Source organism: Streptomyces sp. NPDC001750, from assembly GCF_042892615.1.
Lineage (GTDB): Bacteria > Actinomycetota > Actinomycetes > Streptomycetales > Streptomycetaceae > Streptomyces.
Map to the genome: position 1 here is coordinate 229,495 of NZ_JBIAUE010000006.1, position 113,510 is coordinate 343,004.

At 72.1% G+C, this 113,510-nt stretch carries 102 protein-coding genes, 7 tRNA genes and 2 pseudogenes (2 of these 111 only partly in view); 86 read left to right on the forward strand and 25 right to left on the reverse strand.

The genetic code is table 11. The features are described 5' to 3' along the window. The 8 genes from ACFYY6_RS12975 to ACFYY6_RS13010 all read left to right on the forward strand — a co-directional run. Positions 1 to 195, forward strand: partial view of a homoserine O-acetyltransferase gene (locus ACFYY6_RS12975; protein WP_351629195.1) — the 3' end only. Its footprint begins 960 nt before the window's first position; the window shows 195 of its 1,155 coding nt (coding positions 961-1,155); the start codon falls outside the window, past its left edge; it ends in the stop codon at positions 193 to 195. Positions 196 to 799: 604 nt separating this feature from the next. Next, on the forward strand, positions 800 to 1,468 hold the full coding sequence (locus ACFYY6_RS12980; RefSeq protein WP_351629127.1) for a HEAT repeat domain-containing protein: 669 nt from the start codon (positions 800 to 802) through the stop codon (positions 1,466 to 1,468). Positions 1,469 to 1,473: 5 nt separating this feature from the next. Continuing rightward, positions 1,474 to 2,487 carry a MerR family transcriptional regulator gene (locus ACFYY6_RS12985; protein WP_351629198.1) on the forward strand — a complete coding sequence of 338 codons (1,014 nt, stop codon included), beginning with the start codon at positions 1,474 to 1,476 and terminating at the stop codon, positions 2,485 to 2,487. A 468-nt stretch (positions 2,488 to 2,955) separates the two neighbouring features. Beyond that, positions 2,956 to 3,984, forward strand: coding sequence for an N-acetyl-gamma-glutamyl-phosphate reductase (gene argC, locus ACFYY6_RS12990; protein ID WP_389193042.1), 1,029 nt, complete (start codon positions 2,956 to 2,958; stop codon positions 3,982 to 3,984). Next, entirely contained in the window at positions 3,981 to 5,135 is a 1,155-nt protein-coding gene (gene argJ, locus ACFYY6_RS12995; RefSeq protein WP_351522131.1) for a bifunctional glutamate N-acetyltransferase/amino-acid acetyltransferase ArgJ, read from the forward strand. Before argC ends, argJ begins: the two co-directional genes overlap by 4 nt. Then, positions 5,132 to 6,046, forward strand: coding sequence for an acetylglutamate kinase (argB, locus tag ACFYY6_RS13000; RefSeq protein WP_389193045.1), 915 nt, complete (start codon positions 5,132 to 5,134; stop codon positions 6,044 to 6,046). Before argJ ends, argB begins: the two co-directional genes overlap by 4 nt. Then, positions 6,043 to 7,239 carry an acetylornithine transaminase gene (locus ACFYY6_RS13005; RefSeq protein ID WP_351629132.1) on the forward strand — a complete coding sequence of 399 codons (1,197 nt, stop codon included), beginning with the start codon at positions 6,043 to 6,045 and terminating at the stop codon, positions 7,237 to 7,239. The genes argB and ACFYY6_RS13005 overlap by 4 nt, the downstream gene beginning before the upstream one ends. A 10-nt stretch (positions 7,240 to 7,249) precedes the next feature. Further along, on the forward strand, positions 7,250 to 7,786 hold the full coding sequence (locus ACFYY6_RS13010) for an arginine repressor (RefSeq protein WP_073787752.1): 537 nt from the start codon (positions 7,250 to 7,252) through the stop codon (positions 7,784 to 7,786). 141 nt (positions 7,787 to 7,927) lie between these two features. On the opposite strand, the gene ACFYY6_RS13015 is transcribed toward ACFYY6_RS13010, so the two are convergent. Beyond that, positions 7,928 to 8,629, reverse strand: a complete 702-nt coding sequence (locus ACFYY6_RS13015) for a L,D-transpeptidase (protein ID WP_389193048.1) — start codon at positions 8,627 to 8,629, stop codon at positions 7,928 to 7,930. A gap of 93 nt (positions 8,630 to 8,722) precedes the next feature. Beyond that, on the reverse strand, positions 8,723 to 9,322 hold the full coding sequence (locus ACFYY6_RS13020) for a pyridoxamine 5'-phosphate oxidase family protein (RefSeq protein ID WP_351522123.1): 600 nt from the start codon (positions 9,320 to 9,322) through the stop codon (positions 8,723 to 8,725). A gap of 250 nt (positions 9,323 to 9,572) precedes the next feature. Here ACFYY6_RS13020 and ACFYY6_RS13025 point away from each other — a divergent pair, with 250 nt between their 5' ends. The 3 genes from ACFYY6_RS13025 (at position 9,573) to ACFYY6_RS13035 (ending at position 13,375) form a co-directional block, all read left to right on the forward strand. Then, positions 9,573 to 10,766 carry an argininosuccinate synthase gene (locus ACFYY6_RS13025; RefSeq protein WP_389193051.1) on the forward strand — a complete coding sequence of 398 codons (1,194 nt, stop codon included), beginning with the start codon at positions 9,573 to 9,575 and terminating at the stop codon, positions 10,764 to 10,766. A gap of 88 nt (positions 10,767 to 10,854) precedes the next feature. Continuing rightward, positions 10,855 to 12,291, forward strand: a complete 1,437-nt coding sequence (gene argH / locus ACFYY6_RS13030; protein ID WP_389193054.1) for an argininosuccinate lyase — start codon at positions 10,855 to 10,857, stop codon at positions 12,289 to 12,291. 112 nt (positions 12,292 to 12,403) lie between these two features. Continuing rightward, positions 12,404 to 13,375 carry an aldo/keto reductase gene (locus ACFYY6_RS13035; protein ID WP_389193057.1) on the forward strand — a complete coding sequence of 324 codons (972 nt, stop codon included), beginning with the start codon at positions 12,404 to 12,406 and terminating at the stop codon, positions 13,373 to 13,375. A 316-nt stretch (positions 13,376 to 13,691) separates the two neighbouring features. Here the strand turns inward: ACFYY6_RS13035 and ACFYY6_RS13040 are convergent, their stop codons facing one another. Further along, the gene (locus tag ACFYY6_RS13040) at positions 13,692 to 14,213 is read right to left on the reverse strand and encodes a hypothetical protein (RefSeq protein ID WP_351522115.1); all 522 of its coding nucleotides are present in this window, start codon (positions 14,211 to 14,213) and stop codon (positions 13,692 to 13,694) included. 126 nt (positions 14,214 to 14,339) lie between these two features. On the opposite strand from ACFYY6_RS13040, the gene ACFYY6_RS13045 reads away from it, so the two are divergent. Both ACFYY6_RS13045 and ACFYY6_RS13050 read left to right on the forward strand, forming a co-directional pair. Beyond that, the gene (locus ACFYY6_RS13045; RefSeq protein WP_351522113.1) at positions 14,340 to 14,891 is read left to right on the forward strand and encodes a helix-turn-helix domain-containing protein; all 552 of its coding nucleotides are present in this window, start codon (positions 14,340 to 14,342) and stop codon (positions 14,889 to 14,891) included. Then, positions 14,888 to 16,432, forward strand: a complete 1,545-nt coding sequence (locus tag ACFYY6_RS13050) for an MFS transporter (protein ID WP_389193060.1) — start codon at positions 14,888 to 14,890, stop codon at positions 16,430 to 16,432. The genes ACFYY6_RS13045 and ACFYY6_RS13050 overlap by 4 nt, the downstream gene beginning before the upstream one ends. 163 nt (positions 16,433 to 16,595) lie before the next feature. On the opposite strand, the gene ACFYY6_RS13055 is transcribed toward ACFYY6_RS13050, so the two are convergent. Next, complete coding sequence (locus tag ACFYY6_RS13055; protein WP_351522109.1) at positions 16,596 to 17,267, reverse strand: lysophospholipid acyltransferase family protein; 672 nt, start codon at positions 17,265 to 17,267, stop codon at positions 16,596 to 16,598. A gap of 234 nt (positions 17,268 to 17,501) precedes the next feature. Between ACFYY6_RS13055 and ACFYY6_RS13060 the strand changes: the two genes are divergently transcribed. The 3 genes and pseudogenes from ACFYY6_RS13060 to ACFYY6_RS13070 all read left to right on the forward strand — a co-directional run bounded on the left by ACFYY6_RS13060 (position 17,502) and on the right by ACFYY6_RS13070 (position 19,909). Next, on the forward strand, positions 17,502 to 18,692 hold the full coding sequence (locus tag ACFYY6_RS13060; protein WP_389193063.1) for a glycerophosphodiester phosphodiesterase: 1,191 nt from the start codon (positions 17,502 to 17,504) through the stop codon (positions 18,690 to 18,692). Between the two features lie 110 nt (positions 18,693 to 18,802). Then, positions 18,803 to 19,366: pseudogene (locus ACFYY6_RS13065) on the forward strand (sigma-70 family RNA polymerase sigma factor); the annotation flags it as partial. 39 nt (positions 19,367 to 19,405) lie between these two features. Further along, complete coding sequence (locus ACFYY6_RS13070) at positions 19,406 to 19,909, forward strand: GNAT family N-acetyltransferase (protein WP_351522153.1); 504 nt, start codon at positions 19,406 to 19,408, stop codon at positions 19,907 to 19,909. A gap of 87 nt (positions 19,910 to 19,996) precedes the next feature. Here the strand turns inward: ACFYY6_RS13070 and ACFYY6_RS13075 are convergent, their stop codons facing one another. Both ACFYY6_RS13075 and ACFYY6_RS13080 read right to left on the reverse strand, forming a co-directional pair. Beyond that, complete coding sequence (locus ACFYY6_RS13075) at positions 19,997 to 20,434, reverse strand: hypothetical protein (RefSeq protein WP_351522105.1); 438 nt, start codon at positions 20,432 to 20,434, stop codon at positions 19,997 to 19,999. Positions 20,435 to 20,459: 25 nt separating this feature from the next. Further along, positions 20,460 to 20,819 carry a hypothetical protein gene (locus ACFYY6_RS13080; protein ID WP_073787731.1) on the reverse strand — a complete coding sequence of 120 codons (360 nt, stop codon included), beginning with the start codon at positions 20,817 to 20,819 and terminating at the stop codon, positions 20,460 to 20,462. A 641-nt stretch (positions 20,820 to 21,460) separates the two neighbouring features. Between ACFYY6_RS13080 and ACFYY6_RS13085 the strand changes: the two genes are divergently transcribed. The 8 genes from ACFYY6_RS13085 (at position 21,461) to ACFYY6_RS13120 (ending at position 32,769) form a co-directional block, all read left to right on the forward strand. Next, positions 21,461 to 22,534: an ATP-binding cassette domain-containing protein gene (locus ACFYY6_RS13085; protein ID WP_351629156.1), complete on the forward strand. Its 1,074-nt coding sequence runs from the start codon at positions 21,461 to 21,463 to the stop codon at positions 22,532 to 22,534. Next, positions 22,531 to 23,202, forward strand: a complete 672-nt coding sequence (locus tag ACFYY6_RS13090; RefSeq protein ID WP_351522101.1) for a methionine ABC transporter permease — start codon at positions 22,531 to 22,533, stop codon at positions 23,200 to 23,202. Before ACFYY6_RS13085 ends, ACFYY6_RS13090 begins: the two co-directional genes overlap by 4 nt. Positions 23,203 to 23,294: 92 nt before the next feature. Further along, positions 23,295 to 24,152, forward strand: a complete 858-nt coding sequence (locus ACFYY6_RS13095; protein ID WP_351522099.1) for a MetQ/NlpA family ABC transporter substrate-binding protein — start codon at positions 23,295 to 23,297, stop codon at positions 24,150 to 24,152. 115 nt (positions 24,153 to 24,267) lie between these two features. After that, positions 24,268 to 24,945 (forward strand): GNAT family N-acetyltransferase, encoded by a 678-nt coding sequence (locus ACFYY6_RS13100; RefSeq protein WP_351525145.1) that lies wholly within the window; start codon positions 24,268 to 24,270, stop codon positions 24,943 to 24,945. 115 nt (positions 24,946 to 25,060) lie between these two features. Continuing rightward, complete coding sequence (cbiE, locus tag ACFYY6_RS13105) at positions 25,061 to 26,290, forward strand: precorrin-6y C5,15-methyltransferase (decarboxylating) subunit CbiE (protein WP_351525144.1); 1,230 nt, start codon at positions 25,061 to 25,063, stop codon at positions 26,288 to 26,290. 333 nt (positions 26,291 to 26,623) lie between these two features. Beyond that, positions 26,624 to 30,391 carry a nicotinate-nucleotide--dimethylbenzimidazole phosphoribosyltransferase gene (gene cobT / locus ACFYY6_RS13110; RefSeq protein ID WP_389193066.1) on the forward strand — a complete coding sequence of 1,256 codons (3,768 nt, stop codon included), beginning with the start codon at positions 26,624 to 26,626 and terminating at the stop codon, positions 30,389 to 30,391. A gap of 197 nt (positions 30,392 to 30,588) precedes the next feature. Next, on the forward strand, positions 30,589 to 31,851 hold the full coding sequence (cobA, locus tag ACFYY6_RS13115) for a uroporphyrinogen-III C-methyltransferase (protein ID WP_389193069.1): 1,263 nt from the start codon (positions 30,589 to 30,591) through the stop codon (positions 31,849 to 31,851). A 99-nt stretch (positions 31,852 to 31,950) separates the two neighbouring features. After that, entirely contained in the window at positions 31,951 to 32,769 is an 819-nt protein-coding gene (locus tag ACFYY6_RS13120) for an RNA methyltransferase (RefSeq protein ID WP_351525141.1), read from the forward strand. 28 nt (positions 32,770 to 32,797) lie between these two features. On the opposite strand, the gene ACFYY6_RS13125 is transcribed toward ACFYY6_RS13120, so the two are convergent. Continuing rightward, positions 32,798 to 34,168, reverse strand: a complete 1,371-nt coding sequence (locus ACFYY6_RS13125) for a serine/threonine-protein kinase (protein ID WP_351525140.1) — start codon at positions 34,166 to 34,168, stop codon at positions 32,798 to 32,800. 570 nt (positions 34,169 to 34,738) lie between these two features. On the opposite strand from ACFYY6_RS13125, the gene ACFYY6_RS13130 reads away from it, so the two are divergent. From ACFYY6_RS13130 to ACFYY6_RS13140, 3 genes are all read left to right on the forward strand, one after another. Next, positions 34,739 to 34,948: a hypothetical protein gene (locus ACFYY6_RS13130; protein ID WP_351525139.1), complete on the forward strand. Its 210-nt coding sequence runs from the start codon at positions 34,739 to 34,741 to the stop codon at positions 34,946 to 34,948. 249 nt (positions 34,949 to 35,197) lie between these two features. Next, positions 35,198 to 36,169: a phosphotransferase gene (locus ACFYY6_RS13135; protein WP_388650074.1), complete on the forward strand. Its 972-nt coding sequence runs from the start codon at positions 35,198 to 35,200 to the stop codon at positions 36,167 to 36,169. 70 nt (positions 36,170 to 36,239) lie between these two features. Further along, positions 36,240 to 36,512 (forward strand): zf-TFIIB domain-containing protein, encoded by a 273-nt coding sequence (locus tag ACFYY6_RS13140; protein ID WP_351525137.1) that lies wholly within the window; start codon positions 36,240 to 36,242, stop codon positions 36,510 to 36,512. A gap of 167 nt (positions 36,513 to 36,679) precedes the next feature. On the opposite strand, the gene ACFYY6_RS13145 is transcribed toward ACFYY6_RS13140, so the two are convergent. The 5 genes from ACFYY6_RS13145 to ACFYY6_RS13165 form a co-directional block, all read right to left on the reverse strand. Continuing rightward, positions 36,680 to 36,754, reverse strand: a tRNA-Val gene (locus ACFYY6_RS13145). 23 nt (positions 36,755 to 36,777) lie between these two features. Beyond that, positions 36,778 to 36,849, reverse strand: a tRNA-Val gene (locus tag ACFYY6_RS13150). A gap of 19 nt (positions 36,850 to 36,868) precedes the next feature. Next, a tRNA-Val gene (locus ACFYY6_RS13155) sits at positions 36,869 to 36,940 on the reverse strand. A 1-nt stretch (position 36,941) separates the two neighbouring features. Further along, positions 36,942 to 37,015, reverse strand: a tRNA-Cys gene (locus tag ACFYY6_RS13160). A gap of 38 nt (positions 37,016 to 37,053) precedes the next feature. Further along, a tRNA-Gly gene (locus ACFYY6_RS13165) sits at positions 37,054 to 37,126 on the reverse strand. A gap of 163 nt (positions 37,127 to 37,289) precedes the next feature. Here ACFYY6_RS13165 and ACFYY6_RS13170 point away from each other — a divergent pair. The 3 genes from ACFYY6_RS13170 to ACFYY6_RS13180 all read left to right on the forward strand — a co-directional run bounded on the left by ACFYY6_RS13170 (position 37,290) and on the right by ACFYY6_RS13180 (position 40,098). Further along, positions 37,290 to 38,339 (forward strand): chorismate-binding protein, encoded by a 1,050-nt coding sequence (locus tag ACFYY6_RS13170; RefSeq protein ID WP_388650260.1) that lies wholly within the window; start codon positions 37,290 to 37,292, stop codon positions 38,337 to 38,339. Further along, a complete protein-coding gene (locus ACFYY6_RS13175; RefSeq protein ID WP_351629175.1) occupies positions 38,339 to 39,160 on the forward strand; it encodes an aminodeoxychorismate lyase in 822 nt (273 codons plus the stop codon). The genes ACFYY6_RS13170 and ACFYY6_RS13175 overlap by 1 nt, the downstream gene beginning before the upstream one ends. 101 nt (positions 39,161 to 39,261) lie before the next feature. Further along, complete coding sequence (locus ACFYY6_RS13180; RefSeq protein ID WP_389193072.1) at positions 39,262 to 40,098, forward strand: GNAT family N-acetyltransferase; 837 nt, start codon at positions 39,262 to 39,264, stop codon at positions 40,096 to 40,098. A gap of 277 nt (positions 40,099 to 40,375) precedes the next feature. Here ACFYY6_RS13180 and ACFYY6_RS13185 read toward each other — a convergent pair whose 3' ends face one another. Beyond that, entirely contained in the window at positions 40,376 to 40,900 is a 525-nt protein-coding gene (locus ACFYY6_RS13185) for a DsbA family protein (protein WP_351517300.1), read from the reverse strand. 281 nt (positions 40,901 to 41,181) lie between these two features. On the opposite strand from ACFYY6_RS13185, the gene ACFYY6_RS13190 reads away from it, so the two are divergent. The 3 genes from ACFYY6_RS13190 (at position 41,182) to ACFYY6_RS13200 (ending at position 43,210) form a co-directional block, all read left to right on the forward strand. Further along, positions 41,182 to 41,637 carry a hypothetical protein gene (locus tag ACFYY6_RS13190; protein ID WP_351517315.1) on the forward strand — a complete coding sequence of 152 codons (456 nt, stop codon included), beginning with the start codon at positions 41,182 to 41,184 and terminating at the stop codon, positions 41,635 to 41,637. A gap of 149 nt (positions 41,638 to 41,786) precedes the next feature. After that, entirely contained in the window at positions 41,787 to 42,809 is a 1,023-nt protein-coding gene (locus tag ACFYY6_RS13195) for a LacI family DNA-binding transcriptional regulator (RefSeq protein ID WP_351629205.1), read from the forward strand. Positions 42,810 to 43,054: 245 nt separating this feature from the next. Further along, positions 43,055 to 43,210 carry a hypothetical protein gene (locus ACFYY6_RS13200; RefSeq protein WP_199883293.1) on the forward strand — a complete coding sequence of 52 codons (156 nt, stop codon included), beginning with the start codon at positions 43,055 to 43,057 and terminating at the stop codon, positions 43,208 to 43,210. A gap of 4 nt (positions 43,211 to 43,214) precedes the next feature. Here the strand turns inward: ACFYY6_RS13200 and ACFYY6_RS13205 are convergent, their stop codons facing one another. After that, the gene (locus ACFYY6_RS13205; RefSeq protein ID WP_351517298.1) at positions 43,215 to 43,787 is read right to left on the reverse strand and encodes a CGNR zinc finger domain-containing protein; all 573 of its coding nucleotides are present in this window, start codon (positions 43,785 to 43,787) and stop codon (positions 43,215 to 43,217) included. A gap of 360 nt (positions 43,788 to 44,147) precedes the next feature. Then, the gene (locus ACFYY6_RS13210; RefSeq protein ID WP_003959770.1) at positions 44,148 to 44,561 is read right to left on the reverse strand and encodes an SsgA family sporulation/cell division regulator; all 414 of its coding nucleotides are present in this window, start codon (positions 44,559 to 44,561) and stop codon (positions 44,148 to 44,150) included. Positions 44,562 to 44,751: 190 nt separating this feature from the next. On the opposite strand from ACFYY6_RS13210, the gene ACFYY6_RS13215 reads away from it, so the two are divergent. After that, entirely contained in the window at positions 44,752 to 45,243 is a 492-nt protein-coding gene (locus ACFYY6_RS13215; RefSeq protein WP_351517297.1) for a TIGR02611 family protein, read from the forward strand. A 54-nt stretch (positions 45,244 to 45,297) separates the two neighbouring features. Continuing rightward, positions 45,298 to 45,369 (forward strand) — tRNA-Val (locus ACFYY6_RS13220). Between the two features lie 474 nt (positions 45,370 to 45,843). On the opposite strand, the gene ACFYY6_RS13225 is transcribed toward ACFYY6_RS13220, so the two are convergent. Continuing rightward, positions 45,844 to 48,396 (reverse strand): SCO7613 C-terminal domain-containing membrane protein, encoded by a 2,553-nt coding sequence (locus ACFYY6_RS13225; protein WP_389193075.1) that lies wholly within the window; start codon positions 48,394 to 48,396, stop codon positions 45,844 to 45,846. A 92-nt stretch (positions 48,397 to 48,488) separates the two neighbouring features. Between ACFYY6_RS13225 and ACFYY6_RS13230 the strand changes: the two genes are divergently transcribed. Together ACFYY6_RS13230 and ACFYY6_RS13235 are read left to right on the forward strand one after the other, a co-directional pair. Then, positions 48,489 to 48,935: an SRPBCC family protein gene (locus ACFYY6_RS13230; protein WP_351517294.1), complete on the forward strand. Its 447-nt coding sequence runs from the start codon at positions 48,489 to 48,491 to the stop codon at positions 48,933 to 48,935. A gap of 39 nt (positions 48,936 to 48,974) precedes the next feature. Continuing rightward, positions 48,975 to 49,046, forward strand: a tRNA-Val gene (locus ACFYY6_RS13235). 85 nt (positions 49,047 to 49,131) lie between these two features. Here the strand turns inward: ACFYY6_RS13235 and ACFYY6_RS13240 are convergent. Then, positions 49,132 to 49,857, reverse strand: coding sequence for an exonuclease domain-containing protein (locus ACFYY6_RS13240; protein ID WP_351517292.1), 726 nt, complete (start codon positions 49,855 to 49,857; stop codon positions 49,132 to 49,134). A 1,044-nt stretch (positions 49,858 to 50,901) separates the two neighbouring features. Here ACFYY6_RS13240 and ACFYY6_RS13245 point away from each other — a divergent pair. Beyond that, positions 50,902 to 51,299 (forward strand): annotated as a pseudogene (locus tag ACFYY6_RS13245) (DUF4365 domain-containing protein); the annotation flags it as partial. A 585-nt stretch (positions 51,300 to 51,884) separates the two neighbouring features. Here the strand turns inward: ACFYY6_RS13245 and ACFYY6_RS13250 are convergent. After that, entirely contained in the window at positions 51,885 to 52,181 is a 297-nt protein-coding gene (locus ACFYY6_RS13250; RefSeq protein ID WP_389193078.1) for a hypothetical protein, read from the reverse strand. Between the two features lie 294 nt (positions 52,182 to 52,475). On the opposite strand from ACFYY6_RS13250, the gene thrS reads away from it, so the two are divergent. Continuing rightward, entirely contained in the window at positions 52,476 to 54,461 is a 1,986-nt protein-coding gene (gene thrS / locus ACFYY6_RS13255) for a threonine--tRNA ligase (RefSeq protein WP_351517291.1), read from the forward strand. Positions 54,462 to 54,734: 273 nt separating this feature from the next. Beyond that, positions 54,735 to 55,295, forward strand: coding sequence for an HIT domain-containing protein (locus tag ACFYY6_RS13260; protein ID WP_351517289.1), 561 nt, complete (start codon positions 54,735 to 54,737; stop codon positions 55,293 to 55,295). 311 nt (positions 55,296 to 55,606) lie between these two features. Here the strand turns inward: ACFYY6_RS13260 and ACFYY6_RS13265 are convergent, their stop codons facing one another. Next, positions 55,607 to 57,277 (reverse strand): hypothetical protein, encoded by a 1,671-nt coding sequence (locus ACFYY6_RS13265; protein WP_351517288.1) that lies wholly within the window; start codon positions 57,275 to 57,277, stop codon positions 55,607 to 55,609. A gap of 158 nt (positions 57,278 to 57,435) precedes the next feature. Continuing rightward, positions 57,436 to 59,658: an elongation factor G-like protein EF-G2 gene (locus tag ACFYY6_RS13270; RefSeq protein ID WP_351517286.1), complete on the reverse strand. Its 2,223-nt coding sequence runs from the start codon at positions 59,656 to 59,658 to the stop codon at positions 57,436 to 57,438. A gap of 430 nt (positions 59,659 to 60,088) precedes the next feature. Here ACFYY6_RS13270 and pgsA point away from each other — a divergent pair, with 430 nt between their 5' ends. From pgsA to ACFYY6_RS13345, 15 genes are all read left to right on the forward strand, one after another. Next, on the forward strand, positions 60,089 to 60,769 hold the full coding sequence (pgsA, locus tag ACFYY6_RS13275; RefSeq protein ID WP_351517284.1) for a phosphatidylinositol phosphate synthase: 681 nt from the start codon (positions 60,089 to 60,091) through the stop codon (positions 60,767 to 60,769). After that, the gene (locus ACFYY6_RS13280) at positions 60,766 to 61,746 is read left to right on the forward strand and encodes a phosphatidylinositol mannoside acyltransferase (protein WP_389193082.1); all 981 of its coding nucleotides are present in this window, start codon (positions 60,766 to 60,768) and stop codon (positions 61,744 to 61,746) included. The genes pgsA and ACFYY6_RS13280 overlap by 4 nt, the downstream gene beginning before the upstream one ends. Next, the gene (locus ACFYY6_RS13285) at positions 61,743 to 62,903 is read left to right on the forward strand and encodes a glycosyltransferase family 4 protein (RefSeq protein WP_360114560.1); all 1,161 of its coding nucleotides are present in this window, start codon (positions 61,743 to 61,745) and stop codon (positions 62,901 to 62,903) included. The genes ACFYY6_RS13280 and ACFYY6_RS13285 overlap by 4 nt, the downstream gene beginning before the upstream one ends. Before the next feature lie 91 nt (positions 62,904 to 62,994). Next, complete coding sequence (locus ACFYY6_RS13290) at positions 62,995 to 63,540, forward strand: hypothetical protein (RefSeq protein ID WP_351517280.1); 546 nt, start codon at positions 62,995 to 62,997, stop codon at positions 63,538 to 63,540. A 168-nt stretch (positions 63,541 to 63,708) separates the two neighbouring features. Next, on the forward strand, positions 63,709 to 64,629 hold the full coding sequence (gene pdxS, locus ACFYY6_RS13295) for a pyridoxal 5'-phosphate synthase lyase subunit PdxS (RefSeq protein ID WP_351517278.1): 921 nt from the start codon (positions 63,709 to 63,711) through the stop codon (positions 64,627 to 64,629). Positions 64,630 to 64,635: 6 nt separating this feature from the next. Further along, the gene (gene pdxT, locus ACFYY6_RS13300) at positions 64,636 to 65,229 is read left to right on the forward strand and encodes a pyridoxal 5'-phosphate synthase glutaminase subunit PdxT (protein WP_351517276.1); all 594 of its coding nucleotides are present in this window, start codon (positions 64,636 to 64,638) and stop codon (positions 65,227 to 65,229) included. Between the two features lie 62 nt (positions 65,230 to 65,291). Then, complete coding sequence (locus tag ACFYY6_RS13305; RefSeq protein ID WP_351517274.1) at positions 65,292 to 66,044, forward strand: YebC/PmpR family DNA-binding transcriptional regulator; 753 nt, start codon at positions 65,292 to 65,294, stop codon at positions 66,042 to 66,044. A 159-nt stretch (positions 66,045 to 66,203) separates the two neighbouring features. Then, positions 66,204 to 66,794 carry a crossover junction endodeoxyribonuclease RuvC gene (ruvC, locus tag ACFYY6_RS13310; protein ID WP_351517273.1) on the forward strand — a complete coding sequence of 197 codons (591 nt, stop codon included), beginning with the start codon at positions 66,204 to 66,206 and terminating at the stop codon, positions 66,792 to 66,794. After that, entirely contained in the window at positions 66,791 to 67,417 is a 627-nt protein-coding gene (gene ruvA / locus ACFYY6_RS13315; protein ID WP_351517271.1) for a Holliday junction branch migration protein RuvA, read from the forward strand. Before ruvC ends, ruvA begins: the two co-directional genes overlap by 4 nt. Before the next feature lie 80 nt (positions 67,418 to 67,497). Next, positions 67,498 to 68,583 carry a Holliday junction branch migration DNA helicase RuvB gene (ruvB, locus tag ACFYY6_RS13320; protein ID WP_351517270.1) on the forward strand — a complete coding sequence of 362 codons (1,086 nt, stop codon included), beginning with the start codon at positions 67,498 to 67,500 and terminating at the stop codon, positions 68,581 to 68,583. A 164-nt stretch (positions 68,584 to 68,747) separates the two neighbouring features. Next, a complete protein-coding gene (yajC, locus tag ACFYY6_RS13325) occupies positions 68,748 to 69,224 on the forward strand; it encodes a preprotein translocase subunit YajC (RefSeq protein WP_351517269.1) in 477 nt (158 codons plus the stop codon). Between the two features lie 146 nt (positions 69,225 to 69,370). Continuing rightward, on the forward strand, positions 69,371 to 71,107 hold the full coding sequence (secD, locus tag ACFYY6_RS13330; RefSeq protein WP_351517268.1) for a protein translocase subunit SecD: 1,737 nt from the start codon (positions 69,371 to 69,373) through the stop codon (positions 71,105 to 71,107). A gap of 1 nt (position 71,108) precedes the next feature. Next, positions 71,109 to 72,209 (forward strand): protein translocase subunit SecF, encoded by a 1,101-nt coding sequence (gene secF / locus ACFYY6_RS13335; protein WP_351517267.1) that lies wholly within the window; start codon positions 71,109 to 71,111, stop codon positions 72,207 to 72,209. Further along, positions 72,209 to 72,763: an adenine phosphoribosyltransferase gene (locus ACFYY6_RS13340; RefSeq protein ID WP_351517266.1), complete on the forward strand. Its 555-nt coding sequence runs from the start codon at positions 72,209 to 72,211 to the stop codon at positions 72,761 to 72,763. The genes secF and ACFYY6_RS13340 overlap by 1 nt, the downstream gene beginning before the upstream one ends. Positions 72,764 to 73,043: 280 nt before the next feature. Continuing rightward, positions 73,044 to 75,617 (forward strand): bifunctional (p)ppGpp synthetase/guanosine-3',5'-bis(diphosphate) 3'-pyrophosphohydrolase, encoded by a 2,574-nt coding sequence (locus ACFYY6_RS13345; RefSeq protein ID WP_351517264.1) that lies wholly within the window; start codon positions 73,044 to 73,046, stop codon positions 75,615 to 75,617. A gap of 106 nt (positions 75,618 to 75,723) precedes the next feature. Here the strand turns inward: ACFYY6_RS13345 and ACFYY6_RS13350 are convergent, their stop codons facing one another. Next, positions 75,724 to 76,953, reverse strand: coding sequence for a DUF349 domain-containing protein (locus ACFYY6_RS13350; protein ID WP_351517263.1), 1,230 nt, complete (start codon positions 76,951 to 76,953; stop codon positions 75,724 to 75,726). A gap of 202 nt (positions 76,954 to 77,155) precedes the next feature. Beyond that, positions 77,156 to 77,941: a peptidylprolyl isomerase gene (locus ACFYY6_RS13355; RefSeq protein ID WP_351517261.1), complete on the reverse strand. Its 786-nt coding sequence runs from the start codon at positions 77,939 to 77,941 to the stop codon at positions 77,156 to 77,158. 149 nt (positions 77,942 to 78,090) lie between these two features. On the opposite strand from ACFYY6_RS13355, the gene ACFYY6_RS13360 reads away from it, so the two are divergent. From ACFYY6_RS13360 to ACFYY6_RS13375, 4 genes are all read left to right on the forward strand, one after another. Further along, positions 78,091 to 78,777 carry an MBL fold metallo-hydrolase gene (locus ACFYY6_RS13360; RefSeq protein ID WP_351631460.1) on the forward strand — a complete coding sequence of 229 codons (687 nt, stop codon included), beginning with the start codon at positions 78,091 to 78,093 and terminating at the stop codon, positions 78,775 to 78,777. A gap of 14 nt (positions 78,778 to 78,791) precedes the next feature. Further along, a complete protein-coding gene (hisS, locus tag ACFYY6_RS13365) occupies positions 78,792 to 80,054 on the forward strand; it encodes a histidine--tRNA ligase (protein WP_389193087.1) in 1,263 nt (420 codons plus the stop codon). Positions 80,055 to 80,575: 521 nt separating this feature from the next. Then, the gene (locus tag ACFYY6_RS13370) at positions 80,576 to 81,211 is read left to right on the forward strand and encodes a vitamin K epoxide reductase family protein (protein ID WP_351517257.1); all 636 of its coding nucleotides are present in this window, start codon (positions 80,576 to 80,578) and stop codon (positions 81,209 to 81,211) included. Between the two features lie 78 nt (positions 81,212 to 81,289). Next, complete coding sequence (locus ACFYY6_RS13375) at positions 81,290 to 82,672, forward strand: replication-associated recombination protein A (RefSeq protein WP_360114601.1); 1,383 nt, start codon at positions 81,290 to 81,292, stop codon at positions 82,670 to 82,672. Positions 82,673 to 82,757: 85 nt separating this feature from the next. Here the strand turns inward: ACFYY6_RS13375 and ACFYY6_RS13380 are convergent, their stop codons facing one another. Next, positions 82,758 to 83,459: a DUF2470 domain-containing protein gene (locus ACFYY6_RS13380; protein ID WP_389193091.1), complete on the reverse strand. Its 702-nt coding sequence runs from the start codon at positions 83,457 to 83,459 to the stop codon at positions 82,758 to 82,760. Between the two features lie 188 nt (positions 83,460 to 83,647). Between ACFYY6_RS13380 and rpsD the strand changes: the two genes are divergently transcribed. Beyond that, the gene (gene rpsD / locus ACFYY6_RS13385; RefSeq protein WP_351517253.1) at positions 83,648 to 84,262 is read left to right on the forward strand and encodes a 30S ribosomal protein S4; all 615 of its coding nucleotides are present in this window, start codon (positions 83,648 to 83,650) and stop codon (positions 84,260 to 84,262) included. Between the two features lie 15 nt (positions 84,263 to 84,277). On the opposite strand, the gene ACFYY6_RS13390 is transcribed toward rpsD, so the two are convergent. Continuing rightward, the gene (locus ACFYY6_RS13390) at positions 84,278 to 86,470 is read right to left on the reverse strand and encodes an ATP-binding protein (protein ID WP_388650048.1); all 2,193 of its coding nucleotides are present in this window, start codon (positions 86,468 to 86,470) and stop codon (positions 84,278 to 84,280) included. A gap of 217 nt (positions 86,471 to 86,687) precedes the next feature. Here ACFYY6_RS13390 and ACFYY6_RS13395 point away from each other — a divergent pair, with 217 nt between their 5' ends. From ACFYY6_RS13395 to nusB, 14 genes are all read left to right on the forward strand, one after another. Continuing rightward, positions 86,688 to 87,137: a DUF948 domain-containing protein gene (locus tag ACFYY6_RS13395; protein WP_351517313.1), complete on the forward strand. Its 450-nt coding sequence runs from the start codon at positions 86,688 to 86,690 to the stop codon at positions 87,135 to 87,137. Positions 87,138 to 87,144: 7 nt separating this feature from the next. Beyond that, positions 87,145 to 87,525, forward strand: a complete 381-nt coding sequence (locus ACFYY6_RS13400) for a hypothetical protein (protein WP_351631447.1) — start codon at positions 87,145 to 87,147, stop codon at positions 87,523 to 87,525. Next, positions 87,525 to 90,194: an alanine--tRNA ligase gene (gene alaS, locus ACFYY6_RS13405; protein WP_389193094.1), complete on the forward strand. Its 2,670-nt coding sequence runs from the start codon at positions 87,525 to 87,527 to the stop codon at positions 90,192 to 90,194. Before ACFYY6_RS13400 ends, alaS begins: the two co-directional genes overlap by 1 nt. A 26-nt stretch (positions 90,195 to 90,220) precedes the next feature. Further along, a complete protein-coding gene (gene ruvX / locus ACFYY6_RS13410) occupies positions 90,221 to 90,685 on the forward strand; it encodes a Holliday junction resolvase RuvX (protein WP_360114716.1) in 465 nt (154 codons plus the stop codon). A 95-nt stretch (positions 90,686 to 90,780) separates the two neighbouring features. Next, the gene (mltG, locus tag ACFYY6_RS13415) at positions 90,781 to 92,574 is read left to right on the forward strand and encodes an endolytic transglycosylase MltG (protein WP_389193097.1); all 1,794 of its coding nucleotides are present in this window, start codon (positions 90,781 to 90,783) and stop codon (positions 92,572 to 92,574) included. After that, positions 92,561 to 93,397: a shikimate dehydrogenase gene (locus ACFYY6_RS13420; protein WP_351631441.1), complete on the forward strand. Its 837-nt coding sequence runs from the start codon at positions 92,561 to 92,563 to the stop codon at positions 93,395 to 93,397. Before mltG ends, ACFYY6_RS13420 begins: the two co-directional genes overlap by 14 nt. 147 nt (positions 93,398 to 93,544) lie before the next feature. Beyond that, complete coding sequence (gene aroC, locus ACFYY6_RS13425) at positions 93,545 to 94,729, forward strand: chorismate synthase (protein ID WP_389193100.1); 1,185 nt, start codon at positions 93,545 to 93,547, stop codon at positions 94,727 to 94,729. After that, on the forward strand, positions 94,726 to 95,244 hold the full coding sequence (locus tag ACFYY6_RS13430) for a shikimate kinase (protein WP_351517242.1): 519 nt from the start codon (positions 94,726 to 94,728) through the stop codon (positions 95,242 to 95,244). The genes aroC and ACFYY6_RS13430 overlap by 4 nt, the downstream gene beginning before the upstream one ends. After that, positions 95,241 to 96,332: a 3-dehydroquinate synthase gene (gene aroB, locus ACFYY6_RS13435; protein ID WP_351517241.1), complete on the forward strand. Its 1,092-nt coding sequence runs from the start codon at positions 95,241 to 95,243 to the stop codon at positions 96,330 to 96,332. The genes ACFYY6_RS13430 and aroB overlap by 4 nt, the downstream gene beginning before the upstream one ends. Continuing rightward, positions 96,329 to 96,769, forward strand: coding sequence for a type II 3-dehydroquinate dehydratase (gene aroQ, locus ACFYY6_RS13440; protein ID WP_351517240.1), 441 nt, complete (start codon positions 96,329 to 96,331; stop codon positions 96,767 to 96,769). Before aroB ends, aroQ begins: the two co-directional genes overlap by 4 nt. 127 nt (positions 96,770 to 96,896) lie before the next feature. Continuing rightward, on the forward strand, positions 96,897 to 97,730 hold the full coding sequence (locus tag ACFYY6_RS13445) for a Pro-rich N-terminal domain-containing protein (RefSeq protein WP_386607416.1): 834 nt from the start codon (positions 96,897 to 96,899) through the stop codon (positions 97,728 to 97,730). A 140-nt stretch (positions 97,731 to 97,870) separates the two neighbouring features. Beyond that, positions 97,871 to 98,977 carry an aminopeptidase P family protein gene (locus ACFYY6_RS13450; RefSeq protein ID WP_351517237.1) on the forward strand — a complete coding sequence of 369 codons (1,107 nt, stop codon included), beginning with the start codon at positions 97,871 to 97,873 and terminating at the stop codon, positions 98,975 to 98,977. Positions 98,978 to 99,027: 50 nt separating this feature from the next. Further along, positions 99,028 to 99,594 (forward strand): elongation factor P, encoded by a 567-nt coding sequence (gene efp / locus ACFYY6_RS13455; RefSeq protein ID WP_073787608.1) that lies wholly within the window; start codon positions 99,028 to 99,030, stop codon positions 99,592 to 99,594. Between the two features lie 2 nt (positions 99,595 to 99,596). Then, complete coding sequence (gene nusB / locus ACFYY6_RS13460) at positions 99,597 to 100,028, forward strand: transcription antitermination factor NusB (protein WP_389193104.1); 432 nt, start codon at positions 99,597 to 99,599, stop codon at positions 100,026 to 100,028. 217 nt (positions 100,029 to 100,245) lie between these two features. On the opposite strand, the gene bldD is transcribed toward nusB, so the two are convergent. Continuing rightward, positions 100,246 to 100,746: a transcriptional regulator BldD gene (gene bldD / locus ACFYY6_RS13465; RefSeq protein ID WP_030355502.1), complete on the reverse strand. Its 501-nt coding sequence runs from the start codon at positions 100,744 to 100,746 to the stop codon at positions 100,246 to 100,248. A 220-nt stretch (positions 100,747 to 100,966) separates the two neighbouring features. Between bldD and pyrR the strand changes: the two genes are divergently transcribed. From pyrR to coaBC, 12 genes are all read left to right on the forward strand, one after another. Continuing rightward, entirely contained in the window at positions 100,967 to 101,551 is a 585-nt protein-coding gene (gene pyrR / locus ACFYY6_RS13470) for a bifunctional pyr operon transcriptional regulator/uracil phosphoribosyltransferase PyrR (RefSeq protein WP_389193107.1), read from the forward strand. A gap of 92 nt (positions 101,552 to 101,643) precedes the next feature. Next, positions 101,644 to 102,636, forward strand: coding sequence for an aspartate carbamoyltransferase catalytic subunit (locus ACFYY6_RS13475; protein WP_351524731.1), 993 nt, complete (start codon positions 101,644 to 101,646; stop codon positions 102,634 to 102,636). Between the two features lie 2 nt (positions 102,637 to 102,638). After that, complete coding sequence (locus ACFYY6_RS13480) at positions 102,639 to 103,925, forward strand: dihydroorotase (RefSeq protein WP_351524732.1); 1,287 nt, start codon at positions 102,639 to 102,641, stop codon at positions 103,923 to 103,925. Next, entirely contained in the window at positions 103,922 to 104,503 is a 582-nt protein-coding gene (locus tag ACFYY6_RS13485; protein WP_351524733.1) for a hypothetical protein, read from the forward strand. The genes ACFYY6_RS13480 and ACFYY6_RS13485 overlap by 4 nt, the downstream gene beginning before the upstream one ends. Continuing rightward, the gene (carA, locus tag ACFYY6_RS13490) at positions 104,500 to 105,642 is read left to right on the forward strand and encodes a glutamine-hydrolyzing carbamoyl-phosphate synthase small subunit (RefSeq protein WP_351524734.1); all 1,143 of its coding nucleotides are present in this window, start codon (positions 104,500 to 104,502) and stop codon (positions 105,640 to 105,642) included. Before ACFYY6_RS13485 ends, carA begins: the two co-directional genes overlap by 4 nt. Next, positions 105,635 to 108,943, forward strand: coding sequence for a carbamoyl-phosphate synthase large subunit (carB, locus tag ACFYY6_RS13495; RefSeq protein WP_351524735.1), 3,309 nt, complete (start codon positions 105,635 to 105,637; stop codon positions 108,941 to 108,943). The genes carA and carB overlap by 8 nt, the downstream gene beginning before the upstream one ends. Positions 108,944 to 108,994: 51 nt before the next feature. Further along, positions 108,995 to 110,104 carry a quinone-dependent dihydroorotate dehydrogenase gene (locus tag ACFYY6_RS13500; protein WP_351524736.1) on the forward strand — a complete coding sequence of 370 codons (1,110 nt, stop codon included), beginning with the start codon at positions 108,995 to 108,997 and terminating at the stop codon, positions 110,102 to 110,104. After that, entirely contained in the window at positions 110,101 to 110,943 is an 843-nt protein-coding gene (gene pyrF / locus ACFYY6_RS13505) for an orotidine-5'-phosphate decarboxylase (protein WP_351524737.1), read from the forward strand. Before ACFYY6_RS13500 ends, pyrF begins: the two co-directional genes overlap by 4 nt. 244 nt (positions 110,944 to 111,187) lie before the next feature. Further along, entirely contained in the window at positions 111,188 to 111,511 is a 324-nt protein-coding gene (locus tag ACFYY6_RS13510) for an integration host factor (protein ID WP_014157387.1), read from the forward strand. A gap of 38 nt (positions 111,512 to 111,549) precedes the next feature. Beyond that, complete coding sequence (gene gmk, locus ACFYY6_RS13515; protein ID WP_351524738.1) at positions 111,550 to 112,176, forward strand: guanylate kinase; 627 nt, start codon at positions 111,550 to 111,552, stop codon at positions 112,174 to 112,176. Positions 112,177 to 112,300: 124 nt separating this feature from the next. Then, entirely contained in the window at positions 112,301 to 112,573 is a 273-nt protein-coding gene (gene rpoZ / locus ACFYY6_RS13520) for a DNA-directed RNA polymerase subunit omega (protein WP_030610454.1), read from the forward strand. Between the two features lie 133 nt (positions 112,574 to 112,706). Further along, a protein-coding gene (gene coaBC, locus ACFYY6_RS13525) for a bifunctional phosphopantothenoylcysteine decarboxylase/phosphopantothenate--cysteine ligase CoaBC (RefSeq protein WP_386607419.1) crosses the window boundary here: on the forward strand, positions 112,707 to 113,510 show its 5' portion. It continues 399 nt past the right edge of the window; the window shows 804 of its 1,203 coding nt (coding positions 1-804); the start codon lies at positions 112,707 to 112,709; its stop codon lies beyond the right edge, outside the window.

Consider the following 113,510-nt stretch of genomic DNA (forward strand, 5'->3'; position numbering starts at 1 on the left):
GTCGACTCCGACCGCCTCTACCCGCTGTCGCAGCAGGAGGAGCTGGCCGCCGGGATCCCCTCGGCCGACCGGGCCCGGGTGGTCGCCTCGCCGTACGGCCACGACGGATTCCTCATCGAGACGCCGCAGATAGCCGCGCTGGTACGGGAACTCCTGGACGACGTACGGGACACGGCCGCCGTTCAGGCCGGGTGAGCGCCGCCGTCGGGGGACCACCGTTCTGGTGGCTCCCGGCGGCAGCCCGGCCCGTCGGCGATCCGGGCCGTCGGCCAACCCGGCCGGTCGGCAACCCGGTCGGTCAGTGGACCGGGCCGTCGGCCTGCGCCCCGGCAATCCCGGTTCGTCGGCGACCCCGGTTCGTGAGCGACTGCTCCCCGCCGCCGTTCCGGACGTCCCGGCCGTGCTGCTGCGGCCGGACGGCCATGAGGTGTGGGCCGGCGAGGACCAGCGGGACTTTCTCGACCGTCTGCCTGGTGGTTCGGCGCCGCCGACGGCTGAGCGCGCGGCCTCCACGGCCCGCCCGGCGGGCGCCCGACCGCGGCCGGATGCCGCATCCGGCCTCGTATCCGGGACTCGGCGCTCGGGCGGGCCCCTCGGCGCCGCGGCCGGTCCGTCAGGGCATCGGGGCCGGCCTGTCCGCTGGTCCCGACGAGCCGCGAAGCCGCCCGGCGGCCGACGGCGCCCACCGGAGCCGGCCGCCGCGGTCGGCACGAGCGCCCCCGCCCCCGCTCACACCGGCCCCCGCTTTGACCTTGACACGGTGACAGGGTCTTCACTGCTTGCCGAGGAGGTGGTCTCGATGACGATCACGAGACGGGACACGGACGCGATACGAGCGCTTCGGGAGTTGGAGGACGGCCGTTCGTCCGTGCGACTGAGGGCTGCTCTGGCGGTCGGCACCACGCCCGACCCGCGCTTCGTCGACAAGCTTGTCGAGCGATGCGCGATCGAGCCGGAGTTCTTCGTCCGCGACATGCTGACCTGGGCGCTCACCCGCCACCCGGTGTCCGTGACGCTTCCCGAGCTGCTCCGCGAAGTCCGCTCGGAGCGCGCGCAGGCGCGGAGCCAGGCGCTGCACACGCTGTCCAAGATCGGGGACCGGCGGGCGTGGCCGGCGATCACCCGCACGCTCCTGGCCGACGCCGAGGACGAGGTGGCGCGGAGCGCCTGGCGGGCCGCGGTCGTGCTCGTGCCGGAGGGCGAGGAGTCCGCGTTGGCCGCGGTGCTGGCGACGCAGCTCGGGCGCGGCGGGCGGGAGACGCAGCTGAGTCTCAGCCGGGCACTGGTCGCGCTGGGCGAAGCGATCGTGCCGGCTCTGCGTGCCGCGACGACGGCCCCCGACCCGCGCATCCGCGCGCACGCGCTCGCCACACGCCGGCTGCTGCGCGATCCGGACGCCGGGTTCGAGTTCGCGATCGAGGAGGCGAAGCGCATCGTGGTACTCGGCGGATCCGACCGGGAGGGATGACGGACGTGTTGATCGGCGAGGTGGCGCGGCGGTCCGGGGTGAGCGCCCGCATGCTCCGGCATTACGAGTCGCTCGGTCTGGTGCGTCCTTCGGGCCGCAGCGGCTCCGGCTATCGGGAGTACTCGGGGGAGGACATCCGGCGGATCTTCCACATCGAGAGCCTGCGGTCGCTGGGGCTGTCGCTGCGTGAGATCGGACGCGCGCTCGACGACCCCGGCTTTACGCCCTCGGCGCTCGTCGACGACCTCGTCCGTCAAACGCGCGAGCGTGTCGCGGCGGAGACCGAGCTGCTCACGCGGCTGGTCCGGATCGGCGCCGCGGACCCCGCCGACTGGACGGACGTCCTCAAGGTCGTCGCGCTCCTCCGGGCACTGGGGTCCAAGAGCGCCGACGCGCGTCAGCGCGCGGCCCTCTCCTCGGTCGACGAGGTTCCGGTGCCGGTGGAGGCCCTCGTCGAGGCGGTGCTGAGCGAGACGGAGCCGAACGTCGCCGGGGCCCTTCGATGGGCGCTGGCGCGATCGGGCGGCCGCGGCCCCGCACTGCTGGCGGAGGGCCTCGGCTCACCGGTGGCCGTGGTGCGGGAACGGGCCGTTCAGGCCCTCGCCGAGATGCCCGGTGGTGAGGCCGCCGCGCTGCTGCGGGATGCCCTCACGGACCCCGACGTCGTGGTCCGCGGGTACGCGGCCCTGGCGCTCGGCGCACGTGGCGCGGCCGAGACGGTCCCGACGCTCATCGACATGATCGTGGCGGGAAGGAACGACACCGATGCGGCCGATGCGCTGAGCGTGCTGGCGAGCGACACCGCGACGGCTGACCGGATCGCGAGCGGGCTCGTCGACCGCCTGGCCCACGACGCCACCGAGGCGCCCGCACGCGGACGGCTGACGCAGGCGCTCGGGGGCATCCCCGGGACGCGGGCGTCACGCGCCCTCGTGGAGCTCTCGCACGATGTGGAGCCCGCCGTCGCGCTGACCGCGGCGTACCTTCTTCGGCGTGGCCGGGCAGCCGGAGACCAGTAACGGTCTTAGGCTGCCCGGCCGCAGCCGGCCGGAGGGTCCTGAGGGGTGGTCGGCGGACGACACCACGCCCGGCGCCCAGGGGAAACACATTGCCGCAGGTGAGAGCTTCGGCTGTCGATCGAGCATCGGGAGCCGCCACGGGGCGTGCTCGCCCGCCGTCAACGACTCCCGGTGACGTCCCTGCGACTTCTCGGAGCGGGTGACATCGCGGTGGCGGGCTGAGCCGAGCCCCTGACGGAGCCCGTTCGCGCTGACTCGGCCATTCTCGGGGTGGTGCCGACCAGGATCGGGTCTCACCCGTCCCGAAAAGTCGCGCCCGCGGCTCAGCCGCAACGCTCGGAGGGGCCGACTCGCGCGCCGAAGGGCCAGCTCCGCTGCTCGGTCCTGTTCGGGCACGCGACGCGCGGTGGTCATTGCATAAAAGTGCAAGGGTGCGTATAGTCATGCCATCGACGAGGAGGGTTTTCGATGGTGGTACGTGCAGCGGTGGCAGGGGCGAGCGGATACGCCGGCGGAGAGCTGCTCCGCCTCCTGCTGGCCCACCCCGAGGTCGAGATCGGGGCCCTCACCGCCCATTCCAACGCGGGGCAGCGGCTCGGCGCGCTGCAGCCGCATCTGCGGCCGCTCGCCGACCGGGTGCTGGAGCCGACCGCGCCCGAGGCGCTCGCCGGGCACGACGTCGTCTTCCTCGCCCTGCCGCACGGCCAGTCGGCTGCGGTCGCCGAACAGCTCGGTGGCGAGGTGCTCGTCGTCGACATGGGTGCCGATTTCCGCCTCGCGGACGCCGTGGCCTGGGAGAAGTTCTACGGCTCGCCGCACGCCGGTACGTGGCCGTACGGTCTGCCCGAACTGCCGGGCGGGCGCGCGGAGTTGGCCGGGTCCAAGCGGGTCGCGGTGCCCGGCTGCTATCCGACGGCCGTCTCGCTGGCGCTCTTCCCGGCGTACGCGGCCCAGCTGGCCGAGCCCGAGGCCGTGGTCGTCGCCGCGTCCGGCACCTCCGGGGCGGGCAAGGCGGCCAAGCCGCACCTGCTCGGTTCCGAGGTGATGGGCAACATGTCCCCGTACGGCGTCGGCGGGGTCCACCGGCACACCCCCGAAATGGTCCAGAACCTCAGCGCGGCGGCCGGTGAGCCGGTCACCGTCTCGTTCACACCGACGCTGGCGCCGATGCCCCGAGGCATCCTCGCCACATGCAGCGCCAAGGCGAGGCCGGGAGTGGGCGCCGAGGCCGTGCGCGATGCGTACGAGAAGGCGTTCGCCGACGAGCCGTTCGTCGAGCTGCTCCCCGAGGGGCAGTGGCCCGCCACCGCGTCCGTGTACGGCTCGAACGCCGTGCAGATCCAGGTCGCGTACGACGAGGCGGCGCACCGGATCGTCGTCGTCTCGGCCATCGACAACCTCGCCAAGGGCACTGCGGGCGGCGCCCTCCAGAGCATGAACATCGCCCTCGGACTTCCCGAGGACACAGGTCTCTCCACGATCGGAGTCGCACCGTGAGCGTCACGGCAGCACAGGGATTCTCGGCGGCGGGCATCGCCGCCGGGATCAAGGAAAGCGGAAACCCCGACCTGGCCCTCGTGGTCAACCACGGGCCGCGTCGCGCCGCCGCGGGCGTCTTCACCTCCAACCGCGTCAAGGCCGCCCCCGTCCTCTGGTCGCAGCAGGTGCTCAAGGGCGGCGAGGTCGGCGCCGTCGTCCTCAACTCCGGTGGCGCCAACGCCTGCACGGGCCCCAAGGGTTTCCAGGACACGCACGCCACCGCCGAGAAGGCCGCCGAGGTCCTGCCCGGCCACAGCGCGGGCGAGATCGCGGTCGCCTCGACCGGGCTGATCGGCACCCTGCTCCCGATGGACAAGCTGCTGCCCGGCATCGAGAAGGCCGCCGCAGCCCTCAGCGAGCACGGCGGCGAGAAGGCCGCCATCGCGATCAAGACCACCGACACCGTCCACAAGACCGCCGTCGCGGGCGGCGAGGGCTGGACCGTCGGCGGCATGGCCAAGGGCGCGGGCATGCTCGCCCCCGGCCTCGCCACCATGCTGGTCGTCCTCACCACCGACGCCGACGTGGACGCCGCTGGGCTCGACTCCGCGCTGCGCGCCGCCACCCGCACCACCTTCGACCGGGTCGACTCCGACGGCTGCATGTCCACCAACGACACCGTGCTGCTGCTGGCCTCCGGCGCCAGCGGGATCACTCCGGACCAGGACGAGTTCGCCCAGGCCGTGCGCGCCGTCTGCGCCGACCTCGCCCGGCAGCTCATCGGCGACGCCGAGGGCGCCTCCAAGGACATCCGGATCGAGGTGATCAACGCCGCGACCGAGGACGACGCCGTCGAGGTGGGCCGCTCCATCGCCCGCAACAACCTCCTCAAGTGCGCCATCCACGGCGAGGACCCCAACTGGGGCCGGGTCCTCTCCGCGATCGGCACCACGAAGGCCGCCTTCGAGCCCGACCAGCTGAACGTCGCCATCAACGGTGTCTGGGTCTGCCGGAACGGCAGCTTCGGCGAGGACCGCGACCTGGTCGACATGCGCTACCGCGAGGTCGCCGTCACCGCCGACCTGGCCGCCGGCACCGAGTCCGCCGTCATCTGGGCCAACGACCTCACCGCGGACTACGTCCACGAGAACAGCGCGTACAGCTCATGACCACGGCGCGGAAGCACACCGCACTCCCGAAGGCGCAGATCCTCATCGAGGCACTGCCCTGGCTGACCCGCCACCACGGCAGGACCGTCGTCATCAAGTTCGGCGGCAACGCCATGGTCGACGACGAGCTGAAGGCGGCCTTCGCCCAGGACGTCGTGTTCCTGCGCCAGGCCGGCCTCAAGCCCGTCGTGGTGCACGGCGGCGGCCCCCAGATCAGCGCCCAGCTCGACAAGCAGGGCCTGGTCAGCGAGTTCAAGGCCGGTCTGCGCGTCACCACGCCCGAGGCGATGGACGTCGTACGGATGGTGCTGGCCGGACAGGTCCAGCGCGAGCTCGTCGGCCTGCTCAACCGGCACGGCCCGCTCGCCGTCGGCCTGACCGGCGAGGACGCCCACACCATCACCGCCACACGGCACCGCCCGGTCATCGACGGGGAATCCGTCGACATCGGCCGGGTCGGCGAGATCACCGCCATCGACACCGGCGCGATCCAGGCGCTGCTGGACGACGGCCGCATCCCCGTCGTCTCCTCCATCGCCCGTTCCGCCGACGACCACCACGTCTACAACGTCAACGCCGACACCGCGGCCGCCGCGCTCGCCGCCGCGCTGGGGGCCGAGACGCTGATGGTCCTCACCGACGTCGAGGGCCTGTACGAGGACTGGCCGAACAGTGACGACGTGATCAGCCGCCTCACCGCCACCGAGCTGGAGAAGCTGCTGCCCGAGCTGTCCAGCGGCATGGTGCCCAAGATGCAGGGCTGCCTGCACGCCGTACGGGGCGGCGTCGAGACCGCCCGGGTCATCGACGGCCGGGTCCAGCACTCGATCCTGCTGGAGATCTTCACCGACGAGGGAATCGGCACGATGGTCGTGCCCGACGAGACACCCGACACCCAGGGGGAGTCATGAGCAACCAGGAGTACGCGCAGCGCTGGCAGCACGCGCTCATGGACAACTACGGCACCCCCCGGCTCTCCCTCGTCCGGGGCGAGGGGGCCAGGGTGTGGGACGCCGACGGCACCGAGTACCTCGACTTCGTCGGCGGCATCGCGGTCAACGCGCTGGGCCACGCCCATCCCGCCGTCGTCGAGGCCGTCTCCGCCCAGGTCGCCTCCCTCGGCCACGTCTCCAACCTCTACATCGCGCCGCAGCCCGTCGCCCTCGCCGAACGGCTGCTCCAGCTCTTCGGCCGCGACGGACGGGTCTGCTTCGCGAACTCCGGCGCCGAGGCCAACGAGGCCGCCTTCAAGATCGGCCGGCTGACCGGCCGGACCCACATGGTCGCCACCGAAGGCGGATTCCACGGCCGGACCACGGGGGCGCTCGCGCTCACCGGCCAGCCGGGGAAGCGCGAGCCGTTCCAGCCGCTGCCCGGCGACGTCACCCACGTCCCGTACGGGGACGCCGAGGCCCTGCGCGCCGCCGTCACCACCGACACCGCGCTGGTCGTCATCGAACCGATCCAGGGCGAGAACGGTGTGGTCGTGCCGCCCCAGGGCTATCTGGAGGCCGCCCGGGAGATCACCCGGGCCACGGGCACCCTGCTCGTCCTCGACGAGGTGCAGACCGGCATCGGCCGCTGCGGCCACTGGTTCGAGCACCAGGCCCACCAGGGCGTGGAGCCCGATGTCGTCACCCTCGCCAAGGGACTCGGCGGAGGACTGCCGCTCGGCGCCGCCGTCGCGTTCGGCCCGGCGGCGCAGCTGTTGAAGCCGGGCCACCACGGCACGACGTTCGGCGGCAACCCGATCGCCTGTGCCGCCGGCCTGGCCGTCCTGGACACCCTGGCGACCGACGGAGCCCTGGACCGGGTGAAGCGGCTCGGCGAGAGGATCCGGGACGGAGTGGAAGGTCTCGGGCACCCTCTGGTCTCCCACGTCCGCGGCTCCGGCCTGCTGCTGGGTATCGTGCTCACCGAGCCCCGCGCGCCTCAGGTGCAACAGGCGGCTCAGGGAGCCGGAATCCTGGTGAACGCCCCCGCACCCGACGTCCTGCGGCTGATGCCGCCGCTGATCATCGGTGACGCCGAGGTGGACGCGTTCCTCCGGGTACTTCCCGGCGCCCTCGACGCGGTACACGGGGACGGACGATCCGGAGAATGAGGCGACGACGATGACCGAGGCGCAGGAGACCGAGCAGAGCGGGCCCTCCGTGCCGCAGACCCGCACGGCGCGCCACCGCCGGATCGTGGACATCCTGAACCGGCAGCCGGTGCGCTCGCAGAGCCAGCTGGCCAGGCTGCTCGCCGACGACGGGCTGAGCGTCACCCAGGCAACGCTCTCCCGCGACCTCGACGAACTGGGTGCGGTGAAGATCCGCAACACCGGGGGCGAGCTGATCTACGCGGTGCCGAGCGAGGGCGGTTTCCGCACCCCGCAGGCGCCGCTGGGCGGATCCGCGAAGGAGGAGCGGATGCGTCGGCTCTCCGCCGAACTGCTCATCTCGGCGGAGGCGTCGGCCAACCTCGTCGTGCTGCGCACGCCCCCCGGCGCCGCGCAGTTCCTCGCCTCGGCCATCGACCAGGCCGAACTGCACGACATCCTCGGCACCATCGCGGGCGACGACACACTGCTGCTGATCAGCCGGGACCCGGCGGGCGGCCAGGCCCTCGCCGACCATCTGCTGCGCCTGGCCCAGAACGAGCGCTGACCGACGTGGCGTCCGGTGCCGCCGGGCCGGTCCCGGGCGTCACCGGGACCGGCTCCGCGCACGCTTCGTACGTGCCGCCGGCCGTCCGCGGACCGGCCGCCCGTCGTCCCGGACGCGTCGGCCACCGGTTCGTGGACACTCTCAGTAGCGGATGATCGAGGTCGGGCCCGAACGGGTCCCGATCGCGATGTGCGGACGACGGGCCGGTTCCACCCAGCCGAGGATCCGGTCCATCGCGGCCGCCGGTACGGAGACGCACCCGGCGGTCGCGCCGCGTCCGTCGATGTGGAGGAAGATCCCGGCGCCGCGCCCGCGCACCGGGCGCGCGTAGTTGAAGCCGATGACGAGGGCGCGGGCGTACTGCGTCGGATGGTCGGCCAGCCGCTCCGCCTCGCCCGCCCGGCAGTCCGCGGGCCGGGGCTCCACCCAGCGGTTGTAGGCGCGCGCCGCGTTGTCCTGGCACCACCACGACCGGCCGGTGATCCGGCGGTACGGATGGGCGGTGCCGTGCGGCGCCGCCCCGGTCCCGAAGGCGTACGGCAGGCCGTACAGACCGGTGGGAGTGGTGGAGGTGCCCTGCCTGCGGGTCGCCCCCTCGGCCAGGCCCTTCGCGCCGAACCGGGCCGGGGCCGACCCGGCCCTCGCCCAGACGCCCCGGCGCAGGTCCCACCAGGTGACGGTGCCCGTGGTGGAGCCCCTGGCCGGGGCCTCGGCCGTGATCAACTGAAGTCCGCCGCCGGTGTCCGCCATCCGGGCGGGCAGGGGCGGCGCGGCGACGGGCCGGGCCGCGGCCGTGCCCGCCAGCGCGAGCAGGACCGTACCGATCAGCAGGGATCTGCGCATGCCCGGACGGTAGACCCCGCGGCGCCCCGCCGCACCCGGGACCCGCCCGGACGGCTCAGAGCCCGTTGGGCGGCCACGCCCACCGCCAGGCGTTCAGTCCCGTTCCGTGCACGGCATCGCCGGCAGCGGGAGCGGGAGGCCCGGCAGCCCGTCGATGCTCGTCGCGACGTGCTCCTTCTTCTCGAAGTACACGCTCAGCGACGCGTCGTCCTCGCGGGCGAAGCGCTGGGCGTGCAGGGGCCGGTCCGCGTCGTACGACATGAAGGGGACGGCGAACCCGCAGGTGTCCCGGATCAGTTCCGCCCGCACCACGATGACGGCGCGCAGCCCGTGCGGGCCGGGATCCACGTGGCGGAAGTGCCCGAGCAGCGACGGGAACCGCGGGTCGTCGCGGAAGACCGGCTCCCCGCGGCCGTGCACCCGCACGATGTTCGGCGGCCCCTGGAACGCGCACCACATCAGGGTGATGCGGCCGTTCTCCCGGAGGTGGGCGATGGTCTCGGCGTTGCTGCCCGCGAAGTCCAGGTAGGCCACGGTCCGTTCGTCGACGACCGCGAAGGAGCCGCTGACGCCCTTGGGGGAGAGGTTGACCGTGCCCTCGCCGTCCAGCGGCGCTGTCGCGGTGAAGAAGATGCGCTGTTCCTCGATGAAGGTCCTGAGCCGGCCGTCGATCCGTTCGTACGTCTTTCCCATGGCGGCCATTGTCGCCGCGGAGCCCCGGCCGGTGCAGGCCGTTCTGGTGGCCGGGCCGCTCACGGCGAGGGCGCGACCTGGTGCGCACGGAGGAGCGCGGGGCGGTGGTGAGCCGGTCGTCGAGGGGGTCCGCGCCGGCGGCGGGAAGGGGGTGAGGGCCGGCGGCGCGCCGCCCACCAGCGCCTTTGACAAACCATACGGAGGGCTGCATAGTTATACCCATCAGTGATTGCACCGTAAGGAGAAACCCGTGACCGAGCGCGTCGTACTCGCCTACTCGGGCGGCCTGGACACCTCCGTCGCCATCGGCTGGATCGCCGAGGAGACGGGCGCCGAGGTCATCGCCGTTGCCGTGGACGTCGGCCAGGGCGGCGAGGACCTGGACGTCATCCGCAAGCGCGCGCTCGCCTGCGGTGCCGTCGAGGCCGAGGTCGCGGACGCGAAGGACGAGTTCGCCGAGGGCTACTGCCTCCCGGCGATCAAGGCCAACGCCCTCTACATGGACCGCTACCCGCTGGTCTCGGCCCTGTCCCGGCCGGCCATCGTCAAGCACCTCGTCGCCGCCGCGAAGAAGCACGACGCCGGCATCGTCGCCCACGGCTGCACCGGCAAGGGCAACGACCAGGTCCGCTTCGAGGCCGGCATCGCCGCGCTCGGCCCCGACCTGAAGTGCATCGCCCCGGTCCGCGACTACGCGATGACCCGCGACAAGGCGATCGCCTTCTGCGAGGAGAAGAACCTCCCGATCGCGACCACCAAGAAGTCCCCGTACTCCATCGACCAGAACGTCTTCGGGCGCGCCGTCGAGACGGGCTTCCTGGAGGACATCTGGAACGCGCCGATCGAGGACATCTACGAGTACACCCAGAACCCGGCCGTCCCGCGCGAGGCCGACGAGGTCGTCATCTCCTTCAAGGAGGGCGTCCCGGTCGCCATCGACGGCAAGCCCGTCACCGTCCTCCAGGCCATCCAGCAGCTCAACGAGCGGGCCGGTGCCCAGGGAATCGGCCGGATCGACATGGTCGAGGACCGTCTCGTCGGCATCAAGTCCCGCGAGGTCTACGAAGCCCCGGGCGCGATCGCGCTGATCACCGCCCACCAGGAGCTGGAGAACGTCACCGTCGAGCGCGAGCTGGCCCGCTACAAGCGGCAGGTCGAGCAGCGCTGGGGCGAGCTGGTCTACGACGGCCTGTGGTTCTCGCCGCTCAAGCGCGCCCTGGACGGCTTCATCGAGGAGGCCAACCAGCACGTCACCGGCGACATCCGGATGACCATGCACGCCGGCCGCGCCGTCGTCACCGGCCGGAAGTCGGAGCAGTCGCTCTACGACTTCAACCTCGCCACCTACGACACCGGCGACACCTTCGACCAGTCCAAGGCGCAGGGCTTCATCGAGATCTTCGGCCTCTCGTCGAAGATCGCCGCCAAGCGTGACCTGTCCTGACCCCCAGCTGTTACGTCACCGCCTCCCCGGACCCTCCGTGCGGGGAGGCGGTCGCACATCCACCCCTTGTCCTTCCGAGGAGCACGCAGTGAGCAACGGCACCAGCAACGGCGACGTACGCCTCTGGGGCGCCCGCTTCGCCGACGGTCCCGCCGAGGCCCTGGCCAAGCTGTCCGCCTCCGTCCACTTCGACTGGCGGCTCGCGCCGTACGACATCGCGGGCTCCCGCGCCCACGCGCGCGTGCTGAACAAGGCGGGCCTGCTCACCGATGACGAGCTGGACCGCATGATCGCCGGTCTCGACCGGCTCGAATCCGATGTGGCGGACGGTTCGTTCACCGGCACCGTCGCCGACGAGGACGTCCACACGGCGCTGGAGCGCGGCCTGCTGGAACGCCTCGGCCCGGAACTCGGCGGCAAGCTGCGCGCCGGCCGTTCCCGGAACGACCAGATCGCCACGCTCTTCCGGATGTACCTGCGCGACCACGCCCGGATCATCGGCGGGCTGATCGCCGAGCTCCAGGGCGCGCTGGTCGGCCTCGCCGAGGCCCACCCGGACGTCGCGATGCCCGGCCGCACACACCTCCAGCACGCCCAGCCCGTCCTCTTCGCACACCATGTGCTGGCCCACGCGCAGGCCCTGTCGCGGGACGCCGAGCGGCTGCGGCAATGGGACGAGCGGACGGCGGTCTCCCCGTACGGATCCGGCGCACTGGCCGGTTCGTCCCTGGGCCTGGACCCGGAGGCGGTCGCCGCCGAGCTGGGCTTCGAGCACGGGTCCGTCGGCAACTCGATCGACGGCACGGCCTCCCGCGACTTCGTCGCCGAGTTCGCCTTCATCACCGCGATGATCGGCGTGAACCTCTCCCGGATCGCGGAGGAGGTCATCATCTGGAACACGAAGGAGTTCTCCTTCGTCACCCTGCACGACGCCTTCTCCACCGGCTCCTCGATCATGCCGCAGAAGAAGAACCCCGACATCGCCGAGCTGGCGCGCGGCAAGTCGGGCCGCCTCATCGGCAACCTGACGGGCCTGATGGCCACCCTGAAGGCGCTCCCGCTGGCGTACAACCGGGACCTCCAGGAGGACAAGGAGCCGGTCTTCGACTCCTGCGACCAGCTGGAGGTCCTGCTCCCGGCGTTCACCGGGATGATGGCCACCCTGACCGTCAACCGCGAGCGCATGGAGGAGCTGGCCCCGGCCGGGTTCTCGCTCGCCACCGACGTCGCCGAGTGGCTGGTCAAGCAGGGCGTGCCGTTCCGCGTCGCGCACGAGGTCGCGGGCGCCTGCGTGAAGGAGTGCGAGCAGCAGGGCATCGAGCTCGACCAGCTGACCGACGAGCAGTTCGCGAAGATCTCCGAGCATCTGACGCCCGAGGTCCGCACGGTCCTGAACGTGCCCGGCGCGCTCGCGTCCCGCAGCGGACGGGGCGGCACCGCCCCGTCGGCGGTGGCCGTCCAGCTCACCGAGGTGAAGGCCGACCTCGCGGTCCAGCAGGAGTGGGCCGCAGCGAAGAAGAACTGACGACGGTGCGGGAAGCCGGAGGGCGGGAGGGCGCGCACGCGCTCCCGCCCTCCGGTTCCGCCGGGCCGGGTTACGTTGACGGGGAGCGCACCCGAACGACGAGGAGCCCACGATGCCCTTCGCACGGCTGGCCACAGCGACGACGCCGACCGCCCACATCGGGCTCGGCCTCGCGGCGGTCGGCAGACCCGGCTACATCAACCTGCACCGCGACCGCGACCTGCCCGGCGACCGCGGCGTCGAGGCGCTGCGCGAACGCACCCACGAACTGTTGGACGCCGCCTACGCGCAGGGCGTCCGCTACGTCGACGCGGCCCGCTCCTACGGCCGTTCGGAGGAGTTCCTCGCCGACTGGCTGAAGGCGCACCCGGAGGCGGACGACGTCGTCGTCGGCAGCAAATGGGGCTACACCTACACCGCCGACTGGAAGGTCGAGGCCGAGGCGCACGAGGTGAAGGACCACGGCCTCGCCACGTTCCTGCGCCAGCGTGCCGAGACCGGCGCCCTGCTCGGCGACCGTCTCGACCTCTACCAGATCCACTCGGTCACCGTCGACAGCCCGGCCCTGACCGACCGGGAGCTGCACGCGCGGCTCGCCGGGCTCGCCGCCGAAGGGGTCACCGTCGGCCTCTCCACCAGCGGCCCCCGGCAGGCCGACGCCATCCGGGCCGCGCTCGCCGTCACGGTCGACGGCGAGCCGCTCTTCCGTACCGTCCAGGCCACCTTCAACGCGCTGGAGACGTCGGCCGGAGCGGCGCTCGCCGAGGCGCACGACGCCGGACTCACCGTCATCGTCAAGGAGGGCATGGCGAACGGGCGGCTCGCCGGGACGGAGGCCCCGGCGCCGATCCGGGAGATCGCGGCCGACGCCGGGGTGGGGGCGGACGCGGTCGCACTCGCGTTCGTCCTGTGCCAGCCGTGGGCCGGAGTGGTGCTCTCGGGCGCGGCGACCGTCGACCAGCTCGCCGGGAACCTGCACGCGGCCGTCGTCGACCTGGACGAGGAGCGGCGCTTCCGGCTCGGCGCGCTCGCGGAGGATCCGGAGGCGTACTGGCGGTGCCGGGCCGCGCTGCCGTGGGCCTGAGCGAGGGCGCGTGAGCGCCGGCGGACCGGGCGAGCGGTGCGCCCCGGCCGGTCCGGTGCGCCGGGCGGAGCGGGGCCGATGAGGCAACGGGACGGGGCCGATGGAACCGAGCGGGCCTCTGTCGCATCGACGGCCCCCGGCGCGTCATCACGGTGACGGATGACGGCGGAGGAAGGATCCTCGCCCTGTCCGTCACGGAGGACCCGGCGCGCCTGCCCGGCCTCGATCTGACCGTCCCTCGACGGCTGACGGGCGCCGACCCCGTGCGACGGCGGCGGCCACCGCACGGGGGCGGGGCGCCCCGCGCGCGGGCGGCTCAGCGCGCGCCGCCCCGGCGCCCGTCCGCCCACCCCGCGAGCGTCTCGAAGTCGCCCGGCAGCAGCCCGGTGCGCGGATCGATCCACAGCAGCAGCGCCGCCGCCCCCTGCCTGTGGACCCACTCCCGGTCCCGGTCGGCGATCTCGTCGTCGATCCAGGCGAACGGCCGGCCGGCCGCGTACGCCACGATGTACGGCGTCTTCCAGTACGTGTCCTCGGGAGCGGCGACGGGCAGCGACGGCCAGTCGACGTACGGCAGCGGGGGCAGCCCCAGACGCGGCCCGATCCACACGTTGGCCTCGTCCATCCAGGTCGTCGCCCAGACCAGCTCGTAGCGCCCGGCGAGGCCGAGCAGCGCCCGGCCGTGCTCCGGGTTGAGCAGGACGGGCAGCGGCGGTCCGAACTCCCAGCCCGTCGGGCGCATCCAGTGCCGCGTGTAGCCGTCCGGGACACGACGGTTCATGAGTGCCGCGTACGGATTGAGCGGACCGTCGATGTCGACCAGCAGCAGCGGCTTCATACCGACATGGTCCTCTTTCGTCCGCCGCGGTGGCGACGGTCCCGTGCGGCGTGGGGCGACAGGGCGCTCGGTACGGAGGACGATTCTGATGAGACATTCATGTCTCATATGGTTTATTGTCGTCTCATGAGTCTCGACCGTGAACAGGTGCTCCGCAGCGCCGCCGTCCTGCTGACCCGAAAATCGACCGCCACCATGGACGAGGTCGCCCGGGCCGCGGGCATCGGGCGCGCCACCCTGCACCGGCACTTCGCGGGACGGGATGCCCTGGTCAGGGCGTTGGAGGACCTGGGCATCCGGGAATTCGAGGCCGCGCTCGACGCCGCCGCGCTCGACGAGGGCACGTCCGAGGAGGCGCTGCGGCGGCTGGTCGCGGCCGTCGAGCCGAGTGCCGGGCTGCTGTCCTTCCTCGTCACGGAGAACCAGCTCTTCGAGGGCGACGAGCTGAACGAGGGCTGGAACCGGCTGGACGCCCGGGTCGCCGCCTTCTTCCGGCGCGGCCAGGAACGCGGCGAGTTCCGGATCGACCTCACCCCCGCCTGGCTGACCGAGACCCTCTACGGACTCGTCTCCACCGGGGCCTGGGCCGTTCAGGCGGGCCGGATCGCCGGGCAGGACTTCCAGTACATGATCGTCGAGTTGCTGCTCGGCGGCGCGCGTCGGAGCGTAGGACGATGAGCACACTCGACCAGCACGTGCAAGCCCCTCGGGAACTGCGGCGGCCGGGGCGGTGGATCGCCCTGGCCGTCCTCGTCCTCGCGGTGCTGCTCGTGGCCGTCGACGCCACCGTCCTCGGTCTCGCCACCCCGTTCCTCACCGAGGACCTCAAGCCGTCCGGCACCCAGCTGCTCTGGATCGGCGACGTCTACTCCTTCGTCATCGCCGGTCTCCTGGTCTCCATGGGGAGCCTCGGCGACCGCATCGGCCGCAAGAAGCTGCTGCTGTGCGGGGCGATCGCGTTCGGCGCGGTCTCCGTGCTCAACGCGTACGCGAGCAGCCCCGAGATGATGATCGCGGCCAGGGCGCTGCTCGGGGTCGCGGGCGCCACTCTGATGCCGTCCACGCTCGCCCTGATCCGCAACCTCTTCCATGATCCGCGCGAGCGCAGTCTCGCCATCGGCATCTGGGGAGCCATGGCCTCGGCGGGCGCGGCCGTCGGTCCCGTCGTCGGCGGGTTCCTCCTGGAGCACTTCTGGTGGGGCTCGGTCTTCCTGATCAACCTGCCCGTCATGGCCGTCCTGGTCGTCGTCGGCGCCAGGATGATCCCCGAATCGAAGAACCCGGCCCCGGGACCCTGGGACCTGGGCAGTGTGGCGCTGTCGTTCCTCGGCATGATCGGTGTCGTGTACGCCGTCAAGGAGATGGCCGCGCACGGGCTGGGCTGGGGTGCGTCCGTCGCCGGTCTCGGCGGTCTGGCCGCGCTCGGCTGGTTCGTACGCAGGCAGCTCACGCTTCCCGCGCCGCTGCTGGACATGCGCCTCTTCCACCACCGCGGCTTCTCCGGCGCGGTCCTCGCGGACCTGCTGACCATCCTCGGCCTGTCCGGTCTGGTCTTCTTCCTGTCCCAGTTCCTGCAACTGGTGCAGGACCGCCGACCGCTGGAGGCGGGACTCGCCGAACTGCCCGCGACCGTGGGAGCCGTCGTCGCGGGTCTGGTCGCCGGGCGGGCGGCCCGCCACTACTCGGTGCGCGCGGTGGTGTCCGGCGGTCTCGGCGCGATCGGGCTGGCGCTCGCCGCGGTCACCGTGATCCACAAGGAGACCGGCTATCCGCTGATCGGTGCCGTGCTGCTGGTCGTCGGCGTCGGCGCGGGGTTCGCGTTCACCGTCACCGCGGACGTGATCCTCTCCAGCGTCCCGAAGGAGCAGGCGGGCGCCGCGGGCGCGGTCTCCGAGACGGCGTACGAACTCGGCGCGGCCCTCGGCATCGCCCTGCTCGGCTCCGTCGTCACCGGCGTCTACCAGGACTTCGTCACCCCGGACGGCATCCCGGCCGCCGCCGCGGCAGCCGCCCACGACTCACTGGGCGGGGCCGTCGAAGCGGCCCACGGCCTACCGGCGCCACAGGCCGACGCACTGGTCGCCGCGGGGCAGGAGGCGTTCGTCGAGGGGCTGCGGCTCGCGGCGGGCGCGGGCGCGGCGGTCCTGCTGGCGACCGCCGCCGCGGCCTGGTTCCTGCTGCGCGGCCAGAAGCTGGCGGAGGGCATCGTGCCCGAGTAGCCACCCACCGCCCCGGCCGCCCCGAGCGGCGGCCCGCCGTCCGCCCGCGCAGCAGGAGCGTCGGGCGTACCGGCGGCCCGCGCACGAAATCCGGGCGGTGCGCACACGAAAGGGGTCCGTACCCACACCGGGTACGGACCCCTTCACCCTGCCGTGCGTCAGCTCACGCGGCCTTGGCCTTCGTTGCGTACATGTCGACGTACTCCTGACCGGACAGCCGCATCACCTCGGTCATCACGGAGTCGGTCACCGCCCGCAGCACATAGCGGTCCCGGTCCATGCCCTCGTACCGGGAGAACTCCATCGGTTCGCCGAAACGAACCGTCACCTTCCCGGGACGCGGCAGACCGGCGCCGGTGGGCTGCAGTTTGTCCGTGCCGATCACCGCGAACGGCACCACGGGCGCGCCCGTCATCAGCGTCAGCCGCGCGATGCCGGTACGGCCCCGGTAGAGCCGGCCGTCGGGGGACCGGGTGCCCTCGGGGTAGATGGCGAAGGCCTTGCCCTCCTCCAGCACCCGACGGCCCGTCATCAACGCCGCGACACCGCCCCGGCCGCCGTCCCGGTCCACCGGGATCATGCCGCAGCCCGTGAAGAACCAGGCCATCGCGCGACCCTTGAGCCCCTTGCCCTTCACGTACTCGTCCTTGCCGATGTAGAACACCGGCCGGTCGCAGCAGATCGGCATGATCATGGAGTCGATGAACGTCAGGTGGTTGCCCGCGAGGATCACCGGACCGTCCCCGGGGATGTTCTCCGCGCCCTCCACCTGAGGGCGGAACATCAGGCGCAACAACGGTCCGAGCACTGCCTTGATGAGCGCGAGTCGGGACAACGGTTCCTCCGGTGTAGCGGCCGGGCCGGCCGGGGCGCGGGATCGTGACGGTCCATGCAGGTGAGGACGATACTCGCGGGTACCCGCCGACCGCACGTCGGGTTCATCCAACGGATACCGGACGTTGACACGTGTTTGCGCCAAGTTCGTCCGGCTGCCGCTCCCTCGACGGTACGACTGCCTACGCTCGGCGCGCGCCCGACAGGTGCGAGACATCACACGCGAGGAGCATTCATGACAGAGCGCGCGCAGGCGGGTCCCGGTCGCAGGACGATGCTGGGGGCAGGGGCCGCCGTCCTGGGCACGGCCGCCCTCGGACTCGCCGGCGGAACGGCCGAGGCCGCCGGCACGACCGGCCGCGACGCCGCCGAACGGGCGGGCCGGCCGGGCACCGGACACGGCTTCCGCCTCGACCTGCCGGTGCCCACCGTCATCGGGCACCGCGGCGCCAGCGGCTACCGGCCCGAGCACACCCTGGGCTCCTACCAGCTCGCGCTCGACATGGGGGCGCATGTCATCGAGCAGGACCTGGTGCCGACCAAGGACGGCCATCTCGTCTGCCGGCACGAGAACGACATCACCGCCACCACCGATGTCGCCGCGCACCCCGAGTTCGCGAGCCGCCGGACCACCAAGAAGGTCGACGGGGTCTCGCTCACCGGCTGGTTCACCGAGGACTTCACCCTCGCCGAACTGAAGACGCTGCGGGCCGAGGAGCGTATCCCCGGCACCCGGCAGAAGAACACGCTCTACGACGGCCGCTGGGAGGTCCCCACCTTCGAGGAGGTCCTGCGCTGGGCCGACCGCGAGGGCCATCGGCGCGGAAAGCCGGTCTGGTTGTACGTCGAGACCAAGCACCCCACCTACTTCCGTGGTCTGGGCCTCGGCCTGGAGGAGCCTCTCGCCAAGCTGCTGCGCCGCTACGGCCGCCACCGCCGCAACGCGCCGCTCATCCTCCAGTCCTTCGAGCCCAGCAGTATCCAGCGACTCTCCCGGCTCGTCGCCACGCCGGGCGTCGTCCTGCTCTCCGGGCCGTCCGAGCGGCCCTGGGACTTCGTCGCGTCGGGCGACCCGCGCACCGTCGCCGACCTGGTGAAGCCCGAGGGGCTGAAGTGGATCGCCTCCTACGCCCAGGGCATAGGGCCCACCCTGGACCTGGTCATCCCCAAGGACGCCTCCGGGCGGCTCACCGAGCCGACCACCCTGGTGCGGGACGCGCACGCCCGCGGCCTGGTCCTCCACCCGTACACCCTGCGCAACGAGAACTCCTTCCTGCCGGCCGACTTCCGGCGCGGCACGGACCCCGCCGCGTACGGTGACGCGTTCGGCGCCTTCCGGAGGTACTTCGAGACGGGGATCGACGGCGTCTTCTCCGACAACCCGGACACCGCCCTTCTCGCCGCGGCGGACTTCGCCGCGAGGTGACACCGGCCCGTACGCGGGACGTCGTCACCACCCGGCCGGGGAATGCCCCGGTCGGGTGGTGACCGCCGGACCGGGCGACCGGTTGCCGGGGCGGGGGAGTTGGTTGGGGCATGACCCTTCCCGATCCCGCCCCCGCGGCGAACACCGCCACTGCCGCGGCCGTCGTCCACGCCCTCCGTCCACTGGTGCACGCCGAGGCCGCGGCGGAGGCCGTCACCTGCGCGACCGGGGCCGCGATCGAACCCGCCGACCTCGAACAGGCCGTCTGGCTGCGGCTGCTGGAACGGCTCGCGCGGGGCCGGCCACCGGCCGACGCCGGCCGCTGGGTGCGCGCGACCGTGCGGGCGGAGGCCCGCCGGGCCCGACGCGCCGCCCGGCGCGAACACCCCTACCGCGACGCGGCGTTCGCGGATCCGTCCGAAGGACCCGAACGGGCCGTCCTCGACGCCGAGGAACGCCGGGCCCTGCGTGCCGCGATCGGGCGGCTGCCCGGCCGGTGCGCCCGGCTGCTGGCGGCGCTGCTCGCCCCCGAGGACCCGACCTACCGGGAAATCGCAGGGAAGTTGGGTATGTCACAGGGGAGTTTGGGCCCTATCCGTTCCCGATGCCTTGGATGTCTGCGCAGAATGCTCGCGGCGGAGGTTGTCGCTCCCGGCCCCCGGGGAAGGGAGCGTGAGACAACCGGTGGATCAGGTGGGCGGAGGCATGCGCACATGGGCATGAGCGTGATCATCTCGGCGGCGACGGCACAGGACGCCGAAGAGATCCTGAAACTTCAGTACCTCTGTTTCCAGGGCGAGGCCGAGCTGTACGGCAACTACCGCATCGATCCGCTCGTCCAGCCGCTCGACTCGGTACGCGCCGAGATCGCCACGCAGCTGGTGTTCGTGGCGCGCCTGGGGGACGAGGTCGTCGGTTCGGTCCGCGGCTTCGCCGACGAGGACGGCACCGGCCGGATCGGCCGGCTCTGCGTCCACCCCCGGCTCCGGGGACACGGGCTCGGCGCCCGGCTGCTGCGGGCGGCCGAATCGGGACTCGTCGACGAGCGGTCGGCCACCCGCTTCCGGCTGTGCACCGGGCATCGCAGCGAGAACAACCTCCGGCTGTACCAGCGCGCGGGATACGCCGCGGTGGGCAACGAGACCGGACGGGACGGCGTCCGGATGGTCCTGCTGGAGAAGGACGTGACCGCTCCCGCGTACGTGGCCAGCGCGTAGACGCGGGCACGGGGCGAACGTGCGAGGGCGCCGCGGGGTACGGGGCCGGCGCGGTGCGCACCGGTTCCGCCCGGCGCGCACCCGCGTTCACGCGCTCTTCGCGCGGCGCAGCCAGATCATTCCGGTGACCGGCAGGATCACCGGAATGAACAGATAGCCCATCCCGAAGTCGGACCAGACGGTGGCGTCCGGGAACGCCGAGGGCGCCACCATCGTCCAGGTCCCGACGACCAGCACACCCAGCAGCTCGGCGGCGCAGCACACCAGCGCCGACCTGCGCGCCCGCTCGCCGCCGCGCGCCAGCGAGTACGTGATGAACCCGTACACGACGGCGGCACAGGCCGACAGCACATAGGCGAGCGGCGCCTTGTCGAAGTCCAGGATCATCTGCACGATCGAACGGGACGCCGCCGCGACGGTGAAGACCCCGTAGAACCAGAGCAGCACCCGGCCGGGACCGGTGCCGAGGTCGAAGGGCCGCTGCGCGCCGGAGTCCGTCGCGGGGGTGCGGTCGGTGTCGGTCACGGTCGGATTCCCCACATGTCCACGGTCAGTTTCCCCAGATGTCGTAGAGCCGTACTTCGAGCACGGCCAGCACGACCGCTCCCGCCGACACCGTCACCGAACCCCACCGGGTCCGCTCGCTGAGCGACAGGAAACCGGCCGCGGGCACGGCGAGGAAGGCTCCGGCCAGATAGGCGATGAAGATCGCCGTACCCTGCTCCGGCCGCTCGCCGCGGGCCAGCCGCACGATGCCCACCACCAGCTGGGCCAGCGCCAGCAGCAGGACCACGGCCATCCCGATGAAGTGCCAGTCCTTGGTCGGCTGGTCCCGGTACGCGGCCAGTCCGCACCAGGCGGCGAGGGCGAGCGCGGACACGGCGACCGCGACCGTCAGGGCGTCAAGCATGAAGCGAGGGTATTACGGGGGAGACGACGCCCCGCGTGCGCCCCCGTCCGACGCGAACCGGTCCGACGCGAACCGGACCGAGGCGCCCCGCCCGCGCCCGCCGGACGTACGGGCCGCGGCGGCGTCCCTCGCCCCGGACCGTGGCCTTGACCACAGCGCGTGCCGCCGACGGGCCTGCGGCGCGCGGCGGAGACAGCATGTGCCCGGCCGTATTTGTGCAGGTCACAGCCCTGGAGGCAGGAATCGTGGTAGGCGCGGGAGCGGGTCGGCCCGCGTGTCCACGGCTGTCCGCCATCCGGACGCATCGGCCGGGCGGAATCTGACATCTGTTTTACTTGGGACATGACCACGACGAGCAGCCGCACCCTTGCGACCGAGGCGAACATGACGCCCGGTGCTCGTTGTATGTGTCGAATGCGCACCTTCTGAGGGCCCCCGCCCGATCCTCGCGCCCCGAAGCGAGACCGAGCCCGCGCCGTCCGCACCCAGCGGAACGAGCCCTTCCGTGCACCGCCGCCCAGGCCATCACATGCTTCGCGGCCGTGCCCGGCCCCGCTCGGAACGTCCGAACAGGTCTCATCAGACGAATGCCCCGTGCCCGGCGGACATCGCGCCGCGCACTCGACAGTGACGGAAACCCTGTGATCACCACTACGGGCCTCACGAAGGTCTATCAGGCGCGCGGCCGTGAGGTCACCGCGCTGGACGGCGTCGACCTGCACGTCCGCGAGGGCGAGGTGTACGGCGTCATCGGGCAGAGCGGTGCCGGCAAGTCGTCGCTCATCCGCTGTGTCAACCTCCTGGAACGTCCCACGTCGGGCACCGTGACCGTGGCCGGACAGGACCTCACCGCCCTCGCCGGCCGGGGACGGCGGGCCGGGAAGGAGTTGCGCGAGGCGCGCAGCCGCATCGGCATGGTCTTCCAGCACTTCAACCTGCTGGCCTCCCGCACCGTCCAGGCCAACGTCGAACTGCCGCTGGAGATCCTCGGCGTCGGCGCCAGGGACCGGTCCCGCAAGGCCCTCGAACTCCTCGGCCTGGTCGGCCTCGCCGACAAGGCCAGGGCGTACCCCGGCCAGCTCTCCGGAGGCCAGAAGCAGCGCGTCGGCATCGCCCGCGCCCTCGCCGGGGACCCCAAGGTGCTGCTCTCCGACGAGGCCACGTCGGCGCTCGACCCCGAGACCACCCGCTCCATCCTCCAGCTGCTGCGCGACCTCAACCAGCAACTCGGCCTGACCGTGCTGCTCATCACGCACGAGATGGATGTCGTCAAGACGGTCTGCGACTCCGCCGCACTGATGCGCAAGGGGCGCGTCGTCGAGTCCGGCACCGTCTCCGAACTGCTGGCCACCCCCGGCTCCGAGCTGGCCCGCGAACTCTTCCCCGTCGGCGGTACACCCTCCGGCCCCGACCGCACGGTCGTCGACGTCACCTTCCACGGCGAGGCCGCCACCCAGCCGGTGATCTCCCAGCTCTCCCGCACGTACAACATCGACATCTCGATCCTGGGCGCCGCGATGGACACCGTCGGCGGCAAGCAGATCGGCCGGATGCGCATCGAACTGCCCGGCGGCTTCGACGAGAACGTCGTCCCGATCGGCTTCCTGCGCGAACAGGGACTCCAGGCCGAGGTCGTGACCGACGGCGTGGGGACCATCGCTGGGACAACCGCCGGGGACACCCCCGCACCGCTCACCAAGGAGGTGGCGAAGTGACCTGGTCGGACATGCAGCCGCTGCTGGCCCAGGGGACCGTCGACACCCTCTACATGGTGCTCTGGTCCACCGTCGTCACCGTCCTCGTCGGACTGCCGCTCGGCGTCCTGCTCGTCCTGACGGACAAGGGCGGACTGCTCCAGAACGCCGTGGTGAACAAGGTCGTCGGGGTGATCGTGAACATCGGCCGCTCGCTGCCGTTCATGATCCTGCTGATCGCCCTGATCCCCTTCACCACCTGGGTCGTCGGCACCTTCATCGGCCCCACCGCGATGATCGTGCCGCTCACCGTCGGCGCCGTCCCGTTCTTCGCGCGGCTCGTCGAGACCGCCGTGCGGGAGGTCGACCACGGACTCGTCGAGGCCGTCCAGTCGATGGGCGGATCCATCCCGACGATCGTGCGCAAGGTGCTGCTGCCGCAGGCGCTGCCCTCGCTCGTCTCCGGCGTCACCACCACCGTCATCGTGCTCGTCGGCTACTCCGCGATGGCCGGCGCGGTCGGTGGCGAAGGGCTCGGCTCCAAGGCCGTGACCTACGGATACCAGCGCTTCGACAACCAGTTCATGCTCGCCACCGTCGTGCTGCTCGTCGTCATCGTGAGCGTGATCCAGCTGATCGGCGACCTGGTGGTACGGCTGCTGGCCCGTCGCGGCCGCGCCACCACCTGACGCGCGCGCCGCCACCCAGGACCTCCCTTCCCCTCAAGCCCGAACTCCTTGTCCGGGCGCATCACCCTCATCACCAGAAAGAGGCACTTTTCGTGCGCAAGAACATCAAGATCGCCGCGGCTGCCGCCGCCACCGCCGCCCTGGCCCTCGGCCTCACCGCCTGCGGCACGGACTCCGACCCCGCGTCCAAGACGGACGGCGCCAAGGCCGACACCTCCAAGGCGCTCGTCATCGGCGCCTCCCCGACCCCGCATGCCGACATCCTGAACTTCGTCGAGAAGAACCTGGCGGCCAAGAAGGGCATCAAGCTGGAGGTCAAGGAGTTCACCGACTACGTCCTGCCGAACACCGCGACCGAAAACGGCCAGGTCGACGTCAACTTCTTCCAGCACCAGCCCTACCTCGACGACTTCAACAAGAAGAACAACACCCACCTGGTCTCCGTCGCCACCGTCCACCTGGAGCCCCTCGGCGTCTACTCCAAGAAGGTCGAGTCGATCGCCGAGATCAAGCCCGGTCAGACCATCGCGGTGCCCAACGACACCACCAACGAGGGCCGCGCCCTCCACCTCCTCGCCGACAACGGCCTGATCAAGCTGAAGGCGGGTGTCGGCACCGACGCCAATCTCGGTGACATCACCGACAAGAAGGGCCTGTCGTTCAAGGAGCTGGAGGCCGCGACCGTGCCCCGCGCCCTGAACGACGTCGACGCCGCCGTCATCAACAGCAACTTCGCGATCGGGGCCAAGCTCAACCCCACCGAGGACGCCCTGGTGCAGGAGAAGGCCGACGGCAACCCGTACGCCAACATCGTCGTCGTGAAGCAGGGCAACGAGAAGGACCCGCGCGTCCAGAAGCTCGTCGAGCTCCTGCACTCCGACGAGGTCAAGAAGTACATCGAGGACACCTACAAGGGCGCGATCGTCCCGGCCTTCGGCACCTCCTCCTGACCCTCGCGCACCCGGCCGCCGCACCGGCCGGACGAGCCCCGCGCACCCCGGCCCACGGGGTGCGCGGGGCTCCGTCGTACCGACCCGCCCATGCGCGACGCCCGTCCGATGCGCCATGCTGTGCCTTTACACGGTCTTCGGCATGGAGCGGCGCATGACTTCCACCTTCCCGGACATCTCCATCAGCACGGACCGGTTGGTGCTGCGCCCGTTCGACATGGTGGACGTCCCCGCGTACATCGAGATGATGAACGACGAGCTGGTCACCGCCTGGATCGACGCCCCCCACCCCTTCGGGCGGGTCGACGCCGAGCGCTGGGTACGCCGGATCGCCCCCGCGCAGCGCACCACCGGTGACGGCATCGTCCTCGCCGTCACCGAGTTCCTCACCCAACGGCTCGTCGGCTCGGTCCGCCTGCACCGCACCGACTGGCGCACCCTCGCCACCGAGGCCACCTACATCACCGCCCCGTGGGCGCGCGGCGAGGGATACGCCACCGAAGCCGTACTCGCGCTCGCCCAGTGGCTCTTCCGCGACCAGGGCTTCGAACGGATGGAACTGCGCACCCCCGCCGGAGACACCGCCGCCCAGCAGGTCGCCCAGAAACTCGGCTGCATCAGCGAGGGAGTCCTGCGCAACGCCCGCATAGCCCGCACCCGGACGGAGGACGGCGGCTGGACCGACATCAGGACCGACCTGATCGTGTGGGGCCTGCTCCCCGAGGACCTCGACGGCGTCGCCGAACAACTCGCCGACGCGGGGGGCTACGGCGCCCGCGGCGACTGGCACTGACCCTTCCCCGGGGGCGCGGGCCCGTACCGGGACCGACCGGGTACTCTCCCCCTCGCACCCCTTTCACGCATTCACGCCCTTTTGACCTGCGACAACTCCAGGAGAATGACGACAGATGGCCGATCGGGTCACCGTGATCGGCTGGGACGGGTCGCCCCTGACCGGAGCGGCCACGGCCGCCCTCTCGGCCGCCACGCTCGTCGCCGGGGCCGCCCACCACCTCGCCCTGCCCGAAGTACCCGCGCACGCCGAACGCATCCGTCTGGGCTCCATCGACCTGGCCGCCCGCCGCATCGCCGGACACCGCGGCAGCGCCGTCGTCCTCGCCGACGGCGACCCCGGCTTCTTCGGAGTCGTACGCAACCTCCGCGCGCCCGTGCACGGGCTCGAAGTCGAGGTGGTGCCCGCGGTGTCGTCCGTCGCCACCGCGTTCGCCCGCGCCGGAATGCCGTGGGAGGACGCCCGGATCGTCGTCGCCCACCCCCGCACCCTGCGCCGCGCCGTCAACGTCTGCCGCGCCCACCACAAGGTCGCCGTCCTCACCTCGCCCGGCGCGGGCCCCGCCGAACTCGCCCTGCTCCTCGAAGGAGTCCACCGCACCTTCGTCGTCTGCGAGGAACTCGGCACCGCGCGCGAACAGGTCAGCGTCGTCACCTCGGAGCGCGCCGCCGACCACGTCTGGCGCGACCCCAATGTGGTGATCGTCATCGGCGGCGGCTTCGAACCGCAGGCCGCCGGCGCCTGGATCGCCGGCCACGACCCCGGCGGGCCGCGCGGCGTACGCGGTTGGGCGCTGCCCCCCGAGGCGTACCCGGCCGACCTCCGGGGAGCGAGCGGCGAGGGCGAGTCGCCGGGCCTGCGCGCCGCCCAACTGGCCCTGCTGGGCCCCCGCACCGGGGACCTGCTGTGGGACATCGGTTCCGGCGGCGGTGCTCTGGCCGTGGAGGCCGCGCGCTTCGGGGCGGCCGTGCTCGCCGTCGACAGCGACCCCGCCGCCTGCGCCCGGACGGTGGCCGCCGCCCGCGCGTTCGGGGTTCAGGTCCAGGTGGTCGAGGGCCGGGCGCCGCAGGTGCTGGAGCGACTGCCGGAGCCCGACGTCGTACGGATCGGGGGAGGCGGCGCCGCGGTCGTCACCGCCGTCACCGAACGGCGGCCGGAACGGATCGTGACCCACGCGTCGACACGCGACGAGGCCGAGGCGCTCGGCGCGGCACTCACCGGGCACGGATACGCCGTCCGGTGCTCGCTCCTCCAGTCCGTCGAACTCGACACATCGGCCTGGTCGGAGCGCGAACGCTCGGTCGTCTTCCTGCTCTCGGCGGTCCGTTCCGACCTCGCCCCCTGACCAGGTCGGCACGGAGCGCGAGGTAGGCTGGCCGATCGTTGCACCGCGGCTGGGCGTTCGTCGCTTCGTTCGTCAATGTCCGGAAAAGGGGACCGTTTTGATCCCTGTTGTGGTACGGCAGAACCGGGGGACGCGCGACGTGGCGCAGTCCACAGCGGGCCGTGGCGAAATGAGCTGCCGCGGTGGCGAACGACCGGGAGAATGCGGTATGTCCGCGACTCTCTCGTGCCGCGCGGCGCGCCCGCTCGTTCTCATCGACGAGCATCGGCGCGGCGTGGTCGGGCGTCCCGGACGAAGGGCCGAACTAGCACTGACGATGGGCGAGGGGTACGCATGAGTGACACCGGCCAGATCCCGGCTGAGGGACTGCCGGAGAACGCAGGCACGGTGGAGCAGCCGGGTGTCGCCGCCCCGGCCGACTACGCCTACCTCGCCCCCTCCGACTACGTGCCCGAGGACGACGACCTCCTTCTCATGCCCAGCCCCCAGGGCGCCTGGAGCGACCCGCAGCCGGTTCCGGCCCCCGATCAGTACCCCGGTGCCGCCGCCGCGCACGCCTCCGTGCCCGCGCAGGGCGGCCAGGCGGCGCAGGCGGTGCACGTCCAGGCGTCCGACGAGTCGTCCGCGCGACCGCAGGGGTCCGCGCCGGTTCAGGAACCCGCCCGGGCGCAGCAGCCCGTCCAGGCGCCGGTGCCGGTACCCGCCCAGGTACCGGACGTGTACGCCGGGCAGCAGGCGACGGCCGAGCCGTTGCCCGGTACGCACGCGCAGGGGGCCGGTGGCCAGGACTCCGGTGCCGCCGACTCCGGGGGCGCCCGCATCCCCGCGCCCACCCCGCCCCCCGGGGCGACGCCCCAGCCCAAGGCCGCGCCGCGTCGGCCGCTGCACCGCGGTCCCGTCGCGGCAGACGGACCGTCCTACGGCGGGGCGCCGACCGGCGGCGTGGTCCGTTCGCTCGCCGACCGCGGCCCGGCAGGCGCACCCCAGCCCCAGGCCCAGCCTCAGCCCCAGGTACAGCCCGCGACCGTCGCGCCACAGGCCGGACTGCCCACCGGTGGGCCCGAATACCTCCGGACGCCGGGCGACGCGTCGGTGCTGCCCGGCCCGCAGCTGGGCCAGATCCTGCCGCAGGGCGGCAGCCCGTGGTCGGCCCCGACGCCTCAGGCGCCTCAGCAGGCCGCTGCCCCGGTGACGGCGCAGGCCGTCGCTCCGGAGGCGCCGGGCGGGGAGTCCGTGGCCCCGGAGGCCGTCGTGCCGGAAGCGGTGGCTCCTGCAGCGGCCCCTGAAGCGCCGGTCGCGGAAGCGGCTGCCGCAGAGGCCGCTGCTCCGGAAGAGGTGGCCCCGGCGGCCGCTGCCGAGCCGGCCGTGGAACCGGTCGCCGAGCCCGCCGTGGAACCGGTGCCCGTGGCGGCACTCCCGGAGCAGGCCGTCGCGCCGGAGGCCGTGAGCGCCCCGGAACCCGCGAACGTTCCGGTGGCCGAGGCGACCGCGGACCCGGCCGGGGCACCGGTCGACGCCCCCGTCGAAGAACCGGTGGACGCCGCGCCGGTCGACGACGCGGTCGCCGGTGCGCCGGATGCGGAAACCGTCGCGCCGACGGAGGCCGAGGCGCCGTCGGACACGGCGCCGGAACCCGTGACCGAGTCGCCCGAGCCCGAGCCCGTGGCCGATGCGGCCGAGTCCGTCGCCGTAGCGGAGCACGCGGAGGCCGGGCCCGCCGCCGAGGCCGTCGAAGGCGCCGCACCCGTCGAGGTCCCGGTACCGGCGGACCAGGCCCCGGCTGCCGTCGCCGAGGAGACGGTCGCGGCGGAGCCCGAGGACGCGGCGATCGCCGTCGAGCCGGTCCCGGCCGAGGCCGTGGAGGCCGCGACCCCCGAGGACGCGGCCGCCCCCGAAGCCACGCAGGTTCCCGAAACACCCCAGGCACCCCGGCCCGCACAGGCTCCCGAGACCCCCCAGGCGATCGAGAACGCCGTGCCGGCCGAGGACGCCCCCGCGCAGGCCGCCGAGCAGAGCCCTGAGCAGGGCCCCGAGCCGTCCGTCGCACCGGTGTCCGTCCCGGTGGCCGAGCCTCTCGCCGAGGCGCCGTCGGCCGACGTCGCCGAGCCCGGAGCGGGCCAGGAGGCCCCCGAGACAGCCGCGGAGGCCGCCGAGGCGGGCCCGGAGGCCGTCGCGGCCCCGGACGGTTCGACGCCCGCGGAGACCGCCCCTGCGCAGGCCGACCCGGCCGCCGGGCCACAGCCGGCACCGGAGGGCCGCACCGGGCCCCCGGCCGCGCCGCAGGCTCCCGTGCAGGAGACACCGGCCCCCGTGCAGGAGGCGGAGGCCCCCGAGGCGCCGGCGCCCGACGGGACGGGGGCCCCCGCCACCCCGCCCGCCCCCGGGTACGACGACGCCGAGCGCGAGGCCGTGCTCCGCGTCATGCGCGAGCGCCGCGACATCCGCAACGGCTTCCGCAGCGACCCGATCCCGAACGAGGTGCTGCTGCGCGTCCTCGAAGCCGCGCACACCGCGCCCAGCGTCGGCCACTCGCAGCCCTGGGACTTCGTCGTCATCCGCTCGGCGGAGACCCGCCGTTCCATGCACGAACTGGCACAGCGTCAGCGCGACGCCTACGCCAAGTCGTTGCCCAAGGGCCGGGCCAAGCAGTTCAAGGAACTCAAGATCGAGGCCATCCTCGACACCCCGGTCAACATCGTCGTCACCGCCGACCCCACCCGCGGCGGCCGGCACACCCTCGGACGGCACACCCAGCCGCAGATGGCCCCGTACTCGTCGGCGCTCGCCGTCGAGAACCTGTGGCTCGCCGCCCGGGCCGAGGGCCTCGGCGTCGGGTGGGTCAGCTTCTTCGACGAGCGCGAGATGGTCCGTGCGCTGGGCCTGCCCGAGCACCTGGAAGTCGTCGCGTATCTGTGCGTCGGATACGTCGACGAGTTCCCCGAGGAGCCCGAGCTGATGCAGGCGGGATGGTCCAAGCGCCGTCCGCTGTCCTGGGTGGTCCACGAGGAGACGTACGGCCGCCGCGCCCTGCCCGGCGAGGAACCGCACGACCTGCTCCAGGAGACCGTCTCCAACATCCGCCCGCTGGACGCCAAGGCGCTCGGCGAGGCGTGGGAGCGCCAGAAGCGGATGACCAAGCCCGCCGGCGCGCTCGGCATGCTGGAGATCATCTCCGCGCAGTTGTCGGGACTCTCCCGGGTGTGCCCGCCGCCGGTCCCGGAGCCCGCGGCCGTCGCGATCTTCGCGGGCGACCACGGGGTGCACGCCCAGGGCGTCACCGCGTGGCCGCAGGAGGTCACCGGCCAGATGGTCGCCAACTTCCTCGGCGGGGGCGCGGTCTGCAACGCGTTCGCGGCGCAGGTCGGTGCCGAGGTCTGCGTGGTCGACGTCGGCGTGGCCATGGACCTGCCCGCGACGCCCGGTCTCCTCCCGCGCAAGGTGCGCGCCGGAACGGCCGACTTCACGACCGGCCCCGCCCTCACCCGCGAAGAGGTCCTCGCCGCCGTCGAGGTCGGCATCGAGACCGCCCGCGATCTGGTGGCGGCGGGCAACAAGGGCCTGCTGATCGGTGAGATGGGCATCGCCAACACCACCGCGTCGGCCGCGCTGATCTGCGTGTACACGGGCCTGGACCCGGCCGAGGTGACCGGCCGGGGCACCGGGATCAACGACGAGATGCACGCCCGCAAGGTCGACGTCGTCCGCCGCGCGCTGGAGCTCCACCAGCCCGACCCGGCCGACCCGATCGGCGTCCTGGCCGCGGTCGGCGGACTCGAACACGCGGCGATGGCCGGCTTCCTGCTGGGCGGCGCCTCGCTCCGCACGCCCGTCATCCTCGACGGCGTCAGCGCGGGGGCCGCGGCGCTGGTCGCCCGGGCGATCGCCCCCGAGGCCCTCGCCGCCTGCATCGCGGGCCACCGCAGCGCCGAGCCCGGCCACGTCGCCGCGCTCAACAAGCTGGGGCTGCGTCCGCTCGTCGACCTCGACCTCCGCCTCGGCGAGGGCACGGGCGCGCTGCTGGCGCTGCCGATCGTGCAGAGCGCGGCCCGTGCGATGCACGAGGTGGCGACGTTCGACGCGGCAGGCGTCACGGAGAAGTAGTGCGGTGGGCCTCCCCGGGTGCCGGGGAGGCCCACCGGTTCGTGCCGGGGCTCCCGCCGTGCCACTCGGCCCGCGCCCGCCGCGTATCGTGGACCCACCCGCGAACCCCGCATCACCTCGCATCACCCCACGTCACAGCCGCTCCACCGCCGCAGCGGCCGTCGCACTCCGACCCCGCACGAGGAGCCCGCACCGCCATGGCCGAGCACGCAGACCGCGCCGATCACCCCGCGTACCCCGTCGGACTGCGGCTCGGCGGGCGCCGCGTCGTCGTGGTCGGCGGGGGCCAGGTCGCCCAGCGCCGCCTTCCCGCGCTCATCGCGGCGGGCGCCGACATCGTCCTCGTCTCGCCGACCGCGACCCCGTCCGTCGAGGCCATGGCGGACGCCGGGGAGATCCGCTGGGAGCGCCGCCGGTACGCCGACGGGGACCTGGCCGAGGCCTGGTACGCCCTGATCGCCTCCGACGACACCGCGGCCAATGACGCCGCCTCCGCCGAGGCCGAACGCCACCGCGTCTGGTGCGTCCGCAGCGACGACGCCGATGCCGCCACCGCCTGGACCCCCGCCACCGGCCGAGGCGAGGGCGTCACCGTCGCCGTGCTCACCACCGACACCCACGGCCGCGACCCGCGCCACTCCGCCGCCGTCCGCGACGCCATCGTCGAGGGACTGCGCGACGGCAGCATCGCCGCGCCCCGCCACCGCACCCGCACGCCCGGCGTCGCCCTGGTCGGCGGCGGTCCCGGCGACCCCGATCTGATCACGGTGCGCGGACGCCGGCTCCTCGCCGAGGCGGACGTCGTCATCGCCGACCGCCTCGGCCCGCGCGACCTGCTCGACGAACTCCCCCCGCACGTCGAGGTGATCGACGCCGCGAAGATCCCGTACGGCCGCTTCATGGCCCAGGACGCGATCAACCAGGCGCTCATCGAGCACGCCAAGGCCGGCAAGGCCGTCGTACGGCTCAAGGGCGGCGACCCCTTCGTCTTCGGCCGCGGCATGGAGGAGGCACTGGCGCTGGCCGCCGAGGGCATCGCCTGCACGGTCGTCCCCGGCATCTCCAGCTCCATCTCCGTGCCCGGCGCGGCGGGAATCCCCGTCACCCACCGGGGCGTCGCCCACGAGTTCACCGTCGTGAGCGGCCACGTCGCCCCCGACGACGCGCGCTCACTGGTCGACTGGCAGGCCCTCGCCAGGCTGCGCGGCACGCTCATGCTGCTGATGGCCGTCGACAAGATCGGCGCCATCGCCCGTACCCTCATCGCCCACGGCAAGGCCCCCGGGACCCCTGTCGCCCTGATCCAGGAGGGCACCACCGCAGCCCAGCGCCGGGTCGACGCGACGCTCGCGACCGTCGCCGAACGCGCCGCCGCCGAGGACGTACGCCCCCCGGCCGTCATCGTCGTCGGTGATGTCGTGACGGTCGGCACGGACACCGCGCCGCCCCGCGCCGAATGACCGGCACCCGCACCTCCCGCCCCGCACAGAGTAACCGGCGGTAACGGAACTTCCGTCAAGCCGTTGGCACCACACACCGGACAAGGCAGTATCGAACCCGTGGCTGACCTCATCACCGTCGACGACCCCGACGACCCCCGCCTGCGCGACTACACCGGACTCACCGACGTCGAGCTCCGGCGCAGACGGGAGCCCGCCGAGGGCCTCTTCATCGCCGAGGGCGAGAAGGTGATCCGACGCGCCCGGCACGCCGGGTACGAGATGCGGTCCATGCTGCTCTCCGCGAAGTGGATCGACCTGATGCGCGACGTCATCGACGAGGTCCCCGCCCCGGTGTACGCGGTCAGCCCCGAACTCGCCGAACGGGTCACCGGCTACCACGTCCACCGCGGCGCCCTCGCCTCGATGCAGCGCAAGCCGCTGCCGGACGCCGCGGAACTGCTGACGAAGGCCCGCCGGGTGGCCGTCATGGAAGCCGTCAACGACCACACCAACATCGGGGCGATCTTCCGCAGCGCCGCCGCCCTCGGCATGGACGCCGTCCTGCTCTCCCCGGACTGCGCCGACCCGCTCTACCGGCGCTCCGTCAAGGTGTCGATGGGCGCGGTCTTCTCCGTGCCGTACGCCCGTCTCGACACCTGGCCCAAGGGCCTGGAGACGGTACGGGAGGCCGGCTTCGAACTCCTCGCGCTGACCCCGGACGAGAAGGCCGACAGCATCGACCGGGCGGCCCCGCACCGGATGGACAAGGTGGCGTTGATGCTCGGCGCCGAGGGCGAGGGACTGTCCACCCGGGCCCTCGTCGCCGCCGACCGATGGGTCCGCATTCCCATGGCGCACGGCATCGACTCGCTGAACGTGGGAGCGGCCGCCGCCGTCGCGTTCTACGCCGTGGCCTCGGGCCGCCCGCAGTCCTGAGCGGCCGTCGGAGTCTCCGCGGCCGGCCCTAACGGAGCTCCGGGCCCCGGATTCCGCTCGCGTCCGCGTCGGTCTTCCCGGTCCCGCTCCCGTCGTGCCGCTGCGGTTCGACCCGGGTGCGTTCCGTGCCCAGCCCCCGGGCCGGACCCTGGCAGCCCTGCGCCACCGCGATGCCCAGTGCCACCAGCAGCGTCACCACGACGAAGACGACGAGGCGCTGGCGCAGCAGCCGCGGGTTGGCGGGGCGACGGCCCGTCGAGGTCGTGCGGGTCCCGGGCCGGGTGCCCGGGCGACCGTTCGTCCCGTGCGTGCTCTGCGGGCGCCTGCCGGACCGGGTGGTGTCACGCACCTGCTGCGGCCGCCGAGGCCGCGAACCGCCCGTGCGCGGCGCCCCGGGACGCGACGGCGCCACCTGCCGACCGCTCTGCGGCTGCCGCTGCTGCTGTTGTTGCCGGCGGGGCGCCGGGGGAGCCGTCCGCCGGGTCCGCTGCTCGGTGTACGGGCCCCCGGTGCGGCCCGTCGGCCGGTCCAGCTCCCGTGCCGAACGCTGCACCGGAGGGCGGCTCTCGTGCAGCCCCTGTGCCTCCCGCGCCGCGATCTCCTTGAGCCGCATGGAGAGTTGGAGCGTGCTCGGGCGTTCCTGAGGGTCCTTCGCCAGGCAGGCGCTCACCAGTGGCGCCAGCGCGTCGTGCACGTCGTACAACTGCGGTTCCTCGTGCACCACGCGGTACAGCATCACCTCGGAACTGCCGTGTCCGAAGGGCGAGTCCGCCGTCGCCGCGTACGCCAGCGTGGCACCGAGCGAGAACACGTCCGTCGCGGGTGTCACGGCAGCGCCGCGCACCTGCTCGGGAGCGAGGAATCCGGGCGACCCGACGGCCGTGCCGACGTGCGTGAGCGTGGAGGCCCCGGTCGCCCAGGCGATCCCGAAGTCGATGATCCGGGGGCCCTTGGGGGAGAGGAGGATGTTCGACGGCTTCAGGTCGCGGTGGACGACCCCCGCCTCGTGCACCGCCACCAGCCCCTCGGAGAGCGCCGCCCCGATCGAGGCCACCTCGGCCGCCGACAGCGGGCCCTCCTCGGCCACCTTGTCGTGGAGCGAGGGCCCGGGCACGTACTGCGTGGCGAACCACGGGCGGTCCGCGTCCAGATCGGCGGCCACCAGCCGTGCCGTGCAGCCCCCGCGGATCCGCCGCGCGGCGGACACCTCGCGGGCGAACCGCGAACGGAACTCCTGGTCCTCCGCCAGATCCGGCCGGATCACCTTGAGCGCCACCCGCTGTCCCCGCCGGTCCGAACCGAGGTAGACGACACCCATCCCGCCCGCGCCGAGCCGCCGGTGCAACCTGAACGAGCCGACGACACGCGGGTCCTCGCGCCGGAGCCGCATCATCGCCATTTTCTGCCCATCCCCGCTGCCTGGTACGCCTGACGAGCACAGCTTACGTACCCGGCGCCCAGGGCGCTCAGAGGCCGCGCCCTCGCCCGCCGATCGTTTACCGGCGCATGGCACGGTCCATGACGGCGTGTGGGCGCGCTCCGGTTCCCGCGAGGTGCGGAACGGAGCATCAAGAGATATGCCCGGACGCGGTGTTGACGCCGGGGCCGCGGCCCGGACGGGCCGGCCCCGCATCCCGAGCCCGTTGTGCGAGGGGCAACGGGGACCGTGCGCCGCACCTGCGGCCCGCCGCTCCCGGGGCGCGACGCGTGAGTGACGTCACGCCCGCGGGGCCGGTCACCGGGACCCGCCGGTTCGTCCCGCGGACGATCCCCCGGGGACCGGGCGGCCGATCTCCACCCAGGGGAGTACGACGACCGGCCGCGGCTCCTCCTCCGGGATGCCCGGCATTCGGTACGCGGGCATGACGCCGTCCCGCTCCCGCGTCCCTAGTGTGGAGATCAAGCGGTGGGCGGTACTCGTCCCCCGAGGTCACTCGCCCGCCGCCCCACATCGGTCAGGAGAGGAAACATGGCGGACACGGCAACGCGGACCATGATCCGTGCGCGGGGAAGCAGGCTCCATGCCTCCTTCCGCCGTCGCTCGTCGTCCGGCCACCGCCACCCGCTGGTGGCGACGGCGATGGTTCTTCCCCTGGCGGCCCTGCTCGTGGTCGTCTTCGGCGGCTGGGAAGCGGTGGTCACACAGGCGTCGTCCGTGGCCGTGATGCTGGGGCGCTGAGCGGCGCCCCGGGTCCGGAAGAGCGGTCCGGACCGGGACATCGGGCCAACAACCCCGTGGGGACGGGGGTGCGGCGGACGGCAGCGTTTGTCCGGTCAGCTGGGGAGCTGACCGGGCATCGCGCTGCCCTGGTCCTTCTCCGGCCGCGTACGCTCGTCGCCGGGCACGGTGCGACGGACCGGCCCGCATCCGTCCACCTCCGGGCCGCGCGCGGACCGGCCCGCGTCCGTCCGACCCCCGGGGGAGACCGTGACCACCGCAGTCGTACGGGCGCTGGGCGCCCTCGCCCACCGGGCCGCCCATCCGCCGACCGGGACCGCCTGCGCCTGCCCGCCGCCGGAGACGCTCGCGGACCGGGCGGACGGAACGGTGGTCCGCAGCGGACCCGTCGTGGCCAAGGCCCACGCCCCCGGCACGCCCGTCCCCGACCTGCTGACCCGTATCGCCCTCGCGGACCACCCCCGGCTGACCGGCATCCTGCTCGCCCCGCTGCGGCCCCGGCCCGACGAAGCGTCCGCGGTTCTCCACGGCCGCCCCGTCACCCTGTGGCCGTACGGCGAGCCCGTCGCCCCGGACGATCCCGGTGCGGCCCCCTGGGGGGAGGCGGCCGCGCTGCTGGCCGCGCTGCACCGCACTCCGCCCCCTCCTTCCCTCGCCCTCCCGCCCATGCGGGGACCTGCCAAGGCTGCGCTCGCCGTCGCCCGGATGCGTGCCGCCCGGCCCGACGACCCGGCGACCGCCCCCGTACTCGCGGCCTGGCAGCGCCTGCCCGCCTGGGCCCGCGGCGAGGCCCCGCCGCCCGCGCACCGTGCGCGCTTCCTCTGCCACGGCGATCTGCACCTCGGACAACTCGTCCGCCACCCCGCGCCGCACGGCCCCTGGACGCTCATCGACATCGACGACGCCGGACTCGGCGATCCCGCCTGGGACCTCGCCCGCCCCGCCGCCTGGTACGCGGCCGGGCTGCTGCCGCCCGACGTCTGGCTGCGGTTCCTCGACGCCTACCGGGCGGCGGGTGGACTCGCCGTACCCGCCGGGGGCGACCCCTGGCCCGAACTGGACGTCCCGGCCCGGGCCCTGACCGTGCAGACCGCCGCGCTGGCGTACGCCAAGTCCGCGGCGGAGGGCCGGGCTCCGGACGAGGTGGAGCGGGCGATGATCGACGCCTGTGTCCGAATAGCCTCCCTCCCGCCCGAGTTGACGGCCGGACGCACGTCGTAGGCTGAACCGACCGTCGGCGGTACGCCGTCCGGCGGCGGCCACCCGACGGCGAGGAGTTGAGAGTCGAATCATGCAGTGTCCCAAGTGCCACGCACCCATGCACACCTACAACCGCAACGGCATACAGATCGAACAGTGCAGCGGCTGCCGGGGGATCTTCCTCGACTACGGCGAGCTGGAGACCCTGACCCGCATCGAGGCGCAGTGGACGCAGCAGGCCCCGCCCGCGCCGCCCGCCCCCCAGGCGTACCCGGCCGCGCAGGCCCCCGCCTGGGGCGCGCCGCAGCACCACGGCGGTCACTACCGTCACAAGAGCTTCGGCCGCATGCTCTTCTCGTCCTGATCCCCGCCCTGCGGGGACGGACACCGGCCGACGGATCACCGCGGGCCCGGACACACCCGTCCGGGCCCGCGGCGAGGCCCGCCCGCCGTCCACGGGCGTGACGCGGAGACCGCGGCGCGCCGCGGAAACGGGAAAACCCCCGGTCGCCGAGACGACCGGGGGTTTCGTGGTGCGCGATACTGGGATTGAACCAGTGACCTCTTCCGTGTCAGGGAAGCGCTCTCCCGCTGAGCTAATCGCGCAGGGTGAACCCGCGTGTACTGCGTGCGCGATACTGGGATTGAACCAGTGACCTCTTCCGTGTCAGGGAAGCGCTCTCCCGCTGAGCTAATCGCGCGGAGATCCTTGCGGACCAGTGGACGATACTGGGATTGAACCAGTGACCTCTTCCGTGTCAGGGAAGCGCTCTCCCGCTGAGCTAATCGTCCTTGGAGGTGGAGACGGGATTTGAACCCGTGTAGACGGCTTTGCAGGCCGTTGCCTCGCCTCTCGGCCACTCCACCACGAGTGAGGGTTCGGGCAGATCCCCCACCTTCATGCGAGCGGACGACCAGGTTCGAACTGGCGACCTCAACCTTGGCAAGGTTGCGCTCTACCAACTGAGCTACGTCCGCTTGTCTTTCCCGGTCCGCTTCCGCGTCCCGGCGACGTGTTGAACTCTAGCGGATTCCCGGGCCAGTACAAAAACGCGTTTGTGCAGCGTGCTGGCGCGCGTCCGCCACGGAAGCCCTCCGGGTGCGCCGTTCTAGACTCGACGACGTGCACGACCTCGCTCCCATGGCCCGCTTCGGCGGTCTCGTCGCGTCCGGCCTGCGGGACGTGACCAGTGATCCCGCGGCCCTCGAATCGTCCGGCTTCTGGGCCGTTTCCGCCGACTTCGAGGGCCGCCTCGTCTGCGCGCGCTTCGACACCGTGCGCAGGGAAGAGGTGCCCGCGCCGGTGCGCGGGGCCTGGCACGGACCCGCCGCCGACGCCTGGACCTCGTCCCTGGACCGTGCCGCGTACATGGAGGGCGTACGCCGGATCCGTGCGTACATAGCGGCGGGCGAGGTCTACCAGGCCAACCTCTGCCGGGTGCTGACCGCGGCACTGCCCGACCCGGCGGCGGACGTGGACGCGCTCACCGCGCTCCTGGCGCGCGGCAACCCCGCCCCCCACGCCGGAACGATCCGGTTGCCCGCGCACGGCGTGGAGATCGCCACCGCGTCCCCCGAGCTCTTCCTCAGCCGGGACGGGCGCACCGTGGAGTCGGGACCCATCAAGGGGACCGGGCGGACCGAGGACGACCTCCTGGACAAGGACCACGCCGAGAACGTGATGATCGTTGACCTGGTCCGCAACGACCTCGGCCGGATCTGCGCCACCGGATCGGTCACGGTCCCCGACCTGTGCGTGGTGGAGAAGCATCCGGGCCTCGTCCACCTGGTCTCCACCGTGCAGGGAGAGCTGGCCGAGGGAGCCGGGTGGCCCGGACTCCTCGCAGCCGCCTTCCCGCCCGGTTCCGTCACCGGGGCGCCCAAATCCAGCGCACTGCGCATCATCGAGGAGCTGGAGACCGCGCCGCGCGGCCCCTACTGCGGCGGCATCGGCTGGGTCGACGCCGACCGCCGCACGGCCTCCCTGGCCGTTGGCATACGGACCTTCTGGATCGACCGGACGCGGAGCGCGCCGGTCCTCCGGTTCGGCACCGGGGCCGGCATCACCTGGGGCTCGGACCCCGGGCGCGAGTGGGACGAGACCGAACTCAAGGCGTCGCGGCTGCTCGCCGTGGCGTCGGGCGCGTACGAAGCGACTGACGAACACGAACCGACTGGAGGAATCGCGTGATGAGGATGTGGGTCGACGGCGCACTGAGGGACGCCGACGAGGCCCGGGTGTCCGTGTTCGACCATGGACTGACCGTGGGCGACGGCGTCTTCGAGACGGTCAGGGCCGTCGACGGCAGGCCCTTCGCCCTCACCCGTCACCTCGACCGGCTGGCCCGCTCGGCCCGGGGGCTCGGCCTGGCCGAGCCCGACCTCGACGAGGTGCGTCGAGCCTGCGCCGCCGTCCTCGACGCCAACCCGATGCCGCTGGGCCGGCTGCGCATCACGTACACCGGTGGGGTCTCGCCGCTCGGCTCCGACCGCGGCGACGCCGGTCCGGGCCTCTTCGTCGCCCTGGGCGAGGCGACCCGCCGCCCCGACAGCACCGCCGTGATCACCGTTCCCTGGACGCGCAACGAGCGCGGCGCGCTGGTCGGGCTCAAGACCACGTCGTACGCCGAGAACGTCGTGGCGCTCGCCCGTGCCCACGAGCACGGCGCCTCGGAGGCTCTCTTCGCCAACACCGCCGGACGGCTCTGCGAGGGGACCGGGTCCAACGTCTTCGTCGTGCTCGACGGGCAGCTGCACACCCCGCCGGTCGCCTCCGGCTGTCTCGCCGGAATCACCCGCGCGCTGGCCGTCGAGTGGACGGGGGCCCAGGAGACCGACCTGCCGTTCGACGTCCTGGAGCGGGCGGAGGAGATCTTCCTGACCTCCACCCTGCGCGACGTGCAGGCCGTTCACCGGGTGGACGGCCGGGAGCTGCCCGGCGCTCCCGGACCGGCGACCGCGAAGGCCATGCGGATCTTCGACGAGCGGGCCGGGAACGACCTCGACCCGTAGACGTGTTCACCCGCGGTTCCGCGGACCGTGGTGCCGGGTCCGCGGAACCGAATCCGTGAAACGGGGTGACGAGCCGGGCGCCGGCGGATAGAACAACACCGATGACCACCACCATCCGGCCGACCGGGCCGATTCGGGAAGGCACCGACGGTGCGAGGAACCGCGCGTACGACGTGTGCGACAACGGACGGCCCGTGGGGACCGTCGAGATCGGTACGGATCCGGCGTTCGGCACGACAGCCGGTGTGCTGCGCTCCCTGAGCATCGCCGAGCCGACGCGGCGGCGCGGGCGCGGCACCATCGCCGCGCTCGCCGCCGAGGAGGTGCTGCGCGCCTGGGGCTGCACCCGGGTGTCCGCCGAGGTGCCTGCGGGCAACGAGGCGGCGGCACGACTGGCGGCCGCCCTCGGCTACACCGAGCGCGGCCGCAACATGACCAAGCACCTCGGCCCGACGGCGCCGCCGCTCCCCGAGGACGTCGCCGCCCGGCCGATGACGGCCGAGGAGTTCGCGCACTGGCAGGAGACGGCCGTCGAGGTGTACGCGCGGTCCTGGACCGAGCGGGGCGTCCCGGCCGAGCAGGCGATGCGCAAGTCCCGGTCCGACCACGCCCGCGATCTGCCGGACGGCCTGCGCACCGCGGGCGCGCACTTCCACGTCCTCGTCCACGACGGCGTGGTCGTCGGGTACGTCTGGGTGACGGTGCAGGGGACCGGCCGGGACGGACCGGCCGGGTACGTCTTCGACGTCGGGGTGGGGGAGGAGCATCGGGGCCACGGCTTCGGGCGCGCCCTGATGCTGCGGGCGGAGCACATCACCCTGGACGCGGGCGCCCGCAGCCTCGGGCTGCACGTCTTCGCCGCCAACACACCGGCCCTGCGGCTGTACGAGTCGCTCGGCTACCGCACCACGCGCCGCCACCTGACCAAGCCCCTCTAGGAGTGTCGTCGAGGTGGCGTCGTTCGGCCGGAGGCCGTGCCGTGCGGTGTCCGGTGCCTCCCCGAGTTCTCGGCTCCGCTCGAACAGGGGAGACCCCCATGGATCGCAAGACGGAGGATCGTCCTGGTACCGGACGTACCAGGACGGGTCCGACAGCGCCGCGAGCGTGTGGGCCGGGCGTCGCACGGCAGGCAGCACTCCGACGACACGGCCTGGGCCCCGGGCGCCCCTCTCGGCACCGGTCCGTTCTCGGGCGGAGGCCGCGCGGTGCGGCGGGTCAGCCCCGCTCGGTGCCTTCGGCGAGCAGCCGGTCGGCGATCTCCTCGATCCGCTCGCGCAGCCCGTCCTGGCTCTTGCCGCCGTCCAGCCGCTCGCCGCCGATCACGTACGTCGGGGTCCCGGTGACCCCGATCGCCTTGCCCTCGGCCTGATCGGCGTCGACGATCAGCATGTGACGCCCGTCGATCAGCGCGGTGTCCATCTCCTCGGCGTCCAGGCCGAGTTCGCGCGCCACCTCGATCAGCAGCGGCTCACCGGAGCGGTCCAGGTCGCCGCAACGGGCGAGGACCGCCTCGACGTACGACCGGCCCCGGCCCTGGGCCGCGGCCTCCTCGGCGGCCTGCGCGGCGGCGTAGGCGTGCTTGTGCTTGTCCAGGGGGAAGTGCCGCAGCCGCACCTCCAGCCGGTCTCCGTACCGGGCCCGCAGGGCCTGCACGTCGGAGAGGGCGCGGTGGCAGTCGGGGCACTGGAGTTCGCACCAGACGTCGAGGACGAGAGGGGCCGCGGGGGTCGAATCGCTCATGCGGCCAGTCTCGCAGGGCACGCCGCGACGGCCCAATCGGCTCCGGGGTCGCCGGAGCCGTACCGGGAACCGCCGGTACGGCGGACCGGTGGCACCGAGGCGGCGGATCCGGCGGCGTGCTCCCCGGGGCGTGCCGGGATCGGCACCTGGGGAGGATCCCGGCCCTGAGATCTCCCTGAAGTGATCCGGGACCGTGGCCGCCCGGCCGTCGGCCGGTGCAGGATGGAAGGGACGTTTCTCCCGTGGGGCGTCAGACGTTCCGCTCGTACCTGGAGGCTCCGATGCTTGCCGAGACCATCTGCTCCGCGGCGTCCGCGGCGGGCCTGGGCATCGCCGCCGTCACCGCGTACCGGAAGCGTTTCCTCGCCGCGACCCGGATCGCCGCCTACTCACTGGTGCCGATCGGCCTGGTCCTGACCGGCGTCGTGGAGTGGGTCGCCGGGATCGCCTTCAAGCCGAGCGTGTGGCTCGGCTTCGGGCTGCTCGCCGTGGCCTGGGTGCTGTTCATGACGACCCGCGCCGTCGAACGCCGGGGGTCCGGCACCCGCAAGGAACGCAGGGCGGCCGAACGGGCGGCGCGCGGCGGTGCCGTCGCCCCCGCCGCGTCGGCGCCCTCGCTCGGCGCCCCGGGGGCCCGCACGCAGCCGGTTCCGGGTACGAGGACCAGGCAGTCGTCCGCGTCCCCCGACGACGACTTCAGCGACATCGAGGCCATTCTGAAGAAGCACGGCATCTGATCGGTGCGCCGCCCCGCCCTCCACCCGGTGGGGCGGCGCGGGTCCGGCCGACGGGCTCGCCGCAGCGAGGCGGAGCCCGCGCGATGGCTCCGTACGATGGGGCGACGCCGCGCACCGGCGCGGCGGAGGGCATCAGTGGGGCAGGGCGAGTGGCGCGCGTGGCAGGGATCAAGGATGTGGCCCGTCAGGCCGGGGTCTCCGTGGGCACCGTGTCCAATGTGATCAACCGGCCCGAGGCGGTGTCGCCGGAGACCCGGGCCAGGGTACTGGCCGCCATCGAGGAGCTCGGCTACGTGCGCAGCGAGTCGGCCCGTCAGCTGAGGGCCGGCCGCAGCCGGATCGTGGCGCTGCTCGTTCTCGACATGGGCAACCCGTTCTTCGTCGACGTGGCTCGGGGTGCCGAACGCGCCGCCCGGGACGCCGGGCTCGGCGTGATGGTCTGCAACAGCGATCAGAGCCCGTCGGAGGAGGCCGAGTACCTGGGCCTCTTCGCCGAGCAGCGGGTGTGCGGGGTGCTGGTCACCCCGGCCGACGCGACCGGTCGCAACCTGGAGGCGTTCCGCCGCCACGGGATCCCGTACGTCCTGGTGGACCGGGTGGCGTCCGGTGCGGACGTGTGCGCGGTCTCCGTCGACGACGTGCGCGGCGGGGCCCTGGCCGTCGGCCACCTGCTCTCCTCCGGGCACCGCTCGGTGGCCTACGTCAGCGGTCCCGACGACCTGCAGCAGATCAGGGACCGGCGTGAGGGCGCGCTGTCGGCGCTCGCCGACGCGGGACTGCCGCCCGAGGCCCTCGTCGAGATTCCCTGCGACCGGCTTGACGTGGCGGCGGGCCGGGACGCCGGGGCCCGGCTCCTCGGCCTGGCGCCTCGGCCCACCGCGGTGTTCTGTGCCAACGACCTGCTCGCCCTCGGTGTGCTGCAGGCGCTGTACGCGGCGGGGGTGCGGGTGCCGCGCGACGTCGCCCTCGTCGGCTACGACGACATCGAGTTCGCCGCCGCCGCTGCCGTACCGCTCACCTCGGTCCGCAGGCCCGCGGCCGTGATGGGCCGGATGGCCGCGGAACTGCTGCTGGAGGAGGCCGACGACGCCGGCGGTACGCACGAGCACCGCAGCGTGGTGCTCCGGCCGGAACTCGTGGTGCGCGCCTCCAGTACGCCGCCGGCGAGCTGACCGGGCCGGCCCCGGACGCTCCGCCGCGGTCGGACGCCCATTCCACGTACGCCAATTCGGTTCGAAGTGGGCGAAGTTGGGAGATGCCGACGTCAACACTGGTCCATGCAAGGTCATCGGGCCGAATGGCTGGCGGATGATCGGACGGAGAAGCGAACGCACGTGTCCCTGAAGCGGGTGAACTCCCCTTCGAGGAAGGCAGGTTGGCCTGAGCAGGCTCCGAGGTGCGTCATGATCGTTCCGAGATGGTCGACACTTCCCGGGGCGATGTCCCCGCAAGCCCTGCCGAAGAGCCGCGTGGTTGCCTCTTCGCGCTGTCCCAGCCCCCTTTGATGATCTTCCTCGGGGTGATCGGCAGCCTGCTGCTGATGGCCGCGTTGCATGATCTGTTCATGCTGTGAGGGGTCAGCCGGCTGCTTCCTTGCGGCGCGCCCGGTATGCGGCCACGTGCAGACGGTTACCGCAGGTGCGGCTCGAGCAGTAGCGGCGTGAGCGGTTGCGGGAGAGGTCCACGAAGGCGTGCCGGCAGTCCGGAGCCTCGCAGCGGCGCAGCCGCTCCTGCTCGCCCGCCACCACGATGAAGGCCAGCGCCATGCCGCAGTCGGCCGCGAGGTGGTCGGCGATCGAGGCGTCCGGCGCGAAGTAGTGCACGTGCCAGTCGTAGCCGTCGTGGTTGCTGAGCTGCGGTGTGGTGCCGGCGGCGGCCACGAGGCCGTTCACGAGCGTGGCGGCGGTCTGCGCGTCGTCCGTCGCGAAGATCGTGGCGAAGCGCGTCCGCACGTCCCGTACGGCTCGCAGGTCCTTCTCGTGCAGCTCGCCCACGCCGCTGATGCGATGGCGGCGCGCGAAGTCGTAGAGCGCCGCGACGTCGGGGAGGCCGTCGGCCTGCCCGCCCTCCGGCCGCCCGCTCGCCGGTGCGGTGTTCAGCAGATCGACCACCGTGTCGAGGGCGATCCGGGTGTCGTGGGGGATCAGCACGCTTTCGCTCCCTGGCCTCCGGCGGGCGGCGCCCGCAGTCGATGCCGGCTGACTCTACTGGCTCGGTGCCGCCGCCCAGAGGGCCCAGAGGGCCCGTGAACGGCCCGACGAGCGCATACCGGCCACGTCCGGGCGCCGTCGGGCGGTGAGTGCTCGTCCGGGCCCGGGGCGGGCCCGCTGCGGCCGGGAAGGGCGGGACGGTGCCGGGCGACGGTGGAGGGAAGTGTGCTCCGGAGGGGCGTGCGCCGACGCCGTCACCACGGTGGATTCCGTGATGACGGCGTCGGCGTCACCCTGTGTGGTTTTCCGCGCGGCGCCGTCTCCCCGAGTCGGACGGCGCCGTGCAGCTCTCGGCCTGGCTCAGCTCTCGGCCAGGATGTGTGAGAGCTCCGTGTCGAGGTCGAAGTGACGATGCTCGGTGCCGGGCGGAACCGCGGCGTCGGTCCTCTTCAGGAACGACTCCAGGGCCCGTGCCGGGGCCTCGAGCAGGGCTTCGCCCTCCGGGGAGCTCAGTGCGATGCAGACGACCCCCTGGCCGTGACTACGGGATGGCCAGACGCGGACGTCTCCGGTGCCGGTGGGCCGGTGCAGCCCTTCGGCGAGGAGGTCACGGGCAAAAACCCATTCGACCGTTTCCTCCGCTCCGGTGTGGAAGGTGGCGTGCACGGCATAAGGATCGGCCGTGTCATACCGCAGGCCCGCAGGTACAGGCAGTGATGACTCGCTCGACACAACGAGGCGCAGGTGCAGCTCGCAGCTGACCGTGGTGTTCATAAGCGCCAGGGCCTTTCGCTCAGTGTGCGCTCGGGGATTCGCACGTCGGCGAAATCGACATGCCACCTACGGTGGCGTTGTAAACCCCTCTGACCTTTTTGTGTTCCTTCGGTTCGCTCGTACGGCGCTGTGTAACTTCGGGTTATACGGCCATTCCGGTGATGAAGCCCGTTCCGGTAGGTTGGCTGTCGTGAATGAGGAGAGCGATGAGCGGGACGGTGACGCCGCGGCGGCGAAGCCCGGACCCGTCACGGGGGACGCGGCCGAGGGGATGCCCGGAGACGCCTCGGGGAGCGTGACGAAGGAGGACGGCGCGCTCGGCTCCCGGGCGCCCGGCTTCATCAAGGCATCCAGGGCCCTGCACCTGAGCTGGCAGGTCGGTGTCTTCGTGGTCGGCCTCGCGGTGGTCGTGGCCGGGATCGTGATGCTGCCGCTGCCGGGCCCCGGCTGGCTGGTGATCTTCGGTGGCATGGCGATCTGGGCGACCGAGTTCGTCTGGGCGCAGCTGGTCCTGCGCTGGACCCGGCGGAAGGTCACCGAAGCCGCTCAGCGGGCGCTCGACCCCAAGGTCCGGCGGCGCAACGTCATCCTCACGGTGATCGGCCTGGTGATCGCCGCGGTGCTGGTGGGGGTCTACGTCTGGAAGTTCGGCATCACCATGCCGTGGAAGATCCACGAGTGACCCCGGGTTGGTCATGAGGGGCCGCTGACATGGGGTAATGTTTGGTCTGCGCCCGGGCGATTAGCTCAGTGGGAGAGCGCTTCGTTCACACCGAAGAGGTCACTGGTTCGAACCCAGTATCGCCCACCGGGACGGAGGGGCCCATGAGACCGAAGAGTCTCATGGGCCCCTCCGCGTCGTATGGAATGGCCGGATGTCGGATGCGGCCGAGAATTCCCGCGTCGTCTTCGCGTGGGCGAAGACGGAGTCCTTTGTTCGGGAACTGTCGTTCGAATCTCGGGTCGGTGCGGTTCCCGGCGCGCCTCATTCGCATTTCCCTTGCGCACTGCTAGGGGAGCGGCCCTCCGGGCAAGCGGAATTCCCGGCGAGTTCCGTGCGCGGGACCGCTTGAACACAGTTCCCCGACGACTTGCCGAACTCCGTCGCAATTCCCGGCCGGTGCGACGGAATTCGCTGAATTCCGTTCGGGCGGGGGCAGTTCGGCCGAGCGCCTGCGCTTCTCCGGGTGGTGCCGGGCGGGGCGTCCGTGGCGTACGGGCGGCGGAGCGGGCCGGCCCGTGGCCCGCGGGGGGCGACCGGACCGGCCCGTACGGCGGACCGTCAGCGCATGCGGCCCAGAGCCTCCTTGAGACGCCGTGCGTCACGCAGCCGCTGCTCGTACGTGGCACCGACCACCAGCAGCAGCACCCCGGCCAGCGCGGGCGGCACCCAGCGCGGCAGGACGCCGACGACCTGGACGACGTACGGCGCGAGTTCGTGCACGGCGTCCAGGGCCAGCACCGCGCCACCGATCAGCAGCAGGGCCTGAAGCCGCAGCCGCGCACCCAGCAGCGTGATCACCAGCGCCGCAGAGCCCAGCAGCAGCGGTCGCGGCCAGTCCGGATCGGACCACGCCGCGAAGAGGCTCGGCACCAGCGTGGCCGCGAGCCCCGCCCCGTACGCCGTCCACGACGACGCCTCGGGATCACGGCGGCGGCGCAGCACGCCGACCACCAGCGCGGGCACCGTCACCGGCAGGGTGTACGCCTCGGGGGCGAGGACGCCGGAGGCCGAGAGCCTCAGCCAGGCCGCCAGGACGAACAGCGTCGTCGCCGCGTATCCGGCCACCGGCCGCCGCTCGGGCCGCAGGGCCGTGCCCGCCGCCAGCACCCCGCACAGCGCCAGCACCAGGGCCAGGAACGCCCGGTCCGGGACCGCCATGCCGACCGCCACCACCGCGGCCACGGCCCCGGCCGCCTCCACCGCGAGCGCCGGGGGCCGGCCCCGCAGCCACGCCCCGACCAGCACCGTCAGCGCGGGGACGACGAGGACCACCGGGGCCGCCCGGTGCGTGTCGAGCCCCAGCGACGCCCCGGCCGCGAGGGCCAGCACCGTCGCGCACGCCACCGCCCCGAACGCCGCCACCGCCTGCGCGATGTGCAGCACGTCCTCCCGCCGCGCCGCCCGGACGGTCGGTGCCGCGGGCCGTCCCCCGGCCGCCGACGCCGCCACGTCGCCGATCATCACCGCGACCGCCCCCGACACCAGCAGCAGCACCCCGAACACCGCGTACGTCGTCGCTTCCGCCGCGAGCGACAGCAACCCCGTACTCCCGGCGCCGACCAGACCGCACACCAGCGCGGCCGTTCCCACCGCGCCGTTCCCGCGACGCAGCGCCCGCACCGCCCCCGCGAACAGTGCGACGACCAGCAGCAGCCACACCGTCGCGGCCGCCGCGTACGACAGCCCGAGCACCGCCGGGGTCACGGTGAGCCCCGCCCAGCCGAGCACGACCGCCACGACCCCCGCCATGCCCCGCCACGCCGGGCCCGGCGCCGACGCCGCGCCGACGATCCGCGCCGCACGCGTCCACCACCGGTGCGCCGCCCCGGCCAGGACGGCCACCAGCACGAGCACCACGGGGGCCGAGCCCATCCGGGACCACGCCAGGTCCGCCGCGCCCAGCGCGCCCCGGGCACCGCCGTCCGGCGCACCCGCCCACACCCGCGCCAGCTGCGACACCGCGCCCGTCAGCGACAGGACGACCGGAGGCAGCGAGGCCAGCACAGCCGCCGCGACCACCGACGCGGAGGACCACACCACCCCCTGCCCGACCCGGCGCGGCAGCGGGGCCCGCACCACTGCCGACAGCGCCAGCCCGCACAGCAGATAGGCGAGCACCGACCAGCCCCAGGGCTGCCCGGCGCGCAGCACGCCGCCCACCGCGGCCACGGCGCACCACCCGGCCACCACACCACCGGCGACCGCGAATCCGGTCGGCGCGCGCCACGTCCCCGACACGGCGACCGTCGCCCCCGCGAGCAGCAGCGCCGCCGGGGCCAGCGCGGCCCCCGCCGTACCGGACGTCAGCGACAGGGTCAGGCCGATCAGCAGCCCCGCCGGGCCCGTCGTCCAGCACCCCGTGCAGGCCGTCACCCGCACTTCGAGACCCTTGCCCCGCAACGCGATCGCGCCGTCCATCGCCGCCGTCGCCAGCAGTGCCCAGCCGAACGCCGAGGCCCCGGCCCCCGCCGACCACGCCCACAGCAGCAGCGGGAACTGCGCGCTCACCACCGCCAGGGGCAGTGGCAGCCGCAGCCGGTCCAGCAGCAGGCCGTACCCGGCCCAGAGCGCCGCCAGCACCGCCGAGGCCACCGCGGCGAACCCGGGGCCGTCGGCGTCCGGCACCGCCACCCGGTGCAGCGCGTACGCGTCCAGCACCATCAGCACCGACGCCAGCGCGGCGACCGATTCCGCCGTCGCGGGCAGCCCGCGCCGCAGCAGCACGGCGGGCACGCCCAGCGCCGCGAACGTCACCACCGCGAGCACCGCCGAACGGCCGGCGATGCCCATCTCGCCCCAACTGACCAGGGTGAACGCGATCGCCGCGACCGCCAGCAGCAGGCCGCCCAGAGTGAGCAGCACGTTGCGGACGCCGCGCTGCCCGGCCGGCGCGGCGTCCACACCCGGCGGGGCCGCGAACGGGACCGGCGGACGGTCCGGAGCCGGCCCGGGCGGAGCGGCGTACGGCGGCGTGGGCGGCACGGCGGGTCGCGACAACACGCTCACCAGCCAGGCGCGACGGACGAGCAATTGGGACCGGCGGGCGTCCAGTCGGGCCAGTTCGTGATCGAGGAGCGCCAATTCCTCCGCGGGCGGCGGCATGTGTTCCATGAACGGGAGTGTGGCCGCGGCCCCGGCATCGGACATGCGTGCGCATACTCAGTTCCCCGCATGAGTACACGGCGGACACGGAGACTGGGGGCATGGACTGGAACCACTACCGCTTCACGAGCGTCTGGGACCTGCCCGCCCCGCCCGCCGCCGTCTACGCGGTCCTCGAACGGGCCGACGACTACCCGCGCTGGTGGCGGCAGGTCCGCGAGGTCACCCCGCTCGATGCCGCCACCCGCGCCACCCGGATCCGATCGGTCCTCCCGTACGGCCTCGTCGTGACCATGCGCGAACGGCTCCGCGACCCCCGCGCCGGGGTGCTGGAGGCGGAGCTCGGCGGTGACCTGGAGGGCTGGGCCCGGTGGACGGTCACCGCGCGCGGCACGGGCAGCCGGGTCGTCTACGAACAGGAGGTGGAGGTGCGCAGGCGGCTGATGCGGCTGCTCGCGGTGCCCGGGCGTGCCGTGTTCCGGGCCAACCACGCCTTGATGATGCGTGCCGGACGCCGGGGCCTCGCGGCCCGGCTGGAAGCGGTTTGAACCGGAGCCGCCGAGCCCTGTATGGTTCAACCCGTTCCCGGGCGATTAGCTCAGTGGGAGAGCGCTTCGTTCACACCGAAGAGGTCACTGGTTCGAACCCAGTATCGCCCACCGGGAGAGGCCGGTCCGTCAGCGGAAACGACGGACCGGCCTCTGTTGTCGTATTCACCGCGGCCCGCGACGTGTCGCGGCGGGGTCACGCCGCGCTGGGGAGCGCGGGGCGCAGCGGCCACGCCGGATCCACCGCCTCCTCCGTGCCGTTCTTCGCGAACCACGCCTGCAGGCCGCGCGCCTGCGCCGCGTGCCACACCGCCTGCAAGGAGTGCAGTTCGGCCGGCGTGAGCCGCTCCAGGCGGGACGAGAAGCGCCGCCCCACCGCCCGCACCAGCTCCAGTGATGCCGTCGCGTCGGCCGCGGCGTCGTGCGCGCCGTCCAGGGCCACCCCGTACAGCGCGCAGAGATCGGTGAGCGTCCGCCGCCCCTTGCGGTATCGGTCCAGATGTTTGTCGAGCACGCGCGGATCCAGCACGCACAGCGGCACGTTCTGCAGGCGCCCGGCCAGTGACGACGCCCGGTGCCTTCTCAACTCACGGTCCAGCAACGTCAGATCGAACGGAGCGTTCATCACGACGAGCGGCCGCCCGGCCGCGCACTGCTCGGCCAGCGCACGCGCCAGCTCCTCCATCACCGGTGCCGGCCAACGGCCGTTGCGCTGGAGGTGATCGTCCGTCAGTCCATGGATCTCGGTGGCCGGGGGCGGCACCGGAACCCCCGGATTCACCAGCCACCGGGTGACCTGCACCCGGCCGCCCGCCGTTTCCTGGACGACGAGGGCGGCCGAGACGATCCGGTCCTCCTCGACGTCCACGCCCGTCGTCTCCGTGTCGAAAGCGGCCAGCGGCCCCTCGTACCAGTGAGTCATCCCCGAACTCCTCGCGCCCGTAAGGCGGATGGCGGTCCCCGCCCGCAACGCTGATACCCGCGCCCGTGGTCCCGTACGCCGTTTGCGCGCCGCCCCGCGCGGTGACAACTCCGGCGATGGGCAAGGAAGTTGTCCGGACCCTCCATCGAAGAACCCAGCGGCACCGCCCGGAGGCCACCCGCAGCCATGGCGCTCGCGCGGTCCGAACCGAGCGGGCCGGTGCCGCGGCGGTCCGCACCGCCGCGCGGCACACTCGCCACCACCGCCTGCATGGAGACCCTTCGGGTGGGCTGGTGCTGTGGCCGGAAGGGCTCACCGGCTCGCGGTGCCCGGCACGGCATTTCGCCGCGTTGTCGCATCAGCCGAGTACGTCCCGTACGAGGGCGATCCTCCGCCTTGCGATGCACCGCACCGGACGCCGCGAGCTTCCCGGCAAACCCTTCCGGCCACTAGTGCCGCGGCAGGCAACGTTTGCCCGTCAAGGAGCGCGTCCGGTACGTGCTCTCGGTGTGCCGGCCGGAAGCCCTCGTACTGGATGTACTTGGGATTTCGGCCGGTGCGGCGAGAGGGCGTGCCGGGCGTCGCGACGGGGCGAACGTTGCCTGATGCGGCACTAGTAGTGCTTGGTCAGGTTCTTTCGCCGGTGGCGTGTCCGTTTGATCGGTGTGTCGTTGACCAGGTGTGATGGGTGGGGAGTTGGCCGAGAGCCCACGTAGCCCCTTCCCCAAGCTCTCGACTGCGTTCGAGCAGGGGAGACCCCGTCCGAGGGCTTTCGGCCGCCTTGCGATCAATGGGGTGTCCCCTGCTCGAACAAGGCTGAGAGCTTGGGGAAGCACCGGACGACGCTCCTTCCGGGCAAACCTTGTCGGTCACGGCACTAGTGCCGCATCAGGCAACGTTCGCCCCGTCGCGACGCCCGGCACGCCCTCTCGCTGCACCGGCCGAAATCCCAAGTACACCAGTACGAGGGCTTCCGGTCGGCACACCGAGAGCACGTACCGGACGCGCTCCTTGACGGGCAAACGTTGCCTGCCGCGGCACTAGCTGCACAAGGTCGCCGCCGCGGCGGGATGCTCCCTCTCGCAGCCCTTCCCCGGAAACGGCATCGACCGGCACCTCAGCCACGGTGTTTCCGGCCACGCCGTGGCCGACGCGGTGACCATCGAGGTGCAGCTCAAGCGCACCTGCCGGATCCCTCCGCGCCCGCCGGGAGCGACGTTCGCCTCCACCCTCGACACCGGATCCCGGTCGTGGTGATCGCGCCCCGCGTCCGCGACGACTGGCTGCGCGCCGGTCCCGACGAGCGAGCCCTGCGGCACTGCTGCTACCGGACCGACCTGGCGGGCCACGCGGTGACGGGCCGGAACCGGACCACCGTGCGCATCCCCGCCTCGCGGATCTCCGACGACCGGGCGCTCTGCGGGAGCATGGCCCGCGTGGGTCCGGAGGAAGGCATTGAGGCACCGGCCGACGGACGATCCCGGCGGCGACGGCGCCCTCGCGCTTGCCCGTCCGCGCCCCGCCGCCCCGGCCGGGGCCGCCGTCCGGACGGGGCCGGGGAACTGCGCACCGCCACCCGGCGGATCCTGCTCGCCCCGGCGCTGTCCGCCCGGGCGCGCGCCGGGTATCACCGGGCTCGCCGCCGCCGGGCACGGGCGGCCCTCGCGGGCGTCCTCGTCGGACCGGCGTCCGGCGTCCGTCGGCCCACTGCGTTCGTCCCCGCGGAGACGGGGGCGGGGCGTGCCGTCGCCGTACGGCTCCACCACACCCTGCGCGCCACCAGGGCGGCCGTGGACCACCGGCGGGCGACCGGCAGCTTCGGGGTGTTCGACGGCGCGGTCGCGGCCGGTGCGGGCCGGGAGCTCGCCGAGGCCGTCGTCGCCCTGGTCCGGGGACCGGAGGGGCCCGCGGCGCCTTGGAGCGGGAGGCCGCGGCAGGTGTCCCCGAGGGCTGCACGCCCCGCCCCGAGCCGGTCGAGTCCACCCCCGGCGACCCGCCCGCCCTGCACGGGGCGGGCGTCCGCCACCTCAGAGGACGAGTCCGCCGTGAGCGTGCGGATCACCGGCACCGTCGTCCGGCTGCGCCGTTCGCAGCCGCGTGGTGCGGGGATCGAGCGGCTGAGGGTGCTGACCGGTGCCGAGGCGAACCACGTGCGGCTGGAGCCGGACGAGCAGGCGTACGAGATCGCGGGCCACGCGCATCCGGGGGGGCCTGCCGGTCCGGGTGGAGGGCCGGCTGGGGAGCAGGGGCGGGTTCCGGCGCCCGACGCGGGTCTCGCGGGTGGCGCCCGTGCGGGTCGGCGAGCCGGAGCGCGACCGGCTCATGAAGACGCTCCAGGGTGGCGCCGATCCCGTGGAGGAGGAGCGCGCGGACGAGGAGGGCCATGTGGGCGAGGAGGGAGCGCGGGCGCATGGCGCCGTCCGCCTCTTCCGCCGTGCGCGCACCACCGTCCGTGCGTCCGCACGGCGTCCGCACGGATCCGGCCGGGAAGGCGCCCGCCGGGGGAGCGGCGGGCTTCGCCGCCAAACCGTTTCGCAGAGGGGGCCCGCGGCTCGGTACGATTCGTATCGCACGCCCATCGACGAGAGCGTGCGTTCCCCCTGAGTCAGGAGAGACCGGTGTCAGACGTCCGTGTGATCATCCAACGCGATTCCGAGCGGGAAGAGCGCGTGGTGACGACGGGCACTACGGCCGCCGAGCTCTTCTCCGGCGAGCGCACCGTCGTCGCTGCCCGGGTCGCCGATGAGCTGAAGGACCTCGCGTACGTCGTCGCCGACGGCGAGGTCGTCGAACCCGTCGAGATCTCGTCCGAGGACGGCCTGAACATCCTGCGGCACTCGACCGCGCACGTCATGGCGCAGGCCGTGCAGCAGCTCTTCCCCGAGGCCAAGCTGGGCATCGGCCCGCCGGTCAAGGACGGCTTCTACTACGACTTCGACGTCGAGAAGCCGTTCACGCCCGAGGATCTCAAGGCCATCGAGAAGAAGATGCAGGAGATCCAGAAGCGGGGGCAGCAGTTCTCCCGCCGGGTCGTGACCGACGAAGCGGCCCGCGAGGAGCTCGCCGACGAGCCGTACAAGCTGGAACTCATCGGCATCAAGGGCTCCGGCTCCGTCGAGACCGCGGGCGACGGCGCGGACGTCGAGGTGGGCGGCGGCGAGCTGACCATCTACGACAACCTCGATCCGAAGACCGGCGAGCTGTGCTGGAAGGACCTCTGCCGCGGCCCGCACCTGCCGACCACCCGGTTCATCCCGGCGTTCAAGCTGATGCGGAACGCCGCGGCGTACTGGCGCGGCAGCGAGAAGAACCCCATGCTCCAGCGCATCTACGGCACCGCCTGGCCCACCAAGGACGAGCTGAAGGCGCACCTGGAGTTCCTGGAGGAGGCCGCCAAGCGCGACCACCGCAAGCTCGGCAACGAGCTGGACCTCTTCTCCTTCCCGGACGAGATCGGCCCGGGGCTCGCGGTCTTCCACCCCAAGGGCGGTGTCGTCCGGCGCGCCATGGAGGACTACTCGCGTCGGCGTCACGAGGAGGAGGGCTACGAGTTCGTCTACTCGCCGCACGCCACCAAGGGCAAGCTCTTCGAGAAGTCCGGTCACCTGGACTGGTACGCCGACGGCATGTACCCGCCCATGCAGCTCGACGACGGGGTGGACTACTACCTCAAGCCGATGAACTGCCCGATGCACAACCTGATCTTCGACGCGCGGGGGCGTTCGTACCGCGAACTGCCGCTCCGCCTCTTCGAGTTCGGCACGGTGTACCGGTACGAGAAGTCCGGCGTGGTGCACGGCCTGACCCGCTCGCGCGGCTTCACGCAGGACGACGCGCACATCTACTGCACCAAGGAGCAGATGGCGGACGAGCTCGACCGCACGCTGACCTTCGTCCTGAACCTGCTGCGCGACTACGGTCTGACCGACTTCTACCTGGAGCTGTCCACCAAGGACCCGGAGAAGTTCGTCGGCTCCGACGAGGTGTGGGAGGAGGCCACCGAGACGCTGCGCCAGGTCGCCGAGAAGCAGGGCCTCCCGCTCGTTCCGGACCCGGGCGGCGCCGCGTTCTACGGCCCGAAGATCTCGGTGCAGGCCCGGGACGCGATCGGCCGCACCTGGCAGATGTCGACGGTGCAGCTCGACTTCAACCTGCCCGAGCGCTTCGACCTGGAGTACACCGGCCCGGACGGCTCCAAGCAGCGCCCGGTCATGATCCACCGCGCCCTGTTCGGCTCCATCGAGCGCTTCTTCGCGGTGCTCCTGGAGCACTACGCGGGTGCGTTCCCGGTGTGGCTGGCCCCGGTGCAGGCGGTCGGCATCCCGATCGGCGACGCCCACATCCCCTACCTCCAGGAGTTCGCGGCAGAGGCCCGGAAGCGGGGACTGCGGGTCGAGGTGGACGCCTCGTCCGACCGGATGCAGAAGAAGATCCGCAACGCGCAGAAGGCGAAGACGCCGTTCATGATCATCGTCGGTGACGAGGACATGAACGCGGGCACGGTGTCGTTCCGGTACCGCGACGGCTCGCAGGAGAACGGCATCGCCCGTGACGAGGCGATCGCCAAGCTCGTCGACGTGGTGGAGCGCCGCGTGCAGGTGTGACCCGCCGGTCCGGGAGCCCGCCTTCCGGACACGGTCCGCGCCGGTGAGCGCGGGAGCAGGGCCCCGGGAGCCGACCGCCCCCGGGGCCCTGCGTCGTTCCGCCCGCGGCGAGCGGCCGCGTCCGGGCGGAGCGGCGGCGGGGCCGCCGAGTCGGGCCGTACGGCACGGTCCGCGACACAGACCCTGCCGGGGCGGCCGGGTGCTCGTCTCCCCGGCCCCGGAGTGCGCCCGCGGGTGCGGCCCCGGCCACACGTCGCCCCGGAGCGAAGCAATATGCTGATCGGCATGACGAGTGAGCCGGAGCAGCAGATCGGAGTGGGGACGCCCGACGCCTTTCAGCGCCTGTGGACGCCCCATCGGATGGCGTACATCCAGGGCGAGAACAAGCCGACCGGTTCGGAGGCCGGTGACGGCTGTCCGTTCTGTGCGATCCCGTCGAAATCGGACGAGGACGGGCTCGTCGTCGCGCGCGGCAGCAGCGTCTACGCCGTCCTGAACCTGTATCCGTACAACGGCGGGCACCTCATGGTGGTGCCGTACCGGCACGTGGCCGACTACACGGAGCTGGACGGCCCCGAGACCATGGAGCTGGCGGACTTCACCAAGCGGGCGATGGTCGCCCTGCGGGCGGCGTCCGGGGCGCACGGGTTCAACATCGGGCTCAACCAGGGGGCTTCCGCGGGGGCCGGCATCGCCGCTCACCTCCACCAGCACCTGGTGCCGCGCTGGGGCGGCGACACCAACTTCATGCCGGTGATCGGGCACACGAAGGTGCTGCCGCAGCTGCTCGCCGACACGCGCGCGATGCTGGCCGCGGCCTGGCCGACGGACTGATTCCGGTGGACGGACCGGTCCCCGGCGGCGGGACCGGCTCCGGGCGGCCGACCGGCCGGACTCGGTCCTGGCCGACAAACCGGGTCCGGCCGGGTGCCGGCCTGCGGGTCCCGTCATGGGTCCGCGCGCTCGGCGGTTCGAGTCCGGCCGTGACCATACGGGAAGGCCGCCCCGCGTGCCGGACGATCATGTGTCGTCCGGCACGCGGGGCGGCCTTCGTGCGTCCGCATCCGTGGTGCGGACTGGGCCGGGGTGGCCGTGCCCGTCGTCCGCGCCGGGCCGCGGGAGCCCGACGCGATCCGCAGGCGGTGTCATGCGTCGTACAGGTCGGCCTTGCGCGGGGTCGGGTCCTGCACCAGCCCGCTCAGCACCATCGAGCGGTTGTCGAAGCGTTCCGTGTCGACGCCGTTCTCCTCCAGGACGCGCAGCGCGGCGCTGTGCACGGCGCGCAGCACGGGAGTGGCCGCGCGCATCGCGTCGTCCGCCATGAAGCGGTGCCGCCACGGCTTCTCGGCCCAGGCGTGGCGCAGACCGAACGGCTCGGGCAGGGCGATCTTGCCCCCCAGATAGTCGAGCAGCGGCGGATACCAGGTCAGCGGGGCGCGCAGAGCGAGGCGCACGACCTCCGAGGCGTCGACCAGCGGGAGGGTGATGTCGCGCGTCTCCCAGAACCGGACGGTCTTGTTGACCGTCTTCGTCTTCGCCGCGGGCTTGCTGGTGAAGAGCGAATGGACCGGGCCGAGCGCATGACCGGTGACCTCGATGCGCAGGGTCTCGTAGAGCACCGTGACCGTGATCATCATGGTGATGACCAACTGGCCGTCCCAGAGGGTGAACTGGACGCCCAGATAGTGCCGGTCGCCGCCGCCGAACTGCTGATGGTTGCAGATCCGCTGTATCTCGTGCGGCTTGACCTGGAACGTGGCCACGTCCTCGCCGTCCGGACGGGACACCGAGTCGGCGTTCTCACCGACGGGCGACACGATCCAGTGGGTGACCGACGGCGTGGGGAATCCGCCCGTGTTCAGCGGGCCGCGCTCCAGCACCTTGAGCTGGTCGTGGACGGCTCGTATCAGATCCCAGCTCCGGAAGCGGTTGAACTCCTTGTCGGGGTCCTTGGAGACGAGTTCCTCGGCGAGCTGCCAGCTTCCCCACCGGGTCCCCATGCCGAGGATCCCCTTGGGGCCCGCGTAGAAGACCGAGTTGGACTGCTGCTCCGCGGAGAGCTTCTCCAGGCTCTGGCGCAGCGCCTCGCGAGAGGTCTCGCTGGGGTTCTTCGGCGAGGCCTCGGGGACCTTGGCGACGATGCCGCCACCGGAGAGCAGTCCCTCCCAACGGGCGCGCAGGTCCTTGGCGGAGGACTCGGCGATCCGTTTGGCGACGTACCAGCCGATGACGGGCGCGACGATCATCGCCCGTGCGTAGATCGCCAGGAAACCGGTGAGCGGGAGCTGGAGCAGGAGGAGCAGGGCCACGATGCCGACGACCGGCAGCAGGAGGTTGCCCAGCGAGGAGAGCGCCTTGTCCTTCGTCCGGCCGAGCCCGTCGCGCAACCGGAACGCGATGATCCACAGGAGCATCCCGGGCAGGAAGAGAACGCCGAACAGGACGGTGACGGCGGTCAGTTTGATGTCGCGGGCCCGGCGCAGACGCGTCGCCGACAGGCAGTGCTCGACGACCGTCCGCGGGTCGCTCCCGAAGGACTGGATGAGCGCCTTGCGGGCACCGCCCAGTGTGCGTTCCTGCACGGCACGGGAGAACGCCTCACCGAGGTTGGGCTTGAAGTAGTCGGACTTGAAGAACTTCGAACGCCCCGCTTTCACCTCCGACTTGTGCCACTCGCTGTTGGCGTCGAGGATCTTCTCCACGGGGCTGTCGCGGTACGCGGCGGAGGCGAGGGCGTTCGTCGCCACCGCCGCTCCGCCCGAACCCTGGATCGGGATCTGCGCTCCGGGAGAGAAATCGAATCCTTCGTTGGCCACCGTCGCCCCCACTCACCGCCGAGGAACCACTCCTGCGGCTGTTTCCCAACTGCCGTGCCCCGCACACCTTCTGAGCTGGGACCACAGGGTAACGTCCGGACCCCCGCGCCGTCCGCCCCTGTGGACAAACGGCGGACGGGGGAGGGCGGTGTGGGTGATTACACGCCAACGGGGCTGATTTCCTGCTGCTCGCGGATGCGTTCCGCCAGCCGCGGGGGCATCGGTTCGTGCCGGGCGTACGCCCGGTCGAACCGCCCGGTGCCGTGGGAGAGGGAGCGCAGGTCGACGGCGTACCGTCCGATCTCCAGCTCCGGGACCTCGGCCCGCACGAGCGTGCGTCCGGGGCCGGACTGTTCGGTGCCGACGACCCGGCCGCGCCGCCCGGACAGATCGCTCATCACCGGCCCCACGTACTCGTCGGGCACCAGGACCCGGATCTCGGCGACCGGTTCCAGGAGCTGGATGCGGGTGTCCGCCGCGGCCTCGCGCAGGGCCAGCGCGCCCGCGGTCTGGAACGCGGCGTCGGAGGAATCCACCGAGTGCGACTTCCCGTCCCGCAGCGTGACGCGTACGTCGACGAGCGGATATCCGGCCGCCACTCCGCGGGCCGCCTGGGCGCGCACCCCCTTCTCGACGGACGGGACGAACTGACGGGGCACCGCCCCGCCGACCACCTCGTCGACGAACTCGAGGCCCGACCCCTGCGGCAGCGGCTCCACGTCGATCTCGCAGATGGCGTACTGGCCGTGCCCGCCGGACTGCTTCACGTGCCGGCCCCGTCCACTGGCGGGCGCGGCGAAGGTCTCGCGCAGTGCCACCTTGTGCGGAACGGCGTCGACCCGGACCCCGTAGTGGCTGCGCAGCCGGTCCAGGGCGACGTCCTGATGGGCCTCGCCGAGACACCACAGCACCACCTGATGGGTGTCCTGGTTCTGTTCGAGACGCAGGGTCGGGTCCTCCGCGACGAGCCGCGCGAGCCCCTGGGAGAGCTTGTCCTCGTCCGCCTTGCCGTGGGCCCTGACGGCCAGCGGAAGCAGCGGGTCCGGCGCGGTCCAGGGCTCCATCAGCAGCGGCAGGTCGCTGCCGGACAGGGTGTCCCCGGTCCCTGCGTCGCCCAGCTTGGCGACGCAGGCCAGATCACCGGCGACGCACGCGGTGAGCGGGCGCTGCTGGGCGCCGAAGGGTGAGGAGAGCGCCCCGACACGCACCTCGGATTCGTGGAAGGGGGTCTCCCGGCCGGGTTCGGCGAGGCCGTGACCGAAGACGTGGACGGTGTCGTCGGGGCGCAGCGTGCCGGAGAAGACCCGTACGAGCGACATCCGGCCGACGTACGGGTCGGAGGCCGTCTTGACCACCTCGGCGAGGAGCGGGCCCTCGGGGTCGCAGGTCAGGGCCGGGGGCCGGGCGCCGTGCAGCGGGGTGACCCTGGGCAGGGGGCGTTCCTGCGGGGCCGGGAGACCGCCGGTTACCAGGTCCAGGAGTTCGACGGTGCCGACGCCCTGGCAGGCCCCCTCCGCGGCGGGGGCAGCGGCGAGGACGGGGTGGAAGGCGCCGCGCGCGACGGCGCGTTCCAGGTCGCCCAGGAGCGTCTCGACGTCGATGTCGGCGCCGCCCAGGTAGCGGTCCATCAGGGTCTCGTCCTCGCTCTGAGCGATGACGCCCTCGATGAGCCGGTCCCGCGCCTCACGGAGCTGGGCCCGTCCGCTCTCGTCGGGGGGCGTCTCCCGGCGCTCGCCCGAGGAGTAGTCGAGGACACGCCGGGTGAGGAGCCCGGTGAGCCCGGTGAGCGGGGCGTGCCCGTCGGCGCCCGCGGGGCCGTGCACCGGCAGGTAGAGCGGGAGCACGGCGTCGGGGTCGTCGCCGCCCAGGGCCTCGCCGCAGATCCGGGTCATCTCGTCGAACGAGGTGCGCGCGGTGTCCAGGTGGGTGACGACGATGGCGCGCGGCATGCCGACGGCGGCGCACTCGTCCCACACGGCCCGGGCCGCACCGGCCACCGCGTCGGCCTCCTGGGCGGCCGACACCACGAACAGGGCCGCGTCCGCCGCCCGCAGACCGGCCCTGAGTTCCCCGACGAAGTCGGCGTACCCCGGGGTGTCCAGCAGATTGATCCGGCAGCCGCCCCAGACGACGGGCACCACCGAGAGCTGCACGGAACGCTGCCGCCGCCGTTCGATCTCGTCGTAGTCGGAGATGGTCGCGCCGTCCTCGACCCGGCCCGCCCGGTTGACCGCCCCGGCCGTCTGCGCCAGCGCCTCGACGAGGGTGGTCTTGCCGGAGCCGCTGGGGCCGACCAGCACCACGTTCCGGAGGGACGGGGGCGGGTCGACCGTCGCCGCCCCGCCGGCGGCCCCGGTGTGTGCGTGTGTCCTGTCGCCCATGATGCGTGCCTCCCAGGTAGTGGCCCGGATCGGGAAGGAGAACCTGCGTGATGTGGGAAGAAGGCCGTACCGGCACGGGGAGTCCATGCGGCGGCCACCGCCGACGCCCGCGGTAATTTCGAGCTTTCCACTCGCGCCGGGCCGCGTCCATCCGTCGCCGACCCCGGCCCGTATCCGGCGCCATGACCTGCGGTGTCCGCCCGCTGTCGCATCCGGTCGCCCGGGCACGCGCGGTCCCGGGCCGCCGGGCGGGTTCTCGGGCCGCGTCCGCGCTGCGCCGGGCCGATCCCGTACTCCGCCGCGCAGCGGCCGTCCGTCGTGCGGCCCGGCGCGCGGCCGGTGCCCGGGGGGTGGAGTCCGGCGGGCGTGACTACGATGGGCCAGCCGGAGGCCGAAGGGGCCGCCCGGCCCACAGACCCTCGGGAAGGCCATGCTGAACAAGTACGCGCGTGCCTTTTTCACGCGTGTCCTCACACCGTTCGCCGCACTGCTGCTCCGTCTCGGCGTGAGCCCCGACGCGGTCACCCTGATCGGTACGGCAGGGGTGGTGGCAGGTGCGCTGGTCTTCTTCCCCGTGGGGGAGTTCTTCTGGGGCACGGTCGTCATCACGATCTTCGTCTTCTCCGACCTCGTCGACGGCAACATGGCCCGGCAGGCCGGGATCTCCAGCCGCTGGGGCGCGTTCCTCGACTCGACCCTCGACCGGGTCGCCGACGGCGCGATCTTCGGCGGCTTCGCGCTCTGGTACGCGGGCCGGGGCGACGACGACGTGCTGTGCGCGGTCGCGATCTTCTGCCTGGCGAGCGGCCAGGTGGTGTCGTACACGAAGGCGCGCGGCGAGTCGATCGGGCTGCCGGTCGCGGTCAACGGGCTCGTGGAGCGCGCCGAGCGGCTGGTGATCTCGCTGGTCGCCGCCGGGGTCGCGGGCCTGCACACCTTCGGCGTCCCCGGCGTCCAGGTCCTGCTGCCGATCGCGCTGTGGATCGTCGCCGCGGGCAGCCTGGTCACGCTCGTGCAGCGGGTGGTGACCGTGCGCCGCGAGTCCGCCGAGGCCGACGCGGCCGACGCGGCCGATGCCGCCGCCGGGCGGGGGAGCGGGGCGGCGCGGTGAGCGACGCGACGGGCGACGCACGCACCGGGCTGCGGGACCGGCTGACCGACGGCCTGTACGGGCTCGGCTGGACCGCGGTCAAGAAGCTTCCCGAACCGGCCGCCCGCGGCCTCTTCCGTACGCTCGCCGATCAGGTCTGGAAGCGACGGGGCAAAGGGGTGCTGCGGCTGGAGGCCAATCTGGCACGCGTCGTGCCCGGAGCGTCACCGGCCCGGCTCGCCGAGCTCTCCAAGGCCGGTATGCGTTCGTACATGCGCTACTGGATGGAGTCGTTCCGGCTGCCCACCTGGAGTCCGGCACGGATCAAGGCGTCCATAGAGGTCGCCGACGCGCACCGGCTGACCGAAGGTCTCGACGCCGGCCGCGGTGTCGTCCTCGCCCTGCCGCACCTGGCGAACTGGGACCTGGCGGGCGCCTGGGTGACCACCGAGCTCAAGGTCCCCTTCACCACGGTCGCCGAGCGGCTGAAGCCCGAGACGCTGTACGACAGATTCGTGGCCTACCGCGAGGGACTCGGCATGGAGGTGCTCCCGCACAGCGGCGGTGCCGCCTTCGGCACCCTGGCACGGCGGCTGCGCGCGGGCGGCCTGGTCTGCCTGGTCGCCGACCGCGACCTGTCCTCCTCCGGCGTCGAGGTGAGCTTCTTCGGCGAGAGCGCGCGCATGCCCGCCGGACCCGCGCTGCTCGCTCAGCAGACCGGCGCGCTGCTGCTGCCGGTGACGCTCGGCTACGACGACACGCCCGTGATGAAGGTGCGGGTCCACCCGCCGGTCCCGGTCCCCGAGTCGGGCAGCCGCGCGGAGAAGACGTCCTCGATGACGCAGGCGCTGGCCGATGCCTTCGCCGTCGGGATCGCCGACCACCCGGAGGACTGGCACATGCTGCAACGGCTCTGGCTCGCGGATCTGGAACCCCAAAACGGGAAGAAGGACCGGGCGGACGCACAGGACCGGGAGAACGGGGAGGTCCGCCCGTGAAGATCGGCATCGTGTGCCCGTACTCCTGGGACGTGCCCGGCGGAGTGCAGTTCCACATCCGGGACCTGGCCGAGCACCTGATCCGGCTCGGGCACCAGGTCTCGGTGCTGGCCCCCGCCGACGACGAGACGCCGCTGCCGCCGTACGTGGTCTCGGCGGGGCGGGCCGTGCCCGTGCCGTACAACGGCTCCGTGGCCCGGCTGAACTTCGGCTTCCTGTCCGCCGCGCGGGTGCGCCGCTGGCTGCACGACGGCACCTTCGACGTCATCCACATCCACGAGCCGACCTCGCCGTCGCTGGGGCTGCTCGCCTGCTGGGCCGCGCAGGGGCCGATCGTCGCCACGTTCCACACCTCCAACCCGCGCTCCCGGGCCATGATCGCCGCGTACCCGATCCTGCAGCCCGCGCTGGAGAAGATCAGCGCGCGCATCGCGGTGAGCGAGTACGCGCGCCGGACCCTGGTCGAACACCTCGGTGGCGACGCCGTCGTCATCCCGAACGGCGTCGACGTCGGCTTCTTCGCCTCCGCCGAACCCCGGCCCGAGTGGCAGGGCGGCACGATCGGCTTCATCGGACGCATCGACGAGCCCCGCAAGGGCCTGCCCGTACTGATGCGGGCGCTGCCCGCGATCCTCGCCGCACGCCCGGACACCCGACTCCTGGTGGCGGGCCGGGGCGACGAGGAGGAAGCCGTCGCCCAGCTGCCGCCGGAGATGCGCGGGCGCGTCGAATTCCTCGGCATGGTGAGCGACGAGGACAAGGCCCGACTGCTGCGCAGTGTCGATGTGTACGTCGCCCCCAACACGGGCGGCGAGAGCTTCGGGATCATCCTGGTCGAGGCGATGTCGGCCGGCGCACCGGTCCTGGCCAGCGATCTGGACGCGTTCGCACAGGTCCTGGACCAGGGCGCGGCGGGGGAACTCTTCGCCAACGAGAACGCCGACGCGCTGGCGACGGCCGCCATCGGGCTGCTCGGCGCCCCGGACCGGCGCGCGGAACTGCGCGAGCGGGGCAGCGCGCACGTGCGGCGCTTCGACTGGTCGACGGTCGGCGCCGACATCCTCGCGGTGTACGAGACCGTGACGGACGGCGCGGCGTCGGTCGCGACCGACGAGCGCACGGGGCTGCGCGCACGCTTCGGACTGGCGCGGGACTGACCGGACGCGGGACCCGGAAGGGCACGGGCCCCGGGGCCGGGCCCGGCCCGTGCTCCGGGCCGCGCACGCGCCGACGGTAGCCTTGCCGCCCGTGATCGAAACCCTTATCTGGATCGCCGTCGCGCTCGTCGCGATCGGCATGTACCTCAGCTGGACCGCGGGACGGCTGGACCGGCTGCACACCCGCATCGACGCCGCCCGCGCCGCCCTCGACGCGCAGTTGCTGCGCCGTGCCTCGGTGACCCAGGAACTGGCGACGTCGGGTGTGCTCGATCCGGCCGCGTCCATCGTGCTGTACGAGGCCGCGCACGCCGCCCGTCAGGCGGAGGAGGAGCAGCGCGAGGTCGCGGAGAGCGAGCTGAGCGCCGCGCTGCGGGCGGTGTTCGGCGAGACGGCGCAGGTGGAGGCCGTGAACGAGATCCCCGGCGGCCAGGAGGCGGCACTCGAACTCGCCGCGGCCGTGCGCCGGGTGCCGATGGCCCGGCGCTTCCACAACGACGCGGTGCGCGCGGCACGCGCCCTGCGTCGCCACCGCACCGTGCGGTGGTTCCGGCTGGCCGGGCACGCCCCGTTCCCGCTCGCCTTCGAGATGGACGACGAACCGCCGGTGGCCCTGGCGGACCGTCCCGCCGGCTGATCCCGGCGGCCGTTCCCGCGCGTGACCGGGGTCACAAGCCGCCCCGTACGCGTCCAAAACGATCCACCGGCCTCGCATTGGCCCTTGAAGTGGACCGCTCCCGGAGAGTTTGCTCAGCCCTGCACCCATCAGCGCTTTTCAGCGACTTTCTCCGAGTGAGGTCGATCCGTGTCCACCCTCCCCATCACCCCGCAGTCCGCCGACTCCCCGGCCACCGGCACAGCCCGCGTCAAGCGAGGCATGGCCGAGCAGCTCAAGGGCGGCGTGATCATGGACGTCGTCAACGCGGAGCAGGCGAAGATCGCCGAGGACGCGGGTGCCGTGGCCGTCATGGCCCTGGAGCGGGTGCCGGCCGACATCCGCAAGGACGGCGGCGTGGCCCGCATGTCCGACCCGAACATGATCGAGGAGATCATGGAGGCCGTCTCCATCCCGGTGATGGCCAAGTCCCGCATCGGCCACTTCGTCGAGGCCCAGGTCCTCCAGGCACTCGGCGTCGACTACATCGACGAGTCCGAGGTCCTCACCCCGGCCGACGAGATCAACCACAGCGACAAGTTCGCGTTCACCACCCCCTTCGTGTGCGGCGCCACCAACCTCGGCGAGGCCCTGCGCCGCATCGCCGAGGGCGCGGCCATGATCCGTTCGAAGGGCGAGGCCGGCACCGGGAACGTCGTCGAGGCCGTCCGTCACCTGCGCCAGATCAAGAACGAGATCGCTCGCCTGCGCGGCTACGACAACAACGAGCTGTACGCCGCCGCCAAGGAGCTGCGCGCCCCGTACGAGCTGGTCAAGGAGGTCGCGGAGCTCGGCAAGCTGCCTGTCGTGCTCTTCTCCGCGGGTGGCGTCGCCACCCCCGCCGACGCGGCCCTGATGCGCCAGCTCGGCGCCGAGGGCGTCTTCGTGGGCTCCGGCATCTTCAAGTCCGGAGACCCGGCCAGGCGCGCCGCCGCCATCGTGAAGGCCACCACCTTCTACGACGACCCGAAGGTCATCGCGGACGCCTCCCGGAACCTGGGCGAGGCCATGGTCGGCATCAACTGCGACACCCTGCCCGAGGCCGAGCGCTACGCCAACCGCGGCTGGTAAGCACCGATGAGCGAGACCCCTGTGATCGGAGTCCTGGCCCTCCAGGGCGACGTACGGGAGCACCTGATCGCCCTGGCCTCGGCGGACGCCCAGGCCAGGCCGGTCCGGCGCCCCGAGGAACTCGCCGAGGTCGACGGCCTGGTCGTGCCCGGTGGCGAGTCCACCACGATGTCCAAGCTCGCGTCCCTGTTCGGCATGCTGGAACCGCTGCGCGAGCGGATACGGGACGGGATGCCGGTCTACGGCACCTGCGCCGGGATGATCCTCCTCGCCGACAAGATCCTCGACCCGCGCTCCGGACAGGAGACGCTCGGCGGCATCGACATGATCGTGCGCCGCAACGCCTTCGGGCGCCAGAACGAGTCGTTCGAGGCCGCCGTGGAGGTCGCCGGGATCGAGGGCGGCCCCGTCCAGGGCGTCTTCATCCGGGCCCCCTGGGTGGAGTCGGTCGGCGCGCGGGCCGAGGTGGTGGCCGAGTACGGCGGGCACATCGTCGGCGTGCGCCAGGGAAACGCACTGGCGACGTCCTTCCACCCGGAATTGACCGGGGACCACCGTGTTCACGCCTTGTTCGTGGACATGGTGCGCGCAGTCGGCTGATTCGATCCCGGTAGGATCTCCCGGGTTCCGATCGATTTTTGGTGACGCGAAGGAGAAGGCAGATGTCCGGCCACTCTAAATGGGCTACGACGAAGCACAAGAAGGCCGTGATCGATGCCAAGCGCGGCAAGCTCTTCGCGAAGCTGATCAAGAACATCGAGGTCGCGGCCCGCACCGGCGGTGTGGACCCCGACGGAAACCCGACCCTTGTGGACGCGATCCAGAAGGCGAAGAAGAGCTCCGTACCGAACAAGAACATCGATTCCGCGGTCAAGCGCGGCGGTGGTCTCGAAGCGGGCGGGGTCGATTACCAGACGATCATGTACGAGGGTTACGGCCCGAACGGTGTCGCGGTGCTCATCGAGTGCCTCACCGACAACCGGAACCGTGCCGCATCCGACGTGCGCGTCGCGATGACCCGCAACGGCGGTTCGATGGCCGACCCCGGTTCGGTCTCGTACCTCTTCAACCGCAAGGGCGTCGTCATCGTCCCCAAGGGCGGGCTGACCGAGGACGACGTCCTCGGTGCCGTGCTCGACGCGGGCGCCGAGGAGGTCAACGACCTCGGCGAGACCTACGAGGTCGTCAGCGAGGCCACCGACATGGTCGCGGTCCGTACCGCGCTCCAGGAGGCCGGCATCGACTACGACTCCGCCGAGGCCAGCTTCCTGCCCACCATGCAGGTCGAGCTGGACGAGGAGGGCGCGCGCAAGATCTTCAAGCTGATCGACGCCCTGGAGGACAGCGACGACGTCCAGAACGTCTTCGCCAACTTCGACGTCTCGGACGAGGTCATGGAGAAGGTCGACGCCTGAGCCGGGCTCGGCACGGTACGGCACAGCCTTCACGCACGGGCCGACGGGGACACGCCCCGTCGGCCCGTCGCATTGCCCGTCGCGTTGCCCGTCGCGTTGTCAGTGCGAGCCGATAGCCTGCGGGAACAGTTGACCGATCGGTACGGAGGGGGATCACCCATGCGGGTACTCGGCGTCGACCCGGGGCTGACCCGGTGCGGTGTCGGCGTCGTGGACGGCGGGGCCGGCCGGACCCTGACGATGCTCGGCGTCGGCGTCGTCCGCACCCGGGCCGACGCGGAGCTCGGCCACCGCCTGGTCGCCATCGAACGCGGCATCGAGGAGTGGCTCGACGAGCACCGCCCCGAATTCGTCGCCGTGGAACGGGTCTTCAGCCAGCACAATGTCCGTACGGTGATGGGCACCGCCCAGGCCAGCGCGGTGGCCATGCTCTGCGCGTCCCGCCGCGGCATACCCGTCGCGCTGCACACCCCCAGCGAGGTCAAGGCGGCCGTCACCGGCAGCGGCCGTGCCGACAAGGCACAGGTCGGTGCCATGGTCACCCGGCTCCTGAGGCTCGACGCCCCGCCGAAACCGGCCGACGCCGCCGACGCCCTCGCCCTCGCCATCTGCCACATCTGGCGCGCCCCCGCCGTCAACCGCCTCCAGCAGGCGCACGCGGCGGCGGCCGGCGCGTCCCGAACCCCGCGCGCGCCCCGTACCCCCGCGGTCCGTACACCCGCGCCCCCCGTCCGGAAGGTCCCCCGATGATCGCCTTCGTCAGCGGCCCCGTCGCCGCGCTCGCCCCGACCACGGCCGTGATCGAGGTCGGCGGCGTCGGCATGGCCGTCCAGTGCACCCCGAACACCCTCGCCGGCCTCCGGATCGGCGAGGAGGCCAGACTCGCCACCTCCCTCGTCGTACGGGAGGACTCGCTCACCCTCTACGGCTTCGCCGACGACGACGAGCGGCAGGTCTTCGAGCTGCTCCAGACCGCCAGCGGAGTCGGCCCGCGGCTGGCCCAGGCCATGCTCGCCACGCACAGCCCCGACGCCCTGCGGACCGCCGTCGCGACCGGCGACGAGAAGGCGCTCACGGCCGTCTCCGGCATCGGCAAGAAGGGGGCGCAGAAACTCCTCCTCGAGCTGAAGGACAGGCTCGGCGAGCCCGTCGGCACCCGGATCGGCCGGCAGGGCGTCGGCACCGCCGTCACCTCGTCCTGGCGCGACCAACTGCACGCCGCGCTGATCGGCCTCGGCTACGCCACCCGGGAGGCCGACGACGCGGTCGCCGCCGTGACCCCGCAGGCCGAGGCGGCACTCGCCGAGAACGGGCAGGCCCCCGTGCCACAGCTGCTGCGGGCCGCGCTCCAGACCCTCAACCGCGCGCGCTGACCGGAGTGCGCACCCGGGCACACCCCGAGGCCGCGCCGGGCACCGCACGGCACCGAAACACCCGAGGCGGGACAGACTGAATGAACTGGGACGAGACCGGACCTGACACCGGCGAACGACTCGACGGGCGATTCGACGAGCGCCTCGTCGACGCCGGCGCGGACGGCGAGGACACCGCGGTCGAAGCCGCGCTGCGGCCGAAGGACCTGGACGAGTTCGTCGGCCAGGAGAGGGTGCGCGAACAACTGGACCTGGTTCTCAAGGCGGCCAGGGCCCGCGGCGCCACCGCCGACCACGTCCTGCTCTCCGGCGCCCCCGGCCTCGGCAAGACCACCCTCTCCATGATCATCGCGGCCGAGATGGGCGCCCCCATCCGGATCACCTCGGGCCCCGCCATCCAGCACGCGGGCGACCTCGCCGCGATCCTCTCCTCGCTCCAGGAGGGCGAGGTCCTCTTCCTCGACGAGATCCACCGCATGTCGCGGCCCGCCGAGGAGATGCTGTACATGGCGATGGAGGACTTCCGGGTCGACGTGATCGTCGGGAAGGGCCCGGGAGCCACCGCGATCCCCCTGGAACTCCCGCCCTTCACCCTGGTCGGCGCCACCACCAGGGCAGGGCTGCTGCCGCCCCCGCTGCGCGACCGCTTCGGCTTCACCGGCCACATGGAGTTCTACGCCCCCACCGAACTCGAACGCGTCATCCGGCGTTCGGCCCGCCTCCTCGACGTGGCGATAGACGAGGACGGCGCCGCCGAGATCGCCGGGCGGTCCCGCGGCACCCCGCGCATCGCCAACCGGCTGCTGCGCCGTGTCCGTGACTATGCCCAGGTCAAGGCCGACGGGCGGATCGACCGACCGGTCGCCTCCGCCGCCCTCGGTGTGTACGAGGTCGACGCGCGTGGTCTCGACCGGCTGGACCGGGCGGTGCTCCGCGCGTTGCTCACGCTGTTCGGCGGCGGCCCCGTGGGCCTGTCGACCCTGGCGGTCGCCGTGGGCGAGGAACGCGAGACGGTCGAGGAGGTCGCCGAGCCGTTCCTCGTCCGGGAAGGGCTGCTGGCCAGGACGCCGCGCGGGCGCGTCGCGACCCCCGCGGCATGGGCTCATCTCGGTCTCGTCCCTCCTCAGCACGGCGGAAAGGGACAACAGGGCCTGTTCGGGGCGTGACGCGTCACAGGTTCACCCGGACAGGAACCAACGAGCGGCGTCGGGCGTTGTTCCATCGATGCGGACTCGCCTAGACTCCGCCGATGCCGCCCCAATGGGTCGGTGTGCCCACCCCCGAAGACCAGGCCGCCCTTCAGCGCGGTCGTGCGAAGGAAACTCGTCCCGTGAATCTCGTGTCTCTCCTCCCCTTCATCGTGCTCATCGGGGCCATGTTCCTGATGACGCGGTCCGCCAAGAAGAAGCAGGCGGCCGCCGTCCAGATGCGTGACGAGATGCAGCCCGGCGCCGGTGTCCGGACGATCGGGGGCATGTACGCCACCGTCAAGGAGGTCCACGACGACACGGTTCTCCTGGAGGTCGCCCCCGGCGTCCACGCCGTCTACGCCAAGAACGCCATTGGTGCCGTTCTCGACGACGCCGAGTACAACCGCATCGTCCACGGCGACGACAGCGCCCTGGATCTCGACGGCACGGTCGTCCCGGACGACGCCTCCTCGCTGACCGAGGCGGACGCCGCGTCGGACACCTCGGACGACGCCAGGATCGACCTGGGCAAGAAGGCCGACGACGCCGAGCCGAAGGACGCCGAGTCCGGCAAGAAGTCCGAGGGCAAGAGCGACGGCGAGGCCGACGCGAAGTAGTCGCGCGAGCCGGGGATGCCGCGGGCCCGTGGGCGTCCGGCACTCCCCGGCCCGTGCGATCTTCTGCGGGGTGGGTCCCCACTACACTTCGTGGCCGCTCGGGCGCCCACCCGGCTCGGGGCGGTTGGACAGGGAGAAACGAGAAGGTGGCAGCACCGAAGAAGAGCCGGGGACCGGCCGGCGGTCAAGGCAGGCCGGGGCGATCCCTGGCTCTGATCCTGATCGCCATGGTCGCCCTCACCGGAGGGATGTTCCTGGCTGATCAGCCGACGCCACGACTGGGCATCGACCTGGCGGGTGGCACGTCCATCACGCTCAAGGCGCAGAGCCAGCCCGGCAAGCCGAACGCGATCAACCAGACGAACATGGACACGGCGGTCGGCATCATCGAGCGCCGGGTCAACGGTCTGGGTGTCTCCGAGGCCGAGGTCCAGACCCAGGGCCGGGACAACATCGTCGTCAACATCCCCAAGGGGACGAACTCGCAGCAGGCCCGGGAGCAGGTCGGCACGACCGCCCAGCTCTACTTCCGGCCGGTGCTCAGCATGGCGGCCGGCGGCCCCACGCCCAAGGGCACCGCCAGCCCCTCGCCCTCCGGGTCGCCGAAGCCGAGCGCGTCCACCGCCACCGGTGAGAAGGCGTCCGGTTCCTCGGCCACTCCCTCGGCCACCGCGACCACCCAGGGACGCGCGGTCACCGGCGCCCTGACGAAGGACACGCCCAGCCCCGGGGCGTCCGACGATCCCAAGGCGTCCACGACCCCCCCGGCCCCCGCCGACCAGGCCGGGACGGCGCTGGAGAAGAAGTTCGCCGCCCTGGACTGCTCCACGAAGGCCGGCCGCGCAGCGGCCGGTGCCAACGTGAAGCCCACCGAGCCCACCGTCGCCTGTGACTCCACGGGTGAGGCCAAGTACATCCTCGGCCCGTCCGAGGTCTCCGGCACGGACGTGGACAGCGCCAAGGGCGCGATCAACCAGCAGACCGGCCAGTGGATCGTCCAGATGGAGTTCACCAAGGGCGGCGCCAAGAAGTTCCAGAAGATCACGGGCCGGCTCGCGCAGCAGCAGACCCCGCAGAACCAGTTCGCCATCGTGCTCGACGGCGAGGTCGTCTCCGCCCCCTACGTGCGCGAGGCGCTGAGCGCCAACGCCGAGATCTCCGGCAGCTTCGACCAGCAGTCCGCCGAGGACCTGGCCAACGTGCTCTCCTACGGCGCCCTGCCGCTCAGCTTCAAGGAGCAGACGGTCACCACCGTCACGGCCGCCCTCGGCGGCGAGCAGCTCCAGGCGGGCCTGATCGCCGGCGCCATCGGCCTGGCCCTGGTCGTCATCTACCTGGTCACCTACTACCGCGGCCTTGCGTTCATCGCGCTTCTGAGCCTCCTGGCCTCGGGCATCCTGACCTACACGCTCATGTCGCTGCTCGGCCCGGCCATCGGGTTCGCGCTCAACCTCCCCGCGGTCTGCGGGGCCATCGTGGCCATCGGTATCACCGCGGACTCCTTCATCGTGTACTTCGAGAGGATCCGCGACGAGATCCGCGAGGGCCGCACCCTGCGCCCCGCCGTCGAGCGGGCCTGGCCGCGAGCCCGGCGCACCATCCTGGTCTCCGACTTCGTGTCCTTCCTCGCCGCGGCGGTGCTCTTCGTCGTCACGGTCGGCAAGGTCCAGGGCTTCGCCTTCACGCTGGGGCTCACCACCCTCCTCGACGTGGTCGTGGTCTTCCTCTTCACCAAGCCGGTCATGACGCTGCTGGCCCGTACGAAGTTCTTCTCCAGCGGTCACCCCTGGTCCGGCCTGGACCCGAAGCGCCTCGGTGCCAAGCCGCCCCTGCGCCGCTCGCGGCGTGTCAACGCCCGTACCGACCACCCGAAGGAGGCGTGAGATGTCGCGACTCGGCACTCTCGGCGCCCGTCTCTACCGCGGCGAAGTCGGCTACGACTTCATCGGCAAGCGCAGGATCTGGTACGGCGTCTCCATCCTGATCACCATCACGGCCATCGTCGGCCTGGCGGTCAGCGGCCTCAACATGGGCATCGAGTTCAAGGGCGGTGCCGTCTTCACCACCCCGAAGACGAGCGTGACCGTCAGCGAGGCCGAGGACATCGCGACCGAGGCATCCGGCCACCAGGCGATCGTCCAGAAGCTCGGCAACGGCGGTCTGCGCATCCAGATCACCGAGGTCGACACGGCGAAGTCCGACGAGATCAAGGACCTGCTCGCCAGGGACCTCTCCGTCCCGGAGGAGAAGATCGCCGCCGACCTGGTCGGTCCCAGCTGGGGCGAGCAGATCGCCAACAAGGCGTGGACCGGTCTCGGCGTCTTCATGGTCCTCGTGGTGATCTACCTGGCCATCGCGTTCGAGTGGCGCATGGCGATCGCGGCCCTGGTCGCGCTGATCCACGACCTCACCATCACGGTCGGCGTCTACGCGCTGGTCGGCTTCGAGGTCACCCCGGGCACCGTGATCGGTCTGCTGACCATCCTCGGGTACTCCCTGTACGACACGGTCGTCGTCTTCGACAGCCTCAAGGAGAGCACCGTCGACGTCACCAAGCAGACCCGGTGGACGTACGGCGAGATCGCCAACCGCTCGATCAACGGCACCCTGGTCCGCTCGATCAATACCACCGTCGTGGCCCTGCTCCCGGTCGCCGGCCTGCTGTTCATCGGCGGCGGCGTCCTCGGCGCCGGCATGCTGAACGACATCTCGCTGTCGCTGTTCGTCGGCCTCGCCGCCGGTGCGTACTCCTCGATCTTCATCGCCACCCCGCTCGTCGCGGACCTCAAGGGGCGCGACCCGCAGATCAAGGCGCTGAAGAAGCGGGTCCTCGCCAAGCGAGCGGCCGCCGCCGCCAAGGACGAGTCCGCCGGGGACGAGGATCCCGGCGACGACCTCCCGCAGGACACCGCGCCCGCCGCCGCGGTCGTCGGCCAGCGCCAGCAGTCCCCCAGGGGCCGCGGCCGGACCCCCGGGAAGCACTGATGACCAGCAGCACCACCGAAAACGTCCGGGAGCTCCTGCTCAGCCGGATCCGTGACATCCCCGACCACCCGAAGCCGGGCGTGGTCTTCAAGGACATCACCCCGCTGCTGGCGGATCCGACGGCGTTCGCGGCCCTCACCGACACCCTCGCGGAGCTGTGCCTGCGGCACGGCGCCACGAAGATCGTCGGACTCGAGGCGCGCGGCTTCATCCTGGCCGCCCCGGTCGCGGTGCGGGCCGGTCTCGGCTTCGTGCCCGTCCGCAAGGCGGGCAAGCTTCCCGGAGCCACCCTCAGCCAGGGCTACGAGCTGGAGTACGGCACCGCCGAGATCGAGATCCACGCGGAGGACCTGTCCGCCGACGACCGGATCATGGTCATCGACGACATCCTCGCGACCGGCGGCACCGCGGAGGCGTCGCTGGAACTGATCCGGCGGGCCGGTGCCGGCATCGCGGGCGTCGCGGTCCTCATGGAGCTCGGCTTCCTCGGCGGCCGGGCCCGCGTGGAGCGGGGTCTGGCGGGCGCGCCGCTGGAGGCCCTCATCCACGTGTGAGTGCCCCAGAAGGCATGAACCGGGTGACCAGACGCTGTTCTGGTCACCCGGTTCTCTTCGTGTGCGCACCGCGGCGCGGACGGCCGCCCGGCCCGGGGCCCGGTACCCGGCGCGAGGCGGCGGGGCCCGCACCGAGGCCGGGAACACGCGTGCGGCGAGGCCGGGAACAACCGGCTGCCGCTCCGTCGTTGTGAGGGGTCTCACCGTCCCCGGGGGAGGACCGGCCACCGGCTCGATACGATGGCCTTTCCGGGAGTCCGGACCCGCACGAGGAGCGCTCTTGCCAGACGAGGCCCAGCCAGTCGCCGCCCCGCAGCCCGACAAGCCCGCGGCGGCCTCAGCCGCGCCCGGAACGAGGCAGCCCGCGCAGAAGCCGAAGCCCCCGGCACCCGAGGCCGGCTCGGGCCCGGAGCGGTCCGCCGCCCCGGCACTGCGGCCCGCCTCGCCCGCGCAGCCGGCCGCCTCGGCCGCCTCCACGCCGAAGCCCCCGGCGAAGCCCGCCGCCAGGCCGGTCGCCCCGGCCGCCTCCGCCGCCTCCGCATCGCGTTCCGGAGGCTCATCCAACCGGGTACGGGCCAGGCTCGCCCGCCTCGGCGTGCAGCGTTCCAGCCCGTACAACCCGGTGCTCGAACCGCTGCTGCGCATCGTCCGCGGCAACGACCCCAAGATCGAGACCGCCACGCTCCGCCAGATCGAGCGCGCCTACCAGGTCGCCGAGCGCTGGCACAGGGGACAGAAGCGCAAGAGCGGCGACCCCTACATCACCCATCCGCTCGCCGTCACCACGATCCTCGCCGAACTCGGCATGGATCCGGCGACGCTGATGGCCGGGCTGCTGCACGACACGGTCGAGGACACCGAGTACGGCCTGGACACCCTGCGCCAGGACTTCGGCGACCAGGTCGCCCTGCTCGTCGACGGCGTCACCAAGCTGGACAAGGTCAAGTTCGGAGAGGCCGCGCAGGCCGAGACCGTGCGCAAGATGGTCGTCGCCATGGCCAAGGACCCCCGGGTCCTCGTCATCAAGCTCGCCGACCGGCTCCACAACATGCGCACCATGCGCTATCTCAAGCGGGAGAAGCAGGAGAAGAAGGCCCGCGAGACGCTGGAGATCTACGCCCCCCTGGCGCACCGCCTGGGCATGAACACCATCAAGTGGGAGCTGGAGGACCTCGCCTTCGCGATCCTCTATCCCAAGATGTACGACGAGATCGTCCGCCTCGTCGCCGAGCGGGCCCCCAAGCGCGACGAATACCTCGCCGTCGTGACCGACGAGGTCCAGGCCGACCTGCGCGCCGCCCGGATCAAGGCCACGGTCACCGGACGGCCGAAGCACTACTACAGCGTCTACCAGAAGATGATCGTGCGGGGCCGCGACTTCGCCGAGATCTACGACCTGGTGGGCATCCGGGTCCTCGTCGACACCGTCCGCGACTGCTACGCGGCGCTCGGCACCGTCCACGCGCGATGGAATCCGGTCCCCGGCCGGTTCAAGGACTACATCGCGATGCCCAAGTTCAACATGTACCAGTCGCTGCACACCACGGTGATCGGTCCCAGCGGAAAGCCCGTCGAACTCCAGATCCGTACGTTCGACATGCACCGCCGCGCCGAGTACGGCATCGCGGCGCACTGGAAGTACAAGCAGGAGGCCGTCGCGGGCGCCTCCAAGGTGCGCACCGACGTCCCGAAGAGCACCGGAAAGGGCGCGCGGCAGGACACCGTCAACGACATGGCGTGGCTGCGGCAGCTCCTGGACTGGCAGAAGGAGACCGAGGACCCCGGCGAGTTCCTGGAGTCCCTGCGCTTCGACCTCTCCCGCAACGAGGTCTTCGTCTTCACGCCCAAGGGCGACGTCATAGCGCTCCCCGCGGGCGCGACCCCCGTCGACTTCGCGTACGCGGTGCACACGGAGGTCGGCCACCGGACCATAGGGGCGCGGGTCAACGGGCGGCTCGTACCGCTCGAATCGACCCTCGACAACGGCGACCTGGTGGAGGTCTTCACCTCCAAGGCGGCCGGCGCCGGGCCCTCCCGGGACTGGCTGGGCTTCGTCAAGTCGCCCCGCGCGCGCAACAAGATCCGCGCCTGGTTCTCCAAGGAGCGCCGCGACGAGGCGATCGAGCAGGGCAAGGACGCCATCGCGCGCGCGATGCGCAAGCAGAACCTGCCGATCCAGCGCATCCTGACCGGCGACTCGCTGGTCACCCTCGCGCACGAGATGCGCTACCCCGACATCTCGTCCCTGTACGCCGCGATCGGCGAGGGCCATGTGGCCGCGGCCGGGGTCGTGCAGAAGCTGGTCCAGGCACTCGGCGGGGAGGACGCGGCCAACGAGGACATCGCCGAGAGCTCGCCGCCCTCGCGCGGCCGCGGCAAGCGCCGCTCCAACGCCGACCCCGGAGTCGTCGTCAAGGGTGTCGAGGACGTCTGGGTCAAACTGGCCCGCTGCTGCACACCCGTCCCCGGCGACCCGATCATCGGGTTCGTCACCCGCGGCAGCGGCGTCTCCGTGCACCGTGCCGACTGCGTCAACGTCGACTCGTTGTCGCAGCAGCCGGAACGCATCCTGGACGTCGAATGGGCGCCCACCCAGTCCTCGGTCTTCCTGGTCGCCATCCAGGTCGAGGCCCTGGACCGCTCCCGGCTGCTGTCGGACGTCACCCGCGTCCTGTCCGACCAGCACGTCAACATCCTGTCGGCGGCCGTGCAGACCTCCCGGGACCGGGTGGCCACCTCGCGCTTCACCTTCGAGATGGGCGACCCCAAGCACCTCGGGCACGTGCTCAAGGCGGTGCGCGGAGTGGAGGGCGTCTACGACGTCTACCGGGTGACCTCGGCCCGCAGGCCCTGACCAGGCCGCCGGGATCCGCGCGCCGACCCGGCCCCTGCGCACGACGGACAAGGCCCCCGTACAACGTCCTTCGGGACGCGTACGGGGGCCTCGACGGCGGCGGGGATCAGCCGCCGAACTCCTCCAGCCCCTTCAGCGCCTGGTCCAGCAGCGCCTGACGGCCTTCGAGCTCCTTGGCCAGCTTGTCGGCGCGGGCGTTGTTCCCCGACGCGCGGGCGGTGTCGATCTGGGCGCGCAGCTTGTCGACGGCGGCCTGCAGCTGACCGGTCAGACCCTCGGCACGCGCACGTGCCTCCGGGTTCGTCCGGCGCCACTCCGCCTCCTCGGCCTCCTGGAGCGCCCGCTCCACCGCGTGCATCCGCCCCTCGACCTTCGGGCGGGCGTCACGCGGCACATGGCCGATGGCCTCCCAGCGCTCGTTGATGCCCCGGAACGCGGCGCGGGCCGCCTTCAGGTCCTTCACCGGCACCAGCTTCTCGGCCTCGACCGCGAGCTCCTCCTTGAGCTTGAGGTTCTCGCCCTGCTCCGCGTCCCGCTCGGCGAAGACCTCGCCGCGGGCGGCGAAGAAGACGTCCTGGGCGCCGCGGAAGCGGTTCCACAGGTCGTCCTCGGCCTCGCGCTGGGCGCGGCCCGCCGCCTTCCACTCCGTCATCAGCTCGCGATAACGGGCGGCCGTGGCCCCCCAGTCCGTGGAGCCGGAGAGCGACTCGGCCTCCGCGACCAGCTTCTCCTTCGCCTTGCGGGCCTCCTCGCGCTGGGCGTCCAGCGAGGCGAAGTGGGCCTTGCGGCGCTTGGAGAACGCCGAGCGGGCGTGCGAGAAGCGGTGCCACAGCTCGTCGTCGGACTTGCGGTCGAGCCGCGGCAGGCCCTTCCACGTGTCGACGAGCGCGCGCAGCCGCTCGCCCGCGGAGCGCCACTGCTCGCTCCGCGCCAGCTCCTCCGCCTCGACGACCAGAGCCTCCTTGGCCTGCCTCGCCTCGTCGGACTGACGCGCCTTCCGGGCCTTGCGCTCCTCGCGCCGCGCCTCGACCGTCGCCACCAGGGCGTCGAGCCGTACGCGCAGGGCGTCGAGGTCGCCGACGGCGTGATGCTCGTCCACCTGCAGACGCAGATGCTCGATGGCGGCCGTCGCGTCCTTCGCCGACAGGTCGGTGGTCCTCACCCGACGTTCGAGGAGGCCGATCTCGACCACCATGCCCTCGTACTTGCGCTCGAAGTAGGCCAGAGCCTCCTCGGGGGAACCCGCCTGCCACGATCCGACGACCTTCTCGCCGTCGGCCGTACGCACGTACACGGTGCCCGTCTCATCGACGCGGCCCCACGGGTCGCTGCTCACAGCGCCTCCTCCACCTGATGCCCGCGAGAGGGTTCGCCCCCCTGGCATCGTCCACAGTTTCCTCGGGCGGGCAGCGCCCGCCCTGCACAACGCCAATCTAGGCGACCGGCCGCCCGGCTGTCCGCACTCGGCGGGGCCGAAAATAATCCGCTCCCACCGAGGTCGTCGCCACCGGACGGCCCGGGCCGGTCGCCCGGTCGCCTCACGACTTGTCGACGGCGGCCTTCGAGATGTCCACGGCCGTCTTCGGCGCACCGTCGCCGCCCGCACCACCGGCCACTCCCGCCGCCCCCACCTTCTCCACGGTCTTCAGCGAGGCGGCGTCCATGGTGCCGAACGGGGTGTAGCTCGGCGGCAGCTTGCTGTCCTTGTACACCAGGAAGAACTGGCTGCCTCCGGTGTGCGGCTGCCCGGTGTTGGCCATCGCCACCGTGCCCGCCGGATAGGTCACCGTGCCGTCGGCGCCCGCCTTGCCCAGCGCCGTCAGGTTCTCGTCCGGGATCGTGTAGCCGGGGCCGCCCGTGCCGTCGCCCTTGGGGTCGCCGCACTGCAGCACGAAGATGCCCTGCGTGGTCAGCCGGTGACACTTCGTGCCGTCGAAGAAGCCCTTGTCGGCGAGCGCCTTGAACGAGTTCGTGGTGTGCGGGGTCTTCGCCGCCTCCATGGTGAACGCGATGTCGCCCGCTCCGGTCTTGAGCGACATCGTGTACTTCGCCTTCTTGTCGATCGCCATCGCGGGCTCGGGCTCGGCGCTCTCGCTCGTCGACGGCGAGGGGGAGGCGCTGGCGGCCGCGTCGCTCTTGTCCTTCTTGTCGTCGCCGTCGAGGGCGAGGTACGTGCCCACCCCGCCGACCGCCACCACGGCCACCGCGGCCGAGACGGCGATGGTCAGCCGCTTCGACCGGCGGCGGGCCTCCTCCCGGCGCCGCTGCTGCCGCTCGAACTTCTCCCTGGCGAGCTGCCGCCGCCGCTGATCGTTGCTGACCACCGGGTGATCTCCTTGTAGGTCGTTTGTGGGGCCTGGATTGCCCGTACCGTATCTGGGTTGGCTGTGTGATGAGGAGCGCCGGTAGGCTCTGAACTGCCGCGACCTTCGTCAGTCGCGAATCCGCCGTCGGACGACCAGTAAGGACGATCGTGCTCATTGCCGGGTTCCCCGCAGGGGCCTGGGGGACCAACTGTTATCTGGTCGCCCCGGCCGCAGGCGAGGAGTGCGTGATCATCGATCCGGGCCATCGGGCCGCGGCCGGGGTCGAGGAGGCGCTGAAGAAGCATCGGCTGAAGCCCGTCGCCGTCGTCCTGACCCACGGACACATCGATCACGTCGCCTCGGTCGTCCCGGTGTGCGGCGCGCACGACATCCCCGCCTGGATCCACCCCGAGGACCGGTACATGATGAGCGACCCGGAGAAGGCCCTCGGCCGCTCCATCGGCATGCCGCTCATGGGTGAGCTGACGGTGGGGGAGCCGGACGACGTCAAGGAGCTGAGCGACGGTGTGCCGCTGAAGCTGGCCGGTCTGGAGTTCCACGTCGCGCACGCGCCCGGCCATACCAAGGGGTCGGTGACGTATCGGATGCCCGAGGCCGCGGACGTTCCGCAGATCCTCTTCTCGGGCGACCTGATCTTCGCCGGCTCCGTCGGACGCACCGACCTGCCCGGTGGCGACCACGCCGAGCTGCTCGAGTCGCTGGCCCGTGTGTGCCTGCCGCTCGACGACTCGACCGTGGTGCTGTCGGGTCACGGCCCCCAGACGACCATCGGCCGCGAGCGCGCCACGAACCCGTATCTGCACGGGATGGACGCGCCCCGACGAGGAATGTGACGAGAGTAAAGACCGTGAGCACCTTCAAGGCCCCCAAGGGCACGTACGACCTGATCCCGCCCGATTCCGCGAAGTACCTCGCCGTGCGCGAGGCGATCGCCGCACCCCTGAAGAACTCCGGCTACGGATACATCGAGACGCCCGGCTTCGAGGACGTCGCCCTCTTCTCGCGCGGAGTCGGTGAGTCCACCGACATCGTGACCAAGGAGATGTACACCCTCACCACCAAGGGCGGCTCCCAGCTGGCGCTGCGCCCCGAGGGCACCGCCTCCGTGCTGCGCGCCGCGCTGGAGGTTAACCTCCACAAGGCGGGCAACCTCCCCGTGAAGCTGTGGTACTCCGGCTCGTACTACCGCTACGAGCGCCCGCAGAAGGGCCGCTACAGGCACTTCTCCCAGGTGGGTGCCGAGGCGATCGGTGCCGAGGACCCGGCGCTGGACGCCGAGCTGATCATCCTGGCCGACCAGGCGTACCGCACGCTGGGCCTGCGGAACTTCCGTATCCTGCTCAACTCGCTGGGCGACCGGGAGTGCCGCCCCGTCTACCGGGACGCGCTCCAGAGCTTCCTGCGCGGGCTCGACCTGGACGAGGACACCCGCCGCCGCATCGAGATCAACCCGCTCCGGGTCCTCGACGACAAGCGGCCCGAGGTCCAGAAGCAGCTGGCCGGCGTGCCGGTGCTGCGCGACTACCTCTGCGACGCCTGCAAGGCGTACCACGAGGAGGTCCGCGACCTGCTCTCCGCGGCGGGGGTGGCGTTCGAGGACGACGAGAAGCTCGTCCGCGGGCTCGACTACTACACCCGCACCACGTTCGAGTTCGTCCACGACGGACTCGGTTCGCAGTCCGCGGTGGGGGGCGGCGGCCGCTACGACGGCCTGTCCGAGATGATCGGCGGCCCGGCGCTCCCGTCGGTCGGCTGGGCCCTCGGCGTGGACCGCACGGTGCTCGCCCTGGAGGCCGAGGGCATCGAGCTCGAACTCCCGGCGACCACCAGCGTCTTCGCGGTGCCGCTGGGCGAGGAGGCCCGGCGGGTGCTCTTCGGGATCGTCACGCAGCTGCGCCGCGAGGGCGTCGCGACGGACTTCGCCTACGGCAACCGCGGCCTCAAGGGCGCCATGAAGAGCGCGAACCGGTCGGGGGCACGGCTCACGATCGTCGCGGGCGAACGCGATCTGGCCGAGGGCGTCGTCCAGCTCAAGGACATGGAGTCCGGCGAGCAGACGGCGGTCGCGCTGGCGGACGTGGCCGGGGCGGTGCGCGAGCGCCTGGCTTGACCGCGGACGGTCCCCGGAGCCTCTCCCGGCAGTGTTCGCCGCGCCGCGGACACTGCCGGTCACCGCACCGGCATCCTGCGGACCCGGTCGGATATGCCGTCGATTCCCGGATATGCCGTTAATTCATTGGGTGGAAAATTCACCCGGTCGAGCGATTCCTGGCGGGTGGGCACGGGGTCGCATCCGTTCCGGTCAATGTCGGTGGGCGTCGCCCGCCGCGGCGGCGTACCGGCGGGGCGCGCGTCCCCGGCCCGCTCCGGAAACCGTCCGGCCCGATCCGTCCGGGCGGTCCCGTCCCGCCGGATCCGCAGGTCGGGACGGTCGGGCCGGGGCGATGTCCCTGTGGGTGGTCCCTCCTCTCCTCGCCCCCGCGCCGGTCCCGGACGGCCCGCGACCCCATGTCACGCACTCGCTCCGCGTGCATCCGCCAGACATGTTTATGTCCATCGAACGGATGAGCGCTGGAGGGGTGCGGCACAATGACCGTGCCCAGCAGGCCACTCACTGATGGAAACGGCGATATGACGACTGCAGCGGTTGACCGCCCCTCCTCCGACCAGGACGGGAAGGAGGCGGAGAGGTCCTTCGGCGCCGGCCGGGCGTTCGCGCTGCTGCTGGTGATCACGGGCGCCGCCGGGCTCCTCGCGGCCTGGATCATCACGATCGACAAGTTCAAGCTGCTGGAGGACCCGAACTTCACGCCGGGGTGCAGCCTCAACCCGGTCGTCGCCTGCGGCAACATCATGCAGAGCGAGCAGGCGTCCGCTTTCGGGTTCCCGAACCCGATGCTCGGCCTGGCCGCCTACCCGGTGATCATGGGCATCGGCCTGGCGCTCCTCTCGGGCGCCCGCTTCCGCAGCTGGTACTGGCTGGGGATGAACGCCGGAACGCTGTTCGGCGTCGGCTTCTGCACCTGGCTCCAGTACCAGTCGCTGTACCGCATCAACTCGCTCTGCCTGTGGTGCTGCCTGGCCTGGGTCGCCACCATCGTCATGTTCTGCTACGTCACCAAGCACAACATCGAGCACCGGATCATCCCCGCGCCGAACTGGCTGCGCAAGGGACTGACGGAGTTCCACTGGGTGCCGCCGGTCCTGTGGATCGGCATCATCGGCATGATGGTCCTGACCCGCTGGTGGGACTTCTGGACGAGCTGACCCGTCGGCCCGTGCGGCGGGCCCCGCCGGGCGGCCGGCCCGGCAGGGGTGTCGGTGCCGTGACATAGGCTTCAGTACGTGGAGCCCGACCTCTTTACCGCAGCCGCCGAGGAACGCCAGGAGAACGACCCGTCCAGCAGCCCCCTCGCTGTCCGGATGCGCCCCCGTACTCTCGACGAGGTCGTCGGACAGCAGCATCTGCTCAAGCCGGGCTCGCCACTGCGCCGTCTCGTAGGCGAGCGGAACGGCGGCCCGGCGGGCCCGTCCTCCGTGCTCCTGTGGGGCCCGCCCGGCATCGGGAAGACGACGCTGGCCTACGTGGTCAGCAAGGCCACCAACAAGCGCTTCGTCGAACTCTCCGCGATCACCGCGGGCGTCAAGGAGGTGCGGGCCGTCATCGACGGCGCCCGCCGCGCCACCGGTGGCTACGGCAAGGAGACCGTCCTCTTCCTCGACGAGATCCACCGCTTCTCCAAGGCCCAACAGGACTCGCTGCTCCCCGCCGTGGAGAACCGCTGGGTGACGCTGATCGCCGCGACCACGGAGAACCCCTACTTCTCCGTCATCTCGCCGCTCCTGTCGCGCTCGCTGCTCCTCACCCTGGAACCGCTCACGGACGACGACCTGCGCGGTCTGCTCCGCCGAGCCCTCAGCGACGAGCGCGGACTGAGGGGCGCGGTGAGTCTGCCGGGCGACGCCGAGGAGCATCTGCTCCGCATCGCGGGCGGCGACGCCCGCCGGGCGCTCACCGCGCTGGAGGCGGCGGCCGGCGCGGCCCTGGACAAGCAGGAGAAGGAGATCACCCTCCGCACCCTGGAGGAGACCGTCGATCGCGCCGCCGTCACCTACGACCGGGACGGCGACCAGCACTACGACGTGGCGAGCGCGCTCATCAAGTCCATCCGCGGCTCCGACGTCGACGCCGCCCTGCACTATCTGGCCCGGATGATCGAGGCGGGGGAGGACCCCCGGTTCATCGCCCGGCGGCTGATGATCTCCGCAAGCGAGGACATCGGCCTCGCCGATCCCACGGCGCTGCCCACCGCCGTCGCGGCGGCGCAGGCGGTCGCCATGATCGGATTCCCGGAGGCCGCGCTCACCCTGAGCCACGCCACGATCGCCCTGGCCCTGGCGCCCAAGTCCAACGCGGCGACGCTCGCGATCTTCGCCGCGCAGGAGGACGTGCGCAAGGGCCTCGCGGGCTCCGTACCGGCCCATCTGCGCGACGGCCACTACAAGGGAGCCGCCAAGCTGGGCCATGCCCAGGGCTATGTGTACCCGCACGACGTCCCTGGCGGCATCGCCGCCCAGCAGTACGCGCCGGACGCCGTCCGTGACCGGCGGTACTACCGCCCCACGCGCTACGGCGCGGAGGCGCGTTACGCGGACGTGGTGGAACGGGTGCGCGAGCGGCTCGGCCGGCCCGGTCCCGACGACGAGGCGGCGCGGTCCGGCGACTGAGCGCTGCGGGCCGGGTCGGGTCTCCGCCCGTATCAGTGGGGCGCGAGCCTTCCGGGGCCCGTCCCCGGGAGGGGCGCGACCCGTCTCAACGCGCCGCCGCCTCGAAGAGCGTGCGCATGGCGTGCCGCAGCTCGACGACGTCACGCACCGGCTCGGGGAACTCGAAGCGCGCGTCGAAGCACCGGTCGCGGTCCTCGCGCACGCGTACCCGCAGCCCGAACCGGTCCAGTGCCAGCGGCACGACGGAGGGCCGGTGTGCCGCGCGGCGACGGGACGTCCGCCCGCCCAGCAACGAGCACAGCGTGCCCAGCTGCTCCCCGTGGGCCGCGTGCAGATGCTGGAGCAGCTCCGTCTCGTGACCGGCGAGCGGATCGGGCACCGCGTCCCGGAAGGCGTCGGGCTCCACCGCCTCGGCGCTCCACAAGTCGTCGACGTACGCCTCGCCCGTCTCCAGCCGCAGCGTCGTCCGGCCGGGGCCCGACAGTCCGGGCACGGTGGTGAGCCATCCCGAGACCCGGGCGTGGGCCCGGACGCGGTGCGGCACGGAGACCGGGGCGACGTCCGTGATCTCCAGCACCGCGACCAGCCCGTCGTCCTCGGCGTGCATCGCGGCCCGCACGACGGGGGAGGCCGTGGGCAGTTCGAGGAACAGGTCGCCTTCGGGCCCCACGCTCCTGGTGGACGTCACCAGCCCGTCCCAGTCGGCACTGCGCAGCCCGGGCACGAGCAGTACCGCCGAGCAGGTATTCTGTACGAGAGTTCGTGTGCGCTCGGCTGCTGACGGCATCCGAGTGATTTCTGGCCCGCTGGGACGCGGCTGACCACGATCTGATCGGTCCTCCGTCATGTCGGCACCCGGTGAGGTGTCGAGATTGTCAGTGCTGTCCGTGATGTGACTGGTGTTCCCCGGGCGAGACATGCGATCTCCTCAACTAAGGTGAGCCTAACCTAACCTACAACGGAGGTCTGGAGAACGTGCCTAACCAGTCGCGTCCCAAGGTCAAGAAGAGCCGCGCCCTCGGCATCGCGCTGACGCCGAAGGCTGTCAAGTACTTCGAGGCCCGCCCCTACCCGCCGGGCGAGCACGGCCGTGGCCGCAAGCAGAACTCGGACTACAAGGTCCGTCTGCTGGAGAAGCAGCGTCTGCGCGCGCAGTACGACATCAGCGAGCGCCAGATGGTGCGTGCCTACGACCGCGCCAAGAAGGCCGAGGGCAAGACGGGCGAGGCGCTCGTCGTCGAGCTGGAGCGCCGTCTCGACGCCCTGGTGCTGCGTTCGGGCCTCGCCCGCACCATCTACCAGGCCCGTCAGATGGTCGTGCACGGCCACATCGAGGTCGACGGCCGCAAGGTCGACAAGCCGTCCTACCGCGTCCGCCCCGACCAGGTCGTGACGGTCCGCGAGCGCAGCCGCGACAAGTACCCCTTCCAGGTGGCCCGCGAGGGTGGCTACGCCACGGACGGCGAGACCCCGCGCTACCTGCAGGTGAACCTGAAGGCCCTGGCCTTCCGCCTCGACCGGGACCCGAACCGCAAGGAAATCCCCGTCATCTGCGACGAGCAGCTCGTCGTCGAGTACTACGCCCGCTGATCCAGGCGTAGCCGCTCACGGTTCGTGCTCGGGCCCGACCGCCCCCGTCCTGGGGGACGGTGCGGGCCCGAGTGCTTTCCCGGGGCCGAGCACCGGTCCGCGGGGACGGCCGGGACCCTGCGGCTCCTCGTCGGCCCCGTCCGTCAGCACCCGCGCCACCACCGCGTCCGGATCCAGCGCGCCACCCGCGCGCAGCCCGGCCTCGTACGGGCCGTCGCCCAGCTCCCGCCGCGCCAGCTTCTCGCACCGGACCCGCGGATGGCCGAAGTACGCCGAGCCGAACAGGGGCGGCCCCACCGATGCCCAGATCCGGTCGGCGGCCCCCTGGAGCAGCGCGGCCTCCGCCGCGTCGCCCTCGACCGCCGTGACCAGGGCCAGCAGTTCCAGGACGAGCACCGAGACCAGCAGGTCGTGGAAGGTGTGCCCGATGGTCAGGGACTCCCTGAGCAGCTCCCGGGCCCGTGCCGGCCGACCCTCCTGCAGGGCGGCGTAGGCCAGGACGTACAGGGCGTACGAGAGGGCCCACCGCTCCCCGTGGTCCTCGCAGATCTCCCTGACCTCCTCGCAGATCTCCACCGCGGCGTCGACGTCCCCGTGGAACCCGACCGCCATCGCGAGCTCGATCCGCGCCATCAGCACGTTGCTGTTCAGTTCGCCGAGCTCCCGGTAGCGGCCGATGGCCTCGGTCAGCAGTTCCCGCGCCCTGGCCATGTCGTCCGTGACCAGTGCCAGGCACCCCAGTCGGTGCACCGCGTACGCCAGCGCCGTGGCGTCGTCGGCCCGGTCCGCCTCCTCCTGGCACTCCTGGAGCGCGGCGATCGCGCCGATCGGGTCGCCCTGCACCACGGCCACGTGCCCGAGCACCCACAGCGCCTTCAGCCGCGAGGGGTCGTACGGCGTCTCCTCCTCCAGCACGTGGTCCAGCCAGCGTCTGCCCTCCGAGAGGCGCCCGCAGCCCACCCAGAGGAACCAGAGCGTGCCCGCCAGGTACTGCGCGAGGTGCTCCTCGCCCGGGATCTCCAGCGAACACTCCATCGCCTGCCGCAGATTCGGCAGTTCGCTCTCCGCCCGAGCGGCCACCTGGCTCTGCCGGGGGCCGAACCAGTCCAGCTCGCACCAGGTGGCGAGCCCCAGGAACCAGTCGCGGTGGCGGCGGCGCAACCGGTCCGTTTCGCCGGTGGCCACCAGCCACTCGGCGCCGTACTCGCGCATCGTGTCCAGCATCCGGTACCGGCTGCCGACCGCCGCCTCCTCGCGCACCACGACCGACCGCGCGAGCAGCCCGGAGAGCGCGTCGAGCACCGCGTCGCCCGGCAGACCGGTGCCTCCGCAGATGTACTCGACCGCCTCCAGGTCGAACTGCCCGGCGAAGACCGAGAGGCGAGCCCACAGCAGACGCTGCTCCGGAGTGCAGAGCTCGTGGCTCCAGCCGATGGCCGTGCGGAGCGTCTGGTGCCGGGGCAGCGCGCTGCGACTGGAGCCGGTCAGCAGCCGGAACCGGTCGGCCAGGCGTTGCAGCACCTGCTCGGTGGACAGGACGGGCAGCCGTCCCGCGGCGAGTTCCAGGGCGAGCGGGATCCCGTCCAGACGGCGGCACAGCTCCCGTACGGCCGCCCGGTTCTCCTCGGTCAGCCGGAACTCCGGCCGGACCGCGGCGGCGCGCTCGGCGAACAGCCGTATCGCGTCCTCGTCCGTCATCGGCGCGAGCGGGAAGACGTGCTCGCCGTCCACGTCCAGCGGAAGCCGCCCGGCGGCCAGCACCCGCAGCCGCGGATGCCGGCGCAGCAGCTCGCCCACCAGGTCGGCGCAGGCGTCCACGAGATGCTCGAAGCCGTCGACCACCAGGAGGAGCCGGTGCTCGGCGAGGTGTTCGTGGAGGATCGTGCGGGGCGGCCTGCCGGTGTGGTCGGTGAGGCCGAGGGCGTCGACCACGGTGTGGTCCAGCAGTTCGGGATCGTGGACGGCGGACAGCTCCACCATCCGGACATGACCGCAGTACCGTTTCTCCAGCTGCCTCGCGATCTTGAGCGCGCAGCGGGTCTTGCCCACTCCGCCGACGCCGACGACGGTGACCAGCCGCGCCCGGTCCATCACGCGGCCGAGGGAGGCCAGTTCGTCCTCCCGCCCCACGAATCCACTGAGTTCCGCCGGGAGATTGCCGGCGGCGGTGGGGGCGCTCGAGTCGTGGGGGAGTTGAGGGCGTCGCATGAAACACGCACAGTACTTGTCCGAGTGCTCTCCGTACAATCACCTGATGGGATCGCATACCTGTCCGCAGAGAATGCGGTACGGGACGCGACCACCGGCGCGATAGGCTCGGTAGACGACGTCCCGCTGTCCGCGGCGGAGGGCGTCGGTACCGAGCAGAGACAGCACAGAGACAGCGACTATCCAGAGAGCGGTGCACACAGTGTCCGGTGGAGAGGTGGCCGGGATCCTGGTGGCCGTCTTCTGGGCGATCCTGGTTTCGTTCCTCGCCGTCGTACTGGTGAGGCTGGCCCAGACGCTCAGGGCGACCACCAAACTCGTGGCGGACGTGACCGACCAGGCCGTCCCGCTGCTCGCGGACGCCTCCGCGACCGTGCGCTCCGCGCAGACCCAGCTCGACCGGGTCGACGCGATCGCGACGGACGTCCAGGAAGTCACCTCGAACGCCTCGGCGCTCTCCACCACCGTCGCCTCGACCTTCGGCGGCCCGCTCGTCAAGGTCGCCGCGTTCGGGTACGGGGTCCGGCAGGCCATCGGCCGCCGGACCGGTGCCGAACAGGAACCCCCCCGCCGGGCGGCCCGGCGCACGGTGATCGTCGGCCGTACCGTGCCCCCCGTGCGCGGTGGGAGGCGCACCGGCAGAAACCCCCGCGGACCGAAGGACTGACGCAGCGATGTTCCGCCGCACGTTCTGGTTCACCGCCGGCGCAGCCGCCGGTGTCTGGGCCACCACCAAGGTCAACCGCAAGCTCAGGCAGCTGACCCCGGAGAGCCTCGCGGCGCAGGCCGCGGACCGGGCCATCGAGACCGGCCACCGGATCAAGGACTTCGCCCTGGACGTCCGTGAGTCGATGGTGCGGCGCGAGGCCGAACTGGGCGAGGCCCTGGGGCTGGAGGCGCCGGTCGACCCCGAGCTGCCCGCGCGGCCCCGCTTCGCCGTCGTCGAGGCGGCCGAGCCCGTCGGGCCGGACAGGGCCCTCGCGGCCGGCGACCGCCGTACGCCTCCCCGCAACTCGTACACCTACAACCCGTACAACCGGAATGAGGACCACTGATGGAGTCGGCTGAAATTCGTCGCCGCTGGCTGAGCTTCTTCGAGGAGCGCGGTCACACCGTCGTCCCTTCGGCGTCGCTCATCGCGGACGACCCGACTCTGCTGCTGGTCCCCGCGGGCATGGTGCCCTTCAAGCCGTACTTCCTCGGCGAGGTCAAGCCGCCCGCCCCGCGCGTCACCAGCGTGCAGAAGTGCGTCCGCACGCCGGACATCGAGGAGGTCGGCAAGACCACCCGGCACGGCACGTTCTTCCAGATGTGCGGCAACTTCTCCTTCGGGGACTACTTCAAGGAAGGCGCCATCACGCTCGCCTGGGAGCTGCTCACCGGCTCCGTGGCGGACGGCGGCTACGGCCTCGACCCCGAGCGGCTGTGGATCACGGTCTACCTCGACGACGACGAGGCCGAGCAGATCTGGCGCGACAAGATCGGCGTGCCGGCCGAGCGCATCCAGCGCCTGGGCAAGAAGGACAACTTCTGGTCCATGGGCGTTCCCGGACCCTGCGGTCCCTGCTCCGAGATCAACTACGACCGCGGCCCCGAGTTCGGCGCCGAGGGCGGTCCGGCCGTCAACGACGAGCGCTACGTGGAGATCTGGAACCTGGTCTTCATGCAGTACGAGCGCGGGGCCGGTGACGGCAAGGAGGACTTCCCGATCCTCGGCGACCTGCCGTCGAAGAACATCGACACGGGCCTCGGCCTGGAACGCCTCGCCATGATCCTGCAGGGCGTGCAGAACATGTACGAGACGGACACGCTCAAGGTCGTCATCGACAAGGCCACCGAGCTCACCGGCGTCGCCTACGGCCGGGCCCACGGCAGCGACGTCTCGCTGCGCGTGGTCGCCGACCACGTCCGCACCTCCGTGATGCTCATCGGCGACGGCGTCACCCCCGGCAACGAGGGCCGTGGCTACGTGCTGCGCCGCATCATGCGCCGCGCCATCCGCAACATGCGGCTGCTGGGCGCCACCGGGCCGGTCGTCAAGGACCTGGTCGACGTCGTGGTCGACACGATGGGGCAGCAGTACCCGGAGCTGGCCACCGACCGCAAGCGCATCGAGAGCGTCGCCCTCGCCGAGGAGGCCGCCTTCCTCAAGGCCCTCAAGGGCGGCACCAACATCCTCGACACCGCCGTCACCGAGACCAAGGCCGCGGGCGGCAGGGTCCTGCCCGGCGAGAAGGCGTTCCTGCTCCACGACACCTGGGGCTTCCCGATCGACCTCACCCTGGAGATGGCCGCCGAACAGGGCCTGTCCGTGGACGAGGACGGCTTCCGCCGCCTGATGAAGGAGCAGCGGGAGCGGGCCAAGGCCGACGCCAAGGCCAAGAAGACCGGTCACGCCGACCTGTCCGCCTACCGCGCGGTCGCGGACGACTCCGGCACCACCGAGTTCACCGGCTACACCGCCACCGAGGGCGAGTCGACCGTCGTCGGCCTGCTCGTCGACGGCGTGCCCTCGCCCGCCGCCTCCGAGGGCGACGAGGTCGAGGTCGTCCTCGACCGCACCCCGTTCTACGCCGAGGGCGGCGGCCAGCTCGCCGACCAGGGCCGGATCCGGCTGGACAGCGGGGCCGTCATCCAGGTTCGCGACGTCCAGCAGCCCGTCCCCGGCGTCTCCGTGCACAAGGGGTCGGTCCAGGTCGGCGAGGTCACGGTGGGCGCCTCCGCGTACGCCGTCATCGACACCACCCGCCGCCGTGCCATCGCCCGCGCCCACAGCGCCACCCACCTCACGCACCAGGCGCTGCGCGACGCGCTGGGCCCGACGGCCGCCCAGGCCGGTTCGGAGAACTCGCCGGGCCGCTTCCGCTTCGACTTCGGTTCGCCGTCCGCCGTGCCGGGAACGGTCCTCACCGACGTCGAGCAGAAGATCAACGAGGTCCTCGCCCGCGAACTCGACGTCCACGCCGAGGTCATGCCGATCGACGAGGCCAAGAAGCAGGGTGCCATCGCCGAGTTCGGCGAGAAGTACGGCGAGCAGGTCCGGGTCGTCACCATCGGCGACTTCTCCAAGGAGCTGTGCGGCGGCACGCACGTCCACAACACCGCCCAGCTCGGCCTGGTGAAGCTGCTCGGCGAATCGTCCATCGGTTCCGGCGTGCGCCGCATCGAGGCCCTCGTCGGTGTCGACGCGTACAACTTCCTGGCCCGGGAGCACACGGTCGTCGCCCAGCTCCAGGAGCTGGTCAAGGGCCGTCCCGAGGAGCTTCCGGAGAAGATCGCCGGAATGCTCGGCAAGCTGAAGGACGCCGAGAAGGAGATCGAGAAGTTCCGCGCGGAGAAGGTCCTCCAGGCCGCCGCCGGGCTCGTCGAGTCCGCCAGGGACGTACGGGGCGTCGCCCTCGTCACCGGGCAGGTCCCGGACGGCGCCTCCGCCGACGATCTGCGCAAGCTGGTCCTCGACGTGCGCGGGCGCATCCGGGGCGGACGCCCGGCCGTCGTGGCCCTGTTCACCACGGCGAACGGGCGCCCGCTGACCGTGATCGCCACCAACGAGGCCGCCCGCGAGCGCGGTCTCAAGGCCGGCGACCTGGTCCGCACGGCCGCCAAGACCCTGGGCGGCGGTGGCGGCGGCAAGCCGGACGTCGCGCAGGGCGGCGGCCAGAACCCCGAGGCCATCGGCGAGGCCGTGGCCGCGGTCGAACGCCTCGTCACCGAGACGGCATGATCGCGGACGTGACGGGAGCGACGGGGATGCGCCGGGGCCGCCGTCTCGCGATCGATGTCGGGGACGCCCGGATCGGGGTCGCCTCGTGCGACCCCGACGGGATCCTCGCCACACCGGTGGAGACCGTGCCGGGGCGTGACGTCCCGGCGGCCCACCGGCGGCTGAGGCAGATCGTCGAGGAGTACGAGCCGATCGAGATCATCATCGGTCTGCCGCGCTCCCTCGGCGGTGGCGAAGGGCCCGCGGCCGCCAAGATCCGGGCCTTCGCACGGGAGATGGCCCGCTCGGTGTCACCCCTTCCGGTGCGGCTGGTCGACGAGCGGATGACGACGGTGACGGCCAGTCAGGGACTGCGTGCCTCGGGCGTGAAGTCGAAGAAGGGCCGCTCCGTCATCGACCAGGCTGCGGCCGTGGTGATCCTCCAGAACGCCCTCGAGTCCGAACGGGCGTCGGGCAGAGCACCCGGTGAAGGCGTCGAGGCGGAGGGCTGATCGCGATACGGTAACGTTCCGCGCGATGCGGCGGTGTTCGAACAAGCACCGCACAGCGAAGAGGCGGAACGTCGCCTCGCGGCTCTAGGGGATCGATGACTGAGTATGGCCGGGGCCCCGGCTCCGAACCGTGGCATCCCGAGGACCCCTTGTACGGGGACCAGGGATGGGGGGGACAGCAGTCCTCCCACGGCCAGGGCCAGTACGGCGGCGGGCAGCAGCCCCATCCCCAGGACCCCTATGCGCAGGATCCGTACCACCAGGACGCGTACCACCAGGACCCGTACGGCCAGGGCGGCTACGCGCAGCAGTCGCAGGACCCGTACGCGCAGCACCCGCAGGCGTCCGATCCGTACGGGCAGCAGTACCACCAGCAGCCCGCGTACGGAACCCCGCACGATCCGTACGCGCAGCAGCAGCCGCAGCAGCCCCAGCAGCCCGCCTACCACAACGGCGGCTGGGACCCGGGGCAGCAGCCGGCCGCGCCGTACGACGCCCACGCGGCCGACCCGTACGGCGGTCGGCCGGCGGGCCAGGGCGAGATGCCCGACCAGTACGGCACGCAGGACGCCTACCCGCCGCCGCAGCCGCCGTCCGGCCGTGACACCGCTTCCGGACCGGCTCCCGCGAAGAACCCCGACTGGGACCCGGAGACCGAACCGGAGGAGACCCACCCCTTCTTCACCGGCGCCGACGCCCCGGGCGGCAAGGACGACCACGGCGACGAGGACGACGAGCACGACGACCCGCCCGCCTCGCGCCGGGCCGCACGCGGCGGCGGGGAGCGCCGGGGCAAGGGCAAGGGCAAGAAGAAGAGCCGCAACGGCTACGCCTGTCTGGGTGTCGCGGTGGTCCTGGTCGGCGGCCTCGGCGGGGTCGGGTATCTCGGCTATTCGTTCTGGCAGGACAAGTTCGGCGCGCCGCCGGACTACTCCGGACAGGGCACCGGCCAGGTCGAGATCGAGATCACGAAGGGCCTCTACGGCTACGACATCGGCAACATCCTGAAGGAGAAGGGTGTCGTCAAGAGCGTCGACGCGTTCGTCGCCGCTCAGAAGGAGAACCCCAAGGGCGGACAGATCCAGGCCGGGGTCTATCTGCTCCACGAGAAGATGTCCGCGGCCGAGGCCGTCAAGATGCTGGTCGACCCGAAGAACCAGAATCTGCTGGTCATCCCCGAGGGCACTCGCAATATCCGCGTCTACGAGATGATCGACAAACGGCTGGGTCTGGAAAAGGGGACGACCAAGGGAGTCGCCGTGTCCAAGGCGTCCGCTCTCGGTCTGCCCGAGTGGGCCGCCAGCGACAAGGACATCAAGGATCCGCTGGAAGGATTCCTCTATCCGTCCGCGTATCCGGTCGCCAAGGGGGCCAAACCGGAAGCCGTTCTCAGGACGATGGTCTCCCGGGCCAACGAGGAATACAACAAGCTCGACCTCGAGAAGACGGCCAAGGAGCACGACCTCGACGGCCCTTGGCAGGTTCTCACCGTCGCGAGCCTGGTCCAGGCGGAGGGCCTCACGCACGACGACTTCCGCAAGATGAGCGAGGTCGTCTACAACCGCTTGAAGCCGGACAACGTGACCACGAATCGTAAGCTCCAATTCGACTCGGCTTTCAACTACCTCACGAACCAGAGCAAGATCAAGATCGGTTCGAGCGAGATCCATAGCAATCCGGACCCCTACAACACCTATTACCATGCGGGTCTCCCACCGGGGCCGATCAGCAATCCGGGCGTTGACGCCCTGCGCGCCACGCTCAATCCCACCGGTGACGGGTGGATGTTCTTCATCTCGCTCGACGGCAAGAAGACCCAGTTCACCAAGACGTCCGCCGAGCACGAGAAGCTCAACAAGAAATTCAAGGAAATTCATGGCCTCGGATGACCGGCGCCACCGCGCGGCCGTTCTCGGCTCGCCCATCGCCCACTCGCTCTCCCCGGTCCTGCACCGGGCCGCGTACGCCGAACTCGGCCTCATCGACTGGACGTACGACCGCTTCGAGGTCGACGAGGTACGCCTGCCCGCCTTCATGGCGGGCCTCGACGCCTCATGGGCCGGGCTGTCCCTGACCATGCCGCTCAAGCGCGCGGTCATCCCACTGCTGGACGCCGTCAGCGAGACCGCCTCGTCGGTGGAGGCCGTCAACACGGTCGTGTTCACCGAGGACGGGAGGCGGACCGGTGACAACACCGACATCCCCGGCATGATCGCCGCCCTGCGGGAACGCGGCGTCGAGAAGGTCGAGTCGGCCGCCGTGCTCGGCGCCGGGGCGACCGCGTCCTCGGCGCTCGCCGCACTGTCCGAGATCTGCGCGGGACCGGTCACGGCGTACGTGCGCAGCGCGGAGCGCGGCCGGGAGATGCGCGGCTGGGGCGAACGACTCGGTGTCGACGTCCGGACCCGCGACTGGTCACGGGCCGCCGAGGCGCTGTGCGCCCCCCTGGTCGTCGCCACCACCCCGGCCGGTGCCACCGACGCGCTGACCGGCGACGTGCCCGAGCGGCCGGGCACGCTCTTCGACGTGCTGTACGAGCCTTGGCCGACCGGACTCGCCGCCTCGTGGGCGGCCCGGAACGGCCCAGTCGTCGGAGGTCTCGACCTCCTGGTGCACCAGGCGGTGCTCCAGGTCGAGCGGATGACCGGCCGTGCGCCCGCGCCCCTCGCCGCCATGCGACAGGCCGGGGAAGCGGCGCTCGCTCCCCGCTGACCTCGTGTTCCGGCCGCCGGGAGGCGTCCGCCTGCTGGACCGGCGGCCGGTTCACGCCCCCGGACGTGGGAGGATCGAGGGCGGCGGGCCAGGGCCGCGCACCCGGTCGCGCCGTCGCAGTTCGAGGCGCGAGCATGAGGAGCACCGTTGAGCAGGTTGCGCTGGCTGACCGCGGGGGAGTCGCACGGCCCCGCACTCGTGGCGACGCTGGAGGGTCTTCCCGCCGGTGTCCCGATCACCACTGGGATGGTGGCGGACGCGCTCGCGCGGCGGCGGCTCGGATACGGCCGCGGGGCGCGGATGAAGTTCGAGAAGGACGAGGTCACGTTCCTCGGCGGGGTCCGCCACGGCCTCACTCTGGGCTCCCCGGTCGCCGTGATGGTGGGCAACACCGAGTGGCCCAAGTGGGAGCAGGTCATGTCGGCCGACCCGGTCGACGCCGAGGCGCTGGCCGAATTGGCCCGCAATGCCCCGCTCACCCGCCCGCGCCCCGGCCACGCCGACCTCGCGGGCATGCAGAAGTACGACTTCGACGAGGCCCGGCCGATCCTGGAGCGCGCCAGCGCCCGGGAGACCGCGGCCAGGGTCGCGCTCGGCACCGTCGCCCGGTCGTACCTCAAGGAGACGGCCGGCATCGAGATCGTCAGCCACGTGGTCGAGCTGGCCGCCGCCAAGGCGCCCCGCGGCGTCCTCCCGACCCCGGCCGACGTCGAACGGCTCGACGCCGACCCCGTGCGCTGCCTGGACCCCGACGCGAGCGAGGCGATGGTCGCGGAGATCGACCAGGCCCACAAGGACGGCGACACCCTCGGCGGCGTGGTCGAGGTGCTCGCGTACGGGGTGCCCGTCGGCCTCGGCTCGCACGTCCACTGGGACCGCCGCCTCGACGCCCGGCTCGCCGCCGCACTGATGGGCATTCAGGCCATCAAGGGCGTCGAGGTCGGTGACGGCTTCGACCTGGCCCGCGTCCCCGGCTCCCGGGCGCACGACGAGATCCTGGTCACCGAGGACGGCATCAGGCGCGCCTCCGGCCGCTCGGGCGGCACCGAGGGCGGTCTGAGCACCGGCGAGCCGCTGCGGGTCCGCGCCGCGATGAAGCCCATCGCGACGGTGCCGCGCGCCCTCGCGACCGTCGACGTCGCCACCGGCGAGGCCGCCAAGGCCCATCACCAGCGCTCCGACGTCTGCGCCGTCCCGGCCGCAGGCATCGTCGCCGAGGCGATGGTCGCCCTGGTCCTGGCCGACGCCGTCGCGGAGAAGTTCGGCGGCGACAGCGTCACCGAGACCCGCCGCAACGTGCGCTCGTACCTCGACCACCTGAGGATCCGATGAGCGGCCCGCTGATCGTCCTCGTCGGACCGATGGGCGTCGGCAAGTCCACCGTCGGGGAGCTGCTCGCCGAACGGCTCGGCACCACCTACCGGGACACCGACGCGGACATCGTGGCGGCCGAGGGCCGGGAGATCTCGGACATCTTCGTCGACGACGGCGAGCCCCGCTTCCGTGAGCTGGAGCGGGCCGCCGTACGGACCGCGGTCGCCGAGCACGAGGGCGTCCTCGCCCTCGGCGGCGGCGCGGTCCTCGACGCGGGCACGCGGGAACTGCTGTCCTCGCTGCCCGTCGTCTACCTCTCGATGGACGTCGAGGAGGCGGTAAGGCGCACCGGCCTCAACGTCGCCCGCCCGCTGCTGGCCGTCAACCCGCGCAAGCAGTGGCGGGAGCTGATGGAGGCCCGGCGCCCGCTGTACACCGAGGTCGCCCGGGTGGTCGTCGCCACCGACGGCCGCACCCCCGACGAGGTCGCCCAGGCGGTCCTCGACGCAATGGAGTTGAAGAAGGAGACATGACGGACGCAGTGACCCGCATCCACGTCGCGGGCAGCGCGGGCACCGACCCGTACGACGTGCTGATCGGCCGGCAGCTCCTCGGCGACCTGCCCACGCTCATCGGCGACCGGGCCAGGCGCGTCGCGGTCCTGCACCCCGAGGCGCTCGCCGAGACCGGTGACGCGGTCCGCCAGGACCTCGCCGAGCAGGGCTACGAGGCCATCGCCGTCCAGGTGCCCAACGCGGAGGAGGCCAAGACCGCCGAGGTCGCCGCGTACTGCTGGAAGGCCCTGGGCCAGTCCCACTTCACGCGTTCCGACGTCATCGTCGGCATCGGCGGCGGAGCCACCACGGACCTGGCCGGATTCGTCGCCGCGACCTGGCTGCGCGGGGTGCGCTGGATCGCGATCCCGACGACCGTGCTCGCCATGGTCGACGCGGCGGTCGGCGGCAAGACGGGCATCAACACCGCCGAGGGCAAGAACCTCGTCGGCGCCTTCCACCCGCCCGCCGGGGTCCTGTGCGACCTCGCCGCCCTGGACTCGCTGCCCGTCCACGACTACGTCAGCGGCCTGGCCGAGATCATCAAGGCCGGTTTCATCGCCGACCCCGCGATCCTCGACCTGATCGAGGCGGACCCCGAGGGCGCCCGTACGCCCACCGGACCGCACACCGCCGAGCTGATCGAACGTTCCATCCGGGTCAAGGCCGAGGTCGTCTCCGGCGATCTCAAGGAGTCCGGACGGCGCGAGATCCTCAACTACGGCCACACCCTGGCCCACGCCATCGAGAAGAACGAGCGCTACAAGTGGCGGCACGGCGCGGCCGTCTCGGTCGGCATGGTCTTCGCCGCCGAGCTGGGTCGACTGGCCGGACGTCTCGACGACGCCACCGCCGACCGGCACCGCGCCGTCCTGGAGTCCGTCGGACTGCCCCTGACCTACCGCGGCGACCAGTGGCCCAGGCTGCTGGAGACCATGAAGGTCGACAAGAAGTCCCGCGGCGACCTGCTGCGCTTCATCGTTCTCGACGGACTCGGCAAGCCGACCGTGCTGGAGGGCCCCGACCCGGCCGTCCTGCTCGCCGCGTACGGGGAGGTGTCGGCGTGAGCCGCCGGGTCCTCGTCCTCAACGGGCCGAACCTCGGCCGACTCGGGTCCCGCGAACCCGACGTGTACGGGGCCACCTCGTACGCAGGACTCGTCGAGACCTGCCGGGCCGTCGGCGAGGAGCTCGGCATGGACGTCGAGGTCCGCGAGACCAACGACGAGGGGGAGCTGATCCGCTGGCTCCACGAGGCCGCCGACGGTTCGATCCCGGTCGTACTCAACCCGGGCGCCTTCACCCACTACTCGTACGGGATGCGGGACGCGGCGGCCCAGCGCACCGCCCCGCTGATCGAGGTGCACATCTCGAACCCGTACGCGCGGGAGGAATTCCGCCACACCTCCGTGGTCGCGGCGGTCGCCACCGGGACCGTGGCCGGATTCGGCATCGGTTCCTACCGCCTCGCCCTGCGTGCCCTCGCGGACGAGGCGACCGGCTGACGGACCGGCACATCCGGCGGCCGGCCGGGCACTGTCGGCCGTCCCCGTCCGTTCCTCCTGTGGCGGCCGGGGACGGTACGGTTGCCGTCCCAGTCCCAGTCGCCTGTACGAGACGGAGTGGCACCGGATGCAGCACGCAGTGGGGGCACCGCTGCCACCGCCCCAGGGCCCGGCGAACGGTCCGCTCCAGGGCCCGGCGAACGGTCCGCTCCAGGCACGGCACCCAGGCCACCCCGGCCCCCCGGGCCCGCCGCCCCCCGCCGCCCCCACCGGAGGGGGCTGGGGCGGCCCGGCCCGGCAGCACGCCCCCGGACCTCCCGCCCGGGAGGTCACCGGACACGTCCCGCTGCCACCCGGCGGGCCCGTCCCGCTGCCCGCGCCGCCGGCCGGTGCCGGTACCGGCACCGCGACGCTCGCCGTCCTGCTGATCGGCCCGGCGGGGGCGGGCAAGACCACCGTGGCCCGGCTCTGGGCCGGCCGCCGCCGCGTCGCCACGGCCCACGTCAGCCTCGACGACGTCCGTGAATGGGTCTGCTCCGGCTTCGCCGACCCGCAGTCGGGGTGGAACGAGCACTCCGAGGCGCAGTACCGCCTCGCCCGCCGCACCTGCGGCTTCGCCGCCCGCAACTTCCTCGCCAACGGCATCTCCTGCATCCTGGACGACGCCGTCTTCCCCGACCGGCCCGTCGTCGGCCTCGGTGGCTGGAAGCGCCATGTCGGCCCGGGGCTGCTGCCCGTCGTCCTGCTGCCCGGCCTGGAGGTCGTGCTGGAGCGCAACGCCGCCCGCAGCGGCAACCGCCGCCTCTCCGACGAGGAGGTCGCCCGCATCCACGGCCGGATGGCGGGCTGGTACGGCTCCGGCCTGCCGATCATCGACAACTCGACGTACGACGTGGAGACCACCGCGCGGGTCCTGGACGACGTGCTCGCCCGTTCCATAACGAGCCCGCCCTCCTGGTGAGCCGCCGGTGAGCCGCCTCCGGACGGCGCTCCGGGCAGGGCGCTCGCGGGCGCCGTCCCCGGGCCGGGGACGGGGCGTCCGCGGCCCCGGTCGGACGCGCTGACCGCGCACGCCCGGGCCGGTCCTCGTAGGCTCGTGACATGTCAGACGTGTACGCCGTCCGTCGCGGGCTGCTCCGCGACCGGTGCGCAGCCGTCGGATCCGCGGCCGCGCTGGTCTCCCGTCCCGCCAACGTCCGCTACCTCGCGGGCGGGGCGCCCCCCGGCGCCGTGCTGCTGCTCGGTCCCGGCGAGGACGTGCTGCTGCGCCCCCGCGACGCGGTCGGTGAACCCGGGGACGGGCGGACCGACGACCGGCTGCGGGTGGCGTCCCTGTCGGCCGCCGACGGGGATCCGGTGGTCGCCGCCGCCGAACTGGCCGCCTCGTCGGGCGCGGAGTCCCTGGCCGTCGAGGAGCACCATCTGACGGTCGCGCGCCACCGCGCCATGGGATCGGTGGTCCCGCGGGTCCGGCTGGCCGATCTCGGCCCCACCGTCGAACAGCTCCGGGTGGTCAAGGACGAGGAGGAGATCGCGTGTCTGCGGATCGCCGCCGAGATCACCGACCAGGCCCTGGGCGAGCTCCTCGAATCCATCCTGGTCGGCCGCACCGAGCGGCACCTCGCCCTGGAGCTCGAACGCCGGCTGGTGGACCACGGGGCCGACGGCCCGGCCTTCCCCACCTCCGTGGCCACCGGGCCCAACTCCGGCCGGGGCCGCCACCGCCCCACGGACCGGCGGGTGGAGGAGGGGGACTTCCTCTCCGTCTGCCTCGGTGCCAACTACCGCGGCTACCGCTGCGAGATCGGCCGCACGTTCGTGATCGGCACGGCGCCGGCCGACTGGCAGATCGAGCTGTACGACCTGGTCTTCGCCGCCCAGCGGGCCGGGCGGGAGGCCCTGGTCCCCGGCACCGCCTACCGCGACGTGGACCGTGCGGCCCGCTGTCTCCTGGACTCGGCGGGCCACGGCGGCAGCCTCGCGCCCTGCACCGGGCACGGTGTGGGACTGGAAATCGACGAGGACCCGCAGCTGGCACCCGCGGCCATGGGTAAACTGGACGCTTGCGTGCCGGTCACCGTCGAACCGGGGGTCCACCTCCCGGGCCGGGGCGGGGTCCGGATCGATGACACGCTCGTCGTGCGCCCCGAGGCGGACGGCGGACCCGAGCTACTCACCATTACGACCAAGGAGCTGCTCGCGCTCTGACGCGTTTCCTCGGTCGTTCCACCAGCTTCAGTCCAGGAGATTCCGCAACCGTGGCTTCCACGAACGACCTCAAGAACGGCCTGGTGCTCAAGCTCGACGGAGGCCAGCTCTGGTCCGTCGTCGAGTTCCAGCACGTCAAGCCCGGCAAGGGCCCGGCCTTCGTGCGCACCAAGCTCAAGAACGTGCTCTCCGGCAAGACCGTCGACAAGACGTTCAACGCCGGCGTGAAGGTCGAGACGGCCACCATCGACCGCAGCGACATGCAGTTCTCGTACATGGACGGCGACTACTTCGTCTTCATGGACATGGACACGTACGACCAGCTCATGGTCGACCGCAAGGCTGTCGGCGACGCCGCCAACTACCTGATCGAAGGCTTCACCGCCACCGTCGCCCAGCACGAGGGCGAGGTGCTCTACGTCGAGCTGCCCGCAGCCGTCGAACTGACCGTCCAGCACACCGAGCCGGGCGTCCAGGGCGACCGCTCCACCGGCGGCACCAAGCCCGCCACCCTGGAGACCGGCTACGAGATCGGTGTCCCGCTCTTCATCACCACGGGTGAGAAGATCAAGGTCGACACCCGCACGGGCGACTACCTCGGCCGGGTGAACAGCTGACCGTGGCTGCCCGGACCAAGGCCCGCAAGCGCGCCTTCCAGATCCTCTTCGAGGCCGACCAGCGCGGCACATCCGTGCAGACCGTCCTCGCGGACTGGGTGCGGCACGCGCGGACCGACCACCGCCAGCCGCCGGTCACCGAGTACACGATGGAGCTCGTCGAGGGGTACGCGCGGCACGCGGCCCGCATCGACGAACTCATCGTGACCTACGCGGTGGACTGGGAGATCGACCGCATGCCGGTCGTCGACCGGAACATCCTGCGGCTCGGCGCGTACGAGCTGATATGGGTCGACGAGACCCCGGACGCGGTGGTGATCGACGAGGCGGTCCAGCTCGCCAAGGAGTTCTCCACCGACGAGTCCCCGTCCTTCGTGAACGGCCTGCTGGCCCGCTTCAAGGACCTCAAGCCGAACCTCCGCCGGGCGCAGTAGCCCTGCGAGACGTTCTTCGGCGGTCGTGGAGCCCGCGGTCGGACCGGCCGCGGGCTCCACGACGTCCGGCGGGCCGACGGACCGTCGGGGAGCCGTCGGCGCGAGCCGGGGGAGCCCGCCGTACGAGCCGCGCTGGGACGAAAAAGCCGTGCCGACCGGACACCCGGGAAGGGGATGCCCGCGTCGGCACGGCGACACATTTCTTCGGGGGAGGGGCTCAGCCCTCCTCGTGGGCGACGGCACGGCGCGCGTCCGCGTCGAGCACACCCCAGCTGATCAGCTGCTCCGTGAGCACGGACGGCGACTGGTCGTAGATCACGGCCAGCGTGCGCAGGTCGTCCTGGCGGATCGAGAGCACCTTGCCGTTGTAGTCACCGCGCTGGCTCTGGATCGTCGCGGCGTAGCGCTGGAGCGGTCCGGCCTTCTCCTGCGGGACGTGGGCGAGGCGCTCCAGGTCCAGGACGAGCTTCGGCGGCGGCTCGGCGGCTCCGCCGGGCGTCGTACCGGGCAGGAGCTCCTGCACCGGGACCCCGTAGAAGTCCGCGAGCTCGGCGAGTCGCTGCACGGTCACGGCGCGGTCACCGCGCTCGTACGAACCGACCACGACGGCCTTCCAGCGGCCCTGCGACTTCTCCTCCACGCCGTGGAGGGAGAGGCCCTGCTGGGTGCGGATGGCGCGGAGTTTGGCCCCGAGCTGTTTTGCGTATTCGCTGGACATAAGGCTCCCCGGACGCTGGAACAATGCGCGGCTCCGCCGCGTTGCTGGTAACTCACTGTGAGGTTACGCAGCGTTACTTGGCTGCGTCAAGCCGAACGGTCCGGACCGACACCTGCGGGGGTGCGATCGGAGCCCGGCACAAGCCCTGCTACCGTGGATGACGCAAATTCGACGTCCTTTAAAGTCCGTCCCGTGAGGCGGAGAAGGAGGTCCGTTTCTTATGGACGCACAGCATGAACCCCCCGGCAATGCGGCACGCCCCGTTCTGGAGGCCCCCGACATCTCCCGGGCCCTGACCCGCATCGCCCACGAGATCGTCGAACGCGCCAAGGGTGCCGACGACGTGGTGCTCCTCGGCATTCCGACACGTGGCGTCTTCATCGCCCGCCGACTGGCCGAAAAGCTTCAGGAGATCACCGGCAGGAAGATGCCGGTCGGCTCCCTCGACATCACCATGTACCGCGACGACCTGCGGCTGCGCCCGGCGCGCGCCCTGGCCCGCACCGAGATCCCTGGCGAGGGCATCGAGGGCCGTCTGGTGGTCCTGGTGGACGACGTCCTCTTCTCGGGACGCACGATCCGCGCCGCGCTCGACGCCCTGGGCGACATCGGCCGTCCCCGCGCCGTGCAGCTCGCGGTCCTCGTCGACCGGGGACACCGCGAGCTCCCGATCCGCGCCGACTACGTCGGAAAGAATCTCCCCACGTCGCTGCGGGAGACGGTCAAGGTCCAGCTCGCCGAGGAGGACGGCCGTGACGCCGTGCTGCTCGGTGTCCAGCGGTCCGTCCCGGTCGGCGAGCAGTAGCCGCACTTCACCCGTACGGAGGGCACCGAGCCCGTACGGCCGCTTCCGCACGCCCGCATGCCTGAATCCTCCCTCTTTCGGAGAACACCCAGATGAAGCGCCACCTCATCTCGGCCGCCGACCTCACCCGCGACGACGCCGTCCTGATCCTCGACACCGCCGAGGAGATGGCCAGGGTCGCCGACCGGCCGATCAAGAAGCTCCCCACCCTGCGCGGTCGTACCGTCGTCAACCTCTTCTTCGAGGACTCGACGCGTACCCGCATCTCCTTCGAGGCCGCCGCCAAGCGCCTCTCCGCGGATGTCATCAACTTCTCCGCGAAGGGCTCGTCCGTCTCCAAGGGCGAGTCGCTCAAGGACACCGCGCTGACGCTGGAGGCGATGGGCGCCGACGCCGTCGTCATCCGGCACGGCGCCTCCGGCGCCCCGTACCGGCTCGCCACCTCCGGCTGGATCGACGGTGCCGTCGTCAACGCGGGCGACGGCACCCACGAGCACCCCACCCAGGCCCTCCTGGACGCCTTCACGATGCGTCGCCGCCTCGTCGGCGCCGACAGCGGCCTGGGCCGGGACCTGGAGGGCCGCCGGATCACGATCGTCGGCGACATCCTGCACAGCCGGGTCGCCCGCTCCAACGTCCACCTGCTGAACACGCTCGGCGCGCACGTCACGCTCGTCGCCCCGCCCACGCTCGTCCCGATCGGTGTCGAGCAGTGGCCGTGCGAGGTCAGCTACGGCCTCGACGAGGTGCTGCCGAAGTCCGACGCGGTGATGATGCTGAGGGTGCAGCGCGAACGGATGAACGCCGCGTACTTCCCGACCGAGCGCGAGTACTCCCGCCGCTACGGCCTGGACGCCGACCGCATGGCGCGGATGCCCGGGCACGCCGTCGTCATGCACCCCGGCCCGATGGTCCGGGGCATGGAGATCACCGCGGAGGTCGCCGACTCCGACCGCTGCACGGCCGTCGAGCAGGTCGCCAACGGCGTCTCGATCCGCATGGCCGTCCTCTACCTGCTGCTGGGCGGCGCCGAGCCCGCCGCCCCGTCGCCCGCCGCCCCCGCCCGTACCGAGGAGAACCAGTGACCATGAGCAAGACCCTTATCCGCGGTGCGAAGGTCCTCGGCGGCGAGGCCCAGGACGTCCTGATCGACGGCGAGACCATCGCCGCGGTCGGCACCGGCCTCGACGCCGGGGACGCGACCGTCGTCGACGCCGCCGGCCGGATCCTGCTGCCCGGCCTGGTCGACCTCCACACCCACCTGCGCGAGCCCGGCCGCGAGGACTCCGAGACCGTCCTCACCGGCACGAAGGCCGCGGCCGTCGGCGGCTTCACCGCCGTGCACGCCATGGCGAACACCTTCCCGGTCGCCGACACCGCCGGCGTCGTCGAGCAGGTCTGGCGGCTCGGCAGGGAGTCCGGCTACTGCGACGTGCAGCCCGTCGGCGCCGTCACCGTCGGCCTGGAAGGCAAGAAGCTCGCCGAGCTCGGTGCCATGCACGACTCGGCCGCCGGGGTGAAGGTCTTCTCCGACGACGGCAAGTGCGTCGACGACGCGGTGATCATGCGCCGCGCGCTGGAGTACGTGAAGGCGTTCGACGGGGTCGTCGCCCAGCACGCCCAGGAGCCCCGGCTCACCGAGGGCGCTCAGATGAACGAGGGCGTCGTCTCCGCGGAACTCGGCCTCGGCGGCTGGCCCGCCGTCGCGGAGGAGTCGATCATCGCCCGTGACGTCCTGCTCGCCGCCCACGTCGGCTCCCGGGTGCACATCTGCCACCTGTCGACCGCCGGGTCCGTCGAGATCGTCCGCTGGGCCAAGTCCAAGGGCTGGGACGTCACCGCCGAGGTCACCCCGCACCACCTGCTCCTGACCGACGAGCTCGTACGGACCTACGACCCGGTCTACAAGGTGAACCCGCCGCTGCGCACCGAGGCCGACGTCATGGCCCTGCGCGAGGCGCTGGCCGACGGCACCATCGACTGCGTCGCCACCGACCACGCCCCGCATCCGCACGAGGACAAGGACTGCGAGTGGGCCGCCGCCGCCATGGGCATGGTGGGCCTGGAGACCGCGCTCTCGGTCGTCCAGCAGACCATGGTGGACACCGGGCTGCTGGACTGGGCGGGCGTCGCGGACCGGATGTCGTTCCGCCCGGCCACCATCGGCCGGCTCGACGGACACGGCCGTCCCGTCTCGGTCGGTGAGCCAGCCAACCTCACCCTGGTCGATCCGGCATACCGTGGTGTGGTGGACCCCGCGGGCTTCGCCTCCCGCAGCCGCAACACCCCCTACGAGGGGCGCGAGCTGCCGGGCCGAGTCACTCACACCTTCCTGCGGGGCCGTGCCACGGTCGTCGACGGGAAGCTCGCGTGACATCACTCACCCCCCTGTACCTCCAGCTCGCCGCCGAGCAGAAGTCGGCCGAAGTGACCGACTGGGCCGCCCGCATCAGCTGGGTCGTCGGACTGCTCGTGTTCATCGCGTTCGTCTACTGGCTGATGCGCCAGGGATGGAAGTGGCGCGGCAGCCTCCAGTCCGATCTGCCGGAGCTCCCGACCGCACCGGAAGGGTTCGCGGACGGCGGGAGGCAGCTGACGCTGACCGGCCGGTACCACGCCTCGACGACCGCCGGACAGTGGCTCGACCGGATCGTCGCCCATGGTCTCGGCACCCGCAGCCGGGTCGAGCTCACCCTGACCGACCAGGGCCTGGACGTCGTGCGCCCCGGCGCGGCCGACTTCTTCGTCCCGGCCGCCGCGCTGCGCGGGGCCCGGCTCGACAAGGGCATCGCGGGCAAGGTCCTCCCCGAGGGCGGCCTGCTGATCATCACCTGGGCGCACGGCGACAAGCTGATCGACTCCGGGTTCCGCTCCGACCGCTCGGCCGAGCACCCGGCCTGGGTCGAGGCCATCGAACAACTCACCAGCACTACGGAAGGCACCGCACGATGACGACCTCCGCCCGGGGAGCCGGCAGAGCTCCCGCCGTACTCGTCCTGGAGGACGGCCGCACCTTCCGCGGCCGTGCCTACGGGGCCGTGGGGGAGACCTTCGGCGAAGCGGTGTTCTCCACCGGCATGACCGGTTACCAGGAGACGCTGACCGACCCCTCCTACCACCGCCAGGTCGTCGTGATGACCGCCCCGCACGTCGGCAACACCGGCGTCAACGACGAGGACCCCGAGTCGAAGCGGATCTGGGTCTCCGGCTACGTCGTCCGCGACCCCGCCCGGGTGCCCTCCAACTGGCGCGCCCGGCGCTCGCTCGACGACGAACTGGAGAGCCAGGGCGTCGTCGGCATCAGCGGCGTCGACACCCGCGCCCTCACCCGCCACCTGCGCGAGCGCGGCGCCATGCGCGTCGGCATCTTCTCCGGCGACGCGCTGGCCGAGGAGGCCACGCTGCTGGCCCGCGTCCAGCAGGCGCCCCAGATGGTGGGCGCCGACCTCTCCGCCGAGGTCGCCACGGAAGAGGCGTACGTCGTCCCCGCGATCGGCGCGAAGAAGTTCACCGTCGCCGCCGTCGACCTCGGCATCAAGGGCATGACCCCGCACCGGATGGCCGAGCGCGGCGTCGAGGTGCACGTGCTGCCCGCCACCGCCACGCTGGAGGACGTGTACGCGGTCGAGCCCGACGGCGTGTTCTTCTCCAACGGCCCCGGCGACCCGGCCACCGCCGACCACCCGGTCTCCGTCATGCGAGGCGTCCTGGAGCGTGGCACCCCGCTCTTCGGGATCTGCTTCGGCAACCAGATCCTGGGCCGCGCCCTCGGCTTCGGCACCTACAAGCTGAAGTACGGGCACCGCGGGATCAACCAGCCCGTGCAGGACCGTACGACCGGAAAGGTCGAGGTCACCGCGCACAACCACGGCTTCGCCGTCGACGCCCCGCTCGACGAGGTCACCGACACGGAGTTCGGCCGTGTCGAGGTCTCCCACGTCTGCCTGAACGACCAGGTCGTCGAGGGGCTCCGGCTCCTCGACCGGCCCGCCTTCAGCGTCCAGTACCACCCCGAGGCGGCCGCGGGCCCGCACGACGCCGCGTACCTCTTCGACCGTTTCGTCTCCCTGATGGAGGGCCGGCGTGCCTAAGCGCTCCGACATCCAGTCCGTCCTGGTCATCGGCTCCGGCCCGATCGTCATCGGCCAGGCCGCCGAGTTCGACTACTCCGGTACCCAGGCGTGCCGCGTGCTCAAGGCCGAGGGCCTGCGCGTCGTCCTGGTCAACTCCAACCCGGCCACGATCATGACCGACCCGGAGATCGCCGACGCCACGTACGTCGAGCCGATCACCCCCGAGTTCGTCGAGAAGATCATCGCCAAGGAGCGCCCCGACGCGCTCCTGCCCACCCTGGGCGGCCAGACCGCGCTCAACACCGCGATCTCCATGCACGAGAACGGTGTCCTGGAGAAGTACGGCGTCGAGCTGATCGGCGCCAACGTCGAGGCCATCCACAAGGGCGAGGACCGCGACCTCTTCAAGGCCGTCGTCGAGGCGGTCCGCGCCAAGACCGGCCACGGCGAGTCCGCCCGCTCGGTCATCTGCCACTCCATGGACGAGGTGCTCGCGGGCGTCGACACGCTCGGCGGCTACCCCGTGGTCGTGCGTCCCTCCTTCACCATGGGCGGCGCCGGCTCCGGCTTCGCGCACGACGAGGACGAGCTGCGCCGCATCGCCGGCCAGGGCCTGACGCTCTCCCCGACCACCGAGGTGCTCCTGGAGGAGTCCATCCTCGGCTGGAAGGAGTACGAGCTGGAGCTGATGCGCGACAGGAACGACAACGTCGTGGTCGTCTGCTCCATCGAGAACTTCGACCCGATGGGCGTCCACACCGGTGACTCGATCACCGTCGCCCCCGCGATGACGCTCACCGACCGCGAGTACCAGCGGCTGCGCGATATCGGCATCGCGATCATCCGCGAGGTCGGTGTCGACACCGGCGGCTGCAACATCCAGTTCGCCGTCGACCCGGTCGACGGCCGGATCATCGTCATCGAGATGAACCCGCGGGTCTCCCGCTCCTCGGCGCTCGCCTCGAAGGCCACCGGCTTCCCGATCGCCAAGATCGCCGCCAAGCTGGCCGTCGGCTACACGCTCGACGAGATCCCCAACGACATCACCGAGCAGACCCCGGCCTCCTTCGAGCCGACGCTCGACTACGTCGTGGTCAAGGCCCCCCGGTTCGCCTTCGAGAAGTTCCCCTCCGCCGACTCCACCCTCACCACCACCATGAAGTCGGTCGGCGAGGCCATGGCGATCGGCCGCAACTTCACCGAGGCGCTCCAGAAGGCGCTGCGCTCCCTCGAGAAGAAGGGCTCGCAGTTCTCCTTCACCGGCGACCCCGGCGACAAGGACGAACTGCTCGCCGCGGCGGTCCGCCCGACCGACGGCCGGATCAACACCGTCATGCACGCGATCCGGGCCGGTGCCACCCAGGAGGAGGTCTTCGAGGCCACCAGGATCGACCCCTGGTTCGTCGACCAGCTCTTCCTGATCAAGGAGATCGCCGACGAGCTGGCCGCGGCCGACGAACTCGTCCCCGAACTGCTCGCGGAGGCCAAGCGGCACGGCTTCTCCGACCAGCAGATCGGCGAGATCCGCGGGCTGCGCGAGGACGTGGTCCGCGAGGTGCGGCACGCGCTGGGCGTGCGCCCGGTGTACAAGACGGTCGACACCTGCGCCGCCGAGTTCGCGGCGCGGACGCCGTACTTCTACTCGTCCTACGACGAGGAGAACGAGGTCGCACCGCGCGAGAAGCCCGCGGTCATCATCCTCGGCTCCGGCCCGAACCGCATCGGCCAGGGCATCGAGTTCGACTACTCCTGCGTCCACGCCTCCTTCGCGCTGAGCGACGCGGGCTACGAGACCGTGATGGTCAACTGCAACCCGGAGACCGTCTCCACCGACTACGACACCTCCGACCGCCTGTACTTCGAGCCGCTGACGCTGGAGGACGTGCTGGAGATCGTGCACGCGGAGACACTCGCGGGCCCGGTCGCCGGTGTCGTCGTCCAGCTCGGCGGACAGACCCCGCTCGGTCTGTCGCAGGCGCTCAAGGACAACGGCGTCCCCGTCGTCGGCACGCCCCCGGAGGCCATCCACGCCGCCGAGGACCGCGGCGCCTTCGGCCGCGTCCTGGCCGAGGCCGGGCTGCCCGCGCCGAAGCACGGCACCGCCACCACCTTCGGCGAGGCCAAGGCCATCGCCGACGAGATCGGCTATCCCGTCCTCGTACGCCCGTCGTACGTGCTCGGCGGGCGCGGCATGGAGATCGTCTACGACGAGACCCGGCTCTCCGCGTACATCGCCGAGTCCACCGAGATCAGCCCCACCCGGCCGGTCCTGGTCGACCGCTTCCTCGACGACGCGATCGAGATCGACGTCGACGCGCTCTACGACGGCACCGAGCTCTACCTCGGCGGCGTCATGGAGCACATCGAGGAGGCAGGCATCCACTCCGGCGACTCCGCCTGCGCGCTGCCCCCGATCACCCTCGGCGGCTTCGACATCAAGCGGCTGCGGGCCTCCACCGAGGGCATCGCCAAGGGCGTCGGCGTCCGCGGACTGATCAACATCCAGTTCGCGCTCTCCGGCGACATCCTGTACGTCCTGGAGGCCAACCCGCGCGCCTCGCGCACGGTCCCCTTCACCTCGAAGGCGACCGCCGTCCCGCTCGCCAAGGCCGCCGCCCGGATCTCCCTGGGCGCGACCATCGCCGAACTGCGCGCGGAGGGCCTGCTCCCGGCGCACGGCGACGGCGGCACCCTGCCGCTCGACGCCCCGATCTCGGTCAAGGAGGCCGTCATGCCGTGGTCGCGCTTCCGCGACATCCACGGCCGCGGCGTCGACACCGTCCTCGGCCCGGAGATGCGCTCCACCGGCGAGGTCATGGGCATCGACTCGGTCTTCGGCACGGCGTACGCCAAGTCGCAGTCCGGCGCCTACGGGCCGCTGCCCACCAAGGGCCGCGCGTTCATCTCGGTGGCCAACCGCGACAAGCGCTCGATGATCTTCCCGGCGCGCGAACTCGTCGCCCACGGCTTCGAGCTGCTCGCCACCTCCGGCACCGCCGAGGTCCTCAAGCGCAACGGCATCAACGCCACCGTCGTGCGCAAGCAGTCCGAGGGGACCGGCCCGCAGGGCGAGCGCACCATCGTCCAGCTGATCCACGACGGCGAGGTCGACCTGATCGTCAACACGCCGTACGGCACCGGCGGCCGGCTCGACGGCTACGAGATCCGCACCGCCGCCGTGGCCCGGTCCGTGCCGTGCCTGACGACGGTCCAGGCGCTCGCCGCCGCCGTCCAGGGCATCGACGCGCTCACCCACGGAGACGTCGGCGTCCGCTCCCTCCAGGAACACGCGGAACACCTGATCGCCGCCCGCGACTAGCCGAAGGGGGACACCGGAAACGGTGTCCCCCTCTCCATGAGGACACCCCCGATGTACAAACTCTTCTTCCAGCTGTTCTTCAAACGGATGGACACGGAGCGGGCGCACCACCTGGCCTTCGGCTGGATCCGTCTCGCGGCCCGCGTCCCCGTGCTGCGCACCTTCGTCGCCGCCGTGCTCGCCCCCCGGTACGAGGAGCTGCGCACGGAGGCGTTCGGCCTGCGGATGCACGGCCCGTTCGGCCTCGCCGCCGGCTTCGACAAGAACGCCGTCGGGATCGACGGCATGGCGATGCTCGGCTTCGACCACGTCGAGATCGGAACGGTCACCGGCGAACCGCAGCCCGGCAACCCCAGGAAGCGCCTCTTCCGCCTCGTCGCGGACCGCGCGCTGATCAACCGCATGGGCTTCAACAACGAGGGCTCCGCGGCGGTGGCCCGACGGCTCGCGGACCGCACCCCGGTCTTCCGGACCACCGTCGGGGTCAACATCGGCAAGACGAAGGTCGTGCCGGAGGCCGAGGCCGTCGGCGACTACGTGAAGTCCACCGAACGGCTCGCCGCCCACGCCGACTACCTCGTCGTCAACGTCTCCTCGCCCAACACCCCCGGCCTGCGCAACCTCCAGGCCACCGAGGCGCTGCGCCCCCTGCTCGCCGCCGTGCGCGAGGCGGCCGACCGCACCGTCACCGGACGGCGCGTCCCGCTGCTGGTCAAGATCGCCCCGGACCTCGCGGACGAGGACGTCGACGCGGTCGCCGATCTCGCGGTCGAGCTGGGTCTCGACGGCATCATCGCCACCAACACCACCATCGCCCGGGACGGTCTCGGTCTGAAGTCCCCGCGCGCCCTCACCGGCGAGACCGGCGGACTGTCCGGCGCGCCCCTCAAGGCGCGCTCCCTGGAGGTCCTGAGCCGCCTGTACGCCCGGGTCGGGGACCGGATCACCCTGGTCGGCGTCGGGGGCGTCGAGAACGCCGAGGACGCCTGGCAGCGCATCCTCGCGGGCGCCACGCTCGTCCAGGGGTACAGCGCCTTCATCTACGAGGGCCCGTTCTACGCCCGGGCGATCCACAAGGGCCTGGCCGCGCGCCTGGCCGCCTCCCCGTACGCCACCCTCGCCGAGGCCGTCGGCGCGGAGACCAGGAAGGCCACCGCATGACCACCCCGGAACCGTTCGGCGCCCGGCTGCGCCACGCCATGGACACCCGCGGACCGCTCTGCGTCGGCATCGACCCGCACGCCTCGCTGCTCACCGCCTGGGGCCTGGGCGACGACGTCGCGGGCCTGGAGCGGTTCACGCGCACCGTCGTCGAGGCGCTGGCCGACCGCGTGGCGGTCCTCAAGCCGCAGTCGGCGTTCTTCGAGCGCTTCGGCTCGCGAGGCATCGCGGTCCTGGAGAAGGCCGTCGAGGAGGCACGCGCGGCCGGCGCGCTGGTCCTGATGGACGCCAAGCGCGGCGACATCGGCTCGACCATGGGCGCCTACGCGGCGACCTACCTGGACCCCGGCTCCCCGCTGTTCTCGGACGCCGTCACCGTCTCGCCGTACCTGGGCTTCGGCTCGCTGCGTCCGGCTCTCGACGCGGCGGTCCTCTCCGGCTCGGGCGTCTTCGTGCTCGCCCTCACCTCCAACCCCGAGGGGGCCGAGGTGCAGCGCGCCACCGCCGCCGACGGCCGCCCGCTGGCCCAGGTGATGCTCGACCACCTGGCCGCGGAGAACGAGGGGGCCCGGCCGCTCGGCTCCGTCGGCGCGGTGGTCGGCGCCACGCTCGGCGACGCGGGCGTGGACCTCGCCGTCAACGGTCCGCTGCTCGCGCCGGGCATCGGGGCCCAGGGGGCGACCCCCGCGGATCTCCCCGGCGTCTTCGGGGACGCGGTGGGCAACGTGCTGCCCAGCGTCAGCCGCGGCGTGCTGAGCCGGGGGCCGCACGCGGCGGGGCTGCGCGACGCCGCCGAACGGCTGACGGACGAGGTCCGGACGGCCGTCGCGGGCGCATGACCGTGCCGGATGTCACTGCGTTGAGTGAATTCTGAACGAAAAACTCGGATGTTATGCCCGAAATGTCCTGGTCGGCGGAGGCTGACCAGGACTTTTCGTTGGTTCTCGCTGACTCGGGCCGCCCGGGCCGCTAGTCTCCGTCGAGAGCCGACGTGCACGAGTGGCGCGTCGCTCGCCTGGTGTGGGGCGCACAGCTTCCTCACCGGTCCGTATCCGACAGATCGACATCCGAGGTGACGTAGGCGTGGCTCTTCCGCCCCTTACCCCTGAACAGCGCGCAGCCGCGCTCGAAAAGGCCGCCGCGGCTCGCCGGGAGCGGGCCGAGGTCAAGAATCGACTCAAGCACTCCGGCGCCTCCCTCCACGAGGTCATCAAGCAGGGCCAGGAGAACGACGTCATCGGGAAGATGAAGGTCTCCGCCCTCCTGGAGTCCCTGCCCGGCGTGGGCAAGGTCCGCGCCAAGCAGATCATGGAGCGGCTCGGCATCTCCGAGAGCCGCCGGGTCCGGGGTCTCGGCTCCAACCAGATCGCATCCCTGGAGCGCGAGTTCGGCGGCAGCGCCGCCTGACGTTCTCGGGCACCCTCGAGAACCTGGATAATCGCTCCATGGCTGCAACATCCCGGGGGACGTCCCCCGTACCCCCGGACGTACGTCCGCGGCTGACCGTGCTCTCCGGCCCCTCCGGGGTCGGCAAGAGCACGGTCGTCGCCCATATGCGCAAGGCCCACCCCGAGGTGTGGCTCTCGGTGTCGGCGACGACCCGCAGGCCGCGCCCCGGCGAGCAGGACGGCGTCCACTACTTCTTCGTGGACAACGACGAGTTCGACAAGCTGATCGCCAACGGCGAGCTGCTGGAGTGGGCCGAGTTCGCCGGCAACCGCTACGGCACGCCGCGCCGGGCCGTGCTCGAACGCCTGGAGGCCGGCGAGCCGGTGTTGCTGGAGATCGACCTCCAGGGTGCCCGGCTGGTCCGGCAGTCCATGCCGGACGCCCGGCTCGTCTTCCTGGCCCCGCCGAGCTGGGAGGAACTGGTCCGCCGGCTCACCGGCCGCGGGACGGAGTCGGCCGAGGTGATCGAGCGCCGGCTCGCCGCCGCCAAGGTCGAGCTGGCCGCCGAGTCCGAGTTCGATACGACGCTGGTCAACACCTCCGTCCAGGACGTGGCACGCGAGCTGCTAGCCTTGATGTTGGAGGCTTCCGGCCGCAGCGACGGCACGGACGGCACGGACTGACCCACCCGGGCACGTGCGGTGTACGCGGCATGTGTGACAGACGGACACGTCGGTACCGTCACCAGTGCGGAGCCTCGCGCCGTCAAAGGTTTCTTTGATCCTCACCCCCTTCGGAAGGCAGAGAGTGTCCTCTTCCATCACCACGCCCGAGGGCATCATCAACCCGCCGATTGATGAGCTCCTCGAGGCCACCGACTCGAAGTACAGCCTCGTGATCTACGCCGCCAAGCGCGCGCGCCAGATCAACGCGTACTACTCGCAGCTCGGCGAGGGCCTCCTGGAGTACGTCGGTCCGCTCGTCGACACCCACGTGCACGAGAAGCCGCTCTCGATCGCGCTCCGCGAGATCAACGCGGGCCTGCTCACCTCCGAGGCCGTCGAGGGCCCCGCGCAGTAGGCAGGAATCGCACCTCCACCACAGGCCCGGCGGCCGCGACCGCCGGGCCTGTGGTGCGTCCGGGGGCGACGGCGCCGCCCCCGGCGCGGTGCGGCAGCATGGGGGAGTCCGAATACGAGTGCGGGGAGACGCAGTGGACAAGCCGAAGGTCGTTCTTGGGGTCAGCGGGGGCATCGCCGCGTACAAGGCGTGCGAGCTCCTGCGTCGGTTGACCGAGTCCGGTCACGACGTGCGGGTCGTCCCGACCGAGTCGGCGCTGCACTTCGTGGGCGCGGCCACCTGGTCGGCGCTCTCGGGCCACCCGGTCGCCACGGAGGTCTGGAACGACGTCCACGAGGTCCCGCACGTCCGGATCGGGCAGGGCGCGGACCTCGTCGTCGTCGCCCCCGCGACCGCGGACACGCTCGCCCGGGCCGCTCACGGCCTCGCCGACGACCTGCTCACCAACACGCTCCTCACGGCCCGCTGTCCGGTCGTCTTCGCACCCGCCATGCACACCGAGATGTGGGAGCACCCCGCCACCCGCGAGAACGTCGCCACGCTGCGCCGCCGCGGCGCCGTGGTCATCGAGCCCGCCGTCGGCCGGCTCACCGGCGTCGACACCGGCAAGGGCCGGCTGCCCGACCCCGGGGAGATCTTCGAGGTCTGCCGCCGGGTGCTGACCCGCGGCGCGGCCGAACCGGACCTGGCGGGCCGGCACATCGTGATCAGCGCGGGAGGCACGCGCGAGCCGCTCGACCCGGTGCGCTACCTGGGCAACCGGTCCTCCGGCAAGCAGGGCTACGCACTGGCGCGCACCGCAGTCGCCCGCGGCGCCCGGGTCACCCTGATCGAGGCCAACACCGGCCTGCCCGACCCGGCGGGCGCCGATGTCGTGAGCGTCGGCACCGCCGTCCAGCTGCGCGAGGCCGTGCTGAGGGCCGCGGCGGACGCCGAC

What these genes read in the sequence shown, in the direction of transcription:
- ACFYY6_RS13480 (WP_351524732.1), top strand. Translation starts at nt 102,639, where the DNA reads ATGAGCAAGACCCTTATCCGCGGTGCGAAGGTCCTCGGCGGCGAGGCC.
- ACFYY6_RS13475 (WP_351524731.1), top strand. Translation starts at nt 101,644, where the DNA reads ATGAAGCGCCACCTCATCTCGGCCGCCGACCTCACCCGCGACGACGCC.
- ACFYY6_RS13260 (WP_351517289.1), top strand. Translation starts at nt 54,735, where the DNA reads ATGCTGATCGGCATGACGAGTGAGCCGGAGCAGCAGATCGGAGTGGGG.
- ACFYY6_RS13005 (WP_351629132.1), top strand. Translation starts at nt 6,043, where the DNA reads ATGAGCAACCAGGAGTACGCGCAGCGCTGGCAGCACGCGCTCATGGAC.
- ACFYY6_RS13210 (WP_003959770.1), bottom strand. Translation starts at nt 44,561, where the DNA reads ATGAACACCACGGTCAGCTGCGAGCTGCACCTGCGCCTCGTTGTGTCG.
- pyrF (WP_351524737.1), top strand. Translation starts at nt 110,101, where the DNA reads ATGACCACCCCGGAACCGTTCGGCGCCCGGCTGCGCCACGCCATGGAC.
- ACFYY6_RS13130 (WP_351525139.1), top strand. Translation starts at nt 34,739, where the DNA reads ATGGCGGACACGGCAACGCGGACCATGATCCGTGCGCGGGGAAGCAGG.
- ACFYY6_RS13430 (WP_351517242.1), top strand. Translation starts at nt 94,726, where the DNA reads ATGAGCGGCCCGCTGATCGTCCTCGTCGGACCGATGGGCGTCGGCAAG.
- ACFYY6_RS13045 (WP_351522113.1), top strand. Translation starts at nt 14,340, where the DNA reads ATGAGTCTCGACCGTGAACAGGTGCTCCGCAGCGCCGCCGTCCTGCTG.
- ACFYY6_RS13015 (WP_389193048.1), bottom strand. Translation starts at nt 8,629, where the DNA reads ATGCGCAGATCCCTGCTGATCGGTACGGTCCTGCTCGCGCTGGCGGGC.
- argB (WP_389193045.1), top strand. Translation starts at nt 5,132, where the DNA reads ATGACCACGGCGCGGAAGCACACCGCACTCCCGAAGGCGCAGATCCTC.
- pyrR (WP_389193107.1), top strand. Translation starts at nt 100,967, where the DNA reads ATGGACGCACAGCATGAACCCCCCGGCAATGCGGCACGCCCCGTTCTG.
- ACFYY6_RS13225 (WP_389193075.1), bottom strand. Translation starts at nt 48,396, where the DNA reads ATGGAACACATGCCGCCGCCCGCGGAGGAATTGGCGCTCCTCGATCAC.
- ACFYY6_RS13140 (WP_351525137.1), top strand. Translation starts at nt 36,240, where the DNA reads ATGCAGTGTCCCAAGTGCCACGCACCCATGCACACCTACAACCGCAAC.
- ACFYY6_RS13500 (WP_351524736.1), top strand. Translation starts at nt 108,995, where the DNA reads ATGTACAAACTCTTCTTCCAGCTGTTCTTCAAACGGATGGACACGGAG.
- pdxT (WP_351517276.1), top strand. Translation starts at nt 64,636, where the DNA reads ATGAGCGAGACCCCTGTGATCGGAGTCCTGGCCCTCCAGGGCGACGTA.
- ACFYY6_RS13250 (WP_389193078.1), bottom strand. Translation starts at nt 52,181, where the DNA reads ATGAGCCGGTCGCGCTCCGGCTCGCCGACCCGCACGGGCGCCACCCGC.
- ACFYY6_RS13420 (WP_351631441.1), top strand. Translation starts at nt 92,561, where the DNA reads ATGGCCTCGGATGACCGGCGCCACCGCGCGGCCGTTCTCGGCTCGCCC.
- ACFYY6_RS13175 (WP_351629175.1), top strand. Translation starts at nt 38,339, where the DNA reads ATGAGGATGTGGGTCGACGGCGCACTGAGGGACGCCGACGAGGCCCGG.
- carA (WP_351524734.1), top strand. Translation starts at nt 104,500, where the DNA reads ATGACGACCTCCGCCCGGGGAGCCGGCAGAGCTCCCGCCGTACTCGTC.
- ACFYY6_RS13100 (WP_351525145.1), top strand. Translation starts at nt 24,268, where the DNA reads ATGCTGTGCCTTTACACGGTCTTCGGCATGGAGCGGCGCATGACTTCC.
- ACFYY6_RS13190 (WP_351517315.1), top strand. Translation starts at nt 41,182, where the DNA reads ATGCTTGCCGAGACCATCTGCTCCGCGGCGTCCGCGGCGGGCCTGGGC.
- ACFYY6_RS13390 (WP_388650048.1), bottom strand. Translation starts at nt 86,470, where the DNA reads ATGCGACGCCCTCAACTCCCCCACGACTCGAGCGCCCCCACCGCCGCC.
- ACFYY6_RS13180 (WP_389193072.1), top strand. Translation starts at nt 39,262, where the DNA reads ATGACCACCACCATCCGGCCGACCGGGCCGATTCGGGAAGGCACCGAC.
- bldD (WP_030355502.1), bottom strand. Translation starts at nt 100,746, where the DNA reads ATGTCCAGCGAATACGCAAAACAGCTCGGGGCCAAACTCCGCGCCATC.
- ACFYY6_RS13035 (WP_389193057.1), top strand. Translation starts at nt 12,404, where the DNA reads ATGCCCTTCGCACGGCTGGCCACAGCGACGACGCCGACCGCCCACATC.
- pgsA (WP_351517284.1), top strand. Translation starts at nt 60,089, where the DNA reads ATGCTGAACAAGTACGCGCGTGCCTTTTTCACGCGTGTCCTCACACCG.
- ACFYY6_RS13270 (WP_351517286.1), bottom strand. Translation starts at nt 59,658, where the DNA reads ATGGGCGACAGGACACACGCACACACCGGGGCCGCCGGCGGGGCGGCG.
- ACFYY6_RS13230 (WP_351517294.1), top strand. Translation starts at nt 48,489, where the DNA reads ATGGACTGGAACCACTACCGCTTCACGAGCGTCTGGGACCTGCCCGCC.
- ACFYY6_RS13080 (WP_073787731.1), bottom strand. Translation starts at nt 20,819, where the DNA reads ATGCTTGACGCCCTGACGGTCGCGGTCGCCGTGTCCGCGCTCGCCCTC.
- ACFYY6_RS13040 (WP_351522115.1), bottom strand. Translation starts at nt 14,213, where the DNA reads ATGAAGCCGCTGCTGCTGGTCGACATCGACGGTCCGCTCAATCCGTAC.
- ACFYY6_RS13070 (WP_351522153.1), top strand. Translation starts at nt 19,406, where the DNA reads ATGGGCATGAGCGTGATCATCTCGGCGGCGACGGCACAGGACGCCGAA.
- ACFYY6_RS13370 (WP_351517257.1), top strand. Translation starts at nt 80,576, where the DNA reads ATGACGACTGCAGCGGTTGACCGCCCCTCCTCCGACCAGGACGGGAAG.
- ACFYY6_RS13060 (WP_389193063.1), top strand. Translation starts at nt 17,502, where the DNA reads ATGACAGAGCGCGCGCAGGCGGGTCCCGGTCGCAGGACGATGCTGGGG.
- cbiE (WP_351525144.1), top strand. Translation starts at nt 25,061, where the DNA reads ATGGCCGATCGGGTCACCGTGATCGGCTGGGACGGGTCGCCCCTGACC.
- ACFYY6_RS13450 (WP_351517237.1), top strand. Translation starts at nt 97,871, where the DNA reads ATGTCAGACGTGTACGCCGTCCGTCGCGGGCTGCTCCGCGACCGGTGC.
- gmk (WP_351524738.1), top strand. Translation starts at nt 111,550, where the DNA reads ATGGCTGCAACATCCCGGGGGACGTCCCCCGTACCCCCGGACGTACGT.
- ruvX (WP_360114716.1), top strand. Translation starts at nt 90,221, where the DNA reads ATGCGCCGGGGCCGCCGTCTCGCGATCGATGTCGGGGACGCCCGGATC.
- ruvB (WP_351517270.1), top strand. Translation starts at nt 67,498, where the DNA reads ATGAACTGGGACGAGACCGGACCTGACACCGGCGAACGACTCGACGGG.
- ACFYY6_RS13305 (WP_351517274.1), top strand. Translation starts at nt 65,292, where the DNA reads ATGTCCGGCCACTCTAAATGGGCTACGACGAAGCACAAGAAGGCCGTG.
- ACFYY6_RS13380 (WP_389193091.1), bottom strand. Translation starts at nt 83,459, where the DNA reads ATGCCGTCAGCAGCCGAGCGCACACGAACTCTCGTACAGAATACCTGC.
- ACFYY6_RS13010 (WP_073787752.1), top strand. Translation starts at nt 7,250, where the DNA reads ATGACCGAGGCGCAGGAGACCGAGCAGAGCGGGCCCTCCGTGCCGCAG.
- cobT (WP_389193066.1), top strand. Translation starts at nt 26,624, where the DNA reads ATGAGTGACACCGGCCAGATCCCGGCTGAGGGACTGCCGGAGAACGCA.
- ACFYY6_RS13020 (WP_351522123.1), bottom strand. Translation starts at nt 9,322, where the DNA reads ATGGGAAAGACGTACGAACGGATCGACGGCCGGCTCAGGACCTTCATC.
- ruvA (WP_351517271.1), top strand. Translation starts at nt 66,791, where the DNA reads ATGATCGCCTTCGTCAGCGGCCCCGTCGCCGCGCTCGCCCCGACCACG.
- ACFYY6_RS13125 (WP_351525140.1), bottom strand. Translation starts at nt 34,168, where the DNA reads ATGGCGATGATGCGGCTCCGGCGCGAGGACCCGCGTGTCGTCGGCTCG.
- mltG (WP_389193097.1), top strand. Translation starts at nt 90,781, where the DNA reads ATGACTGAGTATGGCCGGGGCCCCGGCTCCGAACCGTGGCATCCCGAG.
- ACFYY6_RS13200 (WP_199883293.1), top strand. Translation starts at nt 43,055, where the DNA reads ATGGTCGACACTTCCCGGGGCGATGTCCCCGCAAGCCCTGCCGAAGAG.
- ACFYY6_RS13445 (WP_386607416.1), top strand. Translation starts at nt 96,897, where the DNA reads ATGCAGCACGCAGTGGGGGCACCGCTGCCACCGCCCCAGGGCCCGGCG.
- aroB (WP_351517241.1), top strand. Translation starts at nt 95,241, where the DNA reads ATGACGGACGCAGTGACCCGCATCCACGTCGCGGGCAGCGCGGGCACC.
- alaS (WP_389193094.1), top strand. Translation starts at nt 87,525, where the DNA reads ATGGAGTCGGCTGAAATTCGTCGCCGCTGGCTGAGCTTCTTCGAGGAG.
- argC (WP_389193042.1), top strand. Translation starts at nt 2,956, where the DNA reads ATGGTGGTACGTGCAGCGGTGGCAGGGGCGAGCGGATACGCCGGCGGA.
- ACFYY6_RS13185 (WP_351517300.1), bottom strand. Translation starts at nt 40,900, where the DNA reads ATGAGCGATTCGACCCCCGCGGCCCCTCTCGTCCTCGACGTCTGGTGC.
- ACFYY6_RS13170 (WP_388650260.1), top strand. Translation starts at nt 37,290, where the DNA reads ATGGCCCGCTTCGGCGGTCTCGTCGCGTCCGGCCTGCGGGACGTGACC.
- ACFYY6_RS12980 (WP_351629127.1), top strand. Translation starts at nt 800, where the DNA reads ATGACGATCACGAGACGGGACACGGACGCGATACGAGCGCTTCGGGAG.
- ACFYY6_RS13340 (WP_351517266.1), top strand. Translation starts at nt 72,209, where the DNA reads ATGACCAGCAGCACCACCGAAAACGTCCGGGAGCTCCTGCTCAGCCGG.
- ACFYY6_RS13400 (WP_351631447.1), top strand. Translation starts at nt 87,145, where the DNA reads ATGTTCCGCCGCACGTTCTGGTTCACCGCCGGCGCAGCCGCCGGTGTC.
- ruvC (WP_351517273.1), top strand. Translation starts at nt 66,204, where the DNA reads ATGCGGGTACTCGGCGTCGACCCGGGGCTGACCCGGTGCGGTGTCGGC.
- ACFYY6_RS13050 (WP_389193060.1), top strand. Translation starts at nt 14,888, where the DNA reads ATGAGCACACTCGACCAGCACGTGCAAGCCCCTCGGGAACTGCGGCGG.
- secF (WP_351517267.1), top strand. Translation starts at nt 71,109, where the DNA reads ATGTCGCGACTCGGCACTCTCGGCGCCCGTCTCTACCGCGGCGAAGTC.
- cobA (WP_389193069.1), top strand. Translation starts at nt 30,589, where the DNA reads ATGGCCGAGCACGCAGACCGCGCCGATCACCCCGCGTACCCCGTCGGA.
- ACFYY6_RS13240 (WP_351517292.1), bottom strand. Translation starts at nt 49,857, where the DNA reads ATGACTCACTGGTACGAGGGGCCGCTGGCCGCTTTCGACACGGAGACG.